Raw genomic sequence first — 115,343 nt, 5'->3', positions numbered from 1 at the left:
GTTCCCGCCGAACAACTGGCGGTGGACGGTCGAGGACTTCGACGGGGTGTTCGGATTCCCCACTGACATCACCTGGGCCCAGTTCCAGGAGATGGTGGCCGCCGGGGCAGTGGCATTCGACTGGAACGGAATCCAACAATTCGCCGACGGCGTAGATCAGATGATCGCTGGCCGGATCGTCGCGACCGATGAGAACAACACCGCCGTGGTACAGCTGGACGCGTTCGACAGCACCGAATACGAGATCGTCATCGATCCTGCCTGGAGCGGCGCGGCTGCGCTGGTTTCCGCTGTCCGTTCCGGACTGGTGCCCCACCGCCGAACACCGTAGGGCGTGCCTCAGCCCGCGACCCGAACCCCCACAACGCCGTGGCCTATGGGCGTTTTCGCAGGTCCACACGACCCGGCAGCACCATGGGGATGTCGTTCTTCCAGTCGATCTTCCGCTTGGCGGCGCGCACCACGCGACTGCGGGCAGCCAGATCATGCACAGCACGGCGCTTTCCGACAGGAACCGCCGCGAGGAAGAAGCTCGCGATCAGCGTGAGCAGGCCGAGCACGGAGATCACCTCGAGGATGTCCGATTCGGGATTCGACCCGGACAAGGACATGAAAACGAACGGCAGGAAGATGATCAGCATGCGAGACGCCGCTGGCAGCAACTCCAGCCTAGTACTGCAACGGCAGTCAGTTGGTTAGTGTGCTGGGGTGGTTGTGGATGTTGTTGCAGCGGAGTTGGATTCGTTGCATGCCAGGATCGGTGGCCGGTTCACGCGGGTGGAGCCGCGGGGTCGGGCTCGGCAGTATGTGACGGGGTTGGTGGCCGGGCTCGAGCGTAAGAACGGGTGGACGCTGGCCGAGCGGGCAGGTGAGGTGAGCCCGGATGGGATGCAGCGGTTGTTGCGGTGGGCGGACTGGGATATCGACGGTGTCCGTGACGATGTTCGCTCCTATGTGGCCGAGCGGCTCGGCGACGAGGACGCGGTGCTGATTGCTGATGACACCGGGTTCCTGAAAAAGGGTGTCCGTTCGGCCGGGGTGCAACGCCAGTACTCCGGCACGGCCGGGCGCACCGAGAACTGTCAGATCGGAGTGTTTCTGGCGTATGCGTCCCGGCGCGGGCATGCGCTGGTGGACCGAGAGTTGTATCTGCCCGAATCATGGACCGAAGACCGTCCCCGTTGCCGGGCCGCCGGGATCCCCGATGAGGTGGAGTTCGCGACCAAGCCGCGACTGGTGATGGCCATGCTCGCGCGGACCTTGGCCGCGAAGGTGCCGTTTCGTTGGTTCACCGCCGATGAAGCCTACGGTGCGGTGAAGTATCTGCGGTTCTGGCTCGAACAGCACGATATCGCCTACGTGCTGGCCACCCGCCGAAACGACACCCTGGTCACGACCGGGTGGACCCAGGCGCGCGCCGACGAACTCGTCGCCGCGCTACCGGCCAGGGCATGGCAGCGGATCTCTGCCGGTGCTGGTGCGCACGGTCCACGCGACTACGACTGGGCCCGTGTCCCTATCCGTGTTCTCTGGGAACCCGGCCGCGGTCACTGGCTGCTGGCGCGACGCAGCATCTCCAACCCCGCCGAGATCGCGTATTACGTCTGCTATGGACCGCGCCGGTCCACGATCGCTGATCTGGCGTGGATCGCCGGGGCTCGCTGGCGGATCGAGGAGTGTTTCCAGCAGGCCAAGAACGAAGCTGGCCTCGACCATTACCAGGTCCGCAGCTGGCGGGCCTGGTATGCCCACATCACCTTGTCCATGCTCGCTCTGGCCTGGCTCGCAGGATCCAAAGCTGTTGCGATAAAAGGGGAATCAGCGACAGAGATCAAAACATGATCGCCCTCACGCTACCGGAAATCCGGCGCCTGACCATCGCTCTGGCCCTACCCACCCTCCACTGCACCCGCCAGGTCTGGGCGTGGTCGAACTGGCGCCGCCGACGACAACACCAAGCCCGCCTATCCCACTACCGACGACGAGGGCACCCACTCATCTGACTGCCGTTGCAGTACTAGGCCGAGCCCACTCCCCAGCAGGTACCACCCGCAGCCCGAGAAGCCCCTTGCCCAGAGTCTGCCCTTCGCGGCGGATCAGCAGGAAGACCTCCAATCCGACATAGGCGATGAAGTAGCACAACCACGCCGCTGCCCCATAGATCACCCCTTCGTTGGCTTCGGTCGTCACCAAGGTAATCGGGATCAGCAGAATCCCGACCGGTATCGCAATGACGAACGTGAGTAGCAGGCAGAATGCAAGGTCGAGCAGCCTGGCGACGAAGCGCCGGAAGAATGGTGCGGATTCGTAGGGCACGTGACCTCCTCTGCGAGGTTTCGCCGACGGCGAGCTGCTCTCGGCAAGGTCGGCTTCGGGTACTGTGGCGCAAATCGCCAAGCGCGTTCTGCGCGTTACTCATACGGGGAGGGCGGCTCGGCGTTCGGATTCGGTCGGGGTGGTGTGGGGACGAGACCGAGACTGTGTGCTTTCCGCAGTGCCGAGACGCGGTCGTGCACGCCGAGCTTGCGGTAGAGGTTCTCGGTGTGCTTGGTCACGGTCGCCGGCGTGATCACGAGTCTGGTGGCGATGGCGCGAGCGGTCAGGCCTTCGCACAGCATGGTCAGTACCGCCAGCTCGCGCGGAGTGATCTTGTATTCGGCGGGGTCGCTTGCTCCCCGGTAGGCGAATATCGCTGTCTCGTGGGCTTCGACGGTATCGAGCAGGGATCTGGCGAGCGCGGCGTATTCGAGGTCGCGATCGTTGAAACCGAGACCGCTGCGGCTCATGATGACACCGCGAATTCGTCCCGGCCCAGCGGACAGCGGCAGGGCGAGCTGGCGGTCGATGCCGATGGCTTCCTTGCCCGCTCGGTAGGCTTCGCCTTTCCACCAGCGGTCGTCGGCGACCTCGTCCATGGTCAGCGGTGTCTTGTCCCGGGAGTGCGCGTAGTGCCGCAGCAGGGGATGGGATCGCATGTGCGCGTGGATGAGTGCGTCCAGCGGGGCCTCGTGCAACCAGTCGGGGGACCCGGTCAGCGCGTGGCCGGTGCCCGCGTTCCAGTCGAGGTCGATCAGGACGGCCAGGTCACACGGTAGGTCGGCGGTCAACCTCGCCATCAGCAGCGGCCACACCCGCACCGGCTGCTTCTCGGTGATGATCTCGAGCGCGAGATCGTGGATCCTCTTGGCGTCGCCCCCTGGCAAACCCTGCACTCCAGCATTGTGCCCCAACGGATTCCGCATATCAGCCGAAAGACCGGACCGCCATACGAGGTTCTGCGTATGGCAGCCGATGCGGCGTGAAATCTACCGTTGATCTGCATGTAAGCAGTTGGCCGACAAACACTTTCGAAGCAGAGGCGGGTCGGCCACTACCACGGAGGGTGTCTCATGTCCGAAAACGCACGTTTCCGTCGCCAGCGGGGCAAGGGGTGGGTAGCTGCGCTGCTCGCCGCTGCCGGATTCGCAGGCGCGATCATCGCTGCCACACCCACCGCGCATGCGGACGTACCGGTCCTGTACCCGCTCTACACCTGGTGGAATCCGGACCGCGGCGACAATTTCACCACCGGCAACCTCAACGACGAGAACAGCGCCGTGGCGGCCGCCTACCTGCCCATCCGCAAGGAGGCGTTCGTCTACGAGACCCAGCAGCCGGGCACCGTGCCGCTGCATCTGTTCTGGAACAACGCCCGCCAGGACAACTTCAGCACAGCGACACCGGTGGGAATCGACTCCGCCTACAGCGCCGGCTACACCTACATCGGCGTCCAGGGATACGTCCACACCGCCCAGGCGCCCGGCACCCGCCCGCTCTACCTGTTCTGGAGCGAAGCGCGCCAGGACAACGTCCTCGCCGTCGATCAGACCACCATCGACTCTGCCTACAGTGCGGGCTACGTCCTCATCCGCACGGAAGGCTACGCGCCGTACGCCTGACGCACAGCTGGACGGCATCCAGCCGCGCAAGCCCGATCGGTCGTCGCGACAGAGCCCACCCGATGTCCGGCTCTGTCGCACGAGTTCTCCTTCGAATCATTCCCCGCCCGACACCGAACGCCAGGACGAACAGTTGGCGCGCCGCCTTCGCGATGCGTGCACGGGTCAACCGCTTCTGCCCGGGCGGGCAGTGAGCGGCGGCGGACTCGTTCTCCAGGGACGCCGCCACACGCTAGACAAGTAGTCACTCACTAGACACAGTGTCAAGCCAGTGCTAGCGTGTGCCACATCACGCCCGGCCCGGTCCTCGTCGACCGTCAGCCCTACAGGAGAGTGACCCCCGCATGCCGGGCAATCACAGTGAAACCGCTGCCGCGCAAGACAACCGGCCGCCTCGCCCGGGGCGAGATACCGATTCGCGGCGTGGCCAGCGCGGTGACCGCAGGCTGTGACCGAGGGGAGTAAGGAGAAATCCCATGTACGACGGCATCATCAAAGGTGGCCGCTGGTTCGACGGAACCGGCGCACCCTCGGCGATTCGTCACATCGGCATCCGCGACGGGCGGGTGGCGATCGTCTCGGCCGAGCCGCTCGACGAAACCGGGTGTGGCACCGTCGTGGACGCCAACGACAAGTGGGTGATCCCCGGCATGGTCGACATCCACACCCACTACGACGTGGAGGTGCTCCTGGACCCGGCGCTGTCGGAGTCGGTGCGACACGGTGTCACCACCGTTCTGCTCGGCTCCTGCTCACTGTCGGCGGTGCATGTCGACCCGGAGACGGCAGGCGATCTGTTCGGCCGGGTAGAAGCTATTCCGCGCCCGTACGTCATCGAGGCCGTGGCCGATCACAAGACCTGGCGCAGCGCCCAGGAATACGTCGAGGCGCTGGAGCGGTTGCCGCTGGGCGCGAATATTGCCAGCTTCCTGGGACATTCGGACATCCGGGCTGCCGAACTCGGGCTCGACCGCGCCACCCGCCACGACGTGCGGCCCGAGGCCGGCGAACTGGCGGCGATCGAACGCAGGCTGGTCGAGGCGCTCGACGCGGGATTCGTCGGAATGTCCTCCCAGCAGTTGCTGTTCGACAAGCTCGACGGAGAGCTGTGCAGGTCCCGAACGCTACCGTCGACCTTCGCTACCAGCCAGGAACGGAAGCGGCTCAACGCGATCCTGCGCGAACGCCATCGTGCCCTCCAGGGCGGCCCCGACGTGGCCCGACCGCAGAGCCTGGTCTCCATGGCGGCCGCCACGCTGGGCATCTGGCGCAAGCCGCTGAAGACGAGTCTGCTCTCGGCGGCCGACATCAAGGCGATTCCCGCGATCGCCACCCTCTTCCCAGTGGTCGCGCGGTTGCTCAACGCGCTGGGCGGCGACTTTCGCTGGCAACACCTGCCGGTCCCGTTCGAGGTGTACTCCGACGGCATCGACTTGCCCGTGTTCGAGGAATTCGGGTCCGGCGCTGCCGCATTGCACCTGTCGAATCAGCTGGACGAACGCGGGCAGCTGATGCGCAGCGAAAGTTACCGACGGCAGTTCCGGAAGGACTACGACAAGAAGTATGGGCCGAGGGTGTGGCATCGCGACTTCTTCGACGCCGAGATCGTCGAATGCCCCGATCGGGCGGTGATCGGCAAGACCTTCGGGCAGGTCGGGAGGGAGCGCGGCGGCGTGCATCCGGTGGATGCGTTCCTGGACTTGGTCGTCGAGCACGGTGGCAAGGTGCGCTGGCGCACCACGATCTCCAACCACCGTCCCCACGTGCTGGACCGGTTCGCCGCCGATCCTGGTGTGCAACTGGGATTCTCGGATGCCGGCGCGCACCTGCGCAACATGGCTTTCTACAACTTCGGCCTGCGGTTGCTGCGCCGGGTGTACGAGGCCGAGCTGGCGGGCCGGCCGTTCATGACGGTAGAGCACGCGGTGCACCGAGTGACCGGCGAACTCGCCGACTGGTACGGACTGGAAGCCGGGCACCTGCGCGTCGGCGATCGGGCCGACGCGGTCGTCATCGACCCCGCTCACCTGGATGGCAGCCTCGACGCCTACGCCGAGCATCCGGCACCGTACTTCGGCAACCTGGCGCGGATGGTGAACCGCAACGACGACACCGTCACCGCGGTATTCATCGGAGGCGCCTACGTATTCGGCAACGGAAAGGCTGCCCCGATCCTCGGCGACCGGCGCACCGGCCAATTCCTCCGCGCCGCCTGATCGGCTCGTTCGTTCAACTCCACAGTGTCACATGCACTTTCGGTCGGAACCGGGTGACGCCCACGCCGGAGCCGCGGATCATCGCTTGAATGCATCGAGGGGTGGTGATGAACCGCAGCAGTTCCGACGCCGCGGGCTGGCGGGAATCGGGCGGCAATGTGGTGGCGCACCATTCGTCGGATACCTGAAGCCTGGGTCCCTTGATATGGATCAACCGACCGGCCGCGAGGTCGGAGGAGACGGCGAAACCGATCGTCAGGGTGATGCCTCCGACCCGGCGGACCTCTTCCAGGGCGGCAGCGTCGCTCTGGAAGATCCGCTGGTGTGATTCGGGAACGGCCAACTCGCGCAGCATCGTCGCGATGTGCCCGTCGACACTGCCCGCGCCGGGGCCCAGCATCCACTGTTGCTCCCGCAGCAGCGCCGGATGTGGCGCGGCGCTCGCCAGCGGGGTGTCCGGGCGCGCGACCGCAATGATCTGATACTTCAGGAACGGCCGGGCGGCGAGGGCCGTGTCGGCGCCGTCCGGCCCCGGTCCCAGTGCGATGTCCACCGCACGGGTCTCGATCAGACCGCGGAATTGGCTGGTGGGATGCACACTCAGCTCGACGGACAGATCCTTCGCACGCGCCGCGAACAAATCGATGAGGCCGGGCGCGGCGTGTTCGGCGAACGCGCTCGACGCCGCGATGCGGAGCAGCCGCCTGCCGTGCGCCGCCTCGCTGACCTCGACAGCGGTTTGATGTTGCAGTCCGAGAATCTCGATAGCCCGGCTCGCCAGGCGCAATCCGCCGGGAGTGAAGGCCAGCCCCGCCGCCGCGCGGACGAACAGCGGGTCGTCGAGCTCCTTGCGCAGCTGGGCGATGTGCAGCGAGACACCGGCGTCGGACATCCCCAGCTCTCTGGCCGCCGCATGGACGGAGCCGAGCCGTACCACGGTCGAGTAGGCCCTAAGCTGGGCGGGCGTCACGATCCGAGTCTAGTTTGGTGGTGGACGCAGTGCCTACAGTCGCATCGCGCCTGGAGGACGCATCATGCGGGACGTGCTCACGGATCTGATGACAACCTGGAAGGGCGGGGGTACGGCTGGGGTCGCGACGGTCGTGCGGACCTTCCGTTCGGCACCGCGACCGCCTGGCGCGTCCATGGTCGTCGCGCCGGACGGGACGGTCGGCGGTTCGGTTTCCGGTGGCTGCGTCGAAGGCGCGGTCTACGAACTCGCCACCGACGTGATGCGGACCGGTCGCCCGGTGCTGCAGCGGTTCGGCTTCTCCGACGACGACGCCTTCGCCATCGGCCTCACCTGCGGCGGCATCATCGACATCTTCGTCGAATCGATCTCGCGGGAGACGTTTCCGGAACTCGGCGAGGTCGCCGCGGATATCGCCGCGGATCGTCCGGTCGCGATCGCGACCGTCATCGAGCACCCCGACACCGCCAGGGTGGGGCGACGGCTGCTGATCCGGCTGAGCGCCGCGCACGGCGCGTTGGGGTCGACACGCGCCGACGACGCGGTGATCGACGACGGACGCGGCCTGCTCGCGACGGGCCGCAGCGAGGTGCTGTCCTACGGCCCGGACGGGCAGCGCCGCGGTGAGGGCATGGCGGTTTTCGTCGCCAGTCATGCCAGGCAGCCGCGGATGCTGGTGTTCGGGGCCATCGATTTCGCCGCCGCCGTCGCCCAGCAGGGATCGTTCCTCGGGTATCGGGTCACGGTGTGCGACGCGCGGCCGGTCTTCGCCACCTCCGCCCGGTTCCCGACCGCCGACGAGGTCGTCGTCGACTGGCCGCATCGCTATCTGGCCGCGCAGATCGCGGAGGGCGCGGTCGATGCGCAGACCGTCGTCTGCGTGCTGACCCACGATCCCAAGTTCGACGTTCCGCTGCTCGAGGTGGCGCTGCGCGCGCCGGAGATCGGCTATGTCGGCGCCATGGGGTCGCGCCGCACGCACGACGAGCGCCTGTCTCGGCTGCGCCAGGCAGGCCTCACCGACGAGCAGCTCGCCCGGCTCGCCAGCCCGATCGGGCTCGATCTGGGCGGCCGGACGCCCGAGGAGACGGCGGTGTCCATCGCGGCCGAGATCATCGCGCGGCGCTGGGGCGGACACGGCCGCTCGCTGACCCGAACCGGCGGCAGGATCCACCACGACGGGGGCGAACAGCGAATTAAGTGATTCCTTAATCCGGTCTTGACGGCGGCGTCAGCGGGGCAGAGGCTTGGTTTCTCCCCAATGATGTGAGGTAGATCACATGCAAGTCCCTGGGCCATTCGAATACGAGCGCGCGACGGGCGTGGATCACGCCATCGGACTGCTGGACCGGCTGGGGGAGGAGGCGCGCATCATCGCGGGCGGGCACAGCCTCCTGCCGATGATGAAGCTGCGGCTGGCCAATCCGGAATATCTCATCGACATCAACGACCTGGCCGCCGAACTGGGCTACATCGTCACCGATCCGACCCTGGTGCGCATCGGTGCGATGGTCCGGCATCGGAACCTGCTCGAATCGGACCGCCTCGCCGCGGTGTGCCCGATCTTCCGTGACGCCGAGCGCGTGATCGCCGATCCGGTCGTGCGCAACCGCGGCACGATCGGCGGCTCGCTGTGCCAGGCCGATCCCGCCGAAGATCTCACCACGGTGTGCACGGTCCTCGGCGCCACCTGTCTGGTGCGCGGACCGTCCGGCGAACGGGAGATCGCGATGGACGACTTCCTGGTCGGTCCGTACGAAACCGCCATGTCGCGCAACGAACTTCTGATCGAGCTCCGAATTCCCTTGCGGCATCGGACCTCGAGCGCCTACGCGAAGGTGGAGCGGCGGGTCGGCGACTGGGCGATCGCGGCGGCAGGCGCGACCGTGACAGTGCACGGCGGGACGATAGCGGCCGCGCGAATCGGTCTGACGGCGGTCAACCCCGATCCGTCGGCGGTCACCGCCGCGGCGGACGCGCTCGTCGGTCAGCCGCACACCGAAGAGGTCTTCGCGGAGGCGGGCCGCCAGGTGAGCGCAGCGTGCTCACCTGTCTCCGATGCGCGCGGTAGCGCGGACTACAAGCTCCATCTCGCGTCCGAACTGACGATTCGCGCGCTGCGCACGTCGGTCGAGCGCGTACTGAACGAATCTGCCCTGAAAGGGAATTAGCCATGCAGGTCACCATGACCGTCAACGGCGAGCCGGTCACCGCGGAAGTCGAGCCGCGTACCCTGCTCGTGCACTTCCTGCGAGATCAATTGCGGCTCACCGGAACCCACTGGGGCTGCGACACCAGCAACTGCGGCACCTGCGTGGTGGAGGTCGACGGCGAACCGGTGAAGTCGTGCACGATGCTGGCCGTGATGGCCGGCGGCCATTCGGTGCGCACCGTCGAGGGACTCGAAGTGGACGGCAAGCTCGATCCCGTGCAGGAGGGCTTCATGCAGTGCCACGGGTTGCAGTGCGGATTCTGCACGCCCGGAATGATGATCACCGCCCGCGCGCTGCTCGACCGCAACCCGAATCCCGACGAGCAGACCATCCGGGAGGCGATCTCGGGCCAGATCTGCCGCTGCACCGGATATACCACCATCGTGCGGTCGATCCAGTGGGCCGCGGCGAAGCAACGCGGCGAAGCGGCGGAGCCCGAACCCGCTGCCAGCCCGACGCCGGTGGGGAGCACATCATGACCGCCGTCGAGTCCCGGCCCGAAGACCGGGTCGACAACGACCACAAGCCCTGCGGTCACGGCAGGATGCTCCGGAAAGAGGATCCGCGGTTCATTCGCGGACGCGGCAACTACGTCGACGACGTGCAGCTGCCCGGCATGCTGCACATGGCGATGCTGCGTTCGCCGTTCGCGCACGCGCGGATCGTGAGCATCGATGTCTCCGCGGCACAGGCGCATCCGAAGGTCAAGGCGGTCGTCACCGGCGCAGATCTCGCGGCGAAGGGACTGGCCTGGATGCCGACGCTGTCCAACGATGTGCAGGCGGTGCTGGCGACGGACAAGGTCCGGTTCCAGGGGCAGGAGGTGGCCTTCGTCGTCGCCGAGGATCGCTACTCCGCGCGTGATGCGTTGGAGCTGATCAACGTCGAGTACGAGATGCTCGATCCGGTGATCGACGCCCGGACCGCGCTGGCGCCCGACATGCCGGTGATCCGCGATGATCTCGAGGGCAAGCGGGACAACCAGTGCTTCGAATGGGAGACCGGCGACGCCGCCGCGACCGAGGCGGTGTTCGCGCGCGCCGACGTCGTCGTCAAGCAGGAGATGGTCTATCCGCGAGTGCATCCCGCCCCGATGGAGACCTGCGGCGCCGTCGCGGATCTCGATCCCGTGACGGGGAAGCTCACGCTGTGGTCGACGAGCCAGGCGCCGCATGCCCACCGCACGCTCTACGCGTTGGTGGCAGGACTGCCCGAGCACAAGATCCGGGTGGTCTCACCCGATATCGGCGGCGGGTTCGGCAACAAGGTGCCCATCTATCCGGGATACGTCTGTGCCATCGTCGGGTCGTTGTTGCTGGGCAAACCGGTGAAGTGGATGGAGGATCGCAGCGAGAATCTCACCAGCACCGGGTTCGCGCGCGACTACATCATGGTCGGTGAGATCGCCGCCGACGCCGACGGCAAGATCCTGGCCATCCGGTCGACCGTGCTCGCCGATCACGGCGCCTTCAATGGCCAGGCCGCACCGTTGAAGTATCCGGCAGGCTTCTTCGGAGTCTTCACCGGTAGCTACGACATCGAGGCCGCCTACTGCAAGATGACCGCGGTCTACACGAACAAGGCCCCCGGCGGCGTAGCCTACGCGTGCTCGTTCCGGATCACCGAGGCCGTGTACTTCGTCGAGCGGTTGGTGGATTGCCTCGCCTACGAACTGAAGGTGGATCCCGCCGAGCTACGGCTGCGGAATCTGCTTCGCCCCGAACAGTTCCCGTACACGAGCAAGACCGGCTGGGTCTACGACTCCGGCGACTACGAGAAGACCATGCGCCTGGCGATGGACATGATCGGCTACGACGCCTTGCGAAAAGAGCAGCAGGACAAGCGCGCCCGCGGCGAGTTGATGGGCATCGGGATGTCCTTCTTCACCGAGGCGGTCGGCGCGGGTCCGCGCAAGGATATGGACATCCTCGGACTCGGCATGGCCGACGGGTGCGAGCTGCGTGTCCATCCGACCGGCAAGGCCGTGGTGCGCATCTCGGTTCAGACCCAGGGGCAAGGGCACGAGACGACGTTCGCCCAGATCGTCGCCGAGGAACTCGGCATACCGCCGGACGACATCGACGTCGTGCACGGCGACACCGATCAGACTCCGTTCGGTCTCGGCACCTACGGCACCCGGTCGACACCGGTCTCGGGCGCCGCTGCCGCACTGGTGGCGCGGAAGGTGCGCGACAAGGCGCGGATCATCGCCTCCGGCATGCTCGAGGTCTCCGTCGCCGACCTCGAGTGGGAGAAGGGCTCGTTCCACGTCAAGGGCGATCCGTCCGCGGCCGTGACGATCCAGCAGATCGCGATGCGCGCACACGGCACCGGTGACCTGCCCGAGGGCATCGAGGGCGGACTCGACGCGCAGATCTGTTACAACCCGGAGAATCTCACCTACCCGTATGGTGCGTACTTCTGCGTCGTCGACATCGACCCGGGGACGGCCGTGGTCAAGGTCCGGCGCTTCCTGGCGGTCGACGACTGCGGCACCCGGATCAATCCGATGATCATCGAGGGCCAGGTGCACGGCGGTCTCACCGACGGCATCGGCATGGCCCTGATGGAGATCATGGCCTTCGACGAGGACGGCAACTGCCTCGGCGGATCCCTGATGGACTACCTCATCCCGACGGCACTCGAGGTTCCGCACTTCGAGACCGGGTACACGGTCACCCCGTCGCCGCACCACCCGATCGGCGCGAAAGGCATCGGTGAATCGGCCACGGTCGGATCACCGCCTGCCGTCGTCAATGCGGTGGTGGATGCGTTGGCGCCGTTCGGAGTTCGGCACGCCGACATGCCGCTGACGCCGTCGCGGGTCTGGGAAGCGATGCAGGGGCGGGCCACACCACCCATCTGAGCAGGTGCGAGCGATGGGATCATCGATGAAGATGACCGAGCGTGCACAGCAGCTGGTCCGCACCAGGACGCCGTTCGTGCACGCGACCGTCGTACGCGCGCAGCAGCCGACCTCGGCGCACGCCGGGGACGAGGCGATTCTCTTGCAGGACGGGACGATCGAAGGATTCGTCGGCGGCCAGTGCGCGCAGAACTCGGTCCGCAAGGCGGCGCTGGGCGCCCTGCAATCGAACGAGAGCGTGCTGCTGCGTGTGCTACCCGACGGCGATCTGCACTTTCCCGAGGCGCCCGGCGCGGCGGTGGTGGTGAATCCCTGTCTGTCCGGCGGCGCGCTGGAGATCTTCCTCGAGCCGCAGATCCCGCCGCCGCTGGTGCACATCTGCGGCGCGACGCCTATCGCGGACGCCCTGGCCGACTTGTGCGAACTGGTGGGATTCACGGTGCGGCGCAGTGTAGCCGGAGCCGACCCGCTGGAGTCACCGTCCGACACGACGGCGATGGTGATCGCCAGCCATGGCGGCCCGGAAGCCGAGATGATCCGCGTCGCGCTCGATGCGGGCGTGGGGTATATCGGGTTGGTTGCCAGCAGGATTCGGGGCGCGTCGATTCTCGACGAACTCGAATTGACCGACGCCGAGCGGGCTCGCGTGCACACCCCGGTGGGATTGCCGATCGGCGCCAAGACGTCCGCGGAGATCGCCGTCTCGATTGTCGCGGAAGTGATCCAGGCGATCCGCAAGGGTGGCTTGGCCGTCCCGGCCCGCCCGGCGAGCGTTGTCTTCGAGGCGCTCGATCCGGTGTGCGGTATGACCGTGACGGTCGGGCCGGACACACCACACCTCACCGTCGACGATGTCGACTACTGGTTCTGCGGCTCCAGCTGCCGCAATTCCTTCGCGGCGGCGAAGGCGGGCTCATGACCATCGGGTTCGTCACCGGAGTCGTACTCGCCGCGGGATCCTCGCGGCGTCTCGGCACCGCGAAACAGATACTGCCGTACCGAGATACGACGGTTCTCGGCGCCACCCTCGACGTGGTTCGATCCTGCGCCCTCGATCAGATCATCGTCACGCTCGGGGGCGCCGCGGAAGCGGTGCGCAGGCAGGTCGACCTCACCGGGGTGGAGGTGGTCATGGCCGACGACTTCGGTTCGGGCTGTTCGTCGTCGTTGCGTTCGGCCCTGAGCGCGGTGCATCCGCGGGCCGCCGGAATAGTACTGATGCTCGGTGACCAACCGGGACTGTCGGCGGCAACCGTCGACCGGCTGGTCGCCGAGGGGACAACCGCCGCTCCGATCACCGTCTGCCGCTACCGCGACGGTGTCGGGCATCCGTTCTGGCTGAACCGCAGCACATTCGGCGAGCTGGCCCGGTTGCACGGCGACAAGGCCGTGTGGAAGCTCATCGAGTCCGGCCGCGTCGCGGTGTCGCGACTCGACGTCGACGCACCGGCGCCCTTGGACGTCGACACCTGGGACGACTACGAGCGCCTGCGCGCCTCGACGTTGCCATGATCGCGCCGTTCGACGATGTCGAGGAGGTGGTCCGGCGATTCGACGCCGACGACTACCTGCTCGATACCGGGACCGCCGCCGCCTTCTATCTGGCCACCACGTTGGGTCGGCCGCTGCTGCTGGAAGGCGAACCCGGAGTGGGCAAGACGACGGCGGCGAAGACCCTGGCCACGGTGCTGGATGCACCGCTGATCCGCCTGCAATGCTACGAGGGCCTCACCGTGAGCGAAGCGCTGTACGACTGGAACTACCAACGTCAGCTGCTCAGCATCCGGCTCGCCGAGGCGCGCGGCGCCGACCTCACCGAGGCGGACCTGTTCACCGAGGCCTACCTGGTCGACCGCCCCATCCTGCGCTGTGTGCGATATCGCGGTCCGACGCCCCCGGTGCTGCTCGTCGACGAAATCGATCGTGCCGACGACGAATTCGAGGCACTGCTGCTCGAATTCCTCGGTGAGGCCACGGTGACGGTTCCCGAACTCGGGACTTTCGTCGCCGAGCACCCGCCGCTCACGGTGCTGACCTCGAATCGCAGTCGCGACCTGCACGACGCGTTGCGGCGGCGTTGCCTCTACCACTGGATCGACTACCCGGATCCGGCCCGCGCGGTCGCGATCGTGCGACGCACCGTGCCCGGGGCAACCGATGTGCTGATCGAGCACGCCACCCGATTCGTCGGCCGCGCCCGCGATCTGGATCTCGACAAACCGCCCGGCGTCGCCGAGACCATCGACTGGATCGCCGCGTTGGCGACGCTCGACGTCGCCGATCTGACCGCGCCGGAAGCGGTCGCCGCGCTCAGCGCACTGGCGAAGACACCCGACGACCGTGCCACCTTGCACGGGGAATTCGTCGAATACACCCAAGGCATGGCTACCGGATGAGAGGGATACTCCGATGAAGATCGCCAATGAGTTCACCGTCAACGCCCCGGTCGAGCAGGCATGGGAGGTGCTGTCCAACCTCGAACAGGTGGTCCCGCTCCTGCCCGGCGCACAGATGGTCGGCTGGGAGGGAGACGATTTCCTCGGCAAACTGAAGGTCAAAGTCGGCCCGGTGACAAGCGAATTCACCGGAAAAGCGAACTTCGTCGAGCGCGACGAACACGACCATCGCGCCGTCATCGACGGCCGCGGCCGGGACACCCGCGGATCCGGAAACGCGGCGGCGACCATCACCACCCAACTGCGCGAGGAAGGCGATCGGACCCGGGTCATCGTGGACACCGACCTCAAGATCGTCGGCAAGCTCGCCCAGTTCGGCAGCGGGATGCTGCAGCAGGTGTCCGAGAAGATGATCAGTCAATTCGTCACGTCTCTGGAAGCGAAACTCGCAGAAGGGGATTCGGCCGCCGCGCAGCCGGTGGCCGGGCCGGACAGCCGAGCGGTGCAACCCGTTGCCCAATCCGAGCCCGCGCCGCTCGACCTCGTCGATCTCGTGGGGCCCGCGATGATCAAAAGGTATGGCCCCGCGATCGCCTTCGTGCTCGCGGCCGTGCTCGCAATCATTCTGGTACGCAGGCGGATGCGCGAGCGGTGATGAGGGGAACGGTGCTGCTGCGCGGCGTCGATCTGGCCGCATTCGCCGTCGCGGTGGTCGCACGGCTGCGGCGCGGTGGCGTCGCCGTGGCGCCGAGCGGACCCGCCCTGTTCGTACAAGCTTTGCGGCGCATGGCGCCGCGGTCACGCACCGAGCTCTACTGGGCCATGCGACTCACGCTCGTCGATCGCATGCAAGATCTCGCCGCCTTCGACGCGGTCTTCGCGACGGTGTTCGCCGACGCGACGCCGGGTGTGGACCCGCCGAGCCGGACGCACGGGCTGCCCACCGAACGCGCGTCGACGCCGGGCACCGGCGGTCAGGGTCAGTCTCGAGACGGTGGTGAAGTCCCGTGGGCGACACTGCAATCGGCAACCGGCTCCGACCGATCCACCGACAAGAGCGTGGCGCTCCCGGACGTGCTGCCGAGCCGGTTCGCGGCACGGGGACAAGAACCGTTCGCTCGCTTCGATCCGGACGACCTGCGGACAGTCGGCGCCTGGCTGGAGCAGACGTCGGCGCTGTGGCCGCAGCGCAACAGCAGGCGCTACGAAAACCATTCGCACGGCAAGCGGATCGACTTCCGGGCGACGATGCACAACTCCCGCCGCACGGGCTGGGAGCCTGCGGTCCTGGTTCGCACTCGTCCCCGGCGCCGACCGCGCCGAATCGTCATGATCTGCGACGTCAGCCGCTCGATGCAGCCGTACTCGACGATCTACCTGCACCTGATGCGGGCCGCGATGCAGCACCGTTCGCCCGGCCGACCGGAGGTTTTCGCCTTCTCGACCTCGCTGACCAGGCTGACTTCGGTACTGGCGCACCGTTCCCCGGATATCGCGGTAGCCAGGGCCAACGAGAAGGTCGCCGACCGCTACGGCGGCACGCACATCGGGCGATCCCTCACCGCGCTGCTCACAACCCCGTCCGGCAACGCGGTGCGCGGCGCCGTCGTCGTCATCGCATCGGACGGCTGGGACAGCGACACCCCCGATGTCCTCGCCCGCGCGATGGCCCGCGTCCGCCGCCGGGCTTGGCGCGTCATCTGGCTCAATCCCCGTGCGGGCGAACCCCGATTCCAGCCCGCCACCGGTGCGATGGCGGCGGCCCTACCGTTCTGCGACATCATGATGCCCGCGCACACACTGGCGGGGATCCACGCGTTCGTGCAAGTTCTGGCATCGTCGGTCGTCACCTGACGCGCGACCGGCTTCCGGCCGACGGGTAGCGATTCCGACTCGGCTACCTACGTCTCAGCCGAACCGACAAATATCGCCGCAGATGCGGCAAGAATTGCAGCCACTACTTCACCTCTTGTGGGAAACCGCCAACTGTGCGCGGCTCGAGGCTCCGGCGGAGCATGCTCTATTCCCGATTCGGATGCCAGCAGGGCACTTTGCGCCAAGTGGACGAAGGTACCGACGCCCACGATGACCCAACCGACCGCGGGGGAGATATGAGCGGCTGGATCCGTATTGGGAAGCGATACCGACCAGGGCCGACCACAACAGCCTGGCGACGCTGACCGACCATGCGAAGGCGCTCGAGGATCACGGCTGGAAGGGTGCATTGCTCGGCACCGGTTGGGGTCGCCCCGACACATTCACCGTCGCCGCGGCGCTCGCCGCCAGGACGACGACCTTCGAACCGCTCAGCGCGATCCGACCCGGCTATTGGCATTCGTCCTCGAGGATGCGCAGCTGTTGTTTTCACCCGCCGGTCCCGGTTCACGATCATCGGCCCCGGCAAGGGTCGAGGAAATGCTTACGATCAGGGCGATTTGTGCAGGACTGCTTGCCTGATCGATCGCGGATGGATCGGGGGCGTCCAGCAAGAACCGCCGCACACCTAGCAGCGCTAGAAAACTGACACTGGCCACACCGCGTATGACGTGAGTCGCAGGCCTCATCGATTCGCTCGGTGGCCTGGTGAAAGAGATTCGCAACTACGCCGGCGAGCGCTTCGGAGTTATCGTGGAAGTCCTGCCGGACGCCGTGGTGGCCTCAGGGGACACGATATGCACACGCTGATCGAGTCGCTCACCGAGAACCTCCGCATGCTGCTTTCGAAGCCGCTCGCGGCGGCCGATGGCAGCGCGGTGGTGTGCCCATGACGGCCGGAGCGGATGGCGCGTTCCCGCTGTCGGCGGCGCAGCGCGGAATCTGGTTCGCCCAGCACATCGCGGGCGACATCCCGATCTCCATCGCCCAGTATGTCGACCTGGCCGGGCCGATCGATGTCGACCGGCTGGCGCCGGCGGCGCGTCAGGCCGGGCGCGAGTTCGGCACCGGCTATCTGCGCTTGATCGAAAGCGACGGGTATCCACTTCAGTGCGTCGACACCACCCTGGACGACAGTGCGCGCATCGTCGACTTCCGCCATGAACGTGATCCGGTGGCAGCCGCACACGCCTGGATGCGCGACGAATACTCGGCACCTCTCGATCTGCTGAACGATCGGTTGGCCTGTGCGGTCATGCTGCGGATCGCCGACGACCACTGGTTCTCCTACTGGCGGATGCATCACATCGCGCTCGACGGCATGGGTGTCTCGGTGATGGCCCGGCGTACCGGCGAGCTCTACACCGCGGCGATCGAGGGAAGGCCGCCGCCCGCCTCCCGAGCTGAGGACCTCAGGAAGATCGTCGCCGCCGATCTGGCGTACCGCAGCTCAAACCGTTTCGCGGCCGACCGGGAATACTGGCTGCGGCACCTCGACGGGATGGCCGACCCGGTGAGTCTCGCCGGCCGCACCGCCGACATCGACGCCCACCCGCGGCGCGTCGAGGGCGTGCTGGCGCAGGAAACAGCGGAATTGCTGGAGACGGTCGCCACGGCGGCGGCGTCCGGTGTGGCACCCACGGTGGTCGCGGCGTTCGGCGCCTATCTCGCCGCGACGACCGGTGCGCCGGAGGTGGTGTTGAGTCTGCCGGTCTCGGCGCGCACGACGGCAGCCATGCGACGTTCCGGCGGCATGATCGCCAACGTCGTCCCGGTGCGACTCCGGGTGGCTCCGACCATGACCGTCGGTGAGCTGATCAGCGCCGCGCAGGGCGAGCTGACCGGTGCGCTGCGGCGGCAGCGTTACCGTCAGGAGGACATCTTCCGTGACCTCGGCTGGCCGATGGACGAGGTCGCGACATTCGGCCCCTCCGTGAACTTGATGATGCTGGACACCAGGGTTCAGCTCGGCCCGGTCACCGGACGAGTGCATGTGCTGACCCCCGGGCCGATCGAGGACCTGTACCTCAATCTGTATCCCGGTGTGGGCGGCGAGAGCACCCACATCGACTTCCAGGGCAATGCGAACCTCTACAGCGACACCGAATTGGTCACCCACCACAGCCGATTCCTGCGGTTCCTGCGGAAACTTCTCGCCGCAGGCCCGGACGCGGCCCTGTCCACGGTGCCTGTCGTATCCGATGACGAGCTTGCCGAGCTGGCACCGGCACGAGGACCGGCGAGCGTCACGCCTCGTACGCTCCCCGAAATACTCTCCGCGGGTGCGGAAATCAACCCTGATGGGATCGCTGTTCGCGACGGTGCCGCCTGTCTGACCTACCGCCAGGTCGACGAATACACCAATCGGCTTGCGCGCGTAGCGATCGCCTCGGGTGCGGGCCCGGAATCCAGTGTGGCGATATCGATTCCGCGTTCGATCGATTCGGTGCTCGGGATGCTCGCGGTGGCCAAGACCGGTGCCGCCTTCGTGCCGATCGACCCGGACTACCCTGCCGACCGGATCGCGTACATGATCGACGACAGTGGAGTCGTCGCCGGGATTACCGTATCGACCGCGCGAAGCCTGTTGCCGGACAGGGTGAACTGGCTGGTTCTCGATGAGGACAGGACCGGTCGGCGGATCGCCGAGCAGGACTCGGCAGCGGTGGATGACAGTGTGCGGCATGCCCCGGTGCACCTGGATCAGGTCGCGTACATCATCTACACCTCGGGATCGACCGGATCGCCCAAAGGCGTGCTGGTCACCCATCGGGGTTTGGCGAACATGGTCGCGAGTTTGGCGCATGCCTTCGGTGTCGGTGCCGATTCCGTCATGGCACATGCGGTTTCGTCGAGTTTCGACCTCTCGGTCGAGGAGATCCTGGTGACCTTCGCCGCCGGAGCGATGCTCTCCGTTGTCCCGCCGTCGGCGTACGCCGGCGAGGAGATGGCGGACAGTCTTCGCGTGCAAGGTGTTTCCCATCTGGATGCCACGTCGGCAGTGGTGGGGTCCCTCGACCCGGCGACGCTGCCCGGCCTGCGCACTGTCATCGTCGGTGGCGACGCCTGCCCTGCCGAACTGGCGGCCAGGTGGTCCGGCCATGCTGTCCTCAACGGGTACGGACCCACCGAAACCACCGTCACGGCGACGTTGAGCGACGCGTTGACACCCGCTGCGCCGGTCACGATCGGTGGCCCCATCCGCGGTGTCTCCGCAGTCCTGCTCGATTCATGGTTGCGACCGGTCGCTCCGGGCACGATCGGTGAGCTGTACCTCGCGGGTGGGGGAGTAGCGCGCGGCTATCACCGGCGCACGGGCCTCACCGCGGGCCGATTCGTCGCGAACCCGTACGCGTGCGGCGAGCGGATGTACCGCACCGGGGATCTGGCGCGCTGGACCAAGAGTTCCGGTACGTTGGAGCTGGACTATCAAGGCCGCAACGACTTCCAGGTGAAGGTGCGCGGCTTCCGGGTCGAGCTCGGCGAGATCGACGCCGTCCTGCAACGGCACCCGGACATCGACTTCGCGATCACCCTCGGGATCGATACCGATTCGGGCACCACTGTCCTGGTCTCCTATGTGCTGCCCGAACCGGGCATCGAGGTGAGCGTAGAAGCACTGAAAGCGGCTGCTGGCGAATCGCTTCCGGCGTACATGGTGCCCGCCGCGATCATGCCTCTGGAGAGCGTTCCGCTGACACCGCTGGGCAAGATCGATCGTACGGCGCTGCCCGAACCCGATTTCGCTTCCCACGCACTCATGAGCCGACCACCATCGACCCCGCGCGAGGAGGCGCTGGCCGCGTTGTTCGCCGAAGTTCTCGGGCTGGATTCGGTGGGCGTCGAGGAGAGCTTCTTCGCGCTCGGCGGCGACAGCATTTCCTCCATTCAACTGGTCTCCAGGGCGAAGAACGCCGGGATCGGCTTCAGCGCACGCGAGGTATTCGAACGCAAAACCGTTGCCGGGCTGGCGGCGGTGGCCACCGAGGCGCGCGCCGAAGTTGTGCACGAGTTACCCGGCGGGGGAGTGGGCGCCGTCGAACTCACGCCGATCGTGCGCGCGATGCTGGACCAAGGAGATACCTGGCGCCGGTTCGGCCAGGCCGTCTTGATCGGTCTTCCGGCCGGCGTCGACGGCGCTCGGCTGATCGCTGCCGTCCAAGCGCTCCTCGACCATCACGATCTGCTGCGCTGTTCGTTGCGAAGCACCGATCACGGCTGGGAATGGAACGTCGCCCGCCAGGGTTCGGTCGTGGCAGGCACTCTGGTGGACGTCGTGACCGCGCGCCCCGATCGGGACCAGAGCGGCGAATTCGAATTGCAACGTGCCGCAGACCAACTCGACCCGGAGGCGGGAATCGTCGCGCGCTTCGTGCTGATCGAGCGCGCCGACGCTGCTCCACTGTGCTGGATCGTGCTGCACCACCTCGTGACCGACGCCGTCTCGTGGCGGATCCTGCTGCAAGATCTGGCGACCGCCGCCTCTGGCGGCGCCCTCGCTCCGGTCGGCACATCGTTCCGACGTTGGGCGCGTGGACAGTTCGAGCACGCGACTGACCGAAATGTCGAACTGCAGGTCTGGCAACGCATCCTGGCCACACCCGACCCGCCGATCGGCACGGGCACCTTGGATCCGGCCGTCGATGTCGCCGCCACGAGGGCGATCTACCGGACCGCTATCGCCCCCGACGTCGCGCACGCAGTGCTCACCACGGTGCCCGACCGATTCCATTGTGGCGCTGATGATGTCCTGCTGACCGCGTTCGCGATGGCGGTGAGCCGTTGGCGCGGTCGAAGGTCCTCACTCTTCACGCTGGAGGGCCATGGTCGCGAGGAGGCCATCCTGCCCGGCGCCGATATCGCGCGCACGCTGGGCTGGTTCACCGCGGTGCATCCGGTGGCCATCGACCTGACGGGCATCGATCTCGGTGACGCGTTCGACGGCGGCCCCGCGGCGGGCGCCGCGATCAAGACTACGAAGCAGCAGCTGCGCGCGATGCCCGACAAGGGAATCGGTTTCGGCATGCTTCGCTATCCGAACGCCGGCACCACCGATCCGTTCGCGGATGCGCCGACACCGCAGCTGAGCTTCAACTATCTCGGCCGAGCGCCGACCGGCGGCGAGACCGGAGCCTGGCTGCCGCAACGCTTCGCGGCAACGCAGGACGACCGAGCGCCGTTGGCCGCGGTCATCGATCTCAACGCCGTGCTGACCGAGAATGGCTTGGAAGCGGCCTGGGCCTACGCTTCTCGGCTGCTCGATGCGGCCGAGGTCGGCGAACTCGCCGGTCTCTGGGCGCACGCACTGCGGGCGCTCGTCGACCATGCCACGACCGCGGGAGCGGGCGGGCACGCGCCCTGCGACTTCGACCTCGTCGCGGTCACCCAGCCGCAGATCGAGGCTTGGGAGCACGACTATCCGAATCTGGTCGACATATGGCCGCTTTCACCGCTCCAGTCCGGCCTGTTCTTTCCATGCGATCTACGACCCTGATGCCGCCGACGGCTACACAGTGCAATCGGTGTTCACGCTGGCGGGCACGATCGACGACGCGCGACTGCGCGCTGCCGCGGAGGCGGTGGTGGCACGGCACGACATCCTGCGGGCCGCGTTCGTGGCGACCGACGACGGGCCTCGCCAAATCGTGCTGTCGGACGCCGACATCCGCTGGCGGGAGGTCGACCTGAGCGGAGTCGCCGATCCCGAGGAACGGGAGCGGGAGCTCGATCGAGTGATCGCCCTGGACGCAAGAACCCGATTCGAGCTGACTCGTCCGCCGCTGATGCGCTGCACACTCATACGCAGCGGCCCCAACCACTACCGGTTCGTGCTGACCAACCATCACCTCGTGCTGGACGGCTGGTCGACCTCGCTGCTCGTGCGCGAGTTTCTGACGCTGTACGCCACGGGCGACGCGTCCGCGCTATCGCCCGCGCACTCCTACCGCGAGCTTCTTTCGTGGCTGCGCGAGCAGGACCACGCCGCGTCGACCACGGTATGGAAGCAATGCCTCGCGGGCATCGATACCCCGACACGGGCCGTCCCGGCACTGGCCGGTATCGAAACGACCGAGGCCGGGACGGTTTCCGTCGACCTGGTCCGGGACACGGTCGACCAGCTGGAAACGACCGCCCGCAGTTCCGGCACCACGGTGAACACGATGATGCAGGCGAGCTGGGCGATGCTGCTGGCCGTACTGACGGGCCGAACCGATGTGGTGTTCGGCGCAACGGTGTCCGGCAGGCCACCGGAACTGGCCGGTGTCGAGGAGATGGTCGGGCTCTTCATCGACACGCTGCCGGTGCGAGTGCGGCTCGATCCCTCGGAGACAGCGGCCGACCTGCTGGCCCGCCTGCAGAGCGAGCAGGCGCGGCTGATGGACCACCAGCACGTCGGCCTTGCTGCGATCCACAAGGCTGTGGGCCTCGCCGAATTGTTCGACACCCTCACCGTTTTCGAGTCCTACCCGATTGACCGTGAGGCTTTGGCGGCAGCAACGGACATCGCGGGCATGCGTGTGCTGGACGTCGAGGGCACCGACGCGACGCCGTATCCGTTGAATCTCGTGGTTGTTCCACTCCGCGGCAGCGATGGGCACAACACGCTGCGCATCACCCTGAAGTTCGCGGCCGACCAGGTCGCGCCGGAGGCGATGCGACCGCTGCTGGATCGCTTGGTCCAGTTGCTGACCCAGCTCGCGAACAACCCGCATGCCCTGGTGTCCCAGCTCCAGTACTGCGACGACGTCGAACGCGCCGAGCTGCTTCCGGTTCGTGGCGCGGAGTCGGTGCCGCCGCGGACTCTTCCCGAGATCCTCTACGCCGGAGCGCAGATCGATCCCGGCGCCATCGCGGTGAGCGCGGGCGAGCTCACGATGTCCTACGAGGAGCTCGACGCCTGGTCCAACCGCCTCGCCCGGGTGTTGCTGCGCCGAGGTGTCCGGCGGGAGATGTGCGTCGCGCTCGCCCTCGGTCGATCGCTGGAGTCGGTGGTGGCGGTGTGGGCGGTGGCCAAGACAGGGGCGGCTTTCGTGCCGCTGGATCCCCGCAATCCGATCGCGCGGATCGAGCACATGCTCGCCGACTCGAAGGCGCCGATCGGCCTGACAATGACCGCGGCCCGCGAGGCGCTGCCCAGCACCATCGACTGGCTGCTGCTGGACGATCTCGAGACGATCCGCCGGGTCGAGAAGGTCGCCGACGCGCCGATCACCGACGAGGAGCGTCGCGGTCCCATCGACATCGATCAGGCGGCCTACCTGATCTACACCTCGGGATCCACCGGCACACCGAAAGCGGTGCTGCTCGGTCATCGCGGCATGGCGAATCTGGTTGCGGACCTGAAGAATTCATTGGATCTGGATTCGACCGCCAGCGTGTTGCAGGTAGCCTCCCCGAGCTTCGACGCGTCGGTGTTCGAGCTGCTCGCCGCGCTGAGCGTGGGCGGCAGGCTCGTGATCTCGCCACCGGATGTCTGCGGTGGCGCCGACCTGACTCGCCTGCTGCGCACCGAACGGGTCACTCACGTGGCGATCACGCCGTCGGTGCTGGCCACGATGGAATCCGCGGGCCTCGATCGCTTGCGAGTGCTTGCTGTCGAGGGTGAGGCCGCGACACCGAAGCTGATCGAGCAGTGGTCGGGCGGGCGGCGGATGGTGAACCTGTATGGTCCGGCGGAGTTCAGCATCTGGGCAACCTGTCGCGGCGAACTCGAAGCGGACGATCCGATCACTATCGGCGGGCCGATCCGTGGGGCCGCGGCCATGGTGCTCGACACCTGGCTGCGTCCGGTGCCGATCGGCGTCGCCGGTGAACTGTATGTGGCCGGTCCCGCACTGGCCCGCGGCTATTTCAACCACTCCGCGACGACCGCGGGACGGTTCGTCGCCAACCCCTGCGGCGAGCCGGGGGAGCGGATGTACCGGACCGGCGACATGGTGCGCTGGGTAATCGGGAGCGACAACACGTACGAGCTGGAGTATCTGGGCCGCAGCGACTTTCAAGTCGAGATTCGCGGCGTGCGGATCGAGCTCGGCGAGATCGATACCGTGCTGTCTCGCGACGAACTGGTCGACCATGCGGTGACGATCGGCCGCACCGGACCGGCGGGGACGACCGTGCTGGTGTCGTACATAGTGCCCGCCGAGGGCGCCGAGGTCGACGGCGAGCATCTGCGCGCGGTAGCGGCCGACGCCCTGCCCGCGTACATGATCCCCTCCGCCTTCGTCGTGCTGGATGCGATCCCGCTCACCGCGGTCGGCAAACTCGACCGGGCAGCGTTGCCGACACCGAAATTCACCGACGGGCAGACCGAGTACCGAACACCCTCGACACCGACCGAAGAAAGTCTCGCCGATATCTACGCGGAGTTGCTCGGCCTCGACAAGGTCGGCGCCGACGATTCCTTCTTCACCCTCGGCGGCGACAGCATCACCGCCATCCAGCTCGTGTCCAGGGCGAAGCAGCGGGGCGTGCACTGCACCCCGCTGCAAGTGTTCGAGCATCGCACCGTCGCCGCGCTGGCCGCGGCCGCCGACACCGCGCGGGCGACGCTGCTTCCCGGCGAGCTGCCGGTGGTCGACCGCGGACCTGCGCTCGACGTCGTGTTGCCGATCCGGCTCGGCGGCGACGAACCCGCGCTGTTCTGCGTCCACCCCTCATCCGGATTGTCCTGGACCTACCTGGGATTCGCGGATGTGCTGGCCCCCGGCAGGCCGATCTATGGACTACAAGCGCCGGACCTGCGCGGTGCCGAAGCGCCGGCACGCTCGATCGAGGAGCTGGCCGATAGGTACATCCGCGAGATCCGCGCCGTGCAGCCCGCAGGGCCCTACCACCTCCTCGGGTATTCGTTCGGCGGACTCATCGCCCACGCGATCGCCACGAAGCTCGAGAACGCCGGTGCCACGGTCGGCGTCCTCGCGTTGCTCGACGCCGATTGCGCTGATATCGACGGTGGCAGTATCGAGCAGCTGTCCGCCGGCGCTTTCGTCAGTACCTTCGGCCCGATCGTCGGCATCCACGATGTGCCCGCCGATGCGTCCGCCCAGGAGGCCGCCGATCTGATCCGAGCACGGCTGGGCGGCGCTTCGCCGATCGACGCGGGCGCCATCGAGCGGATGGCCCGGTCGTACAACGCGGCGGCGCGGACCCGAACGGGATACCATCGTCCCGTATTCGACGGTGACATGGTGTATTTCAGCGCCACGGTCGATACTTCCGACCTCTTCGGCCCGGTCGGCTGGCAGCCCTATGTGACCGGCGAAGTCGTCAACCACGACGTAGCGGCCACCCATGACGAACTGACCTCGCGACACGTGCTGCCGACCATCGCTCGTCTACTCGACGAGCATTTGGCAGGTCGGCGATGAGTATCGCAGCGATGCGAACGTCCGCCGAACGTCACGCGGAGATCCTGCTCTAGCTCGCTGTCGGTGTCAGGGAGAGGTTCCACATATCGGCGTAGCGGCCACCGCCGCGCAGCAGCTCGTCGTGGCTGCCCGCTTCCACGACGCGGCCGCGGTCGACGAAGACGATGCGATCGGCTCGTCGCACGGTCCGCAACCGGTGCGCGACCATCACCACCGTCCGGCCCGCCATCAAGTGCTCGACACCCTGGTGGACGGCCGCCTCGTTCACCGGGTCCAATGCGGAGGTGATCTCGTCCAGCAGGACGATGGGCGCGTCCTTCAGCAGTGCCCGTGCGATCGAAACACGTTGTCGCTCACCGCCGGACAGCAATGCGCCACCCTCGCCGACTTTTGTCGCCCAACCGTCGGGTAGCCGCTCGATCACCTCGTCCAATCGCGCCGCGGTGGCTGCTGCCCGCACCTCGGCGTCACCGGCGTCGGGACGGCCGAGGCGCACGTTCTCCTCGATGGTTCCGTCGAAGAGATAGACGTCCTGGAAGACGATGGCGATCTGCGCCATCAACTCCTCGTCGCTGATCCCGCGCACGTCCACACCGCCGATGCGCACCGCTCCCGCGTCCGCGTCGTAGAACCGCGCGAGCAGTTGCAGCACTGTGCTTTTGCCCGCACCCGACGGACCGACGATGGCGAGCCGCTGTCCCTGCGGCACGGACAACGACACGTCGTCGATCACGACGCGACCGCCGTGCCGGAAGGTGACGCAGTCGAACTCGAGGTCGTGGCGTTCCGGCCGGATCGATTCGCGAGGTTCGGGCAGCGGCTCGGTGCGCAAGACCGCATCCAGTCTCGCCAGCACCGAACGCGCGCCGCGAAGTTTGCCGCCGATATCGGCCAGCGACAGTAGCGGATCGGCGCAGCGAGCGGCCAGCACCAGGATCGCCAAAACCTCTGCCGCGCCGGTATTCCCGCCGAGCGTAAGGTAGGCGCCGAGGGCCAGCAGCGCGCTGAACATCGCCTGCACCGTGAGGGTCAGGCCCACCACGCCGGGTAGTGCGGACACGGTCGAACGGCGGGACGCGCGCTCGAGCTCACGCAGCGAGTCGTCGAGCAACCGGAAGCGCTCCGTGGTCCGGCCACCGGCCCGTAGCACCGGCTGCGCTTGGAGATACTCGATGACCCGCCCGGTGGCCTCCTGTGCGCGTTCGGCGCTTTCGGCGTCGCTTGCGGCCGTCGACCGTCGCGTCCGGACTTGAACCGCCGCCACGAGCGGGACGGCGAGCACCGCGGCCAAGCCCATCTGCCAGTTGAAGGCCAGCATGACGACAACGATCGTCAGCGGAGTCACCGCGGCGGCGATGAACGGCGCCAGCAGATGCGCGATCACGCTCATCGCCTCCAGCACACCGCGACTGGCCAGGACGGACACTTCCCCGGTCCGGCTCGCGCTGTACCAGCCGAGGGGCAAGCGGGCCAGGTGATCGCCGAGCCGGTGATACATGCCGCGCAGCAGCGTGGTCCCGGCGCGGAAACCGGACAGGTCGCTGAGATAGCGCAGCACCGCGAAGACCGCGACCGCGACCCCGAACGCGATCAGCCAGGGCCGGGCCTCCGCGGGCGTGCTCCCGAACAGGGCCCGCAGCACCGGAACCAGCAGTGCGTAGGACAGACCCTCGGCGACGGCGGTCGTCGTCATCAGCGCCACGGTGCGGCGCACCGGACGGGCGTACTGGGGCCCCAGCACGCGCAGCAGCATTCGAATCATCGGTACTCGTCTCCTTGCAACGCACCGGAACGGGTTTCGACCTCGTCCGCGATCGCCGATCGATGGGATTGCCAGAACGCGGCGAACTTTCCGCCGCGTGCCACTAGTTCGGCGGGCCTGCCGCGCTCGACGATCGACCCGTTCTCCAGCACCACGACGGTGTCGGCGTCGGCAACCGTCTCGAGTCGATGGGCGATGACCAGGATCGTGCGATCACCTGCCAGCGTCGAAAGGGCTTGGCGCACCGCCTGTTCGGTCTGCGGGTCGGCGAAGGCGGTCGCCTCGTCGAGCACGAGCACCGGAGTGTCGGCAAGCAGTGCTCGGGCGAGCGAAATCCGTTGTGCCTCACCACCGGACAGTCCGGCATCCGCACCGAGCACCGAATCGTATCCGCGTGGCAGCTCGAGGATTCGATCGTGAATATTCGCCAGGCGGGCGGCGCGAACCACGTCGTCGAGGCCGGCATGCGGTACCGCCAGCGCGATATTGTCCGCGACCGACGCGCGCAGCAGTCGAACGTCCTGGAAGACGAAGGACACCATCCGGTAGAGCTCCCGGCTGCCGAGCTCGCGCAGATCGATGCCGCCCACGGCCACCGAACCGTGGGTCGGGTCGAAGAACCGCGGCAACAGCTGCACCAGCGTGGACTTGCCACTTCCCGAAGGACCCACGAGCGCGGTGACGGTGCCGGGCTCCAGCACCAGGTCGATTCCGCGCAGCACCTCGCGCCCTGTGTCGTAGCCGAATCGGACGCCACGCAGTTCCACCCGGTGACCCTCTGGTGTGCGCGGATGTTCGGGCTCCGGCAGCGACGGCACGGCCAGCACGTCCCGGATCCGGTCGACCGCGCGCCGGGCGGCCTGCATCTCGTCGAAGCCGTGGCCCAGCGCCGCCACCGGAGCGGTCAGGCCGAGTCCCAGCAGCAGAAACGGGAGCAGATCCGTCGGGGCCAGCGAACCGTTCGTGATGAGAACCGCGCCACCGACCAGCACGATCAGCAGCACGAACGGCGGCGACAGCACCAGCTGCATCCCCGCGGCGATCGGGGCGAGACCGCGCACCCACCGGAAGAAGGTGCCGACGAAATCGTCCACGGCCGTGCGGAATGCGCGATGGGCGCGCCCGGACCCGCCGAACGCCTTGACCACCGCGATCCCCTGCACGAACTCGACGACCGAACTCGCGACCCGCCCCATCGCGACGTCGAACTCCTCCTGCTCACGAAGCCGGGTCGGGGTCATCATCAGCGGAACCAGCGCCACTGCCAGCACCACCGGAATCAGCGTGATCAGCGTCAGCCGCCAGTCGACGGTGAACAAGTAGATCAGCGACACCAGCGGCACCACGAAAGCCGAGACCAGCTCGCCAGGGGTGTGGGCGATGAACGGGTGCACGGCGCTCACATCGTCGCCCACCAACTGCGCCAGCTCACCCGTTCTGCGGCGAGAGAACCAGCCGATCGGTACACGCCCCAGCTGCGCGGCCAGTTGCCGACGTAACGACAGTTGCACCCGGCCGTCGAGTAGATGCCCGATCCCGGACGACGCGGCGGTGAACAGCAACCGGACGAACAAGCCGCCCGCGCCCGCGAACACGACAGTCCAGACATGGCCGTCATCGATGGGACCGGGCGACACCAGGGTTCGCCCCAATTCGACAACCGCCAGCAACGGGGCCAACCCCGCGACAGCGCCGATGACTTGCAGGATCACCACGGCGGTGAAACTGCCCAGATAGGGGCGCAGGAGTCGGGAAATGCTCTGTTCAGCAGCGGAATCCGCCTCCGGGCGCGGCGGGGGCAGCACCCTCGCCTCGGCGATTTCGGTGGTGGTCATGGCCGCCCTGCCTTCGCCGTCCCCGTCGCTGCACTGTCCGAGCGCTCCAGCAGGTGGCGGCGCAGAAAGGCGAGGATCTCGGCGCGGGCGGGCCGGGCCGCCGGGACCAGTCCGGGCATACTCAGGAAGGCGTGCACCGCTTCCGGATAGCGAGTCAGCGTCGCCTCGACTCCCGCGTGCCGCAACCGATCGGCGTAGGCCGGTGCCTGATCTTCCAGCGGGTCGGTACCTACGGCTTGGACGAGGGTAGGGGCGAGTCCCGCGAGGTCGTCGCTGTGCACTGGTGAAATCGCACGAGGGTCGAAGGATTCGGGAAGCGCGATGCGTTGCACCGCACGGCAATTGGCCGGTGTCGCGGTTGGACTGTCCGCGTTCTCGGTGAACGAGGGGTATTCGAAGACGCGCTCGGTCCAATCCAGCTGCGGATTGATCAGCACTTGGGCGCGCACCGGCAGTCCCAGTTCGACCGCCCGGATCGCGGTGAGTGCCGCGAGCGTAGCTCCCGCGCTGGCGCCCAGCAGGGCGATCCGAGTGGGATCGGCTTCCCACCGCGCGGCCTCGTCGACGATGTGCGATACGGAGTCATAGGCGTCCTCCACGGGCGCGGGCACGGGGTGCTCGGGCGCCAGCCGATAGTCGACCGAGACGACCACGGCCGGACATTCGGCCGCGAGGTGACTGAGAAGCCAATCGTCCTGGTCCGGTGCGCCGAGAATCAATCCGCCGCCGTGGAACGCGACGATCAGCGGCAGCGCCGAGCCACCCTGCGCGGGCCGGTACACGCGCGCACTCAGCCGACGCCCTGGCAGGGGGAGAGTGTGTGTCGTGATCAGCGCGCCACGGTCGGGCCTGCCGGTGACGATTTTGCCCAGCGCGGACCGGCGCTTGCGGTGCTGCGCTTCACGCACCTCGATGACCTGGGCCGGGGTGATCGAATCCCAATCCGGTTCGGTCGAGAGCGCGGACAGAATCCGCACCCCCAGGGGAACTTTACCTCGCATGACTGTCTCCAGACTCCTCGTCGACCGCCGGGTTCCAGCGGCCGTACCGATACCCTGGCAAGCGTGACCATCGACGCGCTTTCGGAAATCTGCGGTCCGGCACGGACGCCGGTGGCGTGGGTGCGGCCCGGTCACGTCGGCTACATCGGGCCGGATCTCGGCGTCGACCCGCATTCCCCCTCGGTCGCGATGCTCAGCGTCGGCCTGGACGCGCCGCTCGTCCTGCACACCGCGCACGGGCCGAGACACACCGGCAGTTCATTCGCCCCCGCCCGCACGACGCAGCGCATCGTCGCCACCCGGGGATGGATTCTGGTGCTGTTCGTCGACCCTGCGGGTGCGCCCGCCACGGCTATCGCCGACGAGATGACCACTGCCGCAGGCCCTTTCGGCCTCAATCATCGCCGAGAGCGTGAGCTCGTCGAGCTGTGCCGTAGCCCCATCGTGGACCCGGACCGCATCTACGCCCGCGCCATCGCAGGCCCCGCACCCGTCACCGATCCACGCATCGAGCAGATCGCCGCCACCATCCGCAGCGACCCTGCCCGCCCCTTCCGCGCCGACCACATCGCCGCGAACCTGGGCCTGTCCACCACCCATTTCCTCCGCCTGTTCACCCAGCAGTGCGGCACCACATTCCGCGGCTATCAGCGGTGGAACCGCATGATCCACACCGTCCGCGGCGCCGTCGGCGGCCACGACCTCACCCGATCCGCCCTGGACGCCGGCTTCGCCACCCCTTCCCACTTCAGCGAAACCTTCCGCGACATGATCGGCCTGTCCGCCACCAAAATGCTGCGCGCCGGCATCCACTTCGATCTCGGAACCTCGCCCGCGCCATAGGATTCGCGATTCCCCGACAAGCCGCAACGCCCTGATGTGGTTGAAGCAGGTCCGTTTCGACGGACTGCGTTGGGAAACAATCAGCAGATCTCGTTGCGCACCAACGAGTATTCGGTCCCGGTCCGGTTCATCGACCGTCAGGTCCGGTCCTGCTGCGCGCCTCGGAGCTGGTCGTCTACGACGGAAAGACCGAGATCGCCCGCCACGAACGGCTGCTGGCCAAAGGTGGATCCCGGCTGGAACTGGATCACTATATGGAAGGGTCGCTGCGCAAACCCGGAGCCCTGCCCGGGGCAATCACCGAGCGCGAGGAGAAGAACAGTGTCGCCATCGCATCCAACGACAGCTACTCCGGATGGACGAAACCTTCACCGACCCGCGGCTCTGCGCGGCGATCATCGACAGGTTGACCTTCGGCGGGCACATCATCGAGACCGGCACGACTCCTACCGGCTTGCCCATCCGCGCGCTGGCAAAGCTGATCCCTCAGTGCCGCCGGTGATTCCGTGAACAGGATCCGACGCCATTGGAATACGAACCGCCACAAGCTCTCGAGCCGCAACAGGTAACAGTTGAGATCCGCGGAGCGACAGCATCGTCGGCGGGTGGAGCGGCATCACTGGATGATGCTGGCGACGTTGTTCGCGTTGGGTCTACCGATCAGCCGAGGTGAGCAGTCCAGACCAGGATGGTCTGGCGGGGAGGACAACAGTTATGGCGCAGGACACCGATGCATGGCTTCGCAAGGTCAAGAGGTTCAACAAGGTGATCATCTGGCTGCAGAAGATGGGGATCGCCCTTGGCCCTCACCACTTGATCACCACGACCGGACACCGCACCGGCCAGCCCCGGATCGCGGCGATCGGGGTGATTCCTATTGCGGGGCAACGCTACATTTTCCAGGCATACCCGAAGGCCGCGTGGGTCGCGAACGTTCGCGCAGCGCAGACTGTCACCCTCTCTCGCGGCCGCCGATCCTCGGTCGTGAAGTTGGTCGAGTTGCCCGTCGAGGAACGCCGGCCAATACTGCGTGACCACATCGCGAACAGTCATGCACGAGTCGGCAATCTGTTCGTCACGACCGGCTTGGTCGAGGATCCGACCCCACAGGCTGTTGCCGACGCCGCGGATCGGATCGCCGTATTCCGCATCGAGGCCCAGCCCTAGTTCGAACTCGACGGCGCTGGCGCCAGAATCCGCACACGCACGTCACTGCGACACAAACAGCACCGTTCGGCCGACACGCTGGCCGAACGGTGTTCATTTTCGCGACCAGAATCCGACGCCAAGCCGTCCGACTGATTCCAGGTTTCACGACCAACCGGCACCACAATTCGGTTCTGGCCCACTTTCTGTGACGAAAGGTGTTGTGCCGCAGAACCACAGATCTGGCGTCATCGTTGCGCGGCCGTGGGAAGCACGCGTTTGCGTAGCAGTGGAAGGCCAGCCCTGCCGAACATCTGCCTCTTGATCATTTTGATGTGATTGACCGGGCCCTCGACCGGACCGGAGTTCCAGCGCATGGTCAGACCGGCGACGTGCGCCGGTGTCGGAGCGAGGCGGGCGCAACCGGCCAACGCGCGCTATTCGAACCAGTGAGACCGTGATCCGGCTGGATGTCGTCCTGCTGGCGGCCCGCTGCTGCAACCGCTCGGGCTGGGCTACTTCAGTAGTTCGATGACCGGTGCGAATTTCTCCATAGCCGGTTCCTGCACAGTGAAATACGTGATTCCGTGGCGCTCGCGGAATTCGCGCACGTTTTCGGCGATCTGCTGAGGAGTGCCGATCATGACCGTGGGGGTGGCATCGATCTGGTCGTCGGTGAATCCGGGCAGAAACGCGCGCACCTGTTGGCCAAGGGTGTCGCGTTCGGACGGGGAGGCCACACCCCAGATGGCGACGTTGATTTCCACCTGATCGCGACGCTCACCGAGCAAGCCGTGCACGTACTCGGCGCGTTCGGCGAGCGTGTCCGGGTCGGCGGCGGTCGGCAGCCCGGATTTCGCGGGCACGGCACCGGACAGACTCACCACATCGGCGTGCTGAGCGGCCATGCGCAGCAACCGTTTTCCCCATCCAGCGATCAGCACCGCTGGGCCTTCCGGACGCGTGGGCGCCGGCCGGTAGCCGGGGTCGGCGTAGAGCTTGCGCATGGTGAGCACAGTCTGCTCGACATGGTCGATGCGGGCGCCTGCGCCCGCGAACGGTATTGCGGCGGCGTCGAATTCGCCTTCTACGTATCCCGCGCCCAGCCCCAGCTCGACCCTGCCTCCACTGAACTGGTCGAGTGCGGCGATATCGCGAGCGAGCAGCACCGGATTGTAGAACGGCGTGTTCAACACGAAGGTGCCCAGCCGAATTCGCTCGGTAGCCTGCGCCGCCAGCAGTAACGTCGGCAACGGAGCCAGCACACCGAGGTGATCGGGCACCGCGAGTACGTCGTAACCGAGCATCTCCGCACGGCGAGCTTGACTTACCCACTTCGAAGGCGAGTTCGGGAACGCAATGTTGACCCCGAAGCGAAAACCAACCATGTTTCGTTTCTACCACCACCCGCGTGGTCGACACCGCACCAGCGTCTCGTCGGCAGCGGACCCGGACCACTCGGCAAGGCGGACACCACGACGCACTGCCATGCCGCTGGGCGCTCGTTGGTCGACTGTCCGAAATCTGGCTCGGATCGATTGGGTGGCAAGGACCTTCGCTCGCAGCCATGGGGTTGCGGCGGGTACTCGCACGGGGGCCGCGGCTCCAGACCTGATCGCGGAAAGTGGGCCAGAACCCAAAATTCCACGACCAAAGCCACCTGCTGATCGCAGAAGGACATCTGCTCGGTCCCCGAGACTCGAAGCGGCAGTTTCAGCCCGGTGTTGGCCGTCCAATACGGCTCCCAGCCGGGTTGGCCGTACCAGGGCGAGGACTCACTGGCGAGCAACAGCAGGGGCCGGTCTGTCCCCTCGACAGCGACCGAGCCCAGGACGGGGCCGTCCAGGTTCACGCCCGCACTGATGCGGGAGTCATCATGCAGGGCTTGGATTGTGGTCGAACCGCCTAGCGAGTGGCCGAACATCCCGACCCGCGACAGGTCCATGCTCTCTGCCAGACGGGCCGGCAGGACGCGACCGTCTCGAGTTGTGGGCGCGGCGAGTCGATCCAGCACGAACCGGGTGTCGGCCACGCGTGTCGGCAGGAGGAGATCCCGCAGAACCTCCTGGGGTGAATCCAGCGGAACCACCGTGTTCTCGACCCTGCCGTAGGGGAATTCGACGGCGAAGGCTTCGTGTGTGTGATTGAGTGCGACCACGATATAGCCGTGGCTGGCCAGATCTTCGGTCTGGGCGATACTCCAGCCGGTGGTGTCGCCCATGCCGGGTGAATTCAACAGGACCGGAAAACGACCGCCGTCTGTGCGGGCGGGTTGATCCCGGTAGCTGTGGCTCGGCGCGAGTTCCCAATGCTCGGAAACACCGAGACTGGTGAGATAGGTGTGCTGGGCCTGCCTGCCACCGTGCGGCATCCAGGGATCGACGGGCACCCCGGTCGCCATATCGGCCGGATACCAGATCTGCACCATCAACTCGCGTCGGCGACTGGTGTCCCACGGGTCGACGCGGCTCGGGTCGACCCTGTGCAGGTCGGTGACTCCGACCGGATATGGGCCGGTCGGGGCCGGAATCGAGAGTGTCACTCAGCATCGCCTAGCGCCACTGCGGTCGTTCAGACGCGCAGCAGGAGGTAAGCGGCGGTTCCCGAGCCGATGACGGCGGCTCCGTAGCAGACCAGGATGATCAACGTACTGAACTGCTCGAGCCGCAAGCCGTGCTGCAGCGCGTACCGGAAGCGGTGTGCCCAATGGAACAGAGCCAGCGCACAGAGTCCGAAAAGGACCAGCCGGGTGACAGGATGACGCAACACCGAGAGCAGGTGTGCGTGGTCCGGCACGGAAAGCCAGTCCAACGGGAAGGCGAGGCCGAACAGAAACAGCAGCACCGGTATGAGCAGCGCGGCGGCCATCCCACCGACGCCGAACAGTATCCACGCGAACGGTTCCAGGGATCTCTTGTTCGTCATCGCAGCACCACCACCAGCACGAGCGCCGTCAGCAGACCCCACAACAAATAGTGCAGGCCGACGATCACGACCGGTGCGACGCGCCGGTTCCGTACCCGCACCGCGATCGCTTTGGGCGCGAGGTCGAACCAGGTGACCGTGTGCAGCAGCACGAACAGCAGGGCGACCGTGTTCAGTGCAACGACCCACCAGCTGGCGCTCCAGCTCAGAAACCGTTGGTATTCCTCGCTTCCGGAACTGACCGCATGGATCAGAAGCAGGAAATACACCACGAACCAGGCGACGAACACGCTGCTGAGTTCGCGCAGGGCGAAGAACAGGTACGAGCGGCGTCGCGCCCACCAGAAGGTGGAGACCGGCTTTCGGTACAACTGAGGTGTCGTTGTCATCGTGCCCGCCAAGGCATGAGGAGATCTCGGAGCGATTGCGTGGCCGCCGTCAGCTTGTAGCGCTGGATCGCACCGGCCGGGTCGACCCCCTTGGGGCAGGCGGTGGTGCACTCGCCGACGAACGTGCAGGACCATACGCCCTCGGCGGAGGCGAGCACGTCCCGCCGATCCTCGGCTCCTTCGTCGCGCGAGTCGAGGTTGTAGCGCTGGCCCAGCGCGATCGCCGCCGGACCGATGAACTCGGGCTCGAGCGCGAAGACGGGACAGGCCGAGTAGCAGAGCATGCAATTGATGCACATGCTGAATTGCTTGTAATCGTCCATTTCGGACGGTGTTTGCAGATACTCGCCATCATCGAGTGGCCGGTGTTCCTCCCTGATCAGCCATGGCTTGACCGCGGTCAGCTTGTGCATGAAGTCGCTGATCTCTACGACGAGATCCCGGATCACCGGGAAGTTGCGCAGTGGCTCGACCCGCACCGGCCCCGGTGCGTAGTCGGTCAGGAAAGTGGCGCAGCTCAGTTGTGGGTCGCCGTTGACGGTCATGCCGCAGCTGCCGCAGATGCCCATCCGGCACGACCATCGATACGAGACGGTTCCGTCGAGATAGTCCTTGATGTAGTTGAGGCCGTCGAGCACCGTCCATTCCTTGCGCAGCGGAACCTCGTACGACTGCGGTACCGGTTCGTCATCTCGATCCGGCCGGTAGCGCGCGACCTGCAGGGTTATCCGGTCCGCCATCGCCATCACCTCCCATATACGCGTTCGCCCGGAGGCCAGCGAGTAATCGTCACCGGGAGGTACGAGACGCGGCTCGAACCGTCCGGCTGCCGATGGATCATCGAATGGGCCAGGAACCGCTCGTCGTTCCTGGCGGGGAAATCGGTCCGCTGGTGCGCGCCCCGGGATTCCTCCCGTGCCAGCGCGCAGGCGATGATGCATTCCGCCACGTCGAGCATGCACGAGAGTTCCAGCACCGCAACCAGTTCGGTGTTGAACGCCCGGCTGTGGTCATCGAGGCAAGCCCTGCCGAACCGATCGCGAAGCTCGCGCACCTTGTCGGCTCCCTTGGCGAGGGAGTCGCCGTCCCGGTAGATCCCGGCACTGGTCTCCAGCGTCTCTTGCATCTCGGTGCGGATATGCGCGATGCGTTCGGATCCCTCGGTATGTCGCGTGAGATCCCGTTCCAGCCGGTCCTGTTCGGCGCGGCCGAGCGCGAGAACCGCCTGCGTCTCGCGGGCAGTGGCCGAGCTCGCGTACTCGGCGGCGGCACGACCGGCTCGCGCACCGAAGACCAGCAACTCGGGCAAGGAGTTCGACCCGAGCCGGTTCGCGCCGTTGATACTGACGCAGGCGACCTCGCCGACGGCGTACAGGCCCTCCAGCGGTGTCGCGCCGTGGATGTCGGTATGAATACCGCCCATCATGTAGTGGACTACGGGACGTACCGGGATCAGCTCCCGTACCGGGTCGATGTTCTGGTACTTCGTGCACAGCTCGCGTACGAACGGCAGTTTCGTGTCGATGAGATCCGCACCGAGGTGGCGTATGTCGAGATGGACGACGTGCCCGTACGGTGTGCCGATGGTCCGGCCCTTGTCGAATTCGTGCACGAAGGCCTGCGAAAGCCGGTCGCGTGGCCCGAGTTCCATACTTCGCATCACCGGCTTCGGTGAGGGGGTCCCGAGGTCGTAATCCTGCAGGTAGCGATAACCGTCCTTGTTGAGCAGCCAGCCGCCCTCCGCGCGCGCTGCCTCGGTGATCAGGATGCCCGTGAACGGGAGGCCGGTCGGGTGGTACTGAACGAACTCCATGTCCTTGAGCGGCGCGCTTGCCCGGTACGCCAACGCCATTCCGTCGCCGGTGTTGATATTGGCGTTGGTGGTGAACGGATACACCCGGCCGCAGCCGCCGGTGCACACGATGACTGCGCTGGCGAGAATGGTTTCGACACGGCCGGTGGCGAGTTCGATGGCAACGACGCCGCGTACCTTGCCGTCGTCGGCGAGTAAGGTTGTGGCGAACCACTCGTCGTACCTGACGATGTCCTGATACGACAGTGCGGTCTGGAACAGGGTGTGCAGCAAGTGGAAGCCGGTCTTGTCGGCTGCGAACCACGTGCGGTTGTTGGTCATACCGCCGAACGCCCGTACCGCGATGTGCCCGTCCGGCCGACGGCTCCATGGGCAGCCCCAATGCTCCAGCTGGAGCAGCTCCCGCGGCGCCTCCTCGACGAAGGCTTCGACGGCGTCTTGGTCACAGAGCCAATCGCTGCCGGAGACCGTGTCGTACGCGTGCTCGTCGAGACTGTCGCCCGGACCGGCGACAGCGGCAGCCCCACCTTCGGCGGAGACGGTGTGGCTGCGCATCGGATAGACCTTGGAAACGATCGCGATACTCAGGCGCGGGTTGTCTTCCGCGATGGCAATGGCCGCACGCAGGCCCGCGCCGCCCCCGCCAACGATCACGACATCGTGAGAAGCGGTCATGGTGGCACCACCCGGGCGTCGTCGGTTCAGGCCTCGAAGTCGGCGCTGTGCTCGTCCATCAGGACCTTGCCGTCATGGCGGACCGTTTTGATCCGAACGCTGCCGTCGTGGTATTCGTGCCGAATCCGGCGGCAGCCGCAGTCGTAACGCAGATCGTCGATCACCAGGCCCGCTTCGTCGTCTTCGCGGTGGCGAGCCCCGCCCCGCTGTTTCCCGCATGGGGCGCGTTCGGTGCTGAACTGCTCGGTGATGCTGAGCACGTCCACCTCCCGGCTAACCGGTGGCACACCTTACTGATCGGTGTAAGACACCTAAGCGTACGCGCCTTGCGCCGAGGCCGCAGGAGGCGTTCTGGGTCTCGCGAAGGTGCTCACCTGCGACGATGCGTTGTCGACGAACCGATTCGGGTTCCGGCCCCATCTGCTCGACGTGACAATTTCGCGACCATTTCGTAATGTATCGGTGATCATCTTCCCGACAGTAGCCGGTAACCGACATCATGCCTGGTCAACATCGAAAACAGACCGCAGCCTGGAAGCGCACCGCCCTGGCTGTGTGTGGCGCTGTGGCGACTGTCGCCGTCGTGCTGTGGGTGGCGATCCGACTGAGCCCGGCCGCCCAGCCCGCCGCCTCGGTCGATTCGCCGCCGTCGTCCGCCGCCGCAACCCCGGTCCCGACCGCTGTGCCACCGCCAGCTCAGATAGCGGCGGCGGCGGTCGCCGCCGAGCCGCCACTCCCGTCGGAAAAGACGGCCCAACAGCACCCGCCCTCCCTCCCGTGCTCGACGGAACTCGCCGGCGCGCAACCGCATGTGGCCCAGGTGGGCAACCTGCTCAAGAAGACGTTCGGCCTCACCGATATCGGCGGCGCCATCGGCCGGGGCGACGGCGACCACGGCGCCGGGCTGGCGCTCGATTTGATGACATCCGATTCCGCCCGCGGCGACGCGATCGCCGAATTCGTGCTGGCCAACAAGCAGCGCTTCGGTGTGACCTATGTGATCTGGCGGCAGCGGTACAACGACGGCAACGGTTGGTCGTATATGGAAAACCGGGGGAGCCCGACCGCCAATCACTATGACCATGTGCATGTGTCGTTCGCTCAGTCTGCCCATGTGGACGTGACTTGCTGATTGCGCGCCACTCCGATACGTTCGCGGTCTGCGCCTCGGCGGCCGCTTTGCCAAGCAAGAAGCCGCCAGCCAGGCGTCGAATTCCGACCACCCGACGCGCGGCCCGAGGTGGGCGGACCTCTTCGGGTACGGGAAGTATCGGTGCAGGTAGGACGGCGCCGTCGGTCTAGGACCACGGGGCCTACGGGCGGAACTCGAGTAGATCGGTACTCGATACTCCGGCTCCGGCCGGCGCTACATTCACCTTGGTGTTCGGGGCCAGATGGCGGAGGGAGCCATGGTGCCCACTGTGAATGTCGAGACAAAGCACGAGCCCGGTTTCGAATTGGAACAGGGCACGGATCTGATCGTGGTCCGGGCGCAAAGGCCGGGCATCCCGCGCAACCGCGTGGTCGCCCTGCACTCCAGCACTCGCCTGGCCATCGAGCATGCCGTCGGACGCGACAGTAAAGGACACGTCGCCCTCGTCGAGGTTTCGCTGCTGCTGCCGACGACTGGGGATGGGTAGTAGTCCGATGAAACTGCTGGTCGTGGATGACAGCGCCCTTTACCGTGAAGGGCTGGCCACGATTCTGGCCGAGGAGTGGGGGCCGGACGCGGTGTGCACAGCCTCGGACCTGGGCTCGATGAGTGCCGCGATCGGCCGAGACGGTCCGGACATCATCCTGTTGAATCTGGCCTCGGAGGACAGTCGAGCCCTGCTGCTGGCCGCCCGCGCGACAAGTTCGGCCACGCGCGTGGTGGTGCTCGGCGTGCGCGAGCATGATCGGGACGAGATCATCGAATGCGCCGAACTCGGTGTCGCGGGCTATCACCTGCGTTCCGAGCCGCTGGACCAGCTGTTGAAGTTGATCGTGGCGGTCGCGGCGGGGGACAGCCTGTGCTCTCCGCGGGTGACCGCGATCCTGTTGGCCCGCATATCCGCCAACGCCGCGCCTCAGGCGTCGGAGGCGCGGGTGCTGGGCCTTTCGCCTCGGGAAGCCCAGATCCTTGAGCTGGTGGATCTAGGTCTGTCCAACCGGGAGATCGCGGATCGGCTGTGCATCGAGGTGCACACGGTGAAGAACCACATGCACAACCTGCTCGCCAAGCTGGGGGTGCGGCGGCGCGCGGAGGCTGCGGCGGTGCTGCGGGGTCGCTGCGTACCCCCGGCCGCGGCGAACTAACCGAAAGGGGGACCAATCGGCTGCGGCCCGAAGATGGATCCGTTGCTCCATTTACCGCCGAGACGCGGGCGAACATGCTGATTCCATGGTTGTTCGGTTGGCGCTGGTGGGGCTCCCGCAGCTGCTCGCCGACCTCATCGGTGCCGCCTTCACTGCGGCAGACGATGTGGTCGTCGAACTGTTCGACGAGGAGGCCGCCGTGTCGTGCGGCGAATTCGGTACGCGTCGCCACGATGTGCTGATCGCCAGCGTGGACGACCCATGGGACGACGGATTGCGTGCCGTGATCGCTCGCAACTGTCCGGTGGTGCTCGGGGTGCAACCCGACGGGCGGGTCGCCTCGATCTACGAGATGCGGCCCTGCCCACAAGCGCTGGGTGCTCTCGACCCGCAGCAACTGCGTCGGGTGGTGCTTGATTCGGTGGGCTCGGCGGGGCTGCCCGCCGCGGGCGAATAGGAGTATCAGATGGTTGTCACGATCACGAACCTGCAGGCAACGGGTCCGCTGACCATACCGCTGGCCAGCGGCCGGGCGGTCCGGCTCGGCCCGGGGGAGCGGTCGCCGGCGTTGCCGGATGCCGACGTGATCGGCAACGCCAAAGTGGACAAACTGCGGAGCCAGCGGCTGATCGATGTCGCGGCGGTCAGCGATGCGTCCCAGGATTCGGCTGCGGGAAACGCCCACGGCGGCGAAACCGGCAAAACCCACGCGACAGTGGACGAGCGCGTGATGCGACATATTTAGGAGACGTCCATGCCTGCTTCGAACTATCCGGGCGTGTACATCGAGGAGGTGTCGAGTGGGGTTCGGCCGCTCGATGTCGCGAGCACCTCGACCGCCGCGTTCGTCGGTCTCGCCGAGATGGGGCCGGACACGGCCACCAGGGTGACGAGCTGGACAGAATTCCAGCGTCGCTACGGATCGTTCTTCGCCGACAGTTTTCTGGCGCATAGCGTGTTCCAGTACTTCAACAACGGCGGCAGGCAGTGCTATGTCGTGCGCGTGACCCGGTCTGACGCCGGGGTCGCCGCCGTAACGATCGACAATCGCGCCGCCGCCCCGGTGCCGGGGTTGAGGCTTTCAGCGAAAAGTAAAGGAGCGTGGGGCAATTCGCTGCTGCTGCAGATCGAGGACGGCTCGGTGAATCCCGGCGACGAGTTCAAGGTGAGCGTCCGGCGTCAGACCGATCCGGCGGTGGTTCCCGCCGATGTCGACGAACTCGCGCCACTGGAGGTGTTCGACAATCTCAGTGTCGATTCCGCCGCGGCGAACTTCGTCGAGACGGTGCTCGGCCGGGAGTCGACGCTGATCGATGCGCGAATGCTGGCCGGTAACACCAGTGTTCAGCGCGGGGTGCTACGCGGTGGTGTCGGACTTGTCCTGCCGCTGGCGGGCAATCTCAGTCTGCAGATCAATCTGGACGGTGACGGATTCCAGGTCGCCACCCTGCCCGCGGCGGCGGGCACCACCAACGACCCGGCGGCCGTCGCTGCGGCGCTGCAAGCCGCGGTACGCGCGTTGACCAGGCGCAAGACCTCGACCGACGCCGCCGCGTTCAGCAGTTTCACCTGCGTGGTCGAAACTCCGGCGGGGCAGCCCCGGCTGGTATTGCAGTCGGGGACCACATCCCCGACCTCTGCCATACTGGTGCAACCGGCGTCGGCGACCGATGCGACGGCCTCCCTGCGCCTCGGTGCGGGCAGCGGCGGACGCTCGGAATCCGGCTCGGCCGTGCGCCGCCCGGCCGCGATCGCCGTGGCGCAGATCGGGGATGCGGCTGTCACGGCGCCGATCTCGGCACCGGTCGCGGGCACCGACGGCGTCGCGCCGGTTACCGCGCAGACCTTCGCTTCGGCCTTCACCGAACTGGATGCGCTGACCGATGCCAGCCTGCTTGCGGTACCCGGCGAGGGCAGCACCGCGATGCTCGACCTCGGCATGGCCTACTGCGCCAACCGGCCGCTGCAGGATATGTTCTACATCGGCGAAACAGCCTCGCACGACGACACCGCCGACGAGGCGGCGTCGTTCCGCCGAAGGCTCTCCAAGGCCAACTCCTATGGGGCCGTGTATTTTCCGTGGGTCAAGGCGCTGGATCCGAGCGGTCGCACCCGCGAACCCATCCTGCTGCCGCCATCGGGATATGTCGCGGGGCTCTTCGCGCGCATCGACGCCCTGCGCGGGGTGTGGAAGGCGCCGGCCGGTGTGGAGGCCAGCCTGAACGGCGTCGTCGGGTTGGCCGCCGAACTCACCGATGTACAGCAGGGGAATCTGAATCCGATCGGTGTCGATGTGATCCGGAGGTTCGCGGGCTCGGGTGTGGTGGTCTTCGGAGCACGCACCATCACTTCCGATCCGGAGTGGCGGTACGTGTCGGTGCGCCGCACCGCGATCATGCTGCGGGTCAGCATTTACAACGGGATCCAGTGGGCGGTGTTCGAACCGAACGACGAGCCGCTCTGGTCGCAACTGCGGCTCAACATCGGTGCGTTCATGACGACGCTGTTCCGGCAGGGCGCATTCCAGGGCGCCACGCCCGCGGAAGCTTTCTTCGTCAAATGTGATGGCGAGACCACCACGCAGGCCGATATCGATGCCGGGGTCGTCAACGTCATGGTGGGCTTCGCGCCCCTGAAACCGGCGGAATTCGTGGTCGTGAGGATCAGCCAGAAGGCTGGACTGGCGTCCGGATAACCGATACGGCCACAGTCGATAAGGAGTGCCACACATGGCAAAGTTCACTGTCAACTCCACGCGATTCGATCCCTATCTCGGGTTCCGGTTCAAGATCGTGGTCGACGGCCAGCCGGTGGCCGGTCTGAGCAAATGCAGTGCGCTCAAGCGCACGACGGAGGTCACCGCGTGGTACGAGGGTGGCGATTCCAGTGGACCGCACCAGATTCCGGGCAAGACGAAATACGACCCGATCACGCTGGAGGCCGGAGTCACCCATGACACCACCTTCGAGGCCTGGGCCAACAAGGTGAACAACTTCCAGGGGGATCCGGCGATGTCGCTGGCCACCTTCCGCAAGAACATCAGTATCGAGGTCTACAACCTGCAGGGGAAGAAGGTGCTGGCATACAACGTCTTTCGCTGCTGGGTCTCGGAATATCAGGCATTGCCGCAGCTGGATGCGGCCGGTAACGCGGTGATGATCAGCACCATCAAGCTGGAGAACGAAGGCTGGGTTCGCGACACCTCGGTGGCCGAACCCCGGGAGACCTAAGGGATGCTGGTGGACGAGTTGCCCGGCGGCTATTGGGACAGCGATGGCAGGTTGCATCGCGAGTTCGAGCTGGCACCGCTGACCGGCCGCGACGAGGAGTCGCTGGCCGGGACGATCGGCGCGCAACCGGCCACCTTCGTCACCGAGCTGCTCAGTCGCTGCGTCGGCCGAGTCGGTGCGATCAGCCCGGTTCCGGCGCGGGTCGCGCGGGAACTGCTGGTCGGTGATCGTCAGTATCTGCTGCTTCGGTTGCGCGCGGCGACATTCGGGGAGCGGGTCCGTGCCCATCTGATCTGCCCGTGGCCGGACTGCGGTAGACCGGCCTCGTTGGATTTCTCGATCACGGAGGTGCCGGTGACATCGGCGGCGGAGCGCGCGCCGCTACACACCATGACCGTGCAGGGCGAACCGGCGCCGCTGGAGATCGAGTTCCGGTTGCCAAACGGTGGTGATCAGGAGGCGGTTTCGGGATTGCTCGAGACGAACGAGGCGGCGGCGCTGACCGCATTGCTGGCGCGATGCGTGGTCCGGATCGGAACACACACTCCGCCGGGCGAGCAGCGGATCGCCGCCCTCTCGCCGCGGGCCCGGTCCGTGCTCGAGGAGCGAATGGCCGCGTTGGCGCCGCGAGTCGACCAAACCATTCACACGACCTGTCCAGAATGCACTCGAACGTTCGTGGCGCCATTCGACATTCAGCACTTCTTCTTCGGTGAGTTTCGCACCGACAACGACGTGCTTTACCGGGAGGTGCACTACCTCGCCTACTACTACCACTGGAGTGAGCACGAGATCATGGGGCTCACCCGCGACAGGCGGCACAGGTATATCGATGTGCTGGCCGGGGCGTTGGAGGAGCAGGCCGATGGCGGGTGAGGGATACCTCCGCGGCGTACTCGCCGAAGGGGCGCGACGGTTCCGGTACCGGAGTGGGGTGCGTGCCCTGCTCGGGCTGCCCGATGAGGTGGGCGCGCGGGTCAGTTTCGCGCCGCCGATGCGTGGTGGGTTCATCGCCGCGGCACCGTCGGGAAGGTTCGAATCGGGGGCGCCATCTCCGGTCCGGAAGAGTCCGTCGCCCGCGCGAGTCCTCGATGTGCACACCACGGTTGTCGATGGTCAGGCCCAGGCACACAACACGGTTGTGTCGCGTTCGGTCGAGTCCTTCGACACGTGGGCGGATCTTCCGATAATCGAAATCCCGCCCGGCACAGCCGGAAGTAGCGAGTACCCGGACGAGCAGGGTGCGCCGCGTCACCGGCCGGGGGCGGTGACGATCGCCGGTGATGTCGACGCCGAAGGCGGTGTGATGTCGTCCGCCGTCCAGGCCGTCGGCGCGGATGGAACCGATGGCGAAGCGGTGTCATCAACTGTTCCGCAAAAGATCTCGCCGACTGTGCCGCATCCGGCTGCGAGCTGGGATCGATCCCAACATCATCCTGCGCCTGCCGCACCTGAGTGCGTCGGGGGAATTCGGCGTTTCGATCAGATACCGGAAGTCGGCGCGCTGGTTGTCGTGCACGGCGGTCCCCCCGAGCCGGCTGAGGTGCTCGGCCACGCCGCATCAGAACAGCGCCGAACGACGCCGGATGCTCGACCGGTCCCGTCGACGGTGGTGTCGCCCGCCTGCGACGAGGCCCAACCTTTTCCGGCCGTACCAATATTGCGACCCAGCGGATCGTTGACCACATCGCCGGGGAAGACGGACGCTTCGCCGACGTCTGACGTGGCTGTGGTGCAAGCTGAGACGGCTCCCCGCCGAGAGGAGGCGGGTGTTCCGCCGACGCCTGATCTGGCTGTGGTGCAAGCTGAGACGGCTCGCCACCGAGAGGCGACGAGCATTTCGCCGCCGCCTGATTCGGTTGTAGTGCAGAATGATTCGCCGCGCGTGGCCCGTATCGCAGCCAGCTCGGCGACGCGATCCGAACACAGACCGGCCGCTGCCCGTACGGTGTCGCGGCGGCCGGTGCGTGCCCCGGCGACGGCTGCGTTCGGAACTGTCGACGATGGCGACGCGTCGGAGTGGTCGCACCCGCCGAACCGGGCGAAAGAGGAACCGGCCACGCCTCGGCCCCCGGAGGAGCGGGATTTCGTTGGTGTCCAGTCGACCTCGGCACTCGACGGTGCCATTGCCTTCTGGGAGCGCCGGTACCTCAGCCTGCTGCGATTACGGAACCTCCGATGAGCGCGTCGACGGCGATCGGCACGGTCAGTACCTCGCTGCGGAATCTGCTCGTCGGCGAGATGCAACTGCGCCCCGCGGTCGAGGTCACCGTGCTTGCCCCCGACGAGCCGGGTGGAAGCCGCCGGATCAACCTGTTCCTCTACCGGATCGCGGAGAATCCGTACCTGAAGAATCAGGACTTCACGGTATGTTCGGAATTGCCCAATCAATTGGTGCCAGCGCCGCTTTCGCTCGATCTGTACTACCTGCTGACGGCGTACGCGCCCAATGATCAAGTTAATGGCAACGCGGCCGCGCATCAGATCCTGGGCGAGGCCATGCGGGTGTTCTACGAGCACCCCGTTGTGCCGGCCATGCATCTCGATCCCGAACTGTCGGCGGCGCGCGAACACCTGCAGATCGCCGCCACGACTCCAGATCCGGAGGAGATCAGCCGGATCTGGACCACCTTCGCCAAGCCGTTCCGAATCTCGGTGCTGTACCAGGTGTCCACGGTCCAACTGGACCGGCTGCCCGCCGCGGCACAGCCGCTGCCTACCCGCGTGCGTCACATCGGTGTCGGGGAGGTGCGCGCACCGTTCCAGCCGCCCGTGGTTACCGGCATGATGCCGTCGGGCGGTACCGCAGGCACCGAAATATCGTTCACCGGTGTATATCTCGCCGGGTGGCAGGTGCACGTGGTCATCGCCGAGCGCACGGTATTCGCCGAACCGCTCGCCGGTGATTCGTTCACGGCCGTGCTGCCCGGGGATCTCCCGTCCGGCCTGTACGACGTGCAGGTGAACGTGTCCGGACTGTTCCGCCGCACCTTCCTGTTCGAGGTGCGGTCATGACAGCCACCGCGTACCAGGACAATCTCGAGCACCTCACTGACGAGCTGCGGCGCCTCGACCTGCTGATTCGGATGCGCACGAACACGCTGCGGCTGCGCAACCGCGAATTCGCCGAGGAGCAGACGGCCCGCGCGGTGTACATCAGCGAACAAGAGGTCGATTGGCTGCTCGCGATCGATTCCAACGCCGCGCCTGCCGCGCCGCCCGACGGTCTGCCGCCTCGGCTACGTGCGCTGTCGAAAGAGATCGAGACCCGTATCGACGGCAGCCTGGAACAGGGGATCTGGCTCGCGCTGCCGATGCTGGGGCGGTTGTTCGGGCTCACGGCATTCGAGCTGCAGGCCGTGATGATCTGTCTGGCCCCCGAGCTGCGCCGCAAATACGACCGGCTGTACGCCTATCTGCAGGACGACATCACGCGCAAGCGGCCGAGCGTCGACCTGATCGTGGAGTTGCTGTGTGCGACCGAGCCGGAAAGGTGGCGGGCCCGAGTCTGTTTCACCGAGGCCGCCCCGCTGGTGCGGGCTGGCATCCTGCGGCAGATCAGCGACCCGGGCAGCCCGTCGGGATCGTCCGGGCTGGCGCAGTTCCTGGCGCTGGATCCGAATATCTGCCAATTCCTACTGGGCGCAGCAGAATTGGATCCGCAGCTGATAGATATCGCAGAGCTGAGCCGTTCCGTCCCGCTGTCCGCGCCACCGGTCGTGGATCCGGAACTCGTGGACGGGGTCGCCCGGATCATCGAGCATCGACTGGAAATGGTTGGACCGCAACGTAGATCGGTGTTCTACTTCGGTGGTCCGGCCGGTGTCGGCAGACGCGAGCTGGCCCGGCAGGTCTGCGATCGATGTGGCGTAGCGCTGCTCTCGGTGGCGGTCGACGCACACGCCGCCGAGTCGGCGCGGCTGTTGCGGCTGGCCATGCGCGACGGCCTGCTGCACCAAGCGGCCGTTTTGGTCGCCGAGGCGGATGTGTTGGTGCACAACGAGAACCATGCGTTGCTCGCCGCGCTGTCGACCGCGATCGCGGACTTCGGCTGGCTGGTCTTCCTGACCGGCTCGTCGGAGTGGGCAGGGGGTGACGAGCTGGGGGGAGTCGTCGTACAGCCGATTGCCTTGACGTTGCCGGATATCGCACGGAGCGCGGCGATCTGGCGATACCACTTGTCCGGGCAGTTCTCGGATACCCCAGCCTGGGCCGAGCAATTGGCGGTCCGGTTCCACCTGCCGCCGGCGCGCATCAAGGCCGCCGCGGAACTCGCCGAGAGCGACCGCTTCCGATCCGCTGCACCGCGCGAGTTGACGCTCGCCGACGTCTCCGCCGCATGCCGTCGGCAGTCCAACCAGAAACTCGGAGACCGAGTGGCGAAGGTGCGCCCGGTGTGCGGGTGGGCCGATCTCGTGCTCCCCCCGGACCGCATCGGCCTGCTCCGGGACATCTGCGCACAGGTCCGCCACCAGCACCGGGTCTACCTCGACTGGGGATTCGGCCCGAAACTCAACCGCGGCAAAGGCATCAGCGCGCTGTTCACCGGCCCGCCCGGCACCGGCAAGACCATGGCGGCCGAGGTGATCGCCGCCGATCTCGACCTGGACCTGTACAAGATGGACCTGTCCGGTGTGGTGAGTAAATACATCGGCGAGACCGAAAAGAACCTCGCCCACATTTTCACCGAGGCAGAAGCCGGGAACGCGATCCTGTTCTTCGACGAGGCCGATGCGTTGTTCGGCAAGCGCACCGAGGTGTCCGACGCCCACGACCGCTACGCCAATATCGAGACCAGCTACCTGCTGCAGCGCATGGAGGACTATGACGGCGTCGTCATCCTGGCGACAAATTTGCGGCAGAATATGGACGAAGCGTTCACTCGCCGCCTCCGCTTCATCGTGGACTTCCCGTTCCCGGCGGTGGACAGTCGACAGCGCATCTGGCAGCAGCTGTTCCCACCTCGAGCCCCGCTCGCCCCCGGCCTCGATTTCGAGGCGCTCGCGCAGGAACTCCCGGTGGCGGGCGCAACCATCAGGAATATCGGCCTGAACGCCGCCTTCCTCGCCGCCGCCGACGGCGGCACCATCGACCGCGGCCATATCCTGCGTGGGGCCCGCCGGGAATACGAGAAGATCGGCAAGCTCTGGACCGAACGCGCCGGTGAACCTCCGGGACACGGGTGAGGAGCGGCATATGTTGACGAAGCATGAAATGCGAAGTCGGGCCGCAGGTATTGCGACCGTCGGCGAAGTGTTCGAGTCGACCGCGACGAATGCCGATCGAGTGGTCATTCAACGCAGTCTCGGTAATGACTACCTGCAGCGGGTCGAATGCCAGGGGCCGGATCCAAATGTCGAGTCGCAAGGCGGATGCGGCTCTCACAGCTGTGGTGGCTGCGCACGGAATCGACTGGTGCAGGCGAAGGCTACGGTGGGTCCCGCGGTAGACCGGTACGAGCGGGAAGCCGACCTGGTCGCCGATCAGGTCACCGGGACGGTCGGACCGGTCGAAGGCCCTGGGGTCGCGCCCGGGCTACGGGGTATCCAAATACATTGTCTGGCTGAGGGATTTGCGTCTCAACGGAATACCGCGGCGGACGTGGAGGTGCCAACCGGCAGCGGCCGTCCGCTTACTGCGGCTACGCGCACATTCATGGAGCCCCGGCTCGGTTACGACTTCGGTGAGGTCCGCGTACACCAGGATGAGGCCGCGCACCGCTCGTCCGTTCAGATTGGGGCGCGGGCATTTACCCATCAGAATCATATCTACCTTCGGCGCGGCGAACACGAGCACGACAGGCGATTGATCGCACATGAGTTGACGCACGTCATTCAACAACGGGGCGGGGCTTTCGCCGGATCCTCCCTGACAAGCCGTCCAGTGTCCGGCCCGGTGCTCACTGCGACCGTGCAACGATCAATAAGCCCGGAACTGGAACCGGTCGAAGAGCATTTGAGCTATGGCCTGATCGACTGGTGGATTACCGACCGAGAGGCGGTGCGCGCACTGGAATTGTTGCAGACGCTGCCCTGGTTCCAGATCGCGGCCTTCTTCACCAACAGCAAGTTCGCCGATCGGCTCCGGGACAATCTCCCGGATAGCCGAGTACCGGAATTCGACGCCTTGGTCGCCGATGTGCGGGGCCTGGTACCGCCGACCGCCACGGTGCCGGCTGTCGAGTCGCGGCTGTCGTACGGACTCTTCGATTGGGCAATCACCGACAAAGATGCCGTGCAGTCATTGAACCTGTTGAAGACGCTGTCGGGAAACCAACTGGCTGCCGCTCTGGCGGTTATCGACTACGGCCGACTGCACGAGAATCTGCCGGACCCCCGCAAGGCCGAACTCAAAGCCTTGTATACGACCGTATTCGGTGTCGGTGGTACGCGAGCCACCGCGTTGGCTGAGTATTCGGGCACGCGCGTCACGAGCCTTGCCTTCCGCTCGGATCAGAACGTGCTCAGGGACAACGATCGCGACTGGGGTAACGGCGGGTCGCTCTACGGTGAGCCCGAGTGGTTCATCAGGCGCGGCGGAGTGGTCAGCCACCCGATGAGCCAGCGTCGCGACACCGAATTGCGGGTCGACGTCCGGCTGGACGTGGCTCCGATCGGTGCCCCGGTCGCGCCGATCCGACTTCTCGGCGTCAGCGGTGAGCCGGCGCTGAATTTCGACTTCACCGGGACTTTGTCAGGCGGGCTCGGACAACTGGTCACGATCGACTCGGTGGGCAAACTGCCCGATACGGTGACCGCGCTTCGGAACAAGGAAATTGTGTGGCACATGCAGTGGCGGGACTCGAAATATGAGATCGGGCGAACGCGGCACACGATATTCGTCACCGCGGGCGAACCCAGAAAACCCGGCCAGGTCACCCATAAACGGATGCGAACAGCGGTGGAGTTGGTAGGCGCTGTGGTTGGTCGGCTAGGCAGCCTCAATCCGCATCGGGTTGTCCGGGAGCTTATGCGCCGGTGGGGAGCCTACGATCTGCGCTACCAACACGAGAACGAGTGGGAGCTGGCCGACCACCTGGATCGCGGCGCACAATGCATCGACATAGTACGGTTCGTGATGGCGCTGCTCGAGACCGTGGGCCTCGAGGGAGACGCCCGCGCGGTACTCGTGTGGGCGCATCCGGACAGCGCTGAGGTAGCCAGAGAGACCGCGCCGAGCCAGGGCGGGCTGTATTATCTCGGCGCGCATCCGATGCATGGCCATTGGTTCGCCGCGCTAATGGACGCCAATGGATGCCCCAATAACTATGAGGCGGCGTTGAAATTCGAACACGGAGGGCGATCTCTGTACTACCCGGGCGGTGTCTCGATGGACGAGATCTATGCCACCAAAGAGGAAGTGCTGCACGTCTTCCAGTGCCTCGCGTGGATATCGCCGATCGGGGAGGACCACTTCAATATCGAAGAGATTCGGAAGGTATACCCGGGCGGTAGCTGTCGAGCTGGCGAGATTCGGTGCACTCATTGATTGATCGCGCTGCGGAGGTGTGCGATGACTGATGGATTTCCCAACAAGCCTAAAATCCTGCGCGGCGCGTTCGTGGAGTTCGGGTTGAGTCTGCCGCCGCTGATCGTGGTGTTTCAGTTCAATCCGGTTCAGCTGACACGTAATCGGGGCCTATCGTTCACTTTTCCCGGCGCACCGCTGGCATCCGAGGCGCCCGGGTACCCGGAGCGGACGTTGCGGAAGTTCCATGGGGAGAAGGACAATGCCAACCTGCTGAACTTGCAGAGGAACCAATTGGTGACGGTGGAAGAGCAGACGATCGGGTTCGATATCCGACTGGATGCGACCGGCAAACTCGATGACGGGGATGGGGTCACCGAGGAGTTCGGGGTGGCCCCGCAGATCGCCACGCTCGAGCTGATGGTGACGCCGAAAGAGGAGAGTCTGATCGGGGCTGCGGTCAGCGCGCTGTTCGGAGAGCCGAAGGGGTTCAGTTTTACTCGCGGTGCGAATCCGCCACTGGTGCTTTTCATTTTCGGTCGTAAGCGGGTGCTGCCGGTGAATATCAACAGTATGAATATCACCGAGACGGAGTTCAGTACGCATCTGAATCCGGTTCGGGCCACGGTGGCGGTGAATCTGACGGTGATCGAGGGCGCCAGTGTGCCCTATATGTACACGCGAGCGCTGACGGAGGTGATGTCGGTGCTGAATCTGGCCAACATCACCGATGTCGCCGATGTCGCCATACCGGGGTGAGCGGAAATGTTCAGCAGGAGTTCACGTTATCGGAAAGTTCTCGATGTGGCGGTGCCGGATGCGGCGGGTCGGGTATTTCCCGCCAAGGCAATTCGGCCGTTACCGGAGGTCGCCGGTCGGCTCTACCACACGGTCCAGGCGGGTGACCGGCTGGATCAGCTGGCGTTCACGTACTACGGCAGGCCGCTGGATTACTGGCGCATCTGCGACGCCAATCCGGAATTCCTCTCGCCGGTCGCTCTGATCGGTATGGAGCCTATTGGCACGACGGAGTTTCCGGTGAAAGCGGCGGTGGCCGATCTCCCCTGGGCGCGTCTGCTCGCGGCATTGGCCGATACGGTCGGGGTAGAGGGCGTCAGGCTGGTGACCGATGGGACGAGCCTGCGCGGGCAGCGCACGGTGGCCGTGACACACAACCGAGCCACCATTGATGTTCCGCTGCTGGCAAAGGTGATCGACAAAGCGGGTTTCGAGCCGGGCCCATCGGTGCGGCGCGGGCGCCTCGGGCAGCCGATCGCCATCCCGGCTCCGGTCGGTGAGTAGGTGGTAGCGATGAAACATGACAGTCTGCGCGTGGAAATCGACGGGGCCGAGATCGACGACCTGTACCGGGACCTGCTGAGCCTCGAGATCGAACTCGACGATCAACTGGCGGCGATGTTCCGGATCACGATGGCGCTGTTACAAAGTCCCGACGGGTCGTGGCCGTATCTGGACGACCCGCGTTTCTCGCTGTGGCGCCGGGTGGTCGTCACCGCAGGTCTCGAGGACGACGAGCACCAGTTGATCGTGGGCTACATAACGCATCTGCGCCCCAGCTTCGGGACGGGCCTTGAGCAGTGCCGCCTCGACATCTGGGGGATGGACGCCACCGCGTTGATGGACCGGGTGGATCGGTTGAAGGATTGGCCAAACAAGACCGACAGCGATATCGCGACCGAGATCTTCCAGGGCTACGGACTCGCCCCCGAGGTGACCGGCACCGATATCGTTCATGACGAGGAACTGTCCACCATCATCCAGCGCGAGACCGACATTCAGCTGCTGCGTCGGATGGCGCTGCGCAATGGATTCGAATGTTTCGTCGATGGCGACACCGGCTACTTCCGCACACCGGCCGTCGACACCGCGCCCCAGCCGGTCCTCTCGGTGTTGTTCGGAGCCGAGACGACCGTCAACCGGTTCGAGCTGGACGCCAATGCGCTGACGCCGTCGGAGGTGACGATGTGCCAGCTGGATCATGTCAGCGGCGAGGTGCTGACAGCGCAGGCACGGCCGGGGCGCCGGCCCGGCCTCGGCGCCGAACCGGCATCCAGTTGCCTCGCCCCCGGCATGGAGCCCGGACTGGTGCAGATCGGACGGACCGTCACCACCGGCAACCCGGAGATGTCCGCGCTGTGTGATGGTCTGCTCGATCAGGGCTCCTGGTTCGTGACCGGCCGGGGCGAGGTGGCCGCGAACCAATACGGCGCCATCCTGCGCCCGCGCGCCACGGTGACGATCAAGGGCGTCGGCGAGACGCACAGCGGGGTCTACTACGTCGCGCACGTGACCCACCGATTCACCGCGGCGGGCTACCTTCAGTCGTTCCGAGTCAAGCGAAATGCCCTGATGCCCATCGGTGATGAGGATTTCGCGGGCGAGTCGGGCGGGCTCCTCGGCGCTTTGGTGGGAGGCCTGTGATGGCGGAACTGGAACGCGTCGTCGCCGATCTGGTCGAGCGGGCCGAACGGCACTTCTATGGCAAGTACCGGGGCATCGTGGTCGACAACGACGATCCGGCCCGGCTCGGCAGGCTCAAAGTCATGGTGCCCAGCCTGCTCGGGCCGGATGTAGTGACTGGCTGGGCCACGCCGTGCGTTCCGTACGGGGGCTCGGCGGGTCACGGTTTGCTGTTCATCCCCGAGCGCCAGGCCGGGGTGTGGGTGGAATTCGAGGAAGGCGATCTCGAATATCCGATCTGGGTCGGCACTTACTGGTGCAAGCCGGGCGGGAACAGTCAGGCGCCCAAACCGCAGTCGGAGGACGGCACCGAAGCCGGTGACGTGCAGCAACCGCCCACCCGCAAGATCATCAAGACCGCCAAGGGACACACGCTGCAGTTCGAAGACGCCGACGGCTCGGAGACGGTCCTGGTGCGGGAGGGCAGCCGAGGGCATTCGATCACGATGAACAAAGAGGGCGTCAAGATCGTCGACGAGACCGGCAATACAATCGAAATGTCTCCCGATGCAATGACATTGATGGCGAAAGTGCCGTTGACCATCGATGCCGCCGGACAGCCGGTCAGCATCGTCGCCAGCTCCATCGACCTGAAGAAGGGGTGAGCTATGGGCAAACTCCTCATAGTCGCGAATGACCCGGTGCGGGGCACCGACACCCACACGGTGGCGGGCAGTGATACCAGCACTCCGCCGATTACCTATACGGGCACCGGTGATTTCGAGTACAACGGTGCCATCACCGATCGGCTGAGCGACCTCGTCAGCATCGATGGCACGCCGATCGCACTGCTGACCAGCGGCAGCACTCTGAATACGGGCGAGAGTCAGCCGCCCGCGGGGAAACACAGTGGGCCACAGGGCGGCAACTTCACACCGGCCGCACCGGCGCCGAACAAGGCGACCTTGCAGATCACCGACAAGCCGTTGGGCGTGGGCAGCCCGAGCGCGGACGCGGGCAGCACGGTCCTGTCGGTCGACGGCGTGCGAGTCCTCCTGGACAGCGACCACATCGATACGTGCAGCGGCGTCGGCGCCACGGCGGGCTCGTCGGTGACCGCAGCGGGCCAGAGCTTCGTGACGGCATCGTGATTCACGAGAATGGAAGTGCGACATGGCAACCGGAACGGCATTCCCCTTCGACGTCACCGCCGACGGCACGATCGATCTGGAGCGTGATGACACCACCGGTCTGCGCGGGAGGATCATCCAGGTGCTCTTCACCGCCCCTGGTGAGCGGGTCAACCAGCCCGAATTCGGTTGTGGGCTCTTCAATCTGGTCTTCGACCCGAACAACGAGATCATGGTGGCCGCGATCGAGTTCACCATCGGCCAGGCGCTGAACGGGTGGTTGGGTGACGAAATCGTGGTCGGCGGCGTCGACGTCCGCTCGTTCGATGAGACCGTGACGGTCGAGGTGGCCTACCTGCGCCGCCGCGACCTCTCCCCGCAACGCGTCCGGCTGCGCTTCGGATAGGGGCGGTCATGGCAGAGATCAGGCAAGTGAACGGTCGACCCGTCATCGACTACATGGCACGTGACTACGAAAGTCTGCTGCGCGCAATGCGCGAGCAGATTCCCCGGCTGCTACCCGAATGGCGGTCCTATACCAACGAAGCCGATGTCGGCAATGTACTGCTCGAGCTGTTCGCCTACCTAGGCGACATCCTGAGCTACTACCAGGACCGGGTAGTCAACGAGAGTTTCCTCGCCACCGCCCGCTCCCGCCGCAGCGTCATCCAACACCTCCGCCTGATCGGCTACGAACTGGGCACCGCCGCACCCGCCGCCGCGGCATTGGATGTGACGGTGCCCGCGGCGGTTACCACGACGGTGACCATCTCGAAGGGGGACGCATTCGCGACCAAGAGCAGGCCCGGGCGTCCAAGCGCGCGCTTCGAGTACACGCGTGACGTGCCGATGACGATCGACTTCGGGCAGCTCCCTGCAGGTGCGTCCGGGCACCGGACCTTTCCTGGCGTCCCGGTCGAGGAAGGGCGATTGATCCGTGACGAAATACTCGGCAGCTCAGACGGATCCGCCCGCCAACGCTTCGCCCTGGTACATCCGCGGGTGCTGCTGCGTCCACCGGGTCCCACCGCCGACGGCGGTGGGGATGTGGCTGTGGTGACCGACCTCGCCGGTACCGAGGCGGTCTGGACCCGCCGGGACAGCCTGGCCTTCAGCCGGACCGATAACTTCGACTTCGTGATCGAAGTCGACGATGAGGACCGGGCCTTCGTCGTATTCGGTGACGATGTGCTCGGCGCGATTCCACCGGCGGGCGCACGCATCGTCGCGTCCTATCGCGTCGGCGGCGGGCAAGCGGGCAATGTCGCGGCCGGGGCAATCCAAACACTCGTCAGCGCACCACAACTCGCGCTGCTCGGCGCCACTGTGAGCAATCCGGTGTCGGCGAGCGGCGGCGCGGAGCGCGAGAGTATCGAGCATGCGGTCGAGCACGCGCCCGCGGTGTTTCGATCGCTGCGCCGCGCTGTCACCGCTGGCGATTACGAGGCGCTGGCCCGCAATTTCAAAGGCGTGGCGAAGGTTCGTGCGGTCAGCGCCGCGTGGAGCGTGGTGACGCTGTACGTCGCACCGGACGGACGCGGCAAGGTCAGCGATGTGCTCGAGGCGGAACTGAAGGGCTACTTCGAAGACAAGCGGATGCTCACCCAGATCGTCGAGATCGCCGATGTGGACTATGTCCCGATCTATGTGACGGCCGAAATCGGTGTGCAGGGTTTCTATGTGCGTGCCGACGTCGTCGCCGCTGTCCAGGCGGCCGCGGCCGAGCTCTTGCGGTTCGATCGCGTCGACTTCGGGCAGACGGTCTACCTGAGCAAGTTCTATGAGCAGAGCCAAGATGTCCCCGGCGTGCAGTTCGTCAATATCGTCGAGTTCGGGCGGGACCGACCCGGTACCGCCATCGATCCGCAGGGCACGATCGAGCTGGGTCCGAACGAGCTGGCGATCACACCGCCCGACGCCGACTACGCGGCGGGGATGCGGGTCGTCGTGATCGACCGGAGCGGGGGCTGAGATGCGCCTTGTCCGAATCGTCGCGACCGCCGATCCCGCGGGCAATCGCATCGACGTGAGCTGGGACTACCCGGACTCCGCGCCGTCGGGTGCCGGGGTGCGGGTGGTCCGCGCGACGACCGGGTATCCACAGACGCCGGACGACGGCGTCCTGGTGGCGGAGGGCGCCGGACTACGCGCGGCGCACGATTCCGCGTTGCATGGGGAGCGGACGTACTACTACGCCCTGTTCCCCTTCATCGGGACACCTGCACGGTTCGAACCCGATTCGGGCAATCGGATCAGCGCCACGGCGACCGCCCGATACGACTTCGCGCATCAGATCTACGAGCTGCTGCCCGCCATCTACCGGCGCTACGATGCGCGCACCGATCGGCTGCGCCGCTTTCTCGAGCTGCCGGGCGCGCAATTCGACCAGCTCTACAGCCTGACCCGGGCGGCATTGCGGCTGACTGAGGTCGATCGTGTCGACGCCGCGTTGCTGCCGCTGCTGGCCCAGTGGATCGGGTGGCGGACCGACTTCGGGCTCCCGATCGATCGGCAGCGCACCGAGATTCGGCACGCGCCGTGGCTATATCGGACCAACGGCGTGATTACGGCGCTCGACGCGACCGTTACCCGGGTGACCGGCTGGCCGAACCGCACCAAGGAGTTCGTGCACAATGTGGCTCGGACGAATCGACCGGAACGATTGAACCTCTGGTCCACCCGGCGCGCGGCGGACGGCACCTGGGCCACACCAGCACTGCTGTCGGTGAACGACGCCTACGAGGGCCGCCCGGTGATGGTGTCACTGCTCGACAACTCCCGGCTGTTGATTTTCCACACCTATCGCAGCCACGGCTGGGATATCTGGGGCAAGCGTTTCGTGAATGGCGCCTGGCAGCCGAGCGAGCCGATCGTGGACCGGCCGGGCATCGATCGGCACCCGAGTGCAGCGCGGCAGGGTGATCGGGTATGGCTGTTCTGGGAAACGTATTTCGATCCGAAACCTGGTTTGGTAAACGGGATCTGGCGGGTCACGTCGAGTATCCGTACGGATCGGACGTGGTCGCCCGCGGAGTTCTTCGGCGATCCGGACACCGAGTCCAGACTGCCCGCGGCGGTGGCCGACAACGCGGGCGGGGTCTGGCTGAGCTGGCTCGAGCGGGACGCGAGCGGCTGGTCGGTCCGATACAACCGGCACGACGGCACTCGATGGCAATTGGCCGAGCCGGCCACCATGCCACCGGATGCCGGTAATCCGCCACGGGTGCAGGACGATCCGGTGCTGCTGTTCCACCCGAGTAGCGGCGCCGGGCGGCTGTTCCTGTTCTGGGCTCGGCAGGAGCGGGGCGGACCGGCCGGTCGAACGCGGTGGACGGTGGCGTATCGGAGTAAGCAGAGCCTCGATCCCGCCGTCGCGGACTGGTCACCGATCCGCGTACTGCCGCGGGCCGGTGCGGGAGAATTCCATGATCGCGAACCCGCGCCGACGGCATTGGTGGGCAATGAGATCGAGCTGTTCTGGAGCTCGACCCGCGCGGGAGGCTGGTCGATCTTCCGTAGCGTACTCGACGTTGGCACGTTCACCTGGGCGCCCGTCGAGCGGGTCACCGCCACCCCGTTTTCCGAGCGCGCGCCGGCCGCCGTCGGATCCGTTCCGAGCGCGACGCTGGTCTTCCGGTCGAATGCGAGCCTGCATCCCGGCGAAATGCCGGTGTCCGACAGCGCCTTCGACGACACTCTCGACCAGCGTTACGCGGGCTCCACCACGGTGGATACCGGCAACGGCGGAAAGCTCGCGCTGCTGGGCAGTTTCGAGGATTTCCAAACCTACACAAACGATTCGGGCGCCGCCGGAATACGCACCGACGACAACCGCATCGCCCGCGACACCGTCGGACTCTTCCTCACCCCGACGGTCTCGGAGGCGGAGCAGATCGACCTCGCCGTATCCCGGTTGCGCAGCGTCCTGAGTGAATTCCTGCCGGTTACCACGCGCGCCGTCATCGCCAAGGAGCTTCCCAATGAGATTGTCAAGCCCGGAAGTTGACTTCCGGTGAGGAGGTCAGGCCGCTGTGGCGACGGGCGGCAGGGGCTCGTAGGGGCGGTTCTCACGGATCAGTGCCCACAGAACGTTGACTCGACGGCGGGCCAGCGCGAGGACGGCTTGGGTGTGTTTCTTGCCTTCTGCACGCTTCCTGTCGTAGAACTGGCGCGATTGGGGGCAGCATCGGATGCTGACCATCGCCGAGTAGTAGAAGACGCGGTTGAGGCCGCGGTGATATCGCTTGGGCCGGTGAAGGTTCCCGCGTATTCGCCCGGAATCCCACGGGGCCGGGGCGAGTCCGGCGAATCCGGCCAATCGGTCCGGGGTGCCGAAGAAGCCCATGTCGCCGCCAGCGGCGGCGAGGAACTCCGCGCCGAGCAGAGTCCCGATGCCGGGCAGGCTGATGATTACCTCGGCGAGTTCGTGGCGGTGAAATCGGCCCTCGATGAGCTTGTCGATGTCTTTGATTCGCTCGTTGAGGGCCATCACCTCCTCGGCCAGCGCCGCGACCATCGTCGCGGTCAACTGCTCGCCGGGCAGGACACTGTGTTGGCGGTGGGCGGCCTCGACCGCGGCTGCGGCGATTTTGCCCGGATTTCTGATTTTCCTTGTGCGCAACCAGGATTCGAGCCGGGCTGCGCCGATGCGGCGCAGCGCGGCCGGAGTCTGGTAGCCCGACAGCGGCATCAGCGGCCCGGCCAGGGTGAGGTTGTCGAAGGCACGTTCCAGGGCCGGGAAGATCCCCGTCAGCAGGCCGCGCAGCCGGTTGATGACCCGGGTGCGGTCGGCGACGAGGTCGGCGCGGCGGGTGGTGAGCAGTTTGAGCTCCACGGTGATTTCATCACCGGGACGCAGCGGGTGCAGATCCCGGCGCATGCGCGCCTGGTCGGCGATGATCGCGGCGTCTCGGGCGTCGGTCTTGCCCTCGCCGCGGTAGCCGCCGGCGGCTCGGTTCAAGGTCCGGCCCGGCAGGTAGAGCAGCGACTGCTCCCGCCCGAGGAGCAACCCGATCAGCAGGGCGGCACCGCCGTCGTTGAGGTCTATCGCCCAGATCACGTCCTCGGCCCGCCCGCCGACCTCGCCGATGAGTTTCACCAGCTCGGGTTCGTCATTGGCAATCCGCCGCGACAGCAGCCGTTCGCCGTCGGTGTCGATGACCACGCAGTGGTGGTCGGTCTTTCCGATATCCACGCCAGCCCAGATCCGGGCCATGCCCACCTCCATCAGCCTGTTGGAACTTCGTGCCGCAGACGACCGCCCCGACGTTGCCCTACACAGCGATTCGCTCGCACATCCCAATATGCAGCCGGGTCGTCGCGGGGAACCGGGCGGCCAAGCTCCCGGAGCCACAACCGGCACAACCATGAAAGCCACACCCGGTTCCCCTGGGCCGCCGGGACTTTACAGGCTCGACCGACCCAGGAAGAAAGGTAGGGCAGCCATGAGTGATTTCTCTCGGCCACCGCTGGAACTGTTGCAGTCCAATCTGCAGAAGGGCTACGTCGGCCTGCACATCGAGCAGGGCGTGCCGATCCTCGACCGCGATCTCAACTTGCTGCACGACCTACTGGCCGCCGGGCTACGCAACCTGTTCGCCCGGTATATCGGTGACGGCGTCGCGGCCGGTGCCGACGGGTTCGCGGTGCAGGCAATGCCCAGCGGCCAGAACCGGCAGGACTTCCGGATCGCCGCCGCCGAAGGGGGTTCGGGTTTTTTGTTGGTCGGGGGAGTCGAGGCGAGCATCGAACAATCGATCCGATACAGCGAGCAGACCGGTCTGCCTGCCTTGACGACACCCGGTGCCGCACAGACTGATCCGCGGGACGACACGGTGTACCTGGACGTCTTCCTGACCGATGTGGATGCCACGGCGGATCCGGAGCTGGGCAATGCGCTCGATGTCGGCATGCAGACTGCGATCCGGCTCAAGCCCGCCTGGACGGTCCGGGTCGCCGAGGGCGTCACATTACCGAAACCACCTGCGGGACACAATTTCTCCCCGCTCGCGCAGCTGCGCCGACCGCGGGGTGTCGATACCGTCGAACCGTCGATGATCACCGACCTGCGCCAGCGCGGACTCGGCCTGTCCAATCTGCTGCGTCGCCTCACGCGGCTGGAGGAGATACTGACCTTGCCCGCGTTCACCACCCCGGCATTCACTCCGCCACGGGGCATCATCAATCAGCTGACCACCATCAACGGCACCAATTTCACCGTCGGGGGTGTGGCAAATGTCAGGGTGCTGTTCGGTGATCGTTCTGTCGTGCCGACCACGGCGTCGGCAACCCAGCTGCAAGCCCGAGTTCCGGCCGAATTGGTGCCGACCGGAACAGCATTCGTCGACGTAAAGATCGCGGTGCATACCAAGGGTGGCTCGGTGGTCAGCGAGGAGACCTTCCGGGCGGCCAAGGTGGTGCCGATACCGGCCTTCGGCACCCCGCCGTTCCCGCCCAATGGTCCTGTGGGCCAAAGCATCCGCATTACAGGAACCAATTTCGGCTGGGCGCCGGTCACCGTGAAGTTCGACACGACCGACGCGTCGGTGATCGGTACCCCGTCCGATACGCAGATCGAGGTGATGGTGCCGCCGAGTCTGGTGACCGCTGGACAGCCCCGTGATGTCCGCATCACGGTGACAACGGCGGGCGGCAGCATCGTGAGCAGCCAGTTTTTCCGTGCCATCAGCGCCTAGCCGGGACCAGCGGAATTGTGAAATCAGCAGCGATAGTTCGTTAATCGAGCGCAGAGGAGTTAGTCATGACATCACTGATAGGACAGGATTCGACGAGCAGCGGCTTCGACCCCGGACTGCAGAATCCGCAGAGAACCTTCGGGGTGTGGGGCGACAGCGGCGACGGTGACGGCATCATCGGCAGCAGTGCTACCGGAAGCGGGGTCTTCGGCCACTCCGTCGATGCGAATGCCGCCGCGATCCGCGGCGTCAGCCTGCAGGGCACCGCGGTCGACGCCGTCAGCTCCAGCGGGACCGCGGTGCACGCCCAGAGCGGACCCGCGGCGGGCGGCACTGAAGTAATTCTGGCCGGCCCCAGCCACTCCGGGGATTTCCGGGGTCCGGTTCGCATGACCGGTGCGCTCGAGGTGACCGGTTCGGGGACCTTCGGCGAGAACGTCAGGGCGGCCGGTACGTTCGAGGCCGGGGCAGGGGCCTTCAGCGGCGATGTCACGACCACCGGTGCGCTGGTTGCCGAGAACATCACCGCAAAAGGTGTTCTGGATGCGGTCGGGGATATCAAGACTGAGGGTGCTCTGGGGGTCACCGGCACAGGTTCCTTCGGCGGTGACGTCACGACCACCGGTGGGCTCGGGATCAGTGGTGCGGGGACCTTCGGTGGGAACGTCAACGTCACCGGTCCGCTGGTTGCCGGGGCTGGTTCCTTCACCGGCGATGTCACGACCACCGGTGCGCTCGGGGCCGACGGGAATATCACGACGAAGGGTGTCCTGGATGCGGTCGGGGACATCAAGACAGAGGGTGCCCTGGAAGTCGACGGCACCGGTTCCTTCGGCGGCGATGTCGAAATGTCCGGTGGGCTCACCGTCGGCAATAGACTGGGGGTGGGTGTCACCGATCCGACCCACGCATTGCATGTCGCGAGGGTCCGCGGTATCCGCCAGAACGAGCTCTACCTCAGCGGCAGCAAGGGCTGGAGCAGCCTGAGCTACAACGCTCACCACAACAACACCAACGACAAGTGGGAATTTCCGAATCCCAACCGCGAGGCGGTCACCATCGAGATGGACGACAAGGGTGGTAAGCCGCGCTTCGAGGTGTGGAGCACCACGAAGGAGAACACCACCGGCTGGCAGTCGCGGTTCATGATCGACGGCCAAACCGGGACGGTCAGCATTCCGCACAGCCTACTCTCGGTCAACAATGACAAGCCCGCGGGCGATCCCAAGTCCGCGACTGCGAATGCGGTATGTGCGATCAGCAAGAACGCAATCGGCGTATTCGCCAGCGGCAAGACCGCCCTATTCGCCAGCGGCCCTTCGACATTGGGCGGCGATGTCCATGTGACCGGCGTGCTCACCACCGGAAACGACAAACGCTTCGTCATCGACAGCCCGACCGATCCGGAGAACAAGACGCTCACCCACGTCTGCGTCGAATCCGATGAACGATGCAATGTCTACTCAGGAAATGTCGTCCTCGACGACGACGGCACCGCCGAGGTCGAGCTGCCGAATTGGTTCTGCGCCCTCAACGTGGATTTCCGGTATCAGCTGACCTGCATCGGACAGTCAGAACCGGTGTATATCGCGAAAGAGGTCGCCGCCAATGCCTTTACGATCGCGGGCGGAATCGCCGGCCTGAAGGTCTCCTGGCAGCTGACCGGCATCCGAGACGACGCGTGGGCCCGGGCCAACGCCCTGCAGGTCGAACAGGAGAAGCCGGAGGAAGAGAAGGGATACTTCCTGAATCCGGAGGCATTCGGGCACGACGTTACCCGCCACGTCCTCTACCGGCGTAACGAGGGGCTGGTCAAGCGGCATCCACGCCAGGCCGAGCAGGTGATCCGGGCCTTCCGTCGCGGCGTGCACGATTCGGGAGACTCGACGGCAACCTCGTAGCCGCCTACGACCTCGGCAACTCCGACGCCGAAGTCGGACTCGCGCATTACGTGTCTGGCTAGACCGCCGCTGCGGCCGCCGTCCGCGGAGAAGGGGGACAGCGCGAAGGAGCGCTGCTTCGGACGATGACGTTCGAAGCAGCCCTCCTGATGCGGCAATCGGCGTGTGATCAGGCGTGCGCGGCTGCCAAGCGGCGCGGCTCGAGGGCCGCGGCGAGCAGGTAGCTGCCTCCGCCCGCCAGTGCCAGCAGCCAATACAGGTTGGCGCCGTGGAAGAACAACGCGGCGCCCGACACGAGAGCGAGCCACGCGCCGAGGGAGTACTGCAGGACATCGCGGTAGGCGACGCCGCCAGCGAGGTAGAGCAGACCGACAACCACACCGGAACCGGTGGGCCAGAGCAGAGTCTGGATCGCCGGGTCGCCGATGACCGAACTCAGCGCTGTGATGACGACGAAGAGCGCGCCGAAGCCGATCACCCACGACGCAGCGAGCAGGCCGGAGACAAGGGGGTCGGCCGTGGCAGTGCGACGTGCCCGCCCGGCGGCGGCGCCGGTGATGGCCAACGCCGCGAGCAGACCCCCTCCCAGCAACAGCATCGGCACAGGACCGGGCAGGTCGACGAGCGGGTCGTCGCCGTGGGCCAGGGCGAAGGCGCCGTGGCCGACGAGCCAGGCCGCGCCGAAGCTCAGATAGGAGGAGCGGTTGTCCAGGATGGTGCGCGCGGACGCCGCGATGAGGTGGGACATGACAGTTCTCCAATGATGTTGAACGAAGACGGTTTTCAGGCTTCGAGGGCGGGAACGAGCACGACCTTGCCGGTGACCGTGCCGGATTCGGCCAGTGTCAGCGCACGGGCGGCTTCGGTCAGCGGAATGCGGGCGGCGACCTGTGGACGCACTGTTCCTTGCACGGCGAGCGCGAACACCGATCCCAGGTCTTCGGCGATCCGGTGACGGAAGCGGCCGGCATTGCGCTTGCCCGCCCAGATGTTGAAGAAGTGGGCATGGCGGCGGTTGGGCAGCGCGTTCCACCACAGCAGCCTGGCGAACAGCTTCAGCACCGGCAGGCGCGAGTCTCCCGCGACATCACGAGTCGAGGCGGTGCCATAGGAGACGAGGGTGCCGCCCGGGGCGAGCAGTCCAAACGAGTCCACGATGCCGGAGCCGCCGACATGGTCGAACACGGCATCGACCCCGCCCGGGGCCAGCGCCCGTACCTCGGCGGCCACGTCGCCGCGGTAGTCGATCCAGCTCGCGCCGAGCGCCTCGACCGCGGCGCGGTTGCGCGGCGATGCCGTGCCCAGGACTCGGATCCCCGCCGCACGGGCCAGCTGGACCAGTGTCGAGCCGACGCCCCCGTTGGCGCCGTGGACCAGAATCGTCGCACCACGGGGCACCGCAGCGGTGCGGTGCAGCATCTGCCAGGCCGTAATCCCATTCACCACCAGGGTTTCCGCTTCGGCGGCGCCCAGACCGGCGGGCACGGGGACAACGTCCGCGGCGTCGAGCAGGATGTGACTGGACCAGCCCCCGATCTTGGTCAGCGCGGCGACCCGCTGTCCGATCAGCGCGGGGTCGACCGACGCACCCGCCGCGGCGACGATGCCGACCAGGTCGTAGCCGGGCACGAACGGGAACGGCGGCTGGTCGTAGTACTTGCCCCGCCGCATTTGCTGCTCGGCGAAGGAAACGCCGGATGCCTGCACCGTGACGAGCACCTGCCCGGCGGCGGGCGCGGGCAATTCACGTGTAGTGACGAGCAGGCCGTCGGGATCGACGGTGCCGGGGAGAACGATCTCGGTGGCGTAGACGGTGGACATGGTGGAACCTCCTTATTATGAGTGACTGTTCACTCACTTTGACTGTCAAAGAAATGCCCCCGAAGGGGCAGGGTGGTCGTTGCGTGGTCCCGCCGGCTCAGCGGGCAGCCGGGTGGCGGATGCCGACGGTCAGCAGGGCGGCCCAGTCGCTGGTGTCGCCGTCCAGCCCTAGCGTGGTGATGAGGTGGCAGAGCTGGCCGTAGGCCATGAAACGCTGCACCTGTTCGTCGGTGGCGTCGGATCGTTGTTTGGCGAAGCGCGTCGTGCGGGCCAGGCCGCGGCGCATCGCGTCGGCGACCTCGGGGATATCGGCAGCGGACTGGGCGTGCACCTGCAGCATCAACAGGTTCTTGTCGCCGATCAGTTCGGCATAGGCGCCACCCATCTCGTGCAGGATCTGCTCCGGGCTCACCCCTTCGGCGCGGGCGGCCCCGGCCGACAGCGCCTTCTCGACGAGCTCGAAGCAGCGATCCAGGGCTGCGACGAACAGTGTGGTTTTGCCGGGGAACAGCTTGAACACATAAGCCTGCGAGATCCCCGCCTTGGTGGCTACCGCGCTGATCGGCGTGCCGTGAAATCCGGCACGGGCGAATTCCGCGATCGCCGCGTCGATCACCACGTCGCGTCGAGCATCCGAGGTCGAGAGGGTGGCACCGGGCTTCGTCATGTGAGTGACTGTACACTCACTCTCGGATGATGTCCAGCCACAGGCACGAAACCCCGATTCCGTTGTGGGCGTACACCTCTACCGCTCGGGCGTAGACGAATTCGGCAGGTCGGTCACTCGTGTCGGTGAAAACCACCTACGCGATTCCCGCGATGCGAATAGGTAATTCTCGCCGACGCGAAACATACTGTGCCACTGGAAGTCTCCCTCTCGTCACCGAACGACGAGGAGGAACGATGACCACCGCCCGGCACGCACCCCCGCGGGTGGCCCAGGCGACGCTGCTGGCCGCGGCCACGCTGACCATCATGGCCGCGGCCATCATCGCGCCGAGTCTGCCCGCGATGACCGAGGTCTTCGACACGGCGGATGTCATGGTCAGGCTGGCCCTGACGGTCACGTCGCTGGCGATCGCCATCAGTGCTCCGCTGAGCGGCACCGTCGCCGACCGCGTCGGGCGGCGACCGTTGCTCATCGGCAGCTTGGCGCTCTACGCGGTGGCGGGCACCGCAGGCTATTTCGTCTCCGATCTGGCCGTGCTGCTGGCCACCCGGGCGCTGCTCGGCGTCGCAGTCGGCGGGATCATGACCGCGGTCAGTGCGTTGATCACCGACTGGTTCGACGGACCACGGCGTGCCTCGTTCCTCGGGATGCAGCAGGCGGCGGCGAGCTTCGGCGGAGTGGTGTTCTTGCCACTGGCCGGTGTGCTGGCCGGCCTGGACTGGAAATTGCCGTTCTGGATCTACGCCGTGTCCGCACTGATCCTGCCGTTCGCCGTGCTGACGATCGGTGAGCCCGCCCGCGCCGCCACACCCACCGCGGCGTCCGGCGCGGCGCGGAAGTCGTTGCGCATCTACGGAATCTACGCACTCGCCCTGGTCGCGACACTCGCGTTCTACATGGCACCGACCCAATTGCCGTTCCTGCTCACCGATTTCCACGTCGGCCCCGCGGTCACCGGAATCGTGGTCGCCGGGAGCACACTGACCGGCGTCGTGGGTGCGCTGGCCTTTCCGGCCCTGCGCGGCAGGCTCACACCCACCACCATCACCACCACCAGCATCGGCCTGCTGGGGCTGGGCTGGCTGGTGATCGGCACCGCGGGATCTGTCGCGCTGATCGTGGCCGGACTGCTCGTCGGCGGCATCGGCGTCGGCCTCGTTGTGCCCAACCTGAACCTGCGCCTTGCCGACCTGGCAGCCCCGGAGCGGCGCGGCCAAGTCCTCAGCGGACTCGTCACCGGGATCTTCCTCGGCCAGTTCCTGTCACCGCTGGCCGTGCAACCACTCATCCAGACCATCGGCGTCGCTGACACTTTCGCTCTCAGCGGTGTCGCGATGACCGTGGGCGCGGCCCTGGCCGCGCTGTTCGCCCTGCAACAGAACAAGAACAGGAAAGTCGCATGATCTACCACGGCAACCGATTCACCATCAAGCCCTCCGCCACCCCCGAACAGGTCGAAGAGGCGCTCGAGAGCCTGCGCAACCAAGGCCGGGTCATCCCGTCGGTGAAGTCCTTCGTCGTCGGCCCCGACTACGGCGGCGAATACCACTACGGCGCGGTGTTCGCCATCGAGGACCTCGAGGGCTACTGGGAGTACCTCGTGCATCCGGCCCACCTCAACACCGACCGGGTCGGGCTGCCCCTGGTGGACAAGTTCGTGTCGTTCGACATCACCGACGACGAGGACCCGCAGCTGGCCGACAAGATCGCCGAGCTGCACCAGCGCCGCTACGACACCATGCCCGACATCAGCAAGCTCGTCTCCGAGCTCGGCGAGTACAGCGGCAGCGCCGCCCCCGGCCAGCACGGCGAATAGCCCCGCCACCGACCCCTGACCGAACGAAGGAGGACCAGAACAATGTCCTACGACAAGATCGCCCAAGCCTGGACCGACATATGGAACGGTGACCTGTCACTGATCGAAGGCACCGTCCACCCGGATTTCGTCTCCCATGCGGCACCGTTGCTGGGTGGACCTCCCGCAGACGCTGCCGGCCGCGACAACCTCGAGACCTGGGTCGGTGGCATCCGGGCAGCTGTCCCCGACCTCCGCTTCACCGTTCAGGTCGGGCCACTGGTCGACGATCCCTACCTGGTGCTGCGTTGGCTCGGTCGCGGGACCTATCAGTCCGGTTTGCCCGGTGCGGCGCCCGGACCGACTCCGATCGAGTTCTTCGGCACCGACATCCTGAAGGTGACCGACAACCTGATCGGTGAGTACTGGGCCAACGCCGACAGCATGTGGGTTGTCCAGCAGCTGGGCATTTCCTAGAGCTTCAGGTCGGGTACCTCCCGCAGCTGTCTGCGGGAGGTGATGCCCAGCTTGCGGAAGATATTGCGCAGGTGGGCATCGATCGTGCGAGGGCTGAGGAAGAGCCGGTCGGCGACCTCTTTGGTCGTCGCACCGGCGGCCACGAGCCGCGCGATGTGCACCTCCTGCATGGTCAGCTCGTCGTGAGTGCGGGTGGAACGGCTGCCTGCCTGGGCTCCGGTGGCCCGCAGTTCGTCCGCGGCACGACAGGCGAACGCTTCCATCCCCAACTCCGACAGCCGGTTGTGCGCACTGCGGAGCCGTTGGCGTGCATCCAGCCTGCGGTTCTGGCGGCGCAACCATTCCCCGTACAGCAGCTCGGTCCGAGCAAGGTACGGCGCTAGCCGGGTTCCGTCGAAGATCTCGATGGCTTCCAGATATGCCGGTTCGTCCCCGGTGACGAGGGCGCGGGCGCACGCGGTGACTCCAGCAGCCCACACCGTGCCGCTCGGCTGGGTGCGTTCGGTCAGTGCCGCCAGCGCGGCCTCGGCTTCGGTGTTGCGGCCGCAGTGTACCGCCGCCTCGATCAGTTCCGGCAGGGCGATGCCCGCGAGGAACAGGTCACCACCGGCTGCGGCCTGCTGAGCGGCGGCCAGCGCCGCCGGATAGTCGGCCAGACCGTTGCCCAGGACCGACTGGGCCCAGTGGATGTTGGCGATGAGCTGCCCGGCGCCGCGCGCGTCAGCCGCCGCTGCGGCCGCATCGAAGAGTTCGCGCGCTTCCTGCCGACGGCCGCGGACGGCGGCCAAATGCAGCCGCGGATACATCATCGGTGGCGCGCCGGCGGCGTCGGCGATCGCTTCCTCTTCCGCGATCGCCGACATCGCCACAGCGAAGTCGCCGGTGTGCACGGCGCCGGAAGCCACCTGGGCAAGGCCGAGCCGCAGCATGACCGGCGCGCCGGAACCACGACCGGTTTTCATGATCCACTCGGTGATCACGTTGTGCGCGTCGATGTCCCACAGTTCGGCCGCGACCATCGTGGCCAGTGCGGGACGGGCAGCGAACGCGCCGACATCGGTGACGACCGACCGCAGTAAGGGCGCCGCCGCCCGGTGCCCCTGGGTGGTCAGCATGAGCAGCGCGTCGAGGATGTCCGGCGGTGCCGGAGACTGTGGGGCAGAACCTGCTTCACGTATCACCGAGTCCATCACCCCGCTGGCGCGGCCGACTGCCAACGCCATTTCCAGCGCGTCGAGGTAGCAGTCGCGCGACCATGCCGGATCCAAAGCGGCCAGCCGCTGCGCGGCACGGAGCATGAAACGCGGGCCGTCCCCGTCGCCGTGCCGGCTGAACGCGATCTGCCCGCGCAACAAATCGACTCGCGCGAGCACCCCGTCGTCCAAGCCGCCGGTGTCCACGGTGGTCAGCAGATCCGAGGCTGCTTCGACAGCGCCTGCTTCCAGCGTGACCCGCACGGCCGTGAGTGCGCGCCCTGTGCGTTTGGCAGGGTCCAGCGACAGTGCTGCGGCGCGTTCGAGGAACGCTGCTGCGGCCGCGACGCCGCACCGGGCCTGAGCCCGGGACGCGGATGCTTCCAGTTCAGCGGCAACGGCTTCGTTCGGCCCGGCACCGGCATGAGCTCGGTGCCAGGCGCGGCGGTCGGCGTCGGTGACCGGATGGGTTACCTCAGCGAGCGCTCGGTGCACCGTATGCAATTCCGTTGCGTCAGCAGCCCGGTAGACAGCCGACCTCGCCAGCGGATGACAGAACCGCACCCGCGTGCCGAATTCGATCAGGCCCGACACTTCCGCAGCGCTGCTCACATCGACATCGATGCCGAGTTCGCGGGCCGCCGCCCACAACAGGGCGGGGTCGCCGGTCGGCTCGGCACTGGCGAGTGTCAGCAGTAACTGCACCGCGGCAGGCAATGCCGCCAACCTGGCCTGGAATCCACGCTCCACCCGGTTCGCCACCGACGACGTCTGGGGGAGAGCGAATCCATCGGTGCGCGGCAACTCCAGCAGCGCCAGCGGGTTACCGCGCGCCTCGGCGAGGATCCGGTCACGCACCCGAGAATCGAGCGTGGACTGCAGCAGCCCACGCGCCTCGTCGTCGGTCAGACCCTCCAGTTCCACACCGGGAAGCTCATCGAGCCCCTGGCGAGCCGCGAGGACCATCGCGACCGGTTCCGAAGCGATCCGGCGGGCAAGAAACATCAACGCCTTGGTCGATGCATCATCGAGCCAATGCGCGTCGTCGATCACACACAGCACCGGGCGATTACGCGCAGCCCCGCCGATCAACTCCAGGACCGCCAACCCGATACGAAACATCTGCGGCGTGCCGGTGGCCTGGCCGAACGCAACTCGCAGGGGCTCCGGCATCTCGTCCACCCGCCCCAACACCGGCACGCACAGCTGGTGCAGTGCAGCGAACGGCAACTCGGATTCGAACTCCGACCCCGATGCCTGCAGCACGAGAAACCCAGGCGCTCGGCCGATCTGCTCGAGCAGGGCGCTCTTGCCGATGCCCGCTTCTCCCCGCAGTACCAGCACCCCGCCCCGGCCCGCGGCAGCCGAGCGCGTCAGCCCCTCCAGTCGGCCGATCTCGTCCTGTCTACCGACCAACGCCGAACCATTCTGCACAGCGCGCAACCTACTCGACACCGCAGCTGTCTGTCGTCGGGGACGATCCTGTGTTCAATACTGGCGCCCGAAGGGGGCTCGACCATTACGCACACGACGAAACCACCGGCGCTCGCTGAGCGAATGTGATTCCGTCACAACCTCATACAACTAGCCGAACCGTCTCCAGGTGATGTTCAGGCGCGCGAGTTCGGCTGACTCTCTGGTGGACAGCGCGGCGCGGCCGCTGGCTTTGGCCAACGCCGTCCGGCGGCCCCAACCCAGATGGGTAGCGGCGGGCTCGATCTGCAAGAAATCGCCCACGACCGCGGCGGCTTCGTGTGTAGTCCATGCCGACTCGCCGAGTGCGATGGCCATGTCGAGGCCGTGCAGCACCAGTTCGACAACGCGGGTGATCATGAACTCGCTCAACAACATCCCGTCGCCCCATCGGGTGGTGATCAGGCGATCGGCGGGTTGCCCCGATATCGCCGTGTCGGTTCGTCGCCAAGTGTCGTCGAATGCCGCGGTGATCGCGGCCGCGTTCGGATAAGCGGCGGTGTCGCGTTGGGCCATGCGCACCCGCTCGGCATTGGCAGCATCGTCGAAGATCGCCGACCGGTAGTAGTCGGCGGCGGCGATATCCGCTCGAGGTGGCGCGGGCGCGGCGAGCCCCGCGGGGACACGGGCAACAGCGGAGGTGATGTGCACCGCCAATTCGGCGACATTCCATGGCGGGCACGGAGTCGCCAGCGCGAATTGCGCCTCGGTCAGTTCCCCGAGCACCTCGCACAATCGAGAGCTCTCCGCACGGAAAGCCTGCGGCACACCATCTTCACCGGTCGTGTCGGACATGGCAGCGCGAGGCCGGTCAGCATTCATGATCAACAGTGCTCCTGGTCATTGCACAACTATCGCCTGGGCAGTTCACCCTTCTCATCTTCGCCCGCGAAGCCCTCATCTTCGTCGCGGGCCGGCCCGATCCTCGCGGCCCACATGGTCTCGGCCACACGACGTTTCGACGCGGCAGGCGGCGACGGCGGTTTGGATCAGGCGGGATTCCTGGCGGTGGGGACTCCCGGACCGCTGGGGCGGTCGGGCTGGTTGCGAGTCCCGAGGAGGCGGGCGCACGTCCGAGTGGATGCGCGCCCGCCGCGGAACGATCTACGACGCCAGCGCCTCTCTTTGGCACGTCGCGCTGATCGCCGCACTGATCAGGGCTGTCATCGCGCTATGACGTCGGCGGGATGACACTTCCGGTCGACGTCGAACATCAGTCGGCCCGCCGCAGGCCGACCGTGGGGAAGTCGACCGGGACTGCGAGGGCGATATTGATGTAGTTGGTGAACAGGTTGAGCGCGACCTGCCCGATGACCTCGACGATGTGCTCATCGCTCCAACCCTGATCACGCAGCGCCTGCACTTCCTCTGCCGTGACCTGGCCGCGCCTCTCCACCAGTTTCAGCGCGAAGCCTAGGAGTGCGGCCGTGCGAGGGTCATCGGAGTGGCCGGTCTGCGCGGCCTCCAGCGCCGCACGGCTCACCCCGGCCTTGCGTCCGAGAGCGGTGTGCGCGGCCAGGCAATACTCGCACGAGTTGCGGTTGGCGACGGCGACGGCGATCTGCTCGCCGAGCGCCGGCCCGAGAGCGCCGCCGCCGAAGGCGCGGAACGAAGCCCACATGCTCGTCAGAGCGGCAGGCGAGTTCGCGACGGCTCGGAACATCGCGGGCACGGTGCCGAACGCGGCATGGATCTGATCGAGCTGGTCCTCGACGGTTCCGGTCGCGGACTCACGCTCGGCAAGGGGGACAAGAGACATGGGCATTCCTTCAGTCGTGTTTCCAATGACGACTCCCGCAGGTTCCCGGCGGGCGACGCACCCTCAGACTGTCAGGATCAGCTGGACGAATTAATACATATCATCTTGAATTCGTACCATATCGTCCGGCACACTTGAACCGTGTCCTCCCTCGACCGGCTCTCGCCTCTGCTCGAACGGTTCCGGGTGCGGACCCGCCTGTTCCATACCGGACCGTTGTGCGGCGTGACGACCTTCGACGCACAACCGGGACGAGGCTTCCTCCACGTGCTCCGGCACGGTGAGATGGAAGTGACACACCGAGGCGTCAGCGGTCGGCTGGAAAAGCGACGGATCGACAAGCCCAGCCTGCTGTTCTACCCACGCCCGCTGGAACACGCCTTCCACAACGCACCCACCGAGGACTCCGACTTCGCCTGCGCAACACTCGACTTCGACGGCGGCCCGACCCACCCCCTCGTACGCACGCTCCCGCCCGTGATCGTGCTCCCACTGGACGCCGTCAGCACCCTCGAACCAGCACTCGATCTACTGTTCGCCGAGATCGACGATCTGCGATGCGGCCAACGACTGCTGGCCGATCGGCTCTTCGAAGTCGTCCTCATCCAGCTCTTCCGCTGGATTCTCGACCACGTCGACGAGCTCGCCCTGCCCACCGGCCTGCTGACAGGGCTCGCCGACGAACGCCTCGCCCGTACACTCGTCGCCATCCACGAGTCACCTGGGCGGGCCTGGACGCTCGCCACAATGGCGCAGGAAGCACGCATGTCCCGCAGTTCCTTCGCCGCCCGTTTCAAAGAGATGGTGGGCCAGTCACCCGCCGAGTACCTGACCGGATGGAGGATCACGGTCGCCCAGGATCGGCTTCGCGCCGGTGCCTCGATTGCTCGCATCGCCACGGAACTCGGCTACGCCAACCCACCGGCGTTCTCGCGGGCTTTCACACAAAGACTGGGATGCTCACCGCGCGCATGGCTGGCTACCGCACTCTGAGTCGGCGTCGGACATCGGCGCCGCCACTCTGCAGTCGGCACACCAATGATGCTCCTACTGCGGAAATTCGCAGATCAGTGTGACGCGGGCGGGATGCTCTGCTCGTACTGGAAGACGTTGTGGGGGTCGTACTTCGCCTTGATCCTGCGCAGCCGCTCGAAGCGCTGGCTCCCCCAGTAGGCGGTCTCCCACTCTTGCATTCCGACGTTCGGCACGTTGACGTAGGCGCCGTCCACGTATGGCCGCAGCGCCTGGCTGAACTCAGCGGTCCATGCCTGGGCCTGCGAGGTCAGCGGGTCGCCGACGCCTGGTTGTGTCGAACGAGTCCCCCAGGCCGCGCCGATCTCGCCGTAGAAAAGCGCGTCGCGATGCGCGAACGCCGTGCCGCCGGGGGGCTCCCCCTTGATCGCCCCGCCGAAGGCATCGACGAAGTAGTTGCTCTCCTCTGTGGGAGCGTTTCGCATGAAGTCGCCGATGATGTCGATCGCCTTCTTCGGGAACCGCTCTTCGACGAACTCCGAGAAGAACTTCCAATTCGCGGGCTCTTGCGCGAGCGGGACCTGGGCTCCCGCGAAGATATCGCCCCAGTTACCGACCTGCACCGTGACATCGGGCGTGCCGACCGACAGGATCGGAGCCAGCATCTCTCTGGCCTGTGCCGCTGCCCCGTTCACAAGCCACGCGGACAGCAGGATCTGGGACTTGTGGATCTCGAGCTCGGATCCCAGACGGCTGTCGGCAGACGGTACCGCACGCTGCCACGCTTCGAAGACCCCGTACAGGTCCCCGAGTCCATCCCATACCGCCTGCACAGAGGCGAGATGCTCGAGCGGATGCACCTTATAGGTGAGTTGTGTGACGATCCCGAAGTTGCCGTTTCCCGCCCCGCGAAGCGCCCAGAACAGGTCCGAGTGGTGCTGTACGTCCGCGTTGATCACCTCGGCACAGTCGTGACCCGACGGGACGACGACCTCGGCCGCCATCAGGCTGTCGCAGGCCATGCCGAGCCAGCGGTTGAGGGGCCCGAGGCCACCGCCGAGCGTCGCGCCACACAGGCTCACGCTGCCCTCGCTCCCGGTTGTGACCGCAAAGTTCTGCTTCGCGAGCGTCGTCACCGCTTCCAGTTGGTTCAGCCCGGCACCGACCGTCGCGATACGAGCGCCAGGGTCGATCTGGACCGACTTCAGCTGGCTGACGTCGATTACGACGCCGTTGTCGACGTTCGACCAGCCTTCGAGGGCGTGGCGGCCGCTCCGCACCCGCAGCGCGATGTCGTGCTGCCGCGCCCACGTCAGGGCGTTCACCACGTCCTGGGTTTCCTGTGCGAAGGCGATGACCAGCGGATAGTGAGAAAAGAGCTGGTCCCAGCCGAGTCGCGCATCCGTGTACGACGCGTCACCCGGGCGGACGATGTGGCCGGTCAGCGTCGCGGGCGGGCATCCCGGGCTTTTGCTCGGGTGGTCCGCGGCCTCGATTCCCGGGGAGCTTGCGTCCGCAATATCCGGCGTGTCTGCGGCCGTGAGGCCCGAGACGACGACTGCTCCAACGCCAGCGGCAGCCGACGTCCTGAGCAGGTCACGGCGAGAAAGATCGCTCAAGGTTCAGATCCTCTCCATCGATCTACCCCAGTACCGGGCTGCCAGGGGAACTCCTTACCCGCTGGCCGCCGGGCAGTCCTGTGGTCGACCCCCGCACTGCGTTCTCGATCGCGGCACTGCTGCGATCGTGGTAGGCCGGGTTCAGCTAGCCGGGAGTTTCACCACCGGATCGGGGCCTAGATCGGTGATGTATACGTCGCCTGCCGAGTCGACCGCCACACCCTGGGGATTCTGCAGACCGGTGAACGGCAGCGGGGTCGGCGTCGACGCGCCGGCCGCCAACATCACCACCGATTTGTTACCCCAGTCGACGACGTACACGTCTCCCGCCGTGTCGACCGCCAAGGCCTGGGGATCTTTTAGCCCGGTGAACGGCAACATGGTCGATGCCGACGCGCCCGCCGCCAACATCTTCACCTGCTCGGTACCCAATTCGGTGACGTACACGTTGCCCGCCGGGTCGACTGCCACACCATCGGGACCTTGGAGCCCCGTCAACGGCAGCGGGGTCGGCGTCGCCGCGCCGGCCGCCAATTTCAGCACCCGATCATTACCCCGGTCGGCGACGTATACATCTCCCGCCCCGTCGACCGCCACACCGTGGGGATCCTTCAGGCCGGTGAACGGCAGCGGGGTCGGCGTCGCCGCGCCGGCCGCCAATTTCAGCACCCGATCGTTACTCGTGTCGCTGACGTATATGTTGCCCGCCGGGTCGACCGCCACATCCTGAGGATTCTTCAGGCCGGTGAACGGCAGCGGGGTCGGCGTCGACGCGCCAGCGGCCAATTTCAGCACCCGATCGCTACCCATGTCGGTGACGTATATGTTGCCCGCAGTGTCGACCGCCACACCGGTGGGCAGGCTGACGCCGGTAAACGGCAGCGGGATCTGTGACGAGTAACCCGAGGCGATAGATGTGGGCGACTGACCACCGCCGCCTGATTCCCGTTGGACACCGAGGACGACAGCCACGACGGACACCACCACGACCGCGACCGCGGCGGCGAGCAGCCCGGCGGTCTTGGGCGACAATCTGATTCGCCGCCCACGGCGCGCAGCCACGCCCCCGGTGGTGTCGACCGCGGAATCGCCCACCGCGGCGCGGGCCGCCGCGGCCAGCTCGCGCACGGTCTGGTAACGATCGTCGGGATTCTTGGCCATCCCCTTGGCGATGATGGCATCGAACGCAGTCGGTACATCAGGTGTAGTGGTGCTGGGACACGGCGGCGGGGTGTGCAGGTGATGGGCGATCACACCCTGCATCCCCAATGTGCTCGCAAACGGCGGCCGACCGGTCAGGCACTCATACAACACACACGTCAACGCGTACACGTCCACACGGGCATCGGCCTTGACCTCCGCGTCGATCTCCTCCGGCGCCATGTAGGCGACGGTGCCGATCGTCTCGCCGGTCGCGGTCAGCGTACGGTCGTCGGCGGCGTGGGCGATCCCGAAGTCGATCAGGGACGCGAACTCATCGGCCCCCAGCAGGATATTGGTGGGTTTGACATCGCGGTGGACCAGCCCGGCGTCGTGGGCCGCCTGCAGCGCGCCGGCCACCTGCGCGACGATCGCCACTGCCCGCTGCGGCGACAAGGCCCCTTCTTGCGTGATCACCTTGCGCAGGTCGGTGCCCTCGATCAAGCGCATATTCAGATAGAGCCGACCGTCGATGTCGCCGAAGTCGTGGATGGGGATCACATGCGGTTCGGTCAACTGCGCCACCGCCCGGCACTCCCGGCGGAACCGCTCGCGCAGCTGCTCGTCATCGGCGTAGCGCTCGGGCAACAACTTGAGCGCCACCACCCGGTTGGTCAGCGAATCATGCGCCCGCCACACCTGGCCCATACCGCCCTGACCCAGCACCGATAACAGCCGATAGCGCCCGAACGTCACCGCTGGCCCCGACGCCCGGGCGGTGTCCCCGCCACCCATTGGTATGTCGTCCATTGTGCCGTCCCGTGACCACTCGTCTGGCTAACGGCGTACTCGGTTGCAATCCAACCCGCACCCGCGAGCGGATAGGTCCACACTAGTCGATTCAGCCAGGCCAGATGCTCAATAGTCGAACGCTATCGTCGGTGTACCCAAGGTCGCTCGGCGGCCGCGCGGCACCCCGCAGCAAACGGCCGCTGCCCAGGTCCACGGCAAGCCACCACAGCTCGAACCGATTGTTCTCGTGCCCTACGATCCGCACTGGCCGCAGATGTTCGACGAGCAAGCTGGAACAAGTCACGGCGGAGGCGAACCCACGACCACAGCTTGACGTACTGTCTGTGTCCGAAGGGGGACTTGAACCCCCACGCCCGATAAAGGGCACTAGCACCTCAAGCTAGCGCGTCTGCCATTCCGCCACCCGGACCGGTGTGTTCTGTTGTGTCCGTGGCGACTTGGCGTCGCCAACGGATCATGATCATAAAGGGATGGGTGGGCCGATCGCCAAATCGGCAGGTCAGGCCGGGATGTGGACGCGGTCGGCGCCGATGCGATCGATGCGGTCGCGACCCCAGGCGCCGAGCGGTTCGAGTGCGCGGTTGAGGGTCGAACCCAGCGCGGTGAGTTGGTATTCCACGCGCGGCGGGATGTCCGGGAAGATCTCGCGGGTGACGATGCCATCCTCCTCGAGCTCGCGCAGCTGTTGGATGAGCATCTTCTCCGAGACGCCGGGCAGACCGCGGCGCAGCTCGCCGAAGCGGCGCACGCCGTTCACCTCGAGCTCCCAGAGGATCAGCGCTTTCCACTTGCCGCCGATCACGTCCATGGCCGCGTCGATGCCGCAGAAGTATGGTCCCGATCTCTTTGCGCCCATCGCCGAACCTCGCTAGCTGCTCACACACGTGTTGGTAAGTACCCGACCGAATAGTAGGTACTTGTCGACCCAACGTCACTCGAGCAGTGTTGATTCCAGCGCGCTGACCACAACGATTCCAACCCAAGGAGTTGACCCGCGATGGCGGAAATCCAGCAGACCTCGGTGACGGTTCTCGGTCTCGGCGCGATGGGCCAGGCCCTGGCGTCGGCCTTCCTGAAGACCGGTCGGCCCACCACCGTCTGGAACCGGACCCCGGGCAAGGACGCCGACCTCGTCGCGGCAGGCGCGGTCGCCGCGGCCACCGTGGACGAGGCCGTACGGGCGGGGGAGGTGATCGTGGTCGTACTGCTCGACCACGCGTCGGTGCATGCCGCGCTCGATCCGGTCGCGGACCGGCTGTCCCGCAAACAGGTGATCAACCTGACCAGCACCGCGCCGGAGGAAGCGCGCGAGCTGGCCCGGTGGGCCGAACGGCACGGCATCGACTACCTCGACGGCGGCATCATGGCGGTGCCGCCGATGATCGGACAGCCCGGCGCGGCCATTCTGTACAGCGGATCGCGCAAGGTCTTCGACGACAACCGCGAGTTGCTCGAATCCGCCGCCGCCGCAGACTATTTCGGTGACGACGCGGGTCTCGCGTCCACCTGGGATTTCGCGCTGCTGTCGAACATGTACGCGATGTTCGCCGGTTTCTTTCACGGCGCGGCACTGGTGCGCTCCACCGGAGCCTCGGCTTCCGCGTTCGCCGAACGTGCGACCGCGTGGATCACGGCGATGGCCCAGCTCCTGCCGGAATACGGCCGGATCATCGACGGCGGCGACTACGCCACCGACGTGCAGCACCTGGCCTTCCACAAAGCCGCGCTCGACGCCATCGCGCGCGCCAGCCGCGACGCCGGCGTCGCGCTCGATGTGGTCGGTCCGATCAAGAATCTGATCGACCGCCAGGTCGCCGACGGCCACGGTGCGCTCGCCTTCGAGCGCACCTTCGAAGAGCTCCGCTGACCCCACCCCCGACAGCCCGAACCTGCCCGGTGGCCTGCGGTTTGTACCGCGATTTGGTCCCAGCCGCCGCATCCGTTAACCTTGCTGAGCACCACCGGTCCGGGTGGCGGAATGGCAGACGCGCTAGCTTGAGGTGCTAGTGCCCTTTATCGGGCGTGGGGGTTCAAGTCCCCCTCCGGACACCTGTGCTAAACCCAAAGTCGGCCCCGACAGCAGCGAGCTGCTGTCGGGGCCGATACCGTATGTAGAGGTGGAGGGCCTGGTAGAGGTCGGCTTTGTCAGATCGGGCACCTGCGGCGAGGACAGCTGAAATATCGCCGAGGGAGTCGATGAGCTGGCGTATCTCGGTCTCGGTGAGTCGGGGGATGGTGGGCAGGTTCTTTAGCTCTGTTTGGGCTGCGGCTCTGTCGGCGTGGGCGGTGTTCATCGCGGCGACGAGGACTTGGGGATCTACTCCTGCTTCGATGGCGGCGAGGTGGCGTTCGAGCTTGGCGTCGGCGTCGGCGATACGGCGGCGAAGAAGCGCGCGGTGTGTGTCGTGGTCGTTGTCGTCCTGGGCCGCGAGCAGGCTGGCGATGGTGCGGTCGCGGTGGGTCCGATGGAACAGGGTGGCCAGCCAGCGGTCGATCGGTGCGACGAGGTGGTCCTCGCGCAGGTTGACCGAGGGCGGGTGCTCAGCCAGGACAGGGCTGGCGGGGGCCAGGGTCTTGGCGCGGCAGCGATAGTAGACGGTCCCACTGACCACTTCGGCCTGCATCTTGCGGCCGCACGCATCGCAGCGCAGCAATCCGCGCAGCAGATATTCGCGCGGCGAAGGTCTCCTCGTGCGCTCCAGGCGACCGCGGGCGCCGATGCCTGTGCTGGCCCTGCGTCTGCGGATGAGTTGGGCTTCGGTGAAGGTCTCGACCGAGACGATGGCCGGGTGCGCGGGTTTCTTGGATCGGATGATGCGGTGGTTGGGGGAGCGGCGTAGGCGGGTGATGTGGCCTGCGGCGACATCGTCGGGATCGAGGAGTTCTTCGTGTTTGTTCCAGCGCCCGAAGATGGCGTAGCCGGTGTAGCGAGGGTTCTGCAAGATCGCGGAGACGGTGCTGGCTTGCCAGCCGTCTTGGGATCGGTGCCGGTTCTGCTCAGGCCGATGTGCGGAGGGGCAAGGGATCGCTTGGCGGTTGAGTTCGTGGGCGATGGCCTTGTCGCCTCGGCCGGCGATGTAGTCGCGGAAGATTCGTTGGACCACAGGCGCGGTGGCCACGTCGAGTGACAGGATCCGCAGTCTGAGGCCGTCGGATGCGCGATTGGGATTCGGATGCGGTGGACCGTCGACGACCATGTATCCGTAGGGTGCTCGGCCTCCTTGGTGGCGGCCTTCGTTGAGGACTTGTGCGTCCATGCTGGCTCGGGTGCGCTGTTGGACGTGTTGGCGTTCGGACTCGCTCAGGCCGCCGAGCATGCTCATCATCATCGAGTGCGTCACGTTGCGTGGATCGAAGCGTCCACCTAGCTCCGGGACCCACACTTCGACCCCGTGCGCTTGAATGCGCGGTGCTACAAGGCTGAACTGATTGCCGAACCAGCAGCGTGTTCCCTCGCCAACCACGATCGCCGACCAGCCTCGGGTGTGACTCTTCAGGTCCGACAGCAGCCGCGCGGCCTCCTCGCGGCGGTGCCACGGCACCGAGCGCGACTGGCCCACGTCGAAGTAGTCCTCGATGATCGAGCCGTCGGCGACGAACTTCTCGGCGTTGCCGCGCTGCCACCGATATGAGGTTTCGGGGTCTTGGTTGTCCTCTGTGGAGCATCGTCCGTAGAAGGCGAAGCGCTGATCCGTACTCGGCTCAACGGTTTCGGGGGCGAGCCCGAGAAGTTCGTCGAGTACGGCCCATTCGTTGGGTTCGGTCGGCATCGTCTTTCTTCCTCTCACCAGAACCGTCACGGGCATGTCGAAGAAGCAGCTGAAGCAGCAGCCTAGCTGCGGCAGGGGACAACTCAGGGGGATCGTCTGGGCAGACGACCTCGATTGATCCAGTGGGGCGTCTACGAGACGGATGCGCAACCATCGGCTTCAGCGCTCACGGCCACAGGGTAGGGCCAGCGCGGCGAGTCGAAAGCCGGTCGACTTGGTAGTCCCTTGGGCTGGTTGGTCATCGACGTTTCGATGTGACTGATGAGGACGGTCGAAGTCCGGGGCGCATATGCGATCGGCATTCCGGGCATCTGGCGTGATGTTGCCGAAGTGAGCGACAAACCGCTTGTTATGAATCGAAGGCATGGGACACCACATTCTGGCCCGTCTAGCCTGATTCACCCACCTACATGAAACCTCATTTTCTGCTTCTGTGCTAGTGATGGCGACTGCGATGCGACCCCGATAGCAGAAGCGACCGTCAAACTTAGTGTGTCCCAACCACGATCTGCTGCGGTGCTGTCACTGCTGTTCAGTCGGTGAGCTCCGGGGCAGACCTTGCTCCAGATCGCATTGCGGCGACGTCCACGCCTCGATCAGCCGGGGGGAACCATCCGCTGTGCGGATGCCATCGACCGCCCGGTGGCCTCGCGGGTAAGTGCCGGTGGACACCTTGGGCGCTCGGCGGGCGTATTGGCTCGGGCTGCTGGCCGGTTAAACGAAGTGTCCGCTGTCTAGGCGGAAGGAAAGCCCCTTACTTATGGGGACTCGGCCCAGTTTGCGGGCCGGAACGCGTCCTAGCTGCGTGATTGGGGTTGTAACGCAGGAAGTGAAGTAGGACGCAGCGAGGAGGTCGAAACGCGGTTCTTTACGTTACTGCATCTGTAAGAGTCCACGGCGCGCTGCACGCTTGCAACGCGAATGTGTTCATGCCGAGCGAGATTACACCTCCATCCTCTCCTCGGGTGACTGCGTGGTCCGCGGCCCGCGTCCGCAGGTCGCACATTCATGCCTTGGCAAGCCGCATCGACGGTACGGTCAGCCCGTAAATCCCATCCACCAATAGATTCCGACGGCAACGCGAGGTAGCCGTTGGCAACTGCGGCGAACCGAGCGAGGGATGCGGGGTTGGTCTAGGGGGCCGTCTAGGCTTTGAAGCACACGGTTGCCAGGTGGTGATGGAGTGGTTGTTCCGGGGTTGTGTGTTCGGTTCGGAACCTGGGGTGCAACAGAAATCGCCGGGGGGTTCCGAAGTGGCGACGTGGGCGGATTGCGTCCGCGAGTTGTGGTGCATCGGTCGGTGTACTGTCTCGCGGAGCATAACTGCAGCTCATCCAGGGCAGCGCCGGACCTCCGGGTCCGGCGAGAATCTCAACACGTTGGACGCAGTTTTCTCCGACCGGCCTCTATGCAGCGCCGGACCTCCGGGTCCGGCGAGAATCTCAACGCGCTCGGCAGCTGCGTGCTGCCCGGTTCGGCGAGCAGCGCCGGACCTCCGGGTCCGGCGAGAATCTCAACGGTCCCGGCGGTCCGCGCGATGATGCGTTCCTCGCGCCGGCAGCGCCGGACCTACGGGTCCGGCGAGAATCTCAACCTCTTCCCGCCGGGCAGTCCACTCGGGCGTACCGGCAGCGCCGGACCTCCGGGTCCGGCGAGAATCTCAACAGCGCCCGTGGCATCACTGAGGTATTGGCCTGCCCGCAGCGCCGGACCTCCGGGTCCGGCGAGAATCTCAACCGGTTCGGTCCGTGCCGCATCGCCTGCCACCGCACATGCAGCGCCGGACCTCCGGGTCCGGCGAGAATCTCAACCCGGTCGTCGACGCAGGTGGTTGTCGGATGATCGGCGCAGCGCCGGACTCCGGGTCCGGCGAGAATCTCAACGAGGAGCATTGGCGCCCTAATCGCCCGCTGGCCGCTGCAGCGCCGGACCTCCGGGTCCGGCGAGAATCTCAACGTCCACGCCGACAAGCTCGGCGCGACCCCGAACGCGCCGGCAGCGCCGGACCTCCGGGTCCGGCGAGAATCTCAACCAACCTCCCTGGTCCGCAATGGTTTTCACACCACCCACTACTCAGTCGACCGAGCCGGGCTGCCGTACCACCTGTCCGCCGTCCACGCCGCGGTCGGGAGGGTCCAACAGCGTCGCCACCACATCGTCGCCGACCGCCGGATCACGCTGTGGCGGGCCTACGCCCACGCCCTCGCCGACATCGACGGCGTCCGGCCCATCGACCTCGATATCGACCACACCATCCCGTTCCACCCAGTCGTGCGGGTACCCGACCGCGACACGGTGTTCGCGCAAATGACCGACGCCGGAATCGCTGTCGGCGTCCACTACCCGCCCAACCACACCCAACCGGCGTTCCTGCGATGGACCCGGCCCCGACCACTACCGGCGACCGAAACCACCGCCCGCCAGCTGCTTTCGCTACCGTTCCACCCGCGATGACCGAACACGACGTCCTCACCGTGGTGGACACGCTCAGGACCGCACTGCACTGACCACTGGACTACCGGGCGGCCGCGGAGACACCACCTGCGGCCGCCACCACCTGCGCCAGCGCCACCGCCGCATCCGGGCGACCGAGCTCAGCCGCCCGCACCGCAACAGCTTTCCGCCGAGCCGGATCGGCCAGCAGCGGCGCCACCACCGAACGCACCGCCTCGGCAGTAACCGGCCCGCCCACCGTGACCGCGGCCCCCGCCTCCGACAACATCCGCGCTGCCCTGGCCTGCTCCCCACCGGCGGAGGACGCCAACGGCAACAACACCGCCGCCCGGCCCACCGCGGTCAGCTCCGCGACCGTTCCCGCGCCGCTACGGCTGATCACCACATCAGCCAACGCCAGCACGTCGGCCACCAGGTCGCCCGCCACGAACCCGGTCACGTGATAGCGGGCGGCCAGCTCGGCAGGCAGGTCGGCGGCCGCGGCGTGCATCGCCTCGACATTCGCAGGCCCAGCCTGATGAACGATGTTGGCCCGCTCCAACATCCACCCCAGCAGCTCCGCGACCACGCCGTTGATCTCCTGCGAACCCTGAGCACCGCCAGTGACATAGACCGTCGGCAACCCCGGATCGAAACCCGCCCCGACTTCGCTGCGTGCCCGGACCGGATCACCGCCCATGATCGAAGCCCGAATCGGGTTGCCCGTGACGACCGCACGGGCGCGTGCTCGCGGGCTCAGCAGGGCAATGCTGGCCTCGCTCGTCAGCGCGATCCTCGTTGCAGCATTGGCCAGGGCTCGGTTCGCCAGCCCGAGACCGACCGTCTGTTCGTGCACCACCAGCGGGACACGCAGCAACCGCGCCGCCAGCCCGACCGGCACCGCGACGAACCCGCCGGTGGCCAGTACGACGTCCGGCTTGAACGCCGACAGTGCCCGCACCGCCTGCACCGCACCGACCGGGACTCGCCCCATGTCGGTCAGGTTTACCCGGCTGAGCATGGCCAGCGGGTTGCGGTCGCGCCGAATCTTGCCCACCTGCACCGCGGTGAACGCGATACCGTCGGCCTCGGCGGTGCGCTGCTCGAGCGACCCAGCCTGACCGATCCACAACAACTCGACCGGACCGGCCAACTCACGTAGTTCCCGCGCCGCCGCCAGGGCAGGAAAGACATGCCCGCCAGTACCGCCGCCGGTGAGCACAACCCGAAGCTTGTCAGCCACACCTGTGATCGTATGTGGCCCGACCGCCGCGACGGCCGACTCCACGGATCGGCAGCACCGGCGTTAGCAGCGGTCAGCCACCGAAACCAGGGCTGCGCTGAACACGACTTCGAAGATCACCGAAGGCGACTTAAAACTGACAACGACAACCTCTGGGGTTCCCCCGAAAAAGTGGACAAGGTTAGCTTGCTTCGGGGGTGGTTTTGAGGGACTGCTCGTAGTCGATCGGTGAGCGCATCCCGATCGCCGAGTGTCGCCGCCGATGATTGTAGAAGGTCATCCAATTGTCAACTGCGGCAACTAATTACGTCTTAGTGGCGTAGGTGCGCCGGTAGTAGCACTCGTGCTTGAATGTCGACCACAGCGATTCCGCGCCGGCGTTGTCCCAGCAGATCCCGGTGGCTCCTGCCGAGCGGAGCAAGCCGTGCCGGGCGCAGGCTTCGGCGGTCGCGGCAGCGGTGTATTGGCTGCCTCTGTCGGAGTGCAGAATCGTGCCGCGGCAGCGGCCGCCACGGACGAACACGGCCCGGTCCACCGCGTGCACGACCAACTCGGCGCGCATATGGTCGGCGACTGCCCAACCCAGTACACGCCGGGAATGTTCGTCGCGGATCGCACACAGGAACATCTCGCCCTCACCGCAGCTCAGGTAGGTGATATCCGAGGACCAGACCAGGTCGGGCCGACCACGGTCGAAGCGACGCCCGACCAGATCCGGCGGGAACGATGCTGCTGGATCGGCGATGGTGGTGGTCTTGAACGAGCGTGGGCTGATGCCCTCGACCCCGAGATCGGCCATGATCGCGGCCACGGTGTTCTTCGATACCTGTTCGCCTTCGGCGAGCAGGTCTGTAGTGATCCGGGGCGATCCGTAGGTGCCGTTCGAGGCACGGTGGTGGGCAAGGATTTTCACCTCCAGATCCCGGCGCCGCTGCAGCCGCACCGACGGCTCCGCGCTGGCACGGACCTGCAGGAACCGGTAGTAGCCAGAGGTCGAGACGCCGAGCAGTTCGGCCATCCGGGTCACATCGAGACCGGCGCACTCCGCAGCCATGAGCTCGAACCTGCTCACTTTGGATGCCGTGCCGCAAAGTACGCCGAGGCTTTTTCCAGGAACACGATGTCCTTGGCCTGCTCGGCGACCTTCGCCCGCAACCGCACCAATTCCGCGCGCTCATCGGCTGAAAGTGGCTGGCCACCACCGTCATCCAGAGCACGACCACCCGTCTGGCCGGCCGCGGCCATACGGCGGCGTTCCTCGCGCACCCACTTGTGCAGCAGGTTCTCGTGCACGTCCAGCTCACGGGCGATCTCCCGCACCGGCCGGCCGGAATCGATCACCCGATGCGCCGCTTCCACGCGATATTCAGGCGAATACGATCGACGCGGACGAGGCATGGTGAACATCCAGGGACCATCGGTCCCGCTATCTCAGATGTCCACTACTCCAGGGGAACCCCACTGGCGACGTGGGCAGACCACGTCGATGACGTTGTCGTTCATTGGTCGGTGTACTGTCTCGTGGAGCATAAGTGCAGATCATCCGGGGCAGCGCGGGACCTCAGGGTCCGGCGAGAATCTCAACTGCATGGTGAGCTTCTGGTAGTAGTAGATCGCCACGGGCAGCGCCGGACCTCAGGGTCCGGCGAGAATCTCAACATTCCCCGGACGGTGGTGCCGACCCGGTCGCCGACAGCAGCGCCGGACCTCTGGACCCGGCGAGAATCTCAACGCGCAGGCGGGTTTGGGTTGCATCATGCGCGGGCGCAGCGCCAGACTTTCGGGTCCGGCGAGAATCTCAACAGCGGTGGCGGCAAGGAGCACGCCCAGGGCCTGAAGCAGCGCCGGACCTCCGGGTCCGGCGAGAATCTCAACCACAGCAGCATCACGGCTCCGGCGACCTTGAACGCAGCGCCGGACCTCCGGGTCCGGCGAGAATCTCAACTGGGACGAACACGCCCAGTACCTCACCACCGACGGTGCAGCGCCGGACCTCCGGGTCCGGCGAGAATCTCAACCAGTTCGCGATGAGCGAAGGTCTCGCCTACGACCTGGCAGCGCCGGACCTCCGGGTCCGGCGGGGCTGGAGTCGCTTCGGGGATTGAGGTCGCGGGTTAGCTTGTTCGGGTGACTTTGTGGGCGCATAGCTGTAGTGAAGTGTCGGGTGTTCGTCATGGCTTGGATGAGCATTCGCGGTCGACGGCGTTGTGGGCGGGGCGGTTTGCGTCTGTGTTCGGGGCCGGGGAGTTGGCGTATGTGTTGGGGTTGTTTCACGATGCGGGCAAGGCGGGGTGTGTGTGGCAGCGTAGGTTGATCGAGGTCGAGGCCACTGAGGGGCGGGTGGGGGTGCCGCACAAGGAGGTTGGGGCACGTGCGCTGCGTGAGGTCGCAGGCCTCGCTGCGTTGGCGGTGCTAGGGCATCACGGGGGTATGGCGAGCCCGGCGGCGTTGGAGCAGGTGTGGTTGGACCCCGATGGTGTGAATGACGGTGAGGTGCTGGCTCGGCTTTTCCGGGAGGTGCCCGAGGCGTCCGGGGTGATGTTGGGGCGGGGGTTGTTCGCGACACGGTGGTCGAGGGTGCCGGAGAAGTTGGTGGAGGAGATGCGGCTGCGGCTTGTGTTTTCGGCGTTGGTGGATGCCGATCACCTGGATACCGCGGCTCATCGGCGGGGGTTGCTGGGTCCGCAGGTTGGCGCGGCGGCGGATATGGCCGAGTTGGTGCGACGGTTCGAGCGGCGGCGTGCGGCGATGATCGGTGAGGAGCAGGCCGATGGGGTGGGCCGGTTGCGGTCGGAGGTGTACCGGGCGGCGGTAGCGGCTGCGGAGGAGCGCCCTGGCTTGTTTCGGCTTGCGGCACCGACTGGGTTGGGTAAGACGTTCGCGCAGGGGGTGTTTGGGTTTCGTCATGCGGCGAGGTGGGGGAAGTCGCGTGTGATCGTGGCGGTGCCCTTTGTGACGATCACCGAGCAGAATGCCGATGTCTACCGGCGCCTTTTGGACGACGAGACGAAACCGGTGGTGTTGGAGCACCATTCGGGTGTCCGCTTCGACGAAGGCGAGGAAGACGGCGGCCGCGATGGGTGGTCGCGGTTGGCTGCGGAGAACTGGGATGCGCCGTTCGTGGTGACGACGACGGTGCAGTTGTTCGAGTCGTTGTTCGGGCGGCGGCCTTCGCAGGTGCGCAAGGTTCATCGGCTGGCCGGGGCGGTGGTGATCCTGGATGAGGTTCAAGCGCTCCCGCCGCGGTTGCTGTTGCCGATTCTGAGTGGGTTGCGGACGCTGGCTGAGGATTTCGGTACGACGGTGTTGTTGACTTCGGCGACGCAGCCGCAGTTCCAGGCGTTGTCGGTGTGGCAGAATTCGGCGACGCGGGATCGGGTTCGGATCACCGAGGTCATCGCAGAGCCGCAACCGTTGTTCGACAGTGCTCGCCGGGTGCGTTATGAGTGGCGTTTGGACCCGAAGCCGTCATGGCAGGAGATCGCCGATGAGGTGGCGGTAGAGCCCCAGGTGATGGTGGTGGTCAACGCGGTCGCCGATGCTCGCGGTTTGTACCGGTTGGTGGCGCAGGCGCGCGAGGACGTGTGGCATTTGTCGACACGGATGTGTCCGCAGCATCGACGTGCGGTGCTGGCGACGGTGCAGGCTCGATTGGCCGCGGGGTTGTCGACGGTGGTGGTGTCGACCCAGCTGGTAGAGGCTGGTGTGGACTTGAGCTTCCCGGTGGTGTGGCGGGCCTTGGCGCCGGCGGACTCGTTGCAGCAGGCGGCGGGGCGTGCGAACCGCCACGGTGAACGCGAACAGGGTCTGGTGGTGGTCTTCGATCCTGCCGATGGGAACCGACCCGCTGAGTACGCGCAGGCATGTGGGCTGACAGTCCGCCACTTCGGGCCCGACGGTGCGCAGTTGGATGACCAACTGGCGCTGGCTCGATACTACGAGGAGCTGTATCAGGACCTCGGGCTCGATCGCCGCGCACGCAGCTACACGCGGACCCCGGTCGGGCAGCTGATCCAAAAACACCGTGAGGAACTGGATTTCCGCGCTGTCGCTGACGGACCGCTTATCGACGCGATGAGAAGTGCTGCGCGTGACCGGACGAAGGCATTCCGGATGATCGATGAGGACACGGTTCCCGTGGTCGTGGCCGACACAGCGAATGCCAGGCACGTCGAGCGGCTGACGGGGGAGCTCGCCGCGGGAACGGTCCGGGCGAGCGAGGCGTTGCGGGCACTACAGCCATGGATTGTGCAGTTGCGAGGTGATCTGGCTCGGCGCGCCGATGTTGCGGCGTTGATCGAACCGGTCACCGGCGACCTCGGGCGGTGGCGCGGTACCTACGACTGGGCCAGTGCCACCGCGCGCGGCGTCGGACTCGATGAGGCCGAGCTGACGTCAGTATTCTGACCAGGGGCTACAGCCTCGCGGCCCTACACAGCGCTCGGATGTACCGGGCGAGAATCTCAAGATCAGTGCTGAACTGGCAATGCGTGAACGCCGGACGCTGAGCCATGCGGCGTTCGCCGTCTCACCTCGCGTTTTCACCGCAACTCGGTCTGAGGGCCAGAAATTGGGAGAGAGTGGCGTCTCGGACCCGTCGGTGTTGCGCTGCGAGCCCAGCATTTTCGGATTCGACGGCTCGGCTGCCGCCGGACCTGCTGGTCGGCTGACCGTGTACACTCCCGCTGGAAGGGGGTATGCGCAATGTTCATGTGTAGCAATGCATTTGTGCACGATGAGACGGCATCGGCCGGGGTTGTCGCTCGGGTGTCGTGGAGTCGGCGTGGCTGACCTGTCGGTAGAGCTGCCGAGCGTCGCCGGATTCACCGTGGATCTCGTGGAGCTGGGAACCTGCTCGGCCTCGAATGCCTCGCGCTTGCTGCCGGGACTAGCTCTGCCTACGGGGTCCACGGGGCTGCTCGCGACACTCGCGCCATCTGTGGAAAAGTTTCGCAGTGCGGTCGCCGCGGCCCTCGAGGCCGAAGCGACCGCCATCGGTGACCTTGGTACGAATTTGTCCACCGTGGCGACTCGATTCGGGTCGACCGACGAAGCGATTGCGACGGCGATCTCCGCGGCATCGAACGATTTGGGTGGTGTGGGTACATCGTGGGCCGTCGGCGCGGGTCAAGGTGTCAGCCGTTTCGGCGGACTGCAACTTCCCAGTCTTCCAGCGGTACCGGAGAACCCATACACCGTCCGGCAGGTCGTCGAATCGGCGATCGGATTGGTCTCTGTCTACGACGAACGACTGAGCGCGGCGATCGGAGTCAAGCCGACAGTCGACCTACTTTCACCGTTGGCGGCGGACTGGGAATCGCTGCAAGCGATCGGCAAGCGGGATCGGCATGCTCGGAATCAACGACTATGTCACCTCGGAAAACCTCATCAACGGCACCAAGTGGTTGCAGGGCAGTTGGTCGGGGGATGCCGCACAGTCGTTCGGGGTGAGCTCGAACAATCTGGGGCAATCGGCCAGCGCCAGGAGCCTCGATCTCGATGCGGTGTCCAAGATTCTCGAGAATGGTGGCGCCTACATCGAACGTTTGGTTTACAACCAAGCGGCGGACCTGTGCGAAAAGATCCTGCAGCCGATGACCTTTCTTGGCGCAACCTTTCCGCTCGGCGGGTGGGCGTCACATATCAACGAACCGATCAGTGAAGCGATCAGAGCGGAGATCGTCGCAGCCCTTGACGCGCTCGAGACATCAGCTGTCTCGCGCCAGCAGCAGATTCAGACGATGATCGACAAGCTCTCTTCGACATTGGACTATGCGCCGGGGCGGACGATACCGTCCTTCAACCCCAGTGAATTCGATATTCCGGAGAAGGTCACCGTAGATTTGGGTGCTCGGAGGTTTGGATACGGTGACAATATGTGGTGGGAGGATCGCGTTGATTCTGTATTCTGACGGCGCTGTCGGCTGCTGTGCGGGGCGTCCGTGGAATTGGCGGGCGGCGTAGATGGCGATCGAATTGCCCGGGATGCCGCCCACGCCGCCGCCTGATCCGGGTCAAGGCGCGCACGGTTCGCAGCCGCTGTACAGCCGGTATGATGATTTGAAGTTCTTCGACACCATGATCTACGCGACCGCCGCAGCCGATGCCGCAGGACTGACCAACGCCGCCGACCATTTGGAACACTATCTCGCGAATACAGGCACAACCCTAACGTTGGATCCTGACCGGATCATGCATGATGATCCGGGGTTGAAGATTCTGTTCGACAGATCCGTAACCTTGCGAGTTTCCGACATCGCGAAGCGTATCGGCGGTATCACGACAGAACAGTTCATCACGGCATCTTTCCAGCTGGAGTGGACAGAGTATACGTTCGCCGACCGAGACTGGTATCTGGCGATCGGCTCGGTAGAAACGACTGTATGCGGAGCGGTCAGAATCGAGAAATTGACCGGTGAAAGTGCACCGTATCGCATCGAGCTCGACTATCAATGCCACCTGTACGATCGATACAATTGGGACGGCGGCAAGACAACCGATATCGGTGGATTCACGTGGACCGATCGTGAGCTCGGCGCCCTGCATACCGCGGGACTGGCGAAGGAATTCGATATGATCGGCTCGTCTACGGTCAAACGCTACGTGGGAGATCTGCCACCGGTGGGCGATCTGAACCTGCCCGCGCCGAGTGGAACAGGGACTCCGCGATGACATCTAACCCAGCCGGTGAACGGGATACCAGGCGAGGCCGGTGGCGGGTGTGGGCAGCGTGGGCGCTGGCGCTGTGCCTGCTGGTTTTGCTCGGGCTGTACGGGTGCGGTCGCGCGGTCGACCACGCCGTCGATCGGATGATGGTGCCCGATGTCGAGGAGTCGACCAGCCCGGAATTATTGCGGGAGGCAACCGAATACGGCGGGTGGGTCCTGCCGGCGAACGCTGAGGTGCTGCTGGTCAGGCGCGAAATCATTCGGGACCGAAAATATCAGATCGCGGTGGAAACTTCCCCCGCCGACCTCGCCCTGATGCTGGAGCAATCCCGGTTCCCCGATGTGCTCAGCCATCGCGATCCGCCTTACCTCCAGAAGACGATCGCCGGGCCACCGCTGGAATCGTCGCCTCGGGTGGAGCGAGGCCAAGAAGCGTGGTTCACCTCGTCGGCGGGAAAGGTGATGATTCGCGAAGTCACTGTCGATGTGCGGGACGAGAACCTTCGGGTCGTCCACATAGAATTTCGCGGCGTCTAGCCTCACCCATTCATGCATCTCCGGCGCTTCGCGTCGGCGATGAGCGAAAGATGCTCTGACCTAGGATAATTCGACGTTCTGAGGATTGCGTTTTCGCTGGTCAAGGGCACCTTCCCGGCGGGGAGGTTCGGGTCGTGGTACCCGTCGCTGGCAGTTGACGCCGGACCAACGCCGCCGCCGATCACAAGCAGGTCCTGGCCGCCGCGCTGGTTTCGCTGCCGTCGCAACCGAAATGCCGGGTCGGGCGGAAGGTGTTGGTGAGCAACGACGCCAGCGGTGACTCCAACGAGTTCGTGGCCTACTGTCACGCCCAATCGGTGCAGTGCTCGCTCGGCTTCACCCTGGTCGAGGCCAAGCGAGTAGTGAAAATCAAATCCGAACCCCATCACGCCGGGGGCGGGCCCGACGAAGGTCGAGGCTAATCGGCTCGAAGTCGACCGACCGGTACTGAAAAGCACTGCTGCGCAGTGTATTTAGGCGCGAAATTCGCGGTGCTGGTGTTCTGTTGGATGTACTCTTTGGCGGGCTTCAGGTCAGCTCTGATGAAGGGAGTGTCTGATGATCGGGCGTGAACATGATCGGCCCGGCTGTGAGCGACGATGAAATGAAGGGCCTCACTTGTGGGCGCGGGTTGGGCAGATCGTCGCGGCCAAGATCATTGCGGACTGGCTGTTCACCCGGCTGCACCGGTATTTCGATCTATCAGTGACGACGCAGTGGCGATCTCGTCCTGGGTGGCGTGCTTGACCGGGTCTGACCGCGGTGTCGTGTGGTCGGCTGAACTTGTCGGTGGGGTGGTGCACGATGCGAGCGCAAGGGCAGCGTCCTTCTTCGTAATGAGCTCTGTGGAGAGCGATTTGAAAGGGGTGGGTATGAGTCTGGTTGTCCAGGTGTGGGGTCCGGGTGCGTTGTTTACGCGGCCGGGGTTGTCGGCTGAGCGGTTGACCTATTCGGTGATGACGCCGACCGCGGCTATTGGTGTGTTGACCGCGATCTATTGGAAGCCGGAGTTCGTGTACCGGGTTAGTCGGATCGAGGTGTTGAAACCGGTGAAGACGTTCGCGCTGCGTCGTAACGAGACCTCGGATCTGGTGTCGCTGTCGGAGGCGGCGTCGGGTTCGCGAACTGTCGACACGGTCGCGCATCGGGTACAGCGGAATGCGGTGTGTTTGAGGGATGTCGCGTATCGAATCCATGCGCAGATCGATCCTCTTCCGCATGCGGACAAGCAGGTTGCTGCGTATCAGGCTCAGCTACGGCGCCGTGTGAGTAAGGGCCAGTGCTTCAGCCAGCCGTTCCTGGGCACACGGGAGTTCCCGGCGGCGTTTTCCGACCCTGATGATGCCGCGCCGATTGCGATGTCGGCTGATCTGGGAGTGATGTTGCACAGCATCGACTACTCGGCCACGCCGAGGCGCTCGAGCTGGTTCCATGCGCGCCTGGACCACGGTGTGCTGCAGGTTCCTCGCCGCGGTATCGACGCGGACGAGCTCGGGGTGATCTGAATGCTGTTGGAGCGGTTGACCGCCTACGCACGCGAGCATTCCGAAGGAGTGCCGGGGTTTCATCGTGAACGAGAGTGCCGGTGGAAGCTGGACGTGCGCACCGGCCGCGATGGAGTGTTCACCGCCGCACTGATACCGACCCCGGACCCGGACCGGCCCAAGCGCGGCATTGTGCATCTGGTGCCGTCGTCGACCCGAACAGTGGGGGTTTCCCCGAATCTGGGCGCTGATGACATCCAGTACGTACTGGGGTGGCCGGATGAGGACAGCAATCCAGCGCGGGTCGCGCAATGTCACGTGGCGTTCGTCGGATTGATCGAGCAGTGGGCGGCAACGGTTTCCGTCGAGGTCGATCGGATGCCGCATGTGCTGATGCAGGTGTATCGGTCCGGTGTCCTCGGTTCTCTGGTTCGTCCGGACGGGGTGCGTGCCAAGGACGGGGTGGTGATCGCCGTGGACGGCCGCTACGTCCACGAAAGCCCCAGCGTCGCGCAGTTCTGGTGCGAGCAGGTCGGCCAACGCAAGGGCAGCGGCCGGGTCGGGTTGTGCATGATCTGCGGACAGGAATCGGCGCTGGCCAACACCATCCCGGCGAAAGTCCCTGGATCGCTGGTGCCTGGGGCCAGCAACGACGCGGCTTTGGTCAGCGTCAACGAGCGGGTGTTCGGCTACGACCTGTCCGAACAACTCACCCATATTCCGGTCTGCTTGGGCTGTGCTGATGACCTCATGGCTGGGTTGACCTCGATCCTGTCGTCTCGGCACAGCGTCACCTTCCCTGGCCAGAACACCCGGTTGGCGTGGTGGGTGAGCGGCACCGACGAACTCGACCACCTCGACCTCGTATTAGACCCAAACCCGGACGAGGTCGAGCAATTGTTCGCGGCGGTGCACCGGGGACAGCCCGCACAGCGGTTACAGGGCCGGTTCTGCTGGCTCGCGGTGGGCGGCAACGTCGCTCGGATCATGGTCCGTGAGTTCATCGACATCGCACTAGCGACCCGTGAAGGCGACGAGGTCAGTCACGACTCCAACGTCCTGGCCTGGTTCGCCGACCACAAGAACACCCCGCGCCATGATGCGCCGTACTCCCTGGCGAACGGTATCGAAATCCCCGCTGGCAGATGGATACACGGTGTGCCGGGCCTCGCCGCGGCACTTGGTCGGTGGGACAGCAAAGCAAACGGGTACCGGCCATTCGGCGCGAAGAATGCCGACCGACCCGACGACGTCGTTCATCAGCTACTGCAAGTCGCAGTCCTCGCTCGCCCAGTGCCGATGTCGTTGCGCGCTCACCTGATCCATCGTGTGCGCAACGACGGTCGCATCGATGACAGGCGCGCGGCACTGGCTCGACTGGCATTGATTCGACATAGCTACCCGGACAAGGAGATCAGGATCCCGATGTCGCTGGATGAGACCTGTACAGAACCCGCCTACGTCGCGGGACGATTGTTCGCCGCCTTGGAGGCGACCCAACGCGCCGCGCATCGGCCGACACCGAAATCGTCGGTGCCGCAGGAAGCCACGCTCGCTGACAGCGACGTGCGACGGGAAGTGAATTCCACCTTCGGTGACCGATTCCTGCGGCGGGCGATCGACACCCCGCGCCCAGTTCTCGTCCAAGGGCGCAAACAAGCCACCGCGTGGATTACCAAACTGCGTCGCCGCAGCAGCGGCGCGGGGTACGCACACATTCAACAGCTGACCGCACTGTATGAGCTGCTCGACCATCACGGCGGTGCGCCGGTGCGCAACACCCTGCGCCAGCAGGAACAGTTCATCCTCGGCTACCACCACCAGCTCGCGCACCAAATCGCTGCTGCCCGTGCCAACGGCACGGCCCGCGGCAGCGACGAGCAGAAGTGACCACCACCCCTTCCCAGACAGGACCACGATCAATGACAACCGCGAACCTCCCGGCGCACCTCGACCCGACCGTCCGCCACGACATGGTCTTCCTGTTCGACGTCACCGACGGCAACCCCAACGGAGACCCCGACGCCGGCAACCAGCCCCGCACCGACATCTACACAGGACACGGCTTGGTCACCGACGTCGCGATCAAACGGAAGTTCCGCGACACCCTCGCCCTGGCCGCCGCAGGACACCCGCGCTACGGCATCTTCGTCGAGGCGGGGCATGCGCTCAACACCCGGTTGGTCGAATCGTTGTCGGCGACCGGTGTCGAACGTGACAAGGACACCAAGAAAGGTGGCAAGACCAAAGCGAAACTGACACCCGAACAAGCACAAGCTGCCAGGGCGTGGCTGTGCGACCGCTACGCCGACATCCGGTTGTTCGGCGCGGTGCTTTCCACCGGCGAAACCAACGCCCTTGGTGCGATCCGCGGGCCTCTGCAGTTCGGGATGGCCCGTTCGATCGATCCGATCACCCCCACAGAGCACGCCATCACTCGCGTCACCCAAACTCGCCAGGAAGACATCGACGACGGCGAGCGCACCGAAATGGGCTCGAAGTGGACGGTGCCGTATGCCCTGTACCGGGTCGAGATCAGCTACTCGGCTGCCCGCGGTGCCCAGACCGGTGTCGACACCAAGGACTTCGAACTGCTGTATCAGGTGATGGAGATGATGTTCGACCACGACGCCTCCGCCGCCCGCGGCCGCATGACCGCCCGAGGACTGCATGTCTTCAGCCACGACAACACCTTCGGCAACGCCCCAGCCCAGAAACTCGTCGAACGCATTAGGGCGGTGCCTGCGGGGGATGCAGAGGAAGAGCGCAGCCCTCGATGCTTCGGCGACTACGACGTGACGGTCGATACCAACGACCTTCCCGCGGGCATCACCTATCACCAGGTCTTCAACTGACATGCTTGCCGAGTCCGCTGCCGAGGATCGGTGGAGCGTGCCGATCTCAGCTCTGGAGCATCACGCCTACTGTCCTCGGCAAGCGGTACTCATCTGGCAGGAATCGTATTTCGAATCCAACGTCGACACCGTTCGCGGGGATCTAGCCCACGAAGCAGTCGATCGAGGCGGTGTGCTCACCGGACGGCATGGGGCGCGGATCTGGCGGTCGCTGCCTGTGCACAGCCAGCGTTTGGGGATCCACGGAATCTGCGACACCGTGCATTGGACCGCCGAAGGGCCTGTACCCGTCGAACACAAGTCAGGGACCTACCGACCGGGTGGTCCTGCTGATCTCCAAGTCGCCGCACAGGTTCTATGCCTGCGGGAAATGTTCGGCGACAGTGTGCCCCACGGAGAGATATTCGCTGGCCGGGACCGAAAACACCACATCGTCCTCGTCGATGACGAGATGGAATGCGCAGTACGGTCCGCTGTCGATGACCTTCGTCGGGCGGTTCTCGAGGGCACCGTGCCCAAGCCGGTCAACGATCGGCGCTGCCTTCGTTGCTCACTGCGCCCTGGCTGCATTCCAGAAACACGCCCTCAGAGCGCGGTCGATCTCTTCACTCCGCGAGACTCGGGAGACTGTCCATGAGCGAAGTCTTGAAGACCCTGTACGTCACTACAGCAGGGACCAGTCTTCACCTCGACGGCGACGCTCTGCGGGTATATCACCCGGACCGTCCAGGACGACACCTCCTCCCGTTGGTCAGGCTCGATGAGATCGTCGTGTTCAACGGTGTCACCGTCACCGACGACCTGATGCACCGGTGCGCAGCCGACGGCCGAGGCGTGACGTGGCTGACCCGCAACGGCAGATTCCTCGCACGGGTGTCCGGACCCGTCAGCGGAAATCCACACCTGCGCATCGCGCAAGTCCGCGCGCACGACAACCCGACCGCACGCCTCGAACTGTCCAAAGCGATGGTGGCCGGCAAGCTTCACAACTATCGCCAACTCCTGCTGCGCAGCGCCCGCGATCTTTCCGGGCAACGCCACACCACCCTGCGTGATATCGCAGACCGCCACGCAACCGCACTGACCTTGCTCCGCGACGCGGAGACGCTGGATGAAACCCGTGGCATCGAAGGCCGGGCAGCCCGCGACTATTTCCAATCCATGCCGGCCCTGGCGCCTTCGGCGCAACCAGGCCGGAATCGGCGCCCACCCACCGACCCGCTGAACTGCCTGCTGTCCTTCGGGTACGGCATGCTCCGCACCGCGGTCCACGGTGCCCTCGAACCGTTGGGCTGGACCCGTATATCGGCTACCTGCACGGCATCCGTCCCGCCAAACCCGCACTGGCCCTGGACATGATGGAAGAGCTACGACCGTTGCTGGTCGACCGGCTCGTCCTCACCCTCACAAACCGAGGGCAAATCAAATCGACCTACACCGAGACCCTGCCGGGTGGACAAGTTCAGCTGACCGACACCGGACGTAAGTACTTCCTCGAGCAATGGTCGCTCGCGCGTGAACGCAACTGGCGCCACTGCTATCTCGATCGCGAAATGCCAGCCGCGGCAATACCTCTCGTACAGGCGCGGCTGCTCGCACGTCACCTGCGCGGCGACACCGACAGCTACATACCCTGGACGGTGTCCTGATGGAACTGCTCATCACATACGACGTCGAAACCATTACCCCCGAAGGTGCCGCAAGGCTGCGCAAGGTTGCCCGAATATGCGAAGGCTACGGCCACCGAGTGCAGAAATCGGTCTTCGAAGTCACATGTACACCCGTGACGCGGCTTCGGCTCGAAGCTGCGCTCGACGCCGCGGTCGACCGCAGCCGAGATAGCATTCGCATCTATCAACTCGATCAAGGCACCTTCGCCAACGCCCGGCACCGCGGTGCGTCCGTGAACCCTCCCCACGATGGGCCACTGGTCCTGTAAGCGGTGTCGAGTCGCTTCGGAACCCCAGGCGCGACCAAATTCCCTGGAAGGTTCTGCAGTACCGACCTGGGCGAACAGACACCCAACAACGACGCATCACACACCAAAACTGGAGCGTGCGAACAACACTGCAGGCCATCCAGGGCAGCGCCGAGCCTCCGGGCTCGGCGAGAATCTCAACTCACCGGCGACCCGGCGGCATCACCCCGGCCGCAGCAGCGCCGAGCCTCCGGGCTCGGCGAGAATCTCAACGACCCCCAAGGCGTCGCCGAAGAGGAAAACGGGCAGCGCCGAGCCTCCGGGCTCGGCGAGAATCTCAACGGCGCCACGCGCGGCGACGCCGCGATCGGGGTTGGGGCAGCGCCGAGCCTCCGGGCTCGGCGAGAATCTCAACATCCCCCGCTGGCCTCACACGATCATCGCCAAGCAGCGCCGAGCCTCCGGGCTCGGCGAGAATCTCAACGTCCAAGAGTCGGCGCGCACGCTGATCAGCGGCGTTCGCGCAGCGCCGAGCCTCCGGGCTCGGCGAGAATCTCAACTCCCAGTCGTGGATGGGTTTGGGCGCCAACGACGAGCAGCGCCGAGCCTCCGGGCTCGGCGAGAATCTCAACCCCCTGATGGCCGCTCCCGCACACGATCCGGATCAGGCAGCGCCGAGCCTCCGGGCTCGGCGAGAATCTCAACCTGCCGGGGTCGCTGTGGTCGCTCTCGCCGAACGCCGCAGCGCCGAGCCTCCGGGCTCGGCGAGAATCTCAACGCGATTGCGTAGATGCGCACAGCCAGGACCGTACTGCAGCGCCGAGCCTCCGGGCTCGGCGAGAATCTCAACCGGTGCCGCGCTGTCGGTCTCACCGAGCAGGACATCGGCAGCGCCGAGCCTCCGGGCTCGGCGAGAATCTCAACTCCTGCGCGTGTGCGGCATCCCATTCGGCGGCCAGTGCAGCGCCGAGCCTCCGGGCTCGGCGAGAATCTCAACGCTAAGCGCCCACCGATGACCGGCCCGGAGCGTACGCAGCGCCGAGCCTCCGGGCTCGGCGAGAATCTCAACGACCATCACGGCGGGTGCCAGGCGCACGGCTATCTGGCAGCGCCGAGCCTCCGGGCTCGGCGAGAATCTCAACCAGTGGGATCGCGACGCCGCCGATGTGTTCGCCGCGGGCAGCGCCGAGCCTCCGGGCTCGGCGAGAATCTCAACACCATCGCCGCAATCGTTCTGGCGATAGCCACCGCGCAGCGCCGAGCCTCCGGGCTCGGCGAGAATCTCAACTCCAGGATTCGGTAGATGGTGCTGCGGCCGATGTCGGCAGCGCCGAGCCTCCGGGCTCGGCGAGAATCTCAACGATTGCGTGACCTTCTGGGCCGAACCGGAGAAGTGCAAGCAGCGCCGAGCCTCCGGGCTCGGCGAGAATCTCAACGTGTTCGCCGATGGCATGTACGGCGCGGCATGGTCGGGCAGCGCCGAGCCTCCGGGCTCGGCGAGAATCTCAACGACCGTCCCCGCGACCCGTATGCCTACCTCGCTTACGCAGCGCCGAGCCTTCGGGCTCGGCGAGAATCTCAACTCCACATCGCGTCGATCCACCAGCGGCTGCATCACGCAGCAGCGAGTCTCTGGGCTCGGCAAGGATGTCAAAGCCGGGCATCAGCCCAGCTACGGCGTCGACGAAGCCTGGCTGGACCTCTCGGCGGGCCGAGCACGATCTGTCCGTGCTGACTCTGTCGACCTGCATTCGCGTTGCGCCTCTGGGTGCTAGCGAACGTGCCTGTACGTTTCCGCGGCGCATTGCACAATTCGAGCGCGAGCGCGTTTATGGTGATGCGGCTTATATTTTCGTGATCCCCGTGGTTATCCCCGATGGAGCGATTGGCGGTTGTTGGTCGACGCCGGAAAGGGGGTGGGGTTCGCCGGTGATCGCGACGAGTGCTTCGACCACCTCGGGCAGTCCGGCTTTGACGTAGGTGAGTGTGGATCCGGATCCAGAGCCGCTGCCGGGGGCGGTGTGGCCAGCGTAGGCCCGCGCGACGGCGATGCCGAACTCGCGTTCTACGAAGGTGAGGGTGGTGTGGCGGAACCAGTGCGCGGTTATTTGGAGTGTGGCGGCCCAGGGAAGGTGGGTGCGGAGACGTTGATGGAGGGTGTCGTAGCGGCGGCGGCCCATGGCGCGGCCGTTGCGGTAGCGGAACACGCGATCGGTTCGGGTTGTGCCGCCTCGCTGGTGGATGTGTTGGAGGAGGTGGCGCATCAAGGTTGGTGAGATCGGCTGCCATCGGAGGGTGCCTCCCTTCTCCTGGAGCCTGACAAGGCAGTGCTCGATGTTCAGGTCGGCTATCCGTAGGCCTGCCCTGAGTTGCTGCTCGTACCAGCGGCGCGACTTGCGCAGTGTGCGGGGGCCCACCGAAACCGGGTAGGTCGGCTCATGCGGTGGGCGCATAGATTCCGCCCGCTGCTGTCCGATCGGCACCTTGTTGTCGGCCACGGCGCGCTCCGGCGGCATCCTGCTGTTCATGGTGGCGGTACTGCAGGTGGCAGGTCCGTGCCGAGTCTGGCGATGGGGGAGGGGTGCGGACCAGCGGTCGATAGAGCCTCGTTGGGCGCAATGTTCATGTCGCACGAACCATTTCAAGACCCGCCATGGTTGCCGCTTCGTCTAATTTCTTCGATTTTCGTTTTGCTGGTTGGCAAATCCGAGTGATGGTGATTGGGGAAGATGCACAACCTCAGTGACGGGGCATCTGCGTTGCCTGCTGCTGTGTGCCATCAGTTTGCTACGGACTACTTTCATTCCGAGTTCGATGGTCACGGTGGGTTGACGCTCGCTGTCGCGGACTCTGTGTAGCTCTCACGGCGAGTCCTCAGGCTATCGGCGTGTCGTGCTGGCGTGTCGCGAGGATGGCAAGGGGTGTTGCAGCGGAGGGCCGGAGTAGGGCTTGCGGATGACGGTGACGAGCAAGACGTGCTCGGTTTGCGTGACATTGGAGATGCTGAGGCTGTAGGACGCCGGCTCGTCGGTTGCAGGGTCGAGTAGGTGTAGCAGATCGCTGGTGTTGCGGCCGTAGGCGACGCGGATACTAGAAGTCCACAACCGGACGAATTCCGGGTTCTGTCCCAGGATCTGCATGAAGTGCCGGGCTTGCTCGGAGTCGCGGTAGCGGCCGAGGATGGTCTTGTGGGAGGCGACGGTGTGGGTGGCCTCACCGAGCCAGTCGAGGAAGAGGGTCTTGCCTCGCGGGCTGAACAGCCAGGCGGGGACCAGTTGCTCGGACTCGCTCAGCACTGCTGTCGCTGCTCCGAAGGAATCGTTGCAGGCCAGCAGGTTCCACACGGGGTGGGTGACCAGCTCGAACCCGCACGGACGGATCGAGGAGTCCTCCTTCAGATACCCGGCCTTGCCGAGGTCGTCGACGGCGGTGTCGACCGCCTCGGTGAAAACGCCACGCGGGATCTTGATTTCCAGTTCCAACCCCAGAAACAGCGGGCCCTCACCGTGGAAGCGGGGAGTGGGTTTGTAGCTCCAGTCGTGCACCCGGGAGTGGCTCGGGTTGTGGTTGTCGCCGCAGGACTCGCAGTAGGTCTCTTCCCGCGGGACGAGGGTGTAGCAGTCGGCGCACTCGCGGTAATCCTCTTGGCAGTTGTCGCAGACCCGGCCGCGGCTGTCGACGGCGTAGGTATCGGTGGCGCGGTTCCCGCAGTCGGCGCAGCTGTCGTAGTTGTCGCCGCACTGCTCGCAGGCGTCTCCGCCGCCGACGATCGCGGTGGCCTCGCGGGTGTAGCGGTCGCAGTCGGTGCAGCGCTGCCAGCCGATCAGGCATTGACTGCACAGGTAAGTCTCGTGAACGGTCACCCGCGGTTCGCGGGTGTGTGCGGCGCATTCGTCGCAGCGGGGCACCTCGGCCGCGCAGTCGGAGCACAACTTCTCGCCCTCGACCGTGGACACCGCTGTCGCGGCGGTGATGGGATGGGAGCAGTCCTCGCACAGCGGGTCGGCCAACGTGGAGGCGGGCATGAGCGATCACGACCTTCCGGTGGGAGAAATGGAAAGAACCCCGCATCCAGCCGTGGAAGCTGGGTGCGGGGTTCTCGGATCAGAGATGAATCAGCAGCTAGGCGTGGAGGAGTGAGGCTGTGCTGTGGTGGAGCTGTGCCGGGTGAGCGCGACCAAATGGCCACGGCGCTTGGTTCGCACGCCGGTGTCGGCGGGGCGTGGCGGCTGGCATTGGCAGTCGGGGAAGGCGATCTCACAGGTGAAGCACCAGCCGCAGTCGCCGCAGTAGCGGCTGGTGCGATGTGAATCGAGGTGCCAGCAGTGCCCACACATGTACTGCCAGCGGGTCGGCCAGCGTCGGGCCGGTGGCAGGTAGCTGGTGTTGGAGTACCAGATTCCGTTTTCCCAGGTCCCGGCCTGCTGCCCGAACACATACGCCTGGTGGCGGTAGGTGGGGTCGGCGGTGAGGATGACTAGCTTGCTCGATCCCAGCCATGAGGCCAGTCCGCGTGCGCCGCGGTGGGTGTCGATCGACCCGAACGGTTGACCCGGTAGGTAGTCCTCGGCGGCGATGCGGGTGTCCGACCGCGGATCGTAAGCGCCGGGGTGGACGCGTTTGGGCAAGGTTCCGTTGTGCGCCAACACCGTCCGCGGATCCCCGCCGAGCCGGAAAGGGTGGCAGTTGTCGATATCGCGGATGCCTTTGGTGGCGTAGCGGGAATGGAACAACGCCGGCCCATCGGGATAGCGGGCCCGCACCTCGGCGAACTCCTCGATCACCGGTCCGGCGTCCATCCCGTGACCGACGATGACGCCGCGTCCGGCGATCACCGCGTAGCCGTGCCCATGCGGGTTCGCCGTCGCCCCATACGCCAGCGCGACCGGGTCCGGGCCAATGGCAGGCGGGAAGTAGGTCAGCAGGCACATGCCAGGTCCTCCATTTCCACGGCCAGCGGCTGGTAGTCGGGCTGGCGTGCGACCCAGGAGGCGAAGGCCGACCACTCCCACGCCCCTGCCCGCACATCCGCGACCCGCAGAGCGCGGGTGTAGTCGATCGAGGCGGTGGTGAACGCCAGGGCGGCCTGCACGCACTGGGCCTCCAGCGAGCTGGCGAATACCCGCAGCTCCAACGTCTTTCGCGGGTAGGGGTTGATCGCCTGATAGCGCTCGAGCCCGAGTGCGTGCTGGTGGCTTTTGGCGGTCTCGCGCGCCTTGGCGCGTGCGATCCGGTCGAACGGCGCGTAGTGCGAACGCCGCCGCGCCAGGATGGTGACCGCGGATTCATTGCGATACAACAACTTCAGCCAGCGGTAGATGTGGGCCGGGGAGTCGAACCCGTCGCGGCTGGCGTGCACATGCAACCCGACAGTCTGGTCGGTCTCGCAACCCAAATCCCACAACGCGTCGAGCAAGGCCCACGGGAAGTGATCGATCGCGTGCCGATACGACATCGGGTGGGTGACCAGCTCGAATCCCTGCGGCTGGATGGAGGAGTCCTGCTTGAGATAGCCGAGGTCTCCGAGATGATCGGCGGCCACGGCGACGCACTTGCTGTAGCGGTAATCCGGGACGATGACCTCGAGCTCCATGCCCAGATACAGCGGCCCGTCCCCGTGGAAGATCGGGTCGGGTTTGTAGCTGTAGTTCCACACCCACGCCCGCCGCCCGCACGGCTCACACACCCGCCCCGCGCGCAACAAAGTGCCGCAGTCCGGGCAGGAGTCGTAGAGTGCCGCGCAGCGGGTGCAGGCTCGCGCCCCGCCGGAGACATACCGGCTCGCGGCGCTGTAGCGCTCGCAGGAAACGCACAGGTCGAAAAACACCGTCGCACAACGCGAACACACCGGATCACCGGTGTCCGTGCGCACATGCGGGTCGGTCAACTCCCGGCACGACACGCACCCCACCCACCCGCGGGTGCAGGACCGACACAGCTGGCGATCGTCGGCGACCACGGCGAGGCTGCGAACCGTCGCATGGCAGCGCTCACACTCCGGCAGCGCAACGAAGCAGCTCTCGCAGACCAGCCGACTGGAATCCTCGTCGAGCTGGTACCAGCCGCTGGCCTCGCGGCGCCAACACACCGCACACGGCGGATCCGTGGCCAGAATGGGATGAGGCATAACAGCACACCTTCCAGAAATCGAAAGAACGCCAGCCCGGAGCTGACGCTCCGAGCTGGCGTTCACAGGACGGGACAAAATGAGCGACTATCGGTGGGCGGGTCTCGACGGGTCGTCGTGGACCAGGCTCACGCCACCGCAGGTATCGCAGTAGCCACCACTGTGTGGGCGGCATCCTTGAGCGCGAGCAGCCGATCCTCGGCGTGGCCGTACCAGCGCGTTTCGAACCCCTTGCGGGCCTTGGGCATCACCGAATCCGGGGCCGCGACAAAGAACTCCTTCAACCACCCTCGGAAGTCGCATCAGCCGGAAGAAACAGGTGGAAGGTGAACGCGGTGAAGTGGGCCGTCCCGCGTTCGACGTTTCCGACGAATCCTGTTGGTTTACAGGGGCTTTGACGTGCGGGCTTGACGCCACATCATGCCGGGGCGACGACGGACGAGACGGACCGACCGAACCGATTGACACAAAACGACTTACGCTGATTATCGGATTTCAACTGTACAAGTCCAGACCGTCCAGGTCGCCCAGTGAGTCAGGGCTTTCTGCCCACTGATCTAGCTGATCGACGCGGACAAGCTGGGCAGGGCCGGAAATCGCTTCGCACTACGTCGTGACTGCGTCATCCTCGCCGGATGCCAATCCTGGAGCCGAGTGTGGCACTAGCGACGTTGGAGACCGCGCTGCGTGAGTTGATGGGCTTCGTTAATCGCCGACGGCATGGGCCGGACTGGCTCGAGGTGGTCACATCCGAGAAGCAGCGTGCGTTTTGTGCAGCCCGCGCCGAGACGGAGCAGGTTCGGACTCAGCGCGGTTTGCGCAGACATCCGCCGAGTACGGTGCGCTGCGCACCGACGCCGCGCCGGCGAGCGACCAGCTGTCGGTCCGATCGACGCGGCTCGCTCTCACCGACTCCTACCGGTGAAGTAGCTGTGTTCCTCGGCGTCGTCGGGAACGTCGAGAGTCCATCCGCTCTCGCACGGCCGCAGATAGCCGTGCCTGCGAAGTGACTCCGCACCGTCGAGCACCCCCTGCTCGCTGTCCTCGCTGTGCCTGGGTAACTCGAGCAGGTACGCGATCGGTTCTTCCCAGGTGATCTCCAGCGGGGGCTGCGCCATCAGCAGTTGCGCGTAGGCGACTGTGGCGTGGGCGTCCAACCGTGAGTCGAAGATCATCGCGTTCGGGAGGAAACTGGTCCCGTCGGCGTTGAATCCCGCGCGATTCCCGGGGCCGGGCACGACCGCGCTCGAGGGGAGTGGGCGGCCGCGGCGAATGATGATCGGCTCGTCCTCGCCAAGCCGATCGTCGTCCTGGACCAACCTCATCAGGTCGTGGCGGGGCGTCTGTGCCCGCGTGGGCTTCGGCCGCTTCTTTCGCCTCTTCGATGTGGGCACGATCTCCATCTTCGAGCAATACAGTCGTACTCGAACTCCGTCCACTACAGCGCCTGTCGGCGCCGAAGCGTTGCGGCTCCGGTGATCCCCTCACCGACAGGGTGTGCCCGCACGATCTCGGCGGGACGATCGAGCAGGTTACCGGCCGCCGCCTCGGCGCCGCGGGCATGGCCCGATCGGTGTGTCGTTACCTCGGTTGTGCCGGTCGGCAAGCGGCGGTCCGGGTGCGAGCGCCGACGATCCGATAGCCGCCTTGGCTCCTTCCCTGACGACGATCACGCGGGTCGCCTGATCAGCCCCGTCGACCTCTATCCTCTGGAACCGTTGTGGAGCACCATGTCGGGAAGATGCGACGAGGGTCGGATCACACGCGCGTTCCCGTGTGGTCGAGGCACGGTCGGCTCGCGGCGCCCCAACAACGCGGTGGGCAGCCGCCCGGCCGATGCACGGTCAGGTACAGGACTGAGCAGATCCGGCCCTGGGCGCCACCGCGAAATCGACGGCATCGCGCGGCAGCAGCAACCCGCTGAACACCGCCGTCGCGATGACCGTTTCGCCGGGGCGGGTCAGCGAGAGTGGGCATGGGACCGCCCTTTCTCTGCATCAGGGGGAGCGAGCGTGAGCTCGACAGCATTCGTCAACGGATTAACGTGCTGGAACGGCGGGGATGGATGCCAGCAATCTGTGTGGCCGATTACGTTGTGGCGGCTCGACTTCCGGGCCGTGCAGTGAGTCGACGGGCCCATCGTCCGGCGGTGGTTTTGCGCTAGGCTGGATTGCGGGAGAATCAGGCAGACGGGCCCCGGAAACCTGGAGTTCGCAATGCCCACATCACGTCCGAAGCGACCGGCCCGAACACCGCGGCGTCCGGAAGTCCGTGCCCGCTTGGAGCGTTCACGTGAGCGGGTCCGAGCTCGCCGCCAGCGAACTCGGCAACGCGAGCAACTCATCACCGCGGCGGTCAAGCAGTACATCGCCGCCTGGGAAGCCATCACCGTCTGCGAAACCGCCCGCGACCACGAGATCGACGATTTGCGTGAGCAGATCGCTCGTGTGCAAGAGCGGGCGGGAGAACAGATCGCCGCGCACCGCGCGCAGCAAGCGCTCGCCGCGGCAGCGATCCGTGATCAAGGCCAAACCGACGACGACGTGGCCGAGTTGCTGGAGATCAGCGCCAAGCAAGCCCGCCAACTCATCACCGCCGCACGCGCCGACACCGACACTCACAGCGGGGCTAGCCCAGAAGTAAACCGGGCTGGCTCAGTGCCCCAGGTGCCGACACGCCCGACGGCCACCGAGGCGTCGCCGTCGCCAGGCACAGGGCCGCAGCACAGCGGTGAGGGCGTTGCCGATGCCGGGCGGACAGACCTCTAGTCGGAGGTTTCGGATCCGGCGGACTGATCGGTGGCGGGCACGAGGTGCGCCACACGGATCGACCAGGGATAGATCCCCGGTCGCGGCTCGCCGACGGCCTCAATCAGCGCCCTGTCAGGGTCTCCGTCGACGGCCGATCTCGAGAACACGAAACACGCTCACCCCGCCGTGGCCGATCCGGACGAAGTCACCGCTGTTGAACTCCACGGGTCGTGACCCTAGCCGCAGGGACCGACAGGTCGGTATTTTCTCGAGATACGCTGACACTTGTGTCCGTGCCCGCGCCGACGTTCTGGTCCTCGGTGCCTACGACCGGACCGGTTGCCTCGTTTATATCGGGAATGTCGGCACCGGCTTCAGTGCGGCGGTCCGCGTGCTCTGCGTCGCCGCCTGACCGAATTGGCGGTCACCGAGTCGCCCTTCGATCGATCCCCGCCGCGAGAACGTGCCGTCGGGGTGCACTGGGTGCGACCGCGACTTGTTGGAACCGTCGAATACCGCGAATACGTCGGGGCCCTACGTCATCCCAGCTGGCGTGGACTGCGTATCGAGATCGATCCCGTCACCGTTGGCTTGCCCGGCTAGGCATTCGTGGGTGGGTGAGGTGTTGGCCTTTGACGTCAGGCGTTGTTGTATCCACCGGCGGTCCAGACGAACCAGCGAAACTGCGGTGGTGCGAACGGCTGCCTCGCCGGAATTCCCGGGGCAGGCGAGTAGGGCCAGTACGCAACACCACAGCGATGGCAATAGAACCCTGCCTGCCACACGGCATGAGCGTGGGGACGACCACGCCGGATCTTGGCGTTGCGCAGATCGCGACGGATCACCGTGCCCATGACGATCAATCCTGGGGTGGCGAAGACGCCAACGAAGCAGATTGCCACAACCGCCGCAGTCCAACGGCTCGCTTCGGCGTCGTCGACCATCACCGAACCAACCGCGGGAAACAGCGCCAGCAGTGCGGGGATCAGCAGCAACAGTCCCAGGATCGTTAGTCGTCCACTCGGCTGCTCAGCGGGCCCTCGCGCGAGGCTGCGGGCGAGTTCGGTGGCATGGGTGTGTTCGACAGTGGAGGTGCCGACCACTGGGACGAACCCAGTGGTGGTTATGCCGACTCCGGTGTACTGGCTGGTGCCGTAGCTCGTAGACACCCCGTCGGCATGCAGCGCGGGCACGCTCTGAACGAGGTCGATCTGGCCGCAGTGCGGGCAGGTGATATCGAGGTCCATGCGGGTGTTCCCCTCCCGCGCCGCATAAGGGTGGCGCGCGTGCGGTGCTGGTACCTGCAACGAAAGCTCTGCACGATATACAACACCGTCCATCAACTGCTGTCGAGAGACAGTTGCGTTCGGGCACATCGGTTGCTCCTCTCGGATGTACTGCGGTAGATGGGATGCAGGAGATCCGCTGAAACCGGTGTAAGCGGTCGATGCGCCTTGGGGGCAGTCACGGTTTGCCCAATTGGAACAGGCCTCTGGATGGGCTGGTCTCGATTCAAGGTCACGCTGGCGCGTTCAAATGCGTTGGCACGTTGTCGTGGGACCTCGGTTTTGGGTTCGTCGTTCGACGGCCCGCGAGATCGGCCCATCCTTCTGAAGTTCCTAGCCGATCATCGCTACGTCGCGAGAGCAGTCAGTAGCTCCTGGGGCACCGTTGCGCGCCGCCGTCCTCCGCTGCCGTACAGCCAACTATCCCTCCACACGCTGCGCTGGCGGCGTGTCTCGCCGACTTGTTCAAGAGGCCCTCGTTCCGCTATGAACATGAAAGATCCCGGATGAGACGCACGCTCATCCGGGATCCGCATCAAGCGGCCCAGGTGGATGGGGCGTGCTCGGCGCTATAGTCCGCGGGTGGGGCGAGGGGATGTTGCTCGCCGGCGAGCCAGGAGAGCGCTTGGGCGACTTCTTCGATGTCGGCTCTCGTGTAGGTTCCCGTGGCTCCGTGGCCGGGGTTGTCGGCATGGCCTGCATAGGCTTTGGCGACCGATAGGCCGAAGTTGCGTTCGACCCACTTCAGCGTTGTGTGTCGCAGCCAGTGCGTGCTGATGCCGAGGATGTCGGCGGCGGGAATCTCGGTGCGGATCCGTTTCCAGAGCCCGTCGTAGCAGCCGATGGTGATCGGATGGCCGTTGCGATATCGCAGTAGTCGTTGGCTGGCGTCGCCGCTGATGGGGCGACCGTTACGTGCGCGGGTCGGAGTGTCGTCGGGGCTCGGTCGACGTTGGCTGTCGAGGCGCTGTAGGGCGCTCATCAGGGTGGGGGAGACGGGCTGCCAGCGTTCTGTTCCACCTTTCTCTCGCAGGCGAATCGAGCATTCGGTGGTGTCTAGTGCCTTGTCCGGGAAGGTTGATGCGTTAATCGCCGGGGTGGCGGGTTGAACCGGAGGCCTTGACCGGCGATGCTGCCGGTGGAGGTGATGCCGGTGGCTCGCAAGCCGGATGTGTTCGGCAGAGCGGTGACCCCGGAGGAGGGTCGCAAGCTGGCCCAGATCGCCCGGCGTAGCAAGGTGCCGGTGCGGATGCGGCGGGCGGTGGTGGTGATGGCCTCGGCCCAGCATCAACCGGTCGGGGCGATCGCGAAGTTGATGCAGGTCTCGGAAGCTTATGTGCGGCAAGTGATTCACGGCTTCAACGCGCATGGATTCGAGGCGCTGGACCCAAAATGGAGCGGGGGCAGGCCGGCGAAGACCGATCAAGCGACGCGTGATCGGATCTGTCAGATCGCCCGGTGCTGCCCCCGTGACCTGGGGTGGCCGTTTGCGACGTGGAGTCTGTCCAAACTGCGGGATGTGCTGCGGGCCAACGGGATCGCTGACATCAGCAAAGAGACGCTGCGGCAGATCCTCAAAGCCTGCGGGGTGTCGTGGCAGGCCACCAAGACCTGGAAGGCCAGCAACGACCCGGAATTCACCGAGAAGATGGCCCGCCTGCTCGATCTCTATGACAACCCGCCCGCCGATGGGCGCGTGCTCTGCGTGGACGAGTTCGGGCCCTTGAACCTGCAACCGCGTCCCGGCCGCGGCTGGTTTACTCGCCGCAAGCCGAAACGGTTGCGCGCCACCTACCATCGCACCCAGGGCGTGCGGCACATGTTCGGCGCTCTCGATTTGGCCACCGGTCAGTTGTACTACCGCATCCGGGACCGGAAACGCTGGACGGAGTTCCTGGCCTTCCTCAAAACCCTTCGCGCACGTTCGCCGGGCGAGAAACTGTATCTGATCTGCGACAACTACTCGGTTCACAAGCGCCGTGAGGTCCGCGATTGGTGCGCGGACAACGCGATCGAGTTGGTGTTCCTGCCAACGTATTCGTCGTGGTTGAACCGCATCGAGTGCGAGTTCGCCGCGCTGCGGTACTTCGCGCTCAACGGCACCGACCACCGCAGCCACGGCGAACAAGACGACGCGATCGGCGACTACATCCGCTGGCGCAACCAGCACGCCGGACCCGTCCGAGACTTCGCCGTCGGGTCGAAGATCCGGCAGCCGGATTACCTACCGAAGGTTGCTTGACGAGGCACTAGTGTGTCGCGCCGGAAATGTGCCCTCTAAGTTGTTAGCCTGTTTGTGTGTCGCATCGTGGGCCGTCCGCTGTTGAGATCGTTGTGTCCGATGCTGAGCGTGTGGAGCTTGCGCGCATGGCGGAATCGCCGGATCGGCGTGAGGCGCAACGGGCTCGGATCGTGCTGGCGTGTGCTGAGGGTATGTCGAATGCGGGTGCCGCGCGGCTTGTCGGTGTCTCGACGGGGTCGGCGGCGAGATGGCGCGGGCAGTTCGCTGCCGAGGGTCTGGCGGGGCTGGCTGATCGTGATCGCGGTGGGCGTCCGGTGGCCGAGATCGTGTTGAGCGGCGATGAGCGTGAGACGTTGCAGCGGTGGGCGCGTCGATCCAAGTCGTCGCAGGCGCTCGCGGAGCGCTGCCGGATCGTCTTGGGTTGCGCGGCAGGGAAATCCAATCAGGATGTGGCAGCCGAGTTGAGTATCACGGCCCAGACGGTAGGTAAGTGGCGGAGGCGTTTCGCGCAGAAACGTCTCGAGGGGTTGTCCGACGAGCCGCGTCCGGGACGACCCCCGTCGATCCTGCTGGACAAGGTCGAAGAAGTCCTCACGATGACCCTGGAACACAAGCCGGTGGGCGCGACGCATTGGTCGCGGACCTCGATGGCCAAACGAAGTGGCTTGTCGCCGTCGACGATCGGTCGGATCTGGAGCAAGTTCGAGCTGAAACCGCATGTGGCCGACGGCTTCAAACTCTCGACCGATCCGTTGTTCGTGGACAAGGTCGTCGATGTGGTCGGGCTGTATCACAATCCGCCGGAGAAGGCGGTCGTGCTGTGTGTGGACGAGAAGTCGGGGATCCAGGCACTGGACCGCTCCCAACCGGTGCTGCCGATGATGCCCGGCATGCCCGAGCGATACTCCCACGACTACGTCCGCCACGGTGTGACCAGCCTGTTCGCGGCGTTCGATATCGCCGACGGAGCCGTGATCTCCAAGCTGTACTCCCGCCGCCGCGCAGCCGAGTTCAAGAAATTCCTCATCGCGATCGACAAGGCCGTGCCCGCGGAACTGGACGTGCACCTGGTCTGCGACAACCTCTCGACTCACAAGACACCGACGATCAACGCCTGGCTGGCCCGCCATCCTCGCTTCCATATGCATTTCACCCCGACCGGCTCCTCGTGGCTCAACCAGGTCGAGCGCTGGTTCGGATTCCTCACCGACCAACTCCTGCGCCGCGGAGTCCACAAAAGTGTTGCGGCACTGGACAAAGACATCACAGCCTGGATCGAGCAATGGAACGCCGACCCGAAACCATTCGTCTGGCACAAGACCGCGGAGGAGATCCTCGAATCACTCGCCAAATATCTTCAACGCATTTCCGGCGCGACACACTAGGTCCTGTGGCCGCAAGGCCAGCGCGCCGCCGCGTCGGCATGCGGTTTCGATGTGCAAGCGGATCAGTACGTGATGAAGCTCAGGGTCGGGTCCTTCGGCGGCGACGCGGTAGATCTCGGTGAGCAGGGTAGTGGGCAAGGCTCGGCGGTTGGGACGCGGTGGTGCGCTGCGGTCGAGTTCGGTGGTGGGGTTACTTGCGGCGTCGATGAGCTGGTCGCGGACCGCGTGCCGGTACAGGCAACGCAGTGCATCGACGGCAGCACGCGCAACCCCTTTTCCTCCGCGGTCGCTGCGCCGGATTGCTCGCTGCTGACGAATCTGGTTGACCAGTCCGGCGAGTTCGCTGGTCGTGGGTTCGTCGAGACGCCGGTCCGGCCATAGGGTGGCGATCTTGTTCCAGTAGGAGCGGTAGTTGTCGCGGGTGCGGGTCGGGGGCATTGCGGCGTATACGCGTGGTGCGTATTCGGCGAAGGTCGGTACGACCACCGTGGGCACTGATGCGGTGGCCATCAGATCATCTGTGGTGACGTTCAAGCGTTCGAGAATCGCTGCAGCGGCGGCGATGTCGGCTTTCGATGCGCGCGATCGTGTGCTCGTCATTCGGCGCTCCTTCCTGCCGTCGAGTGCGATCGCAACAGGTTTTCCAGCACGACGGCGGGATAGACCGCCAGTTCCGTGGTGTCCGTCTCGGCGAACAGCGCCACTCGATCCCTTGCGATAAGTCCTAGACGACAGCGCGCCTGGGCTGGCAGCCACAGCCGACTTTCTGTCAGGCGGATCCGGGAAGCTGTCGACGGAACGATCACGATTCGGTCTGAAGCGAACCGCCAATCCAGTGCTGTCTCGGCGTCCCAACCCAGCACCGCCAGGACGTGTTGTGCCACCAATCGGCCCCGGACATCGATCGATCGAATCTCCAGCGCGGCAGTCTGAGGACGCGTGGGCGTGGAGTGGGATCTAACGAGCGGAAGGGGAAGGGGTGAGCGCGCCGTCGGGGCACTCTGCCGAGGGTTTGCCGAAGGTGGCACCAGCGATCGAAAAGCCCCCTTACGCATGCTCTTCCGCCTCTCTGAACAGCGCCGTCGAGGTCACGAAGGCGCAGGACTGGTCAGCAGAACGCCGCAAGAACGCAACAGATGCAGCAAAGAGAACGCAATATTGTGTTCTTGCATCTGTAAGGATTCCGGGGAACCTCGTTGTGGCCCCAATGCCATGACCGCGCACCTCGAGCAGATAGCCGAACGCGGTGGAAGGACCGGACATGCGCGCTTGAGATCGTACGCCCTGCGGCCGCGTTGGCCGGGCGCGAGCGTGCAAACCAACAGAGCGATCGCGCCACCTGTGGTCAGCGCCGTCGGTCGTTTGCGTGTGCAACTGGTGCCGGGAGCCCGTGCCCGCCAGGCAACGCTGCTCAATGCGCGCCCGCCGGTCGAACACCACGACCATCTACACGGGTGGCGCGGCCTCGCGCCACCGAGCTCGCCGCCAGGACGACCTTGCGCTCGTGGTACAGGATCGCGAGCCGCCGATGCCCGTGTTGGCGCGGACGATCCACGAAGACCCAGCCGCCAACTACGGGCCGTAGTAGACTTGGTCCGAGCGGCTTTGGGGCATCCTCAGTCTTCGTCGCGACGGCCGACGAAGGTGCGGAGGTGTGTGAACCGGAACCCGCCGCACCGGTACGGGCAGCGAACCTGGCCTATGTCATTGTGAGTAAGTGGATTTGCGTCCGGGCCCGTGACGATGCGGCGGCGGATGCCACGAAACCCGGCGGTGGTATCCGGGCAGGTGGATGCCGGTGTGACGGCTGCGATCCAGCGCGGCGCGGACGGCGATGGTTTGCCGGCGCCGAGCTTGCCGGTGACCATCCCGATGCTACGTTCGGCGATGCACCTGCCTATGCGGGCGACGGCCTCATCGTGGCTGGAAGCAGCAGTCGATGCCCCGTGGGTTTCGGTGGCGGCGCGGGCGTTTCAGGTTTGGCGGTGTGTTGAGTTTCGACCCGGGCGGTGAACAGCCGGTTCAGCTCGGTTGGATTTGTGACATGGTGGCGTCCGTGCTCACCTGTGGCGCCGGTGATTTCGACCAGGAATTGCTCGCGCACAGTTCTGAAGAATCGCTCGATCCTACCTCGGCCTTCCGGCCTGCCTGGCATCGAATACACCAGGTGGACAATGGGTTGCACGCAGGCTCACCACAACCAGTTGTCGACATATGTTGATCCGTCGTCCACGTATATGGCGCGGGCCGCAACGCGGCCGCAAGCCGCACGGTGTCCTCGGTATGCCCGATCGACAGGCGGGAGTGGTCGGTGCTTGTCTACGCGGCGGCCGGAGGGGTGGGGCAGGCGGCTGCGCGTCTCGTCCACCATTACGGTGCGCACATGATCGCTACGCGTCACCGACGAAGCACACCTCGCCAAGGCACTTGGCGCTGACGAGGTGCTGGACAGTGCATGTCCTACTCGGACCGAGGAGGTCATGCGCCCGCCCGGCGGGGTGGACTTGGTCTCGGGAAGCGGTGGGCCAGACCACGTTCGGAGTCGGACTGGTGGCCGCCAAGTCGTTCAGCGCGCGGATCGTGCCGATTCGGGCCACGCCGAACTCTCCACTCGTGATCTTGTTGTGTCGCAGCCGTAGCTCCACGGGTCGGCCTGCGCTACTGTAGGGCGAGCGGGTCACTGGAGATCGATTATGAATCGCAGTCCATCCGCCGACGGGGGCCTATCACGTTGTGATTCCAGGGCTTTCGGTGATGTTGCCCGGATTTGTGGAGTTTCAGATGCCTGATGAGGATGGCCTAGTCGGTGTATCACCGGTCCCGACCGAACCCGCCGAGGGCTGGCCCGGTACGGAACTCGGCGTCGGGCCGGTGCGCTGGCTCTCGGACCAGGCCGACACCAAAGCGCTGAAGCTTATCGTTCCCCGACGGTGCGCGCCCCCAGTTGGCCGATCAGCTCCCGGAGGCGTCGAACGGGGAGCCGGGACACGGGGCGCCAACAGGGCCAAGCTGGCTGCCGCAGCCATCGTCGAGCGGGCGGCGGCCCGTCGACCCGACTGGCAGTCCCGGACACCGGATCCGGTGTAGCCGGTGGTGCTCATCGACGCGACCTACGTCAAGATTCACAACGGCCAGATCGCCAACCGGTTCACCTATCTTGCCCCGGCCGCCGTGGCTGAGAGCGCCCGGGAGATCGCGGGCACGGCGGCCGGGGGCGGTGGCGAAGGCACTGAATCCTGCTTGAGGGTGCTCGCGGAGCTGAAGCACCAGATCATGACCAGCCTGTGTCCCACGGCTCGTGATGAGCCGGGTGGGGAGTTGCTGCCGTTCGAAGACTTGATGGACATCACCTGGTTGCGTCAATGCTGAGTGATGTGCAAGCGGCTGGCGGCTTGTACTGCCGCGTTTCGCTTTTGAGGGGCAGTCCATTGAATTTGCCTTGTGTTGAGTGCTTTGTTTCTGACTCTGGGGAGATTTTGTGATTGGCGAGGAGAAGTATCTTGATTACCTCAGGCGGGTAAGCGGCGATCTGCATGC

General features: G+C 65.9%; 98 protein-coding genes, 2 tRNA genes, 5 pseudogenes and 3 CRISPR repeat arrays (1 of these 108 running past the window's edge). Of the genes and pseudogenes, 65 read left to right on the top strand and 40 right to left on the bottom strand.

Going from position 1 to position 115,343, the window contains the following annotated elements; all coding sequences use genetic code 11:
- Positions 1–331: the 3' portion of a hypothetical protein gene (locus tag AC3EO7_RS27870; RefSeq protein WP_435592850.1), read on the top strand. The gene continues 71 nt to the left of window position 1, outside the view; only the last 331 of its 402 coding nucleotides appear in the window; its start codon lies off the left edge, out of view; it ends in the stop codon at positions 329–331.
- Between the two features lie 43 nt (positions 332–374).
- Here the strand turns inward: AC3EO7_RS27870 and AC3EO7_RS27865 are convergent, their stop codons facing one another.
- Positions 375–641, bottom strand: a complete 267-nt coding sequence (locus AC3EO7_RS27865) for a hypothetical protein (RefSeq protein WP_435592849.1) — start codon at positions 639–641, stop codon at positions 375–377.
- 67 nt (positions 642–708) lie between these two features.
- Here AC3EO7_RS27865 and AC3EO7_RS27860 point away from each other — a divergent pair, with 67 nt between their 5' ends.
- Positions 709–1,842, top strand: a complete 1,134-nt coding sequence (locus AC3EO7_RS27860) for an IS701 family transposase (RefSeq protein WP_435592848.1) — start codon at positions 709–711, stop codon at positions 1,840–1,842.
- Between the two features lie 153 nt (positions 1,843–1,995).
- On the opposite strand, the gene AC3EO7_RS27855 is transcribed toward AC3EO7_RS27860, so the two are convergent.
- Together AC3EO7_RS27855 and AC3EO7_RS27850 are read right to left on the bottom strand one after the other, a co-directional pair.
- Positions 1,996–2,316, bottom strand: a complete 321-nt coding sequence (locus AC3EO7_RS27855; RefSeq protein ID WP_435592847.1) for an RDD family protein — start codon at positions 2,314–2,316, stop codon at positions 1,996–1,998.
- Positions 2,317–2,411: 95 nt separating this feature from the next.
- A complete protein-coding gene (locus AC3EO7_RS27850; RefSeq protein ID WP_435592846.1) occupies positions 2,412–3,212 on the bottom strand; it encodes a helix-turn-helix transcriptional regulator in 801 nt (266 codons plus the stop codon).
- Positions 3,213–3,389: 177 nt separating this feature from the next.
- On the opposite strand from AC3EO7_RS27850, the gene AC3EO7_RS27845 reads away from it, so the two are divergent.
- Both AC3EO7_RS27845 and AC3EO7_RS27840 read left to right on the top strand, forming a co-directional pair.
- Positions 3,390–3,938 (top strand): hypothetical protein, encoded by a 549-nt coding sequence (locus AC3EO7_RS27845; protein WP_435592845.1) that lies wholly within the window; start codon positions 3,390–3,392, stop codon positions 3,936–3,938.
- Between the two features lie 476 nt (positions 3,939–4,414).
- Complete coding sequence (locus AC3EO7_RS27840; RefSeq protein ID WP_431971968.1) at positions 4,415–6,154, top strand: N-acyl-D-amino-acid deacylase family protein; 1,740 nt, start codon at positions 4,415–4,417, stop codon at positions 6,152–6,154.
- Between the two features lie 13 nt (positions 6,155–6,167).
- On the opposite strand, the gene AC3EO7_RS27835 is transcribed toward AC3EO7_RS27840, so the two are convergent.
- A complete protein-coding gene (locus AC3EO7_RS27835) occupies positions 6,168–7,124 on the bottom strand; it encodes a LysR family transcriptional regulator (RefSeq protein WP_431971969.1) in 957 nt (318 codons plus the stop codon).
- A gap of 64 nt (positions 7,125–7,188) precedes the next feature.
- Here AC3EO7_RS27835 and AC3EO7_RS27830 point away from each other — a divergent pair, with 64 nt between their 5' ends.
- From AC3EO7_RS27830 to AC3EO7_RS27775, 12 genes and pseudogenes are all read left to right on the top strand, one after another.
- Positions 7,189–8,328, top strand: coding sequence for an XdhC family protein (locus AC3EO7_RS27830; protein ID WP_435592844.1), 1,140 nt, complete (start codon positions 7,189–7,191; stop codon positions 8,326–8,328).
- 76 nt (positions 8,329–8,404) lie between these two features.
- Complete coding sequence (locus AC3EO7_RS27825; protein ID WP_431971971.1) at positions 8,405–9,295, top strand: FAD binding domain-containing protein; 891 nt, start codon at positions 8,405–8,407, stop codon at positions 9,293–9,295.
- A 2-nt stretch (positions 9,296–9,297) separates the two neighbouring features.
- Positions 9,298–9,816 carry a (2Fe-2S)-binding protein gene (locus AC3EO7_RS27820; protein WP_431971972.1) on the top strand — a complete coding sequence of 173 codons (519 nt, stop codon included), beginning with the start codon at positions 9,298–9,300 and terminating at the stop codon, positions 9,814–9,816.
- Positions 9,813–12,203: an aerobic carbon-monoxide dehydrogenase large subunit gene (locus AC3EO7_RS27815; RefSeq protein ID WP_435592843.1), complete on the top strand. Its 2,391-nt coding sequence runs from the start codon at positions 9,813–9,815 to the stop codon at positions 12,201–12,203. Before AC3EO7_RS27820 ends, AC3EO7_RS27815 begins: the two co-directional genes overlap by 4 nt.
- A gap of 25 nt (positions 12,204–12,228) precedes the next feature.
- Positions 12,229–13,122, top strand: a complete 894-nt coding sequence (locus tag AC3EO7_RS27810) for an XdhC family protein (RefSeq protein ID WP_431972026.1) — start codon at positions 12,229–12,231, stop codon at positions 13,120–13,122.
- A complete protein-coding gene (locus tag AC3EO7_RS27805) occupies positions 13,119–13,715 on the top strand; it encodes a nucleotidyltransferase family protein (protein WP_435592842.1) in 597 nt (198 codons plus the stop codon). The genes AC3EO7_RS27810 and AC3EO7_RS27805 overlap by 4 nt, the downstream gene beginning before the upstream one ends.
- On the top strand, positions 13,712–14,599 hold the full coding sequence (locus AC3EO7_RS27800) for an AAA family ATPase (protein WP_431971975.1): 888 nt from the start codon (positions 13,712–13,714) through the stop codon (positions 14,597–14,599). Before AC3EO7_RS27805 ends, AC3EO7_RS27800 begins: the two co-directional genes overlap by 4 nt.
- 13 nt (positions 14,600–14,612) lie before the next feature.
- Entirely contained in the window at positions 14,613–15,254 is a 642-nt protein-coding gene (locus tag AC3EO7_RS27795; protein ID WP_435592841.1) for an SRPBCC family protein, read from the top strand.
- Positions 15,254–16,453 carry a vWA domain-containing protein gene (locus AC3EO7_RS27790; RefSeq protein WP_435592861.1) on the top strand — a complete coding sequence of 400 codons (1,200 nt, stop codon included), beginning with the start codon at positions 15,254–15,256 and terminating at the stop codon, positions 16,451–16,453. Before AC3EO7_RS27795 ends, AC3EO7_RS27790 begins: the two co-directional genes overlap by 1 nt.
- 286 nt (positions 16,454–16,739) lie before the next feature.
- Positions 16,740–16,934 (top strand): annotated as a pseudogene (locus AC3EO7_RS27785) (LLM class flavin-dependent oxidoreductase); the annotation flags it as partial.
- Positions 16,935–17,363: 429 nt separating this feature from the next.
- Positions 17,364–21,968, top strand: a complete 4,605-nt coding sequence (locus AC3EO7_RS27780; RefSeq protein WP_435592840.1) for an amino acid adenylation domain-containing protein — start codon at positions 17,364–17,366, stop codon at positions 21,966–21,968.
- A 28-nt stretch (positions 21,969–21,996) separates the two neighbouring features.
- Positions 21,997–25,845, top strand: a complete 3,849-nt coding sequence (locus AC3EO7_RS27775; protein ID WP_435592839.1) for a non-ribosomal peptide synthetase — start codon at positions 21,997–21,999, stop codon at positions 25,843–25,845.
- A gap of 49 nt (positions 25,846–25,894) precedes the next feature.
- Here the strand turns inward: AC3EO7_RS27775 and AC3EO7_RS27770 are convergent, their stop codons facing one another.
- Genes AC3EO7_RS27770 through AC3EO7_RS27760 form a run of 3 tightly spaced genes read right to left on the bottom strand, consistent with a single transcriptional unit; the run spans position 25,895 to position 30,443 of the window.
- Entirely contained in the window at positions 25,895–27,607 is a 1,713-nt protein-coding gene (locus AC3EO7_RS27770; RefSeq protein ID WP_435592838.1) for an ABC transporter ATP-binding protein, read from the bottom strand.
- The gene (locus AC3EO7_RS27765) at positions 27,604–29,442 is read right to left on the bottom strand and encodes an ABC transporter ATP-binding protein (RefSeq protein ID WP_435592837.1); all 1,839 of its coding nucleotides are present in this window, start codon (positions 29,440–29,442) and stop codon (positions 27,604–27,606) included. The genes AC3EO7_RS27770 and AC3EO7_RS27765 overlap by 4 nt, the downstream gene beginning before the upstream one ends.
- A complete protein-coding gene (locus tag AC3EO7_RS27760) occupies positions 29,439–30,443 on the bottom strand; it encodes an alpha/beta hydrolase (RefSeq protein WP_435592836.1) in 1,005 nt (334 codons plus the stop codon). Before AC3EO7_RS27760 ends, AC3EO7_RS27765 begins: the two co-directional genes overlap by 4 nt.
- 63 nt (positions 30,444–30,506) lie before the next feature.
- On the opposite strand from AC3EO7_RS27760, the gene AC3EO7_RS27755 reads away from it, so the two are divergent.
- From AC3EO7_RS27755 to AC3EO7_RS27745, 3 genes and pseudogenes are all read left to right on the top strand, one after another.
- Complete coding sequence (locus AC3EO7_RS27755; RefSeq protein ID WP_431971982.1) at positions 30,507–31,286, top strand: AraC family transcriptional regulator; 780 nt, start codon at positions 30,507–30,509, stop codon at positions 31,284–31,286.
- Between the two features lie 251 nt (positions 31,287–31,537).
- Positions 31,538–31,796, top strand: a pseudogene (locus AC3EO7_RS27750) (ATP-binding protein); the annotation flags it as partial.
- Positions 31,797–32,000: 204 nt separating this feature from the next.
- Positions 32,001–32,453 (top strand): nitroreductase/quinone reductase family protein, encoded by a 453-nt coding sequence (locus AC3EO7_RS27745; RefSeq protein WP_435592835.1) that lies wholly within the window; start codon positions 32,001–32,003, stop codon positions 32,451–32,453.
- Positions 32,454–32,947: 494 nt separating this feature from the next.
- Here the strand turns inward: AC3EO7_RS27745 and AC3EO7_RS27740 are convergent, their stop codons facing one another.
- From AC3EO7_RS27740 to AC3EO7_RS27710, 7 genes are read right to left on the bottom strand one after another with little or no spacing between them, the layout of a single operon-like run.
- Complete coding sequence (locus tag AC3EO7_RS27740; RefSeq protein ID WP_435592834.1) at positions 32,948–33,820, bottom strand: TIGR03621 family F420-dependent LLM class oxidoreductase; 873 nt, start codon at positions 33,818–33,820, stop codon at positions 32,948–32,950.
- Positions 33,760–34,974: an alpha/beta hydrolase family protein gene (locus AC3EO7_RS27735; RefSeq protein ID WP_435592833.1), complete on the bottom strand. Its 1,215-nt coding sequence runs from the start codon at positions 34,972–34,974 to the stop codon at positions 33,760–33,762. Before AC3EO7_RS27735 ends, AC3EO7_RS27740 begins: the two co-directional genes overlap by 61 nt.
- Before the next feature lie 29 nt (positions 34,975–35,003).
- Positions 35,004–35,357 (bottom strand): fumarate reductase subunit FrdD, encoded by a 354-nt coding sequence (gene frdD / locus AC3EO7_RS27730; RefSeq protein ID WP_431971986.1) that lies wholly within the window; start codon positions 35,355–35,357, stop codon positions 35,004–35,006.
- Positions 35,354–35,746, bottom strand: coding sequence for a fumarate reductase subunit C (locus AC3EO7_RS27725; RefSeq protein WP_435592832.1), 393 nt, complete (start codon positions 35,744–35,746; stop codon positions 35,354–35,356). The genes frdD and AC3EO7_RS27725 overlap by 4 nt, the downstream gene beginning before the upstream one ends.
- On the bottom strand, positions 35,743–36,486 hold the full coding sequence (locus AC3EO7_RS27720; RefSeq protein WP_431971988.1) for a succinate dehydrogenase/fumarate reductase iron-sulfur subunit: 744 nt from the start codon (positions 36,484–36,486) through the stop codon (positions 35,743–35,745). Before AC3EO7_RS27720 ends, AC3EO7_RS27725 begins: the two co-directional genes overlap by 4 nt.
- A gap of 5 nt (positions 36,487–36,491) precedes the next feature.
- Positions 36,492–38,234 carry a fumarate reductase (quinol) flavoprotein subunit gene (frdA, locus tag AC3EO7_RS27715; protein ID WP_435592831.1) on the bottom strand — a complete coding sequence of 581 codons (1,743 nt, stop codon included), beginning with the start codon at positions 38,232–38,234 and terminating at the stop codon, positions 36,492–36,494.
- Positions 38,235–38,260: 26 nt separating this feature from the next.
- Positions 38,261–38,494, bottom strand: a complete 234-nt coding sequence (locus AC3EO7_RS27710; RefSeq protein ID WP_431971990.1) for a hypothetical protein — start codon at positions 38,492–38,494, stop codon at positions 38,261–38,263.
- Positions 38,495–38,817: 323 nt separating this feature from the next.
- On the opposite strand from AC3EO7_RS27710, the gene AC3EO7_RS27705 reads away from it, so the two are divergent.
- The 20 genes from AC3EO7_RS27705 to AC3EO7_RS27610 all read left to right on the top strand — a co-directional run bounded on the left by AC3EO7_RS27705 (position 38,818) and on the right by AC3EO7_RS27610 (position 58,786).
- Entirely contained in the window at positions 38,818–39,366 is a 549-nt protein-coding gene (locus tag AC3EO7_RS27705; protein WP_435592830.1) for a VldE C-terminal domain-containing protein, read from the top strand.
- Positions 39,367–39,655: 289 nt separating this feature from the next.
- Positions 39,656–39,874, top strand: a complete 219-nt coding sequence (locus tag AC3EO7_RS27700; RefSeq protein WP_435592829.1) for a hypothetical protein — start codon at positions 39,656–39,658, stop codon at positions 39,872–39,874.
- Between the two features lie 22 nt (positions 39,875–39,896).
- Positions 39,897–40,532, top strand: coding sequence for a LuxR C-terminal-related transcriptional regulator (locus AC3EO7_RS27695; RefSeq protein ID WP_435592828.1), 636 nt, complete (start codon positions 39,897–39,899; stop codon positions 40,530–40,532).
- An 85-nt stretch (positions 40,533–40,617) separates the two neighbouring features.
- Complete coding sequence (locus tag AC3EO7_RS27690) at positions 40,618–40,989, top strand: hypothetical protein (protein ID WP_435592827.1); 372 nt, start codon at positions 40,618–40,620, stop codon at positions 40,987–40,989.
- Between the two features lie 9 nt (positions 40,990–40,998).
- On the top strand, positions 40,999–41,277 hold the full coding sequence (locus tag AC3EO7_RS27685) for a hypothetical protein (RefSeq protein ID WP_435592826.1): 279 nt from the start codon (positions 40,999–41,001) through the stop codon (positions 41,275–41,277).
- A gap of 9 nt (positions 41,278–41,286) precedes the next feature.
- Positions 41,287–43,227 carry a phage tail sheath family protein gene (locus tag AC3EO7_RS27680; protein ID WP_435592825.1) on the top strand — a complete coding sequence of 647 codons (1,941 nt, stop codon included), beginning with the start codon at positions 41,287–41,289 and terminating at the stop codon, positions 43,225–43,227.
- A gap of 34 nt (positions 43,228–43,261) precedes the next feature.
- Complete coding sequence (locus AC3EO7_RS27675; protein WP_435592824.1) at positions 43,262–43,762, top strand: phage tail protein; 501 nt, start codon at positions 43,262–43,264, stop codon at positions 43,760–43,762.
- A gap of 9 nt (positions 43,763–43,771) precedes the next feature.
- Positions 43,772–44,638, top strand: a complete 867-nt coding sequence (locus AC3EO7_RS27670; RefSeq protein ID WP_435592823.1) for a T4 family baseplate hub assembly chaperone — start codon at positions 43,772–43,774, stop codon at positions 44,636–44,638.
- A 58-nt stretch (positions 44,639–44,696) separates the two neighbouring features.
- Positions 44,697–45,944 carry a hypothetical protein gene (locus tag AC3EO7_RS27665; protein ID WP_435592822.1) on the top strand — a complete coding sequence of 416 codons (1,248 nt, stop codon included), beginning with the start codon at positions 44,697–44,699 and terminating at the stop codon, positions 45,942–45,944.
- On the top strand, positions 45,941–46,777 hold the full coding sequence (locus AC3EO7_RS27660; protein ID WP_435592821.1) for a Pvc16 family protein: 837 nt from the start codon (positions 45,941–45,943) through the stop codon (positions 46,775–46,777). The genes AC3EO7_RS27665 and AC3EO7_RS27660 overlap by 4 nt, the downstream gene beginning before the upstream one ends.
- Positions 46,774–48,948, top strand: coding sequence for an ATP-binding protein (locus tag AC3EO7_RS27655; RefSeq protein ID WP_435592820.1), 2,175 nt, complete (start codon positions 46,774–46,776; stop codon positions 48,946–48,948). The genes AC3EO7_RS27660 and AC3EO7_RS27655 overlap by 4 nt, the downstream gene beginning before the upstream one ends.
- Positions 48,949–48,958: 10 nt before the next feature.
- Complete coding sequence (locus tag AC3EO7_RS27650) at positions 48,959–51,250, top strand: eCIS core domain-containing protein (RefSeq protein WP_435592819.1); 2,292 nt, start codon at positions 48,959–48,961, stop codon at positions 51,248–51,250.
- Between the two features lie 24 nt (positions 51,251–51,274).
- Entirely contained in the window at positions 51,275–51,988 is a 714-nt protein-coding gene (locus AC3EO7_RS27645) for a hypothetical protein (RefSeq protein ID WP_435592818.1), read from the top strand.
- Positions 51,989–52,033: 45 nt separating this feature from the next.
- Positions 52,034–52,531 (top strand): LysM peptidoglycan-binding domain-containing protein, encoded by a 498-nt coding sequence (locus AC3EO7_RS27640; RefSeq protein ID WP_435592817.1) that lies wholly within the window; start codon positions 52,034–52,036, stop codon positions 52,529–52,531.
- 9 nt (positions 52,532–52,540) lie between these two features.
- Positions 52,541–53,671: a phage late control D family protein gene (locus AC3EO7_RS27635; RefSeq protein ID WP_435592816.1), complete on the top strand. Its 1,131-nt coding sequence runs from the start codon at positions 52,541–52,543 to the stop codon at positions 53,669–53,671.
- Positions 53,671–54,315: a phage baseplate assembly protein V gene (locus AC3EO7_RS27630; RefSeq protein WP_435592815.1), complete on the top strand. Its 645-nt coding sequence runs from the start codon at positions 53,671–53,673 to the stop codon at positions 54,313–54,315. Before AC3EO7_RS27635 ends, AC3EO7_RS27630 begins: the two co-directional genes overlap by 1 nt.
- Before the next feature lie 3 nt (positions 54,316–54,318).
- Positions 54,319–54,801 carry a hypothetical protein gene (locus AC3EO7_RS27625; RefSeq protein WP_435592814.1) on the top strand — a complete coding sequence of 161 codons (483 nt, stop codon included), beginning with the start codon at positions 54,319–54,321 and terminating at the stop codon, positions 54,799–54,801.
- Between the two features lie 22 nt (positions 54,802–54,823).
- Positions 54,824–55,186: a GPW/gp25 family protein gene (locus tag AC3EO7_RS27620; protein WP_435592813.1), complete on the top strand. Its 363-nt coding sequence runs from the start codon at positions 54,824–54,826 to the stop codon at positions 55,184–55,186.
- A gap of 8 nt (positions 55,187–55,194) precedes the next feature.
- Complete coding sequence (locus tag AC3EO7_RS27615) at positions 55,195–56,751, top strand: baseplate J/gp47 family protein (protein WP_435592812.1); 1,557 nt, start codon at positions 55,195–55,197, stop codon at positions 56,749–56,751.
- A 1-nt stretch (position 56,752) separates the two neighbouring features.
- On the top strand, positions 56,753–58,786 hold the full coding sequence (locus tag AC3EO7_RS27610) for a hypothetical protein (protein ID WP_435592811.1): 2,034 nt from the start codon (positions 56,753–56,755) through the stop codon (positions 58,784–58,786).
- A 15-nt stretch (positions 58,787–58,801) separates the two neighbouring features.
- Here the strand turns inward: AC3EO7_RS27610 and AC3EO7_RS27605 are convergent, their stop codons facing one another.
- Positions 58,802–59,995 carry an IS110 family RNA-guided transposase gene (locus tag AC3EO7_RS27605; protein ID WP_435592810.1) on the bottom strand — a complete coding sequence of 398 codons (1,194 nt, stop codon included), beginning with the start codon at positions 59,993–59,995 and terminating at the stop codon, positions 58,802–58,804.
- A 151-nt stretch (positions 59,996–60,146) separates the two neighbouring features.
- Here AC3EO7_RS27605 and AC3EO7_RS27600 point away from each other — a divergent pair, with 151 nt between their 5' ends.
- Positions 60,147–61,475 carry an IPT/TIG domain-containing protein gene (locus tag AC3EO7_RS27600; protein WP_435592809.1) on the top strand — a complete coding sequence of 443 codons (1,329 nt, stop codon included), beginning with the start codon at positions 60,147–60,149 and terminating at the stop codon, positions 61,473–61,475.
- Between the two features lie 65 nt (positions 61,476–61,540).
- On the top strand, positions 61,541–63,376 hold the full coding sequence (locus AC3EO7_RS27595) for a hypothetical protein (RefSeq protein WP_435592808.1): 1,836 nt from the start codon (positions 61,541–61,543) through the stop codon (positions 63,374–63,376).
- Between the two features lie 169 nt (positions 63,377–63,545).
- Here AC3EO7_RS27595 and AC3EO7_RS27590 read toward each other — a convergent pair whose 3' ends face one another.
- The 3 genes from AC3EO7_RS27590 to AC3EO7_RS27580 all read right to left on the bottom strand — a co-directional run bounded on the left by AC3EO7_RS27590 (position 63,546) and on the right by AC3EO7_RS27580 (position 65,864).
- The gene (locus tag AC3EO7_RS27590) at positions 63,546–64,124 is read right to left on the bottom strand and encodes an ABC transporter permease (RefSeq protein ID WP_435592807.1); all 579 of its coding nucleotides are present in this window, start codon (positions 64,122–64,124) and stop codon (positions 63,546–63,548) included.
- 35 nt (positions 64,125–64,159) lie between these two features.
- Positions 64,160–65,197: a medium chain dehydrogenase/reductase family protein gene (locus AC3EO7_RS27585; protein ID WP_435592806.1), complete on the bottom strand. Its 1,038-nt coding sequence runs from the start codon at positions 65,195–65,197 to the stop codon at positions 64,160–64,162.
- A 97-nt stretch (positions 65,198–65,294) separates the two neighbouring features.
- On the bottom strand, positions 65,295–65,864 hold the full coding sequence (locus tag AC3EO7_RS27580) for a TetR/AcrR family transcriptional regulator (RefSeq protein ID WP_435592805.1): 570 nt from the start codon (positions 65,862–65,864) through the stop codon (positions 65,295–65,297).
- 236 nt (positions 65,865–66,100) lie between these two features.
- Between AC3EO7_RS27580 and AC3EO7_RS27575 the strand changes: the two genes are divergently transcribed.
- Genes AC3EO7_RS27575 through AC3EO7_RS27565 form a run of 3 tightly spaced genes read left to right on the top strand, consistent with a single transcriptional unit; the run spans position 66,101 to position 68,139 of the window.
- Positions 66,101–67,270 (top strand): MFS transporter, encoded by a 1,170-nt coding sequence (locus AC3EO7_RS27575; RefSeq protein WP_431971995.1) that lies wholly within the window; start codon positions 66,101–66,103, stop codon positions 67,268–67,270.
- Positions 67,267–67,683, top strand: coding sequence for a Dabb family protein (locus AC3EO7_RS27570; protein ID WP_435592804.1), 417 nt, complete (start codon positions 67,267–67,269; stop codon positions 67,681–67,683). The genes AC3EO7_RS27575 and AC3EO7_RS27570 overlap by 4 nt, the downstream gene beginning before the upstream one ends.
- A 42-nt stretch (positions 67,684–67,725) precedes the next feature.
- Positions 67,726–68,139: an ester cyclase gene (locus AC3EO7_RS27565; protein ID WP_435592803.1), complete on the top strand. Its 414-nt coding sequence runs from the start codon at positions 67,726–67,728 to the stop codon at positions 68,137–68,139.
- On the opposite strand, the gene AC3EO7_RS27560 is transcribed toward AC3EO7_RS27565, so the two are convergent.
- The 3 genes from AC3EO7_RS27560 to AC3EO7_RS27550 form a co-directional block, all read right to left on the bottom strand.
- Positions 68,136–70,766, bottom strand: a complete 2,631-nt coding sequence (locus AC3EO7_RS27560) for an AAA family ATPase (protein ID WP_435592802.1) — start codon at positions 70,764–70,766, stop codon at positions 68,136–68,138. The two genes, AC3EO7_RS27565 and AC3EO7_RS27560, sit on opposite strands and share 4 nt — an antisense overlap.
- 150 nt (positions 70,767–70,916) lie before the next feature.
- A complete protein-coding gene (locus AC3EO7_RS27555) occupies positions 70,917–71,600 on the bottom strand; it encodes a maleylpyruvate isomerase N-terminal domain-containing protein (protein WP_435592801.1) in 684 nt (227 codons plus the stop codon).
- A 418-nt stretch (positions 71,601–72,018) separates the two neighbouring features.
- Positions 72,019–72,564, bottom strand: coding sequence for a carboxymuconolactone decarboxylase family protein (locus tag AC3EO7_RS27550; RefSeq protein ID WP_431972000.1), 546 nt, complete (start codon positions 72,562–72,564; stop codon positions 72,019–72,021).
- Positions 72,565–72,705: 141 nt separating this feature from the next.
- Between AC3EO7_RS27550 and AC3EO7_RS27545 the strand changes: the two genes are divergently transcribed.
- A complete protein-coding gene (locus tag AC3EO7_RS27545) occupies positions 72,706–73,557 on the top strand; it encodes an AraC family transcriptional regulator (RefSeq protein ID WP_435592800.1) in 852 nt (283 codons plus the stop codon).
- Between the two features lie 74 nt (positions 73,558–73,631).
- On the opposite strand, the gene AC3EO7_RS27540 is transcribed toward AC3EO7_RS27545, so the two are convergent.
- From AC3EO7_RS27540 to AC3EO7_RS27525, 4 genes are all read right to left on the bottom strand, one after another.
- The gene (locus AC3EO7_RS27540; protein WP_435592799.1) at positions 73,632–75,155 is read right to left on the bottom strand and encodes an FAD-binding oxidoreductase; all 1,524 of its coding nucleotides are present in this window, start codon (positions 75,153–75,155) and stop codon (positions 73,632–73,634) included.
- Between the two features lie 141 nt (positions 75,156–75,296).
- Positions 75,297–77,105, bottom strand: coding sequence for a serine/threonine-protein kinase PknD (locus tag AC3EO7_RS27535; protein ID WP_435592798.1), 1,809 nt, complete (start codon positions 77,103–77,105; stop codon positions 75,297–75,299).
- Positions 77,106–77,432: 327 nt separating this feature from the next.
- Positions 77,433–77,517: transfer RNA gene (locus tag AC3EO7_RS27530), tRNA-Leu, on the bottom strand.
- A 90-nt stretch (positions 77,518–77,607) separates the two neighbouring features.
- A complete protein-coding gene (locus AC3EO7_RS27525) occupies positions 77,608–77,964 on the bottom strand; it encodes a winged helix-turn-helix transcriptional regulator (RefSeq protein ID WP_435592797.1) in 357 nt (118 codons plus the stop codon).
- 141 nt (positions 77,965–78,105) lie between these two features.
- Here AC3EO7_RS27525 and AC3EO7_RS27520 point away from each other — a divergent pair, with 141 nt between their 5' ends.
- Positions 78,106–78,975 (top strand): NAD(P)-dependent oxidoreductase, encoded by an 870-nt coding sequence (locus AC3EO7_RS27520; protein WP_435592796.1) that lies wholly within the window; start codon positions 78,106–78,108, stop codon positions 78,973–78,975.
- Positions 78,976–79,072: 97 nt separating this feature from the next.
- Positions 79,073–79,157, top strand: a tRNA-Leu gene (locus AC3EO7_RS27515).
- Here the strand turns inward: AC3EO7_RS27515 and AC3EO7_RS27510 are convergent.
- The gene (locus AC3EO7_RS27510) at positions 79,139–80,908 is read right to left on the bottom strand and encodes a recombinase family protein (RefSeq protein ID WP_488186290.1); all 1,770 of its coding nucleotides are present in this window, start codon (positions 80,906–80,908) and stop codon (positions 79,139–79,141) included. The two genes, AC3EO7_RS27515 and AC3EO7_RS27510, sit on opposite strands and share 19 nt — an antisense overlap.
- Positions 80,909–82,217: 1,309 nt before the next feature.
- A CRISPR array of direct repeats spans positions 82,218–82,689; the repeat unit is 37 nt; unit sequence GCAGCGCCGGACCTCCGGGTCCGGCGAGAATCTCAAC.
- Positions 82,690–82,753: 64 nt separating this feature from the next.
- Here AC3EO7_RS27510 and AC3EO7_RS27505 point away from each other — a divergent pair.
- A complete protein-coding gene (locus tag AC3EO7_RS27505) occupies positions 82,754–83,332 on the top strand; it encodes a DegT/DnrJ/EryC1/StrS family aminotransferase (RefSeq protein ID WP_435592860.1) in 579 nt (192 codons plus the stop codon).
- A 61-nt stretch (positions 83,333–83,393) separates the two neighbouring features.
- On the opposite strand, the gene AC3EO7_RS27500 is transcribed toward AC3EO7_RS27505, so the two are convergent.
- The 3 genes from AC3EO7_RS27500 to AC3EO7_RS27490 form a co-directional block, all read right to left on the bottom strand.
- Positions 83,394–84,554, bottom strand: a complete 1,161-nt coding sequence (locus AC3EO7_RS27500) for a UDP-N-acetylglucosamine--N-acetylmuramyl-(pentapeptide) pyrophosphoryl-undecaprenol N-acetylglucosamine transferase (protein WP_435592794.1) — start codon at positions 84,552–84,554, stop codon at positions 83,394–83,396.
- A gap of 304 nt (positions 84,555–84,858) precedes the next feature.
- The gene (locus AC3EO7_RS27495; protein WP_435592793.1) at positions 84,859–85,608 is read right to left on the bottom strand and encodes an IS3 family transposase; all 750 of its coding nucleotides are present in this window, start codon (positions 85,606–85,608) and stop codon (positions 84,859–84,861) included.
- A gap of 14 nt (positions 85,609–85,622) precedes the next feature.
- Entirely contained in the window at positions 85,623–85,961 is a 339-nt protein-coding gene (locus AC3EO7_RS27490; RefSeq protein WP_435592792.1) for a transposase, read from the bottom strand.
- A 141-nt stretch (positions 85,962–86,102) separates the two neighbouring features.
- Positions 86,103–86,572: a CRISPR direct-repeat array (repeat unit 37 nt; unit sequence GCAGCGCCGGACCTCCGGGTCCGGCGAGAATCTCAAC).
- Positions 86,573–86,681: 109 nt separating this feature from the next.
- Here AC3EO7_RS27490 and cas3 point away from each other — a divergent pair.
- From cas3 to cas2, 11 genes and pseudogenes are all read left to right on the top strand, one after another.
- On the top strand, positions 86,682–88,961 hold the full coding sequence (gene cas3, locus AC3EO7_RS27485) for a CRISPR-associated helicase Cas3' (protein ID WP_435592791.1): 2,280 nt from the start codon (positions 86,682–86,684) through the stop codon (positions 88,959–88,961).
- Positions 88,962–89,902: 941 nt separating this feature from the next.
- A complete protein-coding gene (locus AC3EO7_RS27480) occupies positions 89,903–90,466 on the top strand; it encodes a hypothetical protein (protein WP_435592790.1) in 564 nt (187 codons plus the stop codon).
- Positions 90,467–90,518: 52 nt separating this feature from the next.
- Positions 90,519–91,226, top strand: coding sequence for a hypothetical protein (locus AC3EO7_RS27475; protein WP_435592789.1), 708 nt, complete (start codon positions 90,519–90,521; stop codon positions 91,224–91,226).
- Between the two features lie 137 nt (positions 91,227–91,363).
- Positions 91,364–91,759 (top strand): hypothetical protein, encoded by a 396-nt coding sequence (locus tag AC3EO7_RS27470; protein WP_435592788.1) that lies wholly within the window; start codon positions 91,364–91,366, stop codon positions 91,757–91,759.
- Between the two features lie 257 nt (positions 91,760–92,016).
- Complete coding sequence (locus AC3EO7_RS27465) at positions 92,017–92,181, top strand: hypothetical protein (protein WP_435592787.1); 165 nt, start codon at positions 92,017–92,019, stop codon at positions 92,179–92,181.
- 450 nt (positions 92,182–92,631) lie between these two features.
- A complete protein-coding gene (gene cas5c, locus AC3EO7_RS27460; protein WP_435592786.1) occupies positions 92,632–93,264 on the top strand; it encodes a type I-C CRISPR-associated protein Cas5c in 633 nt (210 codons plus the stop codon).
- Entirely contained in the window at positions 93,265–95,133 is a 1,869-nt protein-coding gene (locus AC3EO7_RS27455) for a type I-C CRISPR-associated protein Cas8c/Csd1 (protein WP_435592785.1), read from the top strand. It abuts the gene before it with no gap.
- 32 nt (positions 95,134–95,165) lie between these two features.
- Positions 95,166–96,098 carry a type I-C CRISPR-associated protein Cas7/Csd2 gene (gene cas7c, locus AC3EO7_RS27450; RefSeq protein ID WP_435592784.1) on the top strand — a complete coding sequence of 311 codons (933 nt, stop codon included), beginning with the start codon at positions 95,166–95,168 and terminating at the stop codon, positions 96,096–96,098.
- Between the two features lies 1 nt (position 96,099).
- Positions 96,100–96,735 (top strand): CRISPR-associated protein Cas4, encoded by a 636-nt coding sequence (gene cas4, locus AC3EO7_RS27445; protein ID WP_435592783.1) that lies wholly within the window; start codon positions 96,100–96,102, stop codon positions 96,733–96,735.
- Positions 96,732–97,747 (top strand): annotated as a pseudogene (gene cas1c, locus AC3EO7_RS27440) (type I-C CRISPR-associated endonuclease Cas1c). The gene cas4 and the pseudogene cas1c overlap by 4 nt, the downstream one beginning before the upstream one ends.
- Entirely contained in the window at positions 97,747–98,037 is a 291-nt protein-coding gene (gene cas2, locus AC3EO7_RS27435; RefSeq protein ID WP_435592782.1) for a CRISPR-associated endonuclease Cas2, read from the top strand. The pseudogene cas1c and the gene cas2 overlap by 1 nt, the downstream one beginning before the upstream one ends.
- A gap of 144 nt (positions 98,038–98,181) precedes the next feature.
- Positions 98,182–99,599: direct repeats of the CRISPR family, unit length 37 nt; unit sequence GCAGCGCCGAGCCTCCGGGCTCGGCGAGAATCTCAAC.
- 261 nt (positions 99,600–99,860) lie between these two features.
- Here cas2 and AC3EO7_RS27430 read toward each other — a convergent pair.
- The 6 genes from AC3EO7_RS27430 to AC3EO7_RS27405 form a co-directional block, all read right to left on the bottom strand.
- Positions 99,861–100,514 carry a hypothetical protein gene (locus tag AC3EO7_RS27430; RefSeq protein WP_435592781.1) on the bottom strand — a complete coding sequence of 218 codons (654 nt, stop codon included), beginning with the start codon at positions 100,512–100,514 and terminating at the stop codon, positions 99,861–99,863.
- 381 nt (positions 100,515–100,895) lie between these two features.
- The gene (locus AC3EO7_RS27425; RefSeq protein WP_435592780.1) at positions 100,896–102,041 is read right to left on the bottom strand and encodes an MmyB family transcriptional regulator; all 1,146 of its coding nucleotides are present in this window, start codon (positions 102,039–102,041) and stop codon (positions 100,896–100,898) included.
- Positions 102,042–102,131: 90 nt separating this feature from the next.
- Positions 102,132–102,947 carry a class II glutamine amidotransferase domain-containing protein gene (locus AC3EO7_RS27420; protein ID WP_435592779.1) on the bottom strand — a complete coding sequence of 272 codons (816 nt, stop codon included), beginning with the start codon at positions 102,945–102,947 and terminating at the stop codon, positions 102,132–102,134.
- Positions 102,935–104,143, bottom strand: a complete 1,209-nt coding sequence (locus AC3EO7_RS27415; RefSeq protein ID WP_435592778.1) for a hypothetical protein — start codon at positions 104,141–104,143, stop codon at positions 102,935–102,937. The genes AC3EO7_RS27420 and AC3EO7_RS27415 overlap by 13 nt, the downstream gene beginning before the upstream one ends.
- A 128-nt stretch (positions 104,144–104,271) precedes the next feature.
- Entirely contained in the window at positions 104,272–104,427 is a 156-nt protein-coding gene (locus AC3EO7_RS27410; protein ID WP_435592777.1) for a hypothetical protein, read from the bottom strand.
- A 621-nt stretch (positions 104,428–105,048) separates the two neighbouring features.
- Positions 105,049–105,468, bottom strand: coding sequence for a hypothetical protein (locus AC3EO7_RS27405; RefSeq protein WP_435592776.1), 420 nt, complete (start codon positions 105,466–105,468; stop codon positions 105,049–105,051).
- 954 nt (positions 105,469–106,422) lie between these two features.
- Between AC3EO7_RS27405 and AC3EO7_RS27400 the strand changes: the two genes are divergently transcribed.
- Both AC3EO7_RS27400 and AC3EO7_RS27395 read left to right on the top strand, forming a co-directional pair.
- Entirely contained in the window at positions 106,423–106,911 is a 489-nt protein-coding gene (locus AC3EO7_RS27400; protein WP_488186289.1) for a hypothetical protein, read from the top strand.
- A 267-nt stretch (positions 106,912–107,178) separates the two neighbouring features.
- Positions 107,179–107,496 (top strand): ATP dependent DNA ligase, encoded by a 318-nt coding sequence (locus tag AC3EO7_RS27395; protein WP_435592774.1) that lies wholly within the window; start codon positions 107,179–107,181, stop codon positions 107,494–107,496.
- 35 nt (positions 107,497–107,531) lie between these two features.
- On the opposite strand, the gene AC3EO7_RS27390 is transcribed toward AC3EO7_RS27395, so the two are convergent.
- Both AC3EO7_RS27390 and AC3EO7_RS27385 read right to left on the bottom strand, forming a co-directional pair.
- Complete coding sequence (locus tag AC3EO7_RS27390) at positions 107,532–108,140, bottom strand: hypothetical protein (protein WP_435592773.1); 609 nt, start codon at positions 108,138–108,140, stop codon at positions 107,532–107,534.
- 574 nt (positions 108,141–108,714) lie between these two features.
- Positions 108,715–109,161 carry a hypothetical protein gene (locus AC3EO7_RS27385; RefSeq protein WP_435592772.1) on the bottom strand — a complete coding sequence of 149 codons (447 nt, stop codon included), beginning with the start codon at positions 109,159–109,161 and terminating at the stop codon, positions 108,715–108,717.
- 288 nt (positions 109,162–109,449) lie between these two features.
- Here AC3EO7_RS27385 and AC3EO7_RS27380 point away from each other — a divergent pair, with 288 nt between their 5' ends.
- Entirely contained in the window at positions 109,450–110,421 is a 972-nt protein-coding gene (locus tag AC3EO7_RS27380; protein ID WP_488186291.1) for an IS630 family transposase, read from the top strand.
- A gap of 56 nt (positions 110,422–110,477) precedes the next feature.
- Positions 110,478–111,806 carry an IS630 family transposase gene (locus AC3EO7_RS27375; protein WP_435592770.1) on the top strand — a complete coding sequence of 443 codons (1,329 nt, stop codon included), beginning with the start codon at positions 110,478–110,480 and terminating at the stop codon, positions 111,804–111,806.
- On the opposite strand, the gene AC3EO7_RS27370 is transcribed toward AC3EO7_RS27375, so the two are convergent.
- The 3 genes and pseudogenes from AC3EO7_RS27370 to AC3EO7_RS27360 form a co-directional block, all read right to left on the bottom strand.
- Positions 111,762–112,406 (bottom strand): hypothetical protein, encoded by a 645-nt coding sequence (locus AC3EO7_RS27370; RefSeq protein ID WP_435592769.1) that lies wholly within the window; start codon positions 112,404–112,406, stop codon positions 111,762–111,764. The genes AC3EO7_RS27375 and AC3EO7_RS27370 overlap by 45 nt on opposite strands.
- A 1,106-nt stretch (positions 112,407–113,512) precedes the next feature.
- A pseudogene (locus AC3EO7_RS27365) lies at positions 113,513–113,734 on the bottom strand (ExeA family protein); the annotation flags it as partial.
- 38 nt (positions 113,735–113,772) lie between these two features.
- Positions 113,773–114,116, bottom strand: a pseudogene (locus AC3EO7_RS27360) (DDE-type integrase/transposase/recombinase); the annotation flags it as partial.
- A gap of 780 nt (positions 114,117–114,896) precedes the next feature.
- On the opposite strand from AC3EO7_RS27360, the gene AC3EO7_RS27355 reads away from it, so the two are divergent.
- A complete protein-coding gene (locus AC3EO7_RS27355) occupies positions 114,897–115,175 on the top strand; it encodes a transposase (protein ID WP_435592768.1) in 279 nt (92 codons plus the stop codon).
- A gap of 109 nt (positions 115,176–115,284) precedes the next feature.
- The coding region (locus AC3EO7_RS27350) for a polyketide synthase docking domain-containing protein (protein ID WP_435592859.1) at positions 115,285–115,343 on the top strand (59 nt) is incomplete at its 3' end.

This window comes from Nocardia sp. bgisy118, assembly GCF_057708605.1.
The sequence above is the reverse complement of the archived record's forward strand: the minus strand, read 5'-3'. Positions and strand labels throughout refer to the sequence as shown.

Coding starts and splice junctions, on each gene's coding strand:
- AC3EO7_RS27585 (WP_435592806.1), bottom strand. CDS start 65,197: ATGTCCACCGTCTACGCCACCGAGATCGTTCTCCCCGGCACCGTCGAT.
- AC3EO7_RS27595 (WP_435592808.1), top strand. CDS start 61,541: ATGACATCACTGATAGGACAGGATTCGACGAGCAGCGGCTTCGACCCC.
- AC3EO7_RS27645 (WP_435592818.1), top strand. CDS start 51,275: ATGACTGATGGATTTCCCAACAAGCCTAAAATCCTGCGCGGCGCGTTC.
- AC3EO7_RS27780 (WP_435592840.1), top strand. CDS start 17,364: ATGACGGCCGGAGCGGATGGCGCGTTCCCGCTGTCGGCGGCGCAGCGC.
- AC3EO7_RS27765 (WP_435592837.1), bottom strand. CDS start 29,442: ATGACCACCACCGAAATCGCCGAGGCGAGGGTGCTGCCCCCGCCGCGC.
- AC3EO7_RS27830 (WP_435592844.1), top strand. CDS start 7,189: ATGCGGGACGTGCTCACGGATCTGATGACAACCTGGAAGGGCGGGGGT.
- AC3EO7_RS27420 (WP_435592779.1), bottom strand. CDS start 102,947: ATGTGCCTGCTGACCTACTTCCCGCCTGCCATTGGCCCGGACCCGGTC.
- AC3EO7_RS27770 (WP_435592838.1), bottom strand. CDS start 27,607: ATGATTCGAATGCTGCTGCGCGTGCTGGGGCCCCAGTACGCCCGTCCG.
- AC3EO7_RS27660 (WP_435592821.1), top strand. CDS start 45,941: ATGAGCGCGTCGACGGCGATCGGCACGGTCAGTACCTCGCTGCGGAAT.
- AC3EO7_RS27810 (WP_431972026.1), top strand. CDS start 12,229: ATGAAGATGACCGAGCGTGCACAGCAGCTGGTCCGCACCAGGACGCCG.
- AC3EO7_RS27825 (WP_431971971.1), top strand. CDS start 8,405: ATGCAAGTCCCTGGGCCATTCGAATACGAGCGCGCGACGGGCGTGGAT.
- AC3EO7_RS27550 (WP_431972000.1), bottom strand. CDS start 72,564: ATGTCTCTTGTCCCCCTTGCCGAGCGTGAGTCCGCGACCGGAACCGTC.
- AC3EO7_RS27570 (WP_435592804.1), top strand. CDS start 67,267: ATGATCTACCACGGCAACCGATTCACCATCAAGCCCTCCGCCACCCCC.
- AC3EO7_RS27415 (WP_435592778.1), bottom strand. CDS start 104,143: ATGCCTCATCCCATTCTGGCCACGGATCCGCCGTGTGCGGTGTGTTGG.
- AC3EO7_RS27490 (WP_435592792.1), bottom strand. CDS start 85,961: ATGTTCACCATGCCTCGTCCGCGTCGATCGTATTCGCCTGAATATCGC.
- AC3EO7_RS27805 (WP_435592842.1), top strand. CDS start 13,119: ATGACCATCGGGTTCGTCACCGGAGTCGTACTCGCCGCGGGATCCTCG.
- cas2 (WP_435592782.1), top strand. CDS start 97,747: ATGGAACTGCTCATCACATACGACGTCGAAACCATTACCCCCGAAGGT.
- AC3EO7_RS27470 (WP_435592788.1), top strand. CDS start 91,364: ATGATGGTGCCCGATGTCGAGGAGTCGACCAGCCCGGAATTATTGCGG.
- AC3EO7_RS27790 (WP_435592861.1), top strand. CDS start 15,254: ATGAGGGGAACGGTGCTGCTGCGCGGCGTCGATCTGGCCGCATTCGCC.
- AC3EO7_RS27600 (WP_435592809.1), top strand. CDS start 60,147: ATGAAAGCCACACCCGGTTCCCCTGGGCCGCCGGGACTTTACAGGCTC.
- AC3EO7_RS27425 (WP_435592780.1), bottom strand. CDS start 102,041: ATGCCCGCCTCCACGTTGGCCGACCCGCTGTGCGAGGACTGCTCCCAT.
- AC3EO7_RS27555 (WP_435592801.1), bottom strand. CDS start 71,600: ATGTCCGACACGACCGGTGAAGATGGTGTGCCGCAGGCTTTCCGTGCG.
- AC3EO7_RS27725 (WP_435592832.1), bottom strand. CDS start 35,746: ATGACAACGACACCTCAGTTGTACCGAAAGCCGGTCTCCACCTTCTGG.
- AC3EO7_RS27385 (WP_435592772.1), bottom strand. CDS start 109,161: ATGAGCGCCCTACAGCGCCTCGACAGCCAACGTCGACCGAGCCCCGAC.
- AC3EO7_RS27845 (WP_435592845.1), top strand. CDS start 3,390: ATGTCCGAAAACGCACGTTTCCGTCGCCAGCGGGGCAAGGGGTGGGTA.
- AC3EO7_RS27800 (WP_431971975.1), top strand. CDS start 13,712: ATGATCGCGCCGTTCGACGATGTCGAGGAGGTGGTCCGGCGATTCGAC.
- AC3EO7_RS27745 (WP_435592835.1), top strand. CDS start 32,001: ATGGCGCAGGACACCGATGCATGGCTTCGCAAGGTCAAGAGGTTCAAC.
- AC3EO7_RS27480 (WP_435592790.1), top strand. CDS start 89,903: ATGCTCGGAATCAACGACTATGTCACCTCGGAAAACCTCATCAACGGC.
- AC3EO7_RS27675 (WP_435592824.1), top strand. CDS start 43,262: ATGGCAAAGTTCACTGTCAACTCCACGCGATTCGATCCCTATCTCGGG.
- AC3EO7_RS27455 (WP_435592785.1), top strand. CDS start 93,265: ATGCTGTTGGAGCGGTTGACCGCCTACGCACGCGAGCATTCCGAAGGA.
- cas4 (WP_435592783.1), top strand. CDS start 96,100: ATGCTTGCCGAGTCCGCTGCCGAGGATCGGTGGAGCGTGCCGATCTCA.
- cas7c (WP_435592784.1), top strand. CDS start 95,166: ATGACAACCGCGAACCTCCCGGCGCACCTCGACCCGACCGTCCGCCAC.
- AC3EO7_RS27820 (WP_431971972.1), top strand. CDS start 9,298: ATGCAGGTCACCATGACCGTCAACGGCGAGCCGGTCACCGCGGAAGTC.
- AC3EO7_RS27565 (WP_435592803.1), top strand. CDS start 67,726: ATGTCCTACGACAAGATCGCCCAAGCCTGGACCGACATATGGAACGGT.
- AC3EO7_RS27795 (WP_435592841.1), top strand. CDS start 14,613: ATGAAGATCGCCAATGAGTTCACCGTCAACGCCCCGGTCGAGCAGGCA.
- AC3EO7_RS27740 (WP_435592834.1), bottom strand. CDS start 33,820: ATGGTTGGTTTTCGCTTCGGGGTCAACATTGCGTTCCCGAACTCGCCT.
- AC3EO7_RS27390 (WP_435592773.1), bottom strand. CDS start 108,140: ATGGACCTCGATATCACCTGCCCGCACTGCGGCCAGATCGACCTCGTT.
- AC3EO7_RS27590 (WP_435592807.1), bottom strand. CDS start 64,124: ATGTCCCACCTCATCGCGGCGTCCGCGCGCACCATCCTGGACAACCGC.
- frdD (WP_431971986.1), bottom strand. CDS start 35,357: ATGACGAACAAGAGATCCCTGGAACCGTTCGCGTGGATACTGTTCGGC.
- frdA (WP_435592831.1), bottom strand. CDS start 38,234: ATGACCGCTTCTCACGATGTCGTGATCGTTGGCGGGGGCGGCGCGGGC.
- AC3EO7_RS27635 (WP_435592816.1), top strand. CDS start 52,541: ATGAAACATGACAGTCTGCGCGTGGAAATCGACGGGGCCGAGATCGAC.
- AC3EO7_RS27680 (WP_435592825.1), top strand. CDS start 41,287: ATGCCTGCTTCGAACTATCCGGGCGTGTACATCGAGGAGGTGTCGAGT.
- AC3EO7_RS27475 (WP_435592789.1), top strand. CDS start 90,519: ATGGCGATCGAATTGCCCGGGATGCCGCCCACGCCGCCGCCTGATCCG.
- AC3EO7_RS27685 (WP_435592826.1), top strand. CDS start 40,999: ATGGTTGTCACGATCACGAACCTGCAGGCAACGGGTCCGCTGACCATA.
- AC3EO7_RS27760 (WP_435592836.1), bottom strand. CDS start 30,443: ATGCGAGGTAAAGTTCCCCTGGGGGTGCGGATTCTGTCCGCGCTCTCG.
- AC3EO7_RS27840 (WP_431971968.1), top strand. CDS start 4,415: ATGTACGACGGCATCATCAAAGGTGGCCGCTGGTTCGACGGAACCGGC.
- AC3EO7_RS27615 (WP_435592812.1), top strand. CDS start 55,195: ATGGCAGAGATCAGGCAAGTGAACGGTCGACCCGTCATCGACTACATG.
- AC3EO7_RS27580 (WP_435592805.1), bottom strand. CDS start 65,864: ATGACGAAGCCCGGTGCCACCCTCTCGACCTCGGATGCTCGACGCGAC.
- AC3EO7_RS27625 (WP_435592814.1), top strand. CDS start 54,319: ATGGGCAAACTCCTCATAGTCGCGAATGACCCGGTGCGGGGCACCGAC.
- cas5c (WP_435592786.1), top strand. CDS start 92,632: ATGAGTCTGGTTGTCCAGGTGTGGGGTCCGGGTGCGTTGTTTACGCGG.
- AC3EO7_RS27630 (WP_435592815.1), top strand. CDS start 53,671: ATGGCGGAACTGGAACGCGTCGTCGCCGATCTGGTCGAGCGGGCCGAA.
- AC3EO7_RS27865 (WP_435592849.1), bottom strand. CDS start 641: ATGCTGATCATCTTCCTGCCGTTCGTTTTCATGTCCTTGTCCGGGTCG.
- AC3EO7_RS27690 (WP_435592827.1), top strand. CDS start 40,618: ATGGTTGTTCGGTTGGCGCTGGTGGGGCTCCCGCAGCTGCTCGCCGAC.
- AC3EO7_RS27520 (WP_435592796.1), top strand. CDS start 78,106: ATGGCGGAAATCCAGCAGACCTCGGTGACGGTTCTCGGTCTCGGCGCG.
- AC3EO7_RS27655 (WP_435592820.1), top strand. CDS start 46,774: ATGACAGCCACCGCGTACCAGGACAATCTCGAGCACCTCACTGACGAG.
- AC3EO7_RS27605 (WP_435592810.1), bottom strand. CDS start 59,995: ATGGCCCGGATCTGGGCTGGCGTGGATATCGGAAAGACCGACCACCAC.
- AC3EO7_RS27620 (WP_435592813.1), top strand. CDS start 54,824: ATGGCAACCGGAACGGCATTCCCCTTCGACGTCACCGCCGACGGCACG.
- AC3EO7_RS27610 (WP_435592811.1), top strand. CDS start 56,753: ATGCGCCTTGTCCGAATCGTCGCGACCGCCGATCCCGCGGGCAATCGC.
- AC3EO7_RS27720 (WP_431971988.1), bottom strand. CDS start 36,486: ATGGCGGACCGGATAACCCTGCAGGTCGCGCGCTACCGGCCGGATCGA.
- AC3EO7_RS27495 (WP_435592793.1), bottom strand. CDS start 85,608: ATGGCTGCGGAGTGCGCCGGTCTCGATGTGACCCGGATGGCCGAACTG.
- AC3EO7_RS27575 (WP_431971995.1), top strand. CDS start 66,101: ATGACCACCGCCCGGCACGCACCCCCGCGGGTGGCCCAGGCGACGCTG.
- AC3EO7_RS27380 (WP_488186291.1), top strand. CDS start 109,450: ATGGCCTCGGCCCAGCATCAACCGGTCGGGGCGATCGCGAAGTTGATG.
- AC3EO7_RS27535 (WP_435592798.1), bottom strand. CDS start 77,105: ATGGACGACATACCAATGGGTGGCGGGGACACCGCCCGGGCGTCGGGG.
- AC3EO7_RS27405 (WP_435592776.1), bottom strand. CDS start 105,468: ATGAGGTTGGTCCAGGACGACGATCGGCTTGGCGAGGACGAGCCGATC.
- AC3EO7_RS27815 (WP_435592843.1), top strand. CDS start 9,813: ATGACCGCCGTCGAGTCCCGGCCCGAAGACCGGGTCGACAACGACCAC.
- AC3EO7_RS27525 (WP_435592797.1), bottom strand. CDS start 77,964: ATGGGCGCAAAGAGATCGGGACCATACTTCTGCGGCATCGACGCGGCC.
- AC3EO7_RS27650 (WP_435592819.1), top strand. CDS start 48,959: ATGTTGACGAAGCATGAAATGCGAAGTCGGGCCGCAGGTATTGCGACC.
- AC3EO7_RS27370 (WP_435592769.1), bottom strand. CDS start 112,406: ATGACGAGCACACGATCGCGCGCATCGAAAGCCGACATCGCCGCCGCT.